General features: G+C 70.1%; 97 protein-coding genes, 3 rRNA genes, 2 pseudogenes and 4 riboswitches (2 of these 106 only partly in view). Of the genes and pseudogenes, 51 read left to right on the top strand and 51 right to left on the bottom strand.

The features are described from left to right. Positions 1–757, bottom strand: the 5' portion of a protein-coding gene (locus tag JOE55_RS08420; protein WP_061711829.1) for an alanine/glycine:cation symporter family protein. The gene continues 785 nt to the left of window position 1, outside the view; the window shows 757 of its 1,542 coding nt (coding positions 1–757); its start codon is at positions 755–757; the stop codon falls past the left edge of the window. A 123-nt stretch (positions 758–880) separates the two neighbouring features. Between JOE55_RS08420 and JOE55_RS08415 the strand changes: the two genes are divergently transcribed. From JOE55_RS08415 to JOE55_RS08400, 4 genes and pseudogenes are all read left to right on the top strand, one after another. Continuing rightward, entirely contained in the window at positions 881–1,447 is a 567-nt protein-coding gene (locus JOE55_RS08415; RefSeq protein WP_338125464.1) for a GTP-binding protein, read from the top strand. Between the two features lie 163 nt (positions 1,448–1,610). Continuing rightward, positions 1,611–1,853: pseudogene (locus tag JOE55_RS08410) on the top strand (EamA family transporter); the annotation flags it as partial. Between the two features lie 94 nt (positions 1,854–1,947). Next, positions 1,948–2,865: an NAD(P)-dependent oxidoreductase gene (locus JOE55_RS08405; protein ID WP_204782622.1), complete on the top strand. Its 918-nt coding sequence runs from the start codon at positions 1,948–1,950 to the stop codon at positions 2,863–2,865. A gap of 485 nt (positions 2,866–3,350) precedes the next feature. Beyond that, positions 3,351–4,130: a hypothetical protein gene (locus JOE55_RS08400; protein WP_204782621.1), complete on the top strand. Its 780-nt coding sequence runs from the start codon at positions 3,351–3,353 to the stop codon at positions 4,128–4,130. 5 nt (positions 4,131–4,135) lie between these two features. On the opposite strand, the gene rlmC is transcribed toward JOE55_RS08400, so the two are convergent. Beyond that, positions 4,136–5,287: a 23S rRNA (uracil(747)-C(5))-methyltransferase RlmC gene (gene rlmC, locus JOE55_RS08395; protein WP_204782620.1), complete on the bottom strand. Its 1,152-nt coding sequence runs from the start codon at positions 5,285–5,287 to the stop codon at positions 4,136–4,138. Positions 5,288–5,332: 45 nt separating this feature from the next. Between rlmC and JOE55_RS08390 the strand changes: the two genes are divergently transcribed. The 3 genes from JOE55_RS08390 (at position 5,333) to JOE55_RS08380 (ending at position 9,173) form a co-directional block, all read left to right on the top strand. Next, on the top strand, positions 5,333–6,124 hold the full coding sequence (locus JOE55_RS08390) for a hypothetical protein (protein ID WP_204782619.1): 792 nt from the start codon (positions 5,333–5,335) through the stop codon (positions 6,122–6,124). A gap of 36 nt (positions 6,125–6,160) precedes the next feature. Beyond that, positions 6,161–7,363 carry a phosphoglycerate dehydrogenase gene (gene serA / locus JOE55_RS08385; RefSeq protein ID WP_006213721.1) on the top strand — a complete coding sequence of 401 codons (1,203 nt, stop codon included), beginning with the start codon at positions 6,161–6,163 and terminating at the stop codon, positions 7,361–7,363. A 130-nt stretch (positions 7,364–7,493) separates the two neighbouring features. Further along, positions 7,494–9,173, top strand: a complete 1,680-nt coding sequence (locus JOE55_RS08380; RefSeq protein ID WP_239546544.1) for an SLC13 family permease — start codon at positions 7,494–7,496, stop codon at positions 9,171–9,173. Positions 9,174–9,246: 73 nt separating this feature from the next. Here JOE55_RS08380 and JOE55_RS08375 read toward each other — a convergent pair whose 3' ends face one another. Next, a complete protein-coding gene (locus JOE55_RS08375) occupies positions 9,247–10,095 on the bottom strand; it encodes a PepSY domain-containing protein (RefSeq protein WP_204782618.1) in 849 nt (282 codons plus the stop codon). Between the two features lie 236 nt (positions 10,096–10,331). Here JOE55_RS08375 and JOE55_RS08370 point away from each other — a divergent pair, with 236 nt between their 5' ends. The 7 genes from JOE55_RS08370 to pknB are packed head-to-tail and all read left to right on the top strand — an operon-like array spanning position 10,332 to position 20,426. After that, positions 10,332–11,102: an FhaA domain-containing protein gene (locus JOE55_RS08370; RefSeq protein WP_006213724.1), complete on the top strand. Its 771-nt coding sequence runs from the start codon at positions 10,332–10,334 to the stop codon at positions 11,100–11,102. Next, a complete protein-coding gene (locus tag JOE55_RS08365; protein WP_204782617.1) occupies positions 11,095–11,580 on the top strand; it encodes an FHA domain-containing protein FhaB/FipA in 486 nt (161 codons plus the stop codon). The genes JOE55_RS08370 and JOE55_RS08365 overlap by 8 nt, the downstream gene beginning before the upstream one ends. Positions 11,581–11,583: 3 nt before the next feature. Continuing rightward, on the top strand, positions 11,584–13,140 hold the full coding sequence (locus tag JOE55_RS08360; RefSeq protein ID WP_204782616.1) for a PP2C family protein-serine/threonine phosphatase: 1,557 nt from the start codon (positions 11,584–11,586) through the stop codon (positions 13,138–13,140). After that, positions 13,140–14,924, top strand: a complete 1,785-nt coding sequence (locus JOE55_RS08355; protein WP_204782615.1) for an FtsW/RodA/SpoVE family cell cycle protein — start codon at positions 13,140–13,142, stop codon at positions 14,922–14,924. The genes JOE55_RS08360 and JOE55_RS08355 overlap by 1 nt, the downstream gene beginning before the upstream one ends. Further along, a complete protein-coding gene (locus tag JOE55_RS08350; RefSeq protein WP_061711839.1) occupies positions 14,921–16,366 on the top strand; it encodes a peptidoglycan D,D-transpeptidase FtsI family protein in 1,446 nt (481 codons plus the stop codon). Before JOE55_RS08355 ends, JOE55_RS08350 begins: the two co-directional genes overlap by 4 nt. Further along, on the top strand, positions 16,363–18,168 hold the full coding sequence (locus JOE55_RS08345) for a protein kinase domain-containing protein (RefSeq protein ID WP_204782614.1): 1,806 nt from the start codon (positions 16,363–16,365) through the stop codon (positions 18,166–18,168). The genes JOE55_RS08350 and JOE55_RS08345 overlap by 4 nt, the downstream gene beginning before the upstream one ends. Before the next feature lie 2 nt (positions 18,169–18,170). Further along, on the top strand, positions 18,171–20,426 hold the full coding sequence (gene pknB / locus JOE55_RS08340) for a Stk1 family PASTA domain-containing Ser/Thr kinase (protein WP_204782613.1): 2,256 nt from the start codon (positions 18,171–18,173) through the stop codon (positions 20,424–20,426). A gap of 73 nt (positions 20,427–20,499) precedes the next feature. Here the strand turns inward: pknB and JOE55_RS08335 are convergent, their stop codons facing one another. From JOE55_RS08335 to JOE55_RS13445, 3 genes are read right to left on the bottom strand one after another with little or no spacing between them, the layout of a single operon-like run. Continuing rightward, positions 20,500–21,138: an aminodeoxychorismate/anthranilate synthase component II gene (locus tag JOE55_RS08335; protein ID WP_006215683.1), complete on the bottom strand. Its 639-nt coding sequence runs from the start codon at positions 21,136–21,138 to the stop codon at positions 20,500–20,502. A 39-nt stretch (positions 21,139–21,177) separates the two neighbouring features. After that, positions 21,178–21,360, bottom strand: coding sequence for a hypothetical protein (locus tag JOE55_RS08330; protein WP_204782612.1), 183 nt, complete (start codon positions 21,358–21,360; stop codon positions 21,178–21,180). A gap of 13 nt (positions 21,361–21,373) precedes the next feature. Further along, a complete protein-coding gene (locus tag JOE55_RS13445) occupies positions 21,374–21,844 on the bottom strand; it encodes a sortase (RefSeq protein WP_338125463.1) in 471 nt (156 codons plus the stop codon). Positions 21,845–22,109: 265 nt separating this feature from the next. On the opposite strand from JOE55_RS13445, the gene JOE55_RS13130 reads away from it, so the two are divergent. Both JOE55_RS13130 and JOE55_RS08315 read left to right on the top strand, forming a co-directional pair. Further along, the gene (locus tag JOE55_RS13130) at positions 22,110–22,574 is read left to right on the top strand and encodes a cell division protein CrgA (protein ID WP_271404678.1); all 465 of its coding nucleotides are present in this window, start codon (positions 22,110–22,112) and stop codon (positions 22,572–22,574) included. Then, the gene (locus JOE55_RS08315) at positions 22,571–22,765 is read left to right on the top strand and encodes a hypothetical protein (protein ID WP_204782610.1); all 195 of its coding nucleotides are present in this window, start codon (positions 22,571–22,573) and stop codon (positions 22,763–22,765) included. Before JOE55_RS13130 ends, JOE55_RS08315 begins: the two co-directional genes overlap by 4 nt. Before the next feature lie 138 nt (positions 22,766–22,903). Here JOE55_RS08315 and JOE55_RS08310 read toward each other — a convergent pair whose 3' ends face one another. The 4 genes from JOE55_RS08310 to JOE55_RS08295 form a co-directional block, all read right to left on the bottom strand. Continuing rightward, positions 22,904–23,452, bottom strand: coding sequence for a YceI family protein (locus JOE55_RS08310; RefSeq protein WP_006215678.1), 549 nt, complete (start codon positions 23,450–23,452; stop codon positions 22,904–22,906). 176 nt (positions 23,453–23,628) lie between these two features. After that, on the bottom strand, positions 23,629–24,240 hold the full coding sequence (locus tag JOE55_RS08305; RefSeq protein WP_204782609.1) for a flavin reductase family protein: 612 nt from the start codon (positions 24,238–24,240) through the stop codon (positions 23,629–23,631). Between the two features lie 250 nt (positions 24,241–24,490). Next, complete coding sequence (locus JOE55_RS08300; RefSeq protein ID WP_061711117.1) at positions 24,491–25,051, bottom strand: flavin reductase family protein; 561 nt, start codon at positions 25,049–25,051, stop codon at positions 24,491–24,493. A gap of 35 nt (positions 25,052–25,086) precedes the next feature. Next, positions 25,087–25,947 carry an alpha-ketoglutarate-dependent dioxygenase AlkB gene (locus tag JOE55_RS08295; protein WP_314302340.1) on the bottom strand — a complete coding sequence of 287 codons (861 nt, stop codon included), beginning with the start codon at positions 25,945–25,947 and terminating at the stop codon, positions 25,087–25,089. 238 nt (positions 25,948–26,185) lie between these two features. On the opposite strand from JOE55_RS08295, the gene JOE55_RS08290 reads away from it, so the two are divergent. Continuing rightward, on the top strand, positions 26,186–26,992 hold the full coding sequence (locus JOE55_RS08290) for an alpha/beta fold hydrolase (RefSeq protein ID WP_204782607.1): 807 nt from the start codon (positions 26,186–26,188) through the stop codon (positions 26,990–26,992). Positions 26,993–27,010: 18 nt separating this feature from the next. Here the strand turns inward: JOE55_RS08290 and JOE55_RS13125 are convergent, their stop codons facing one another. Continuing rightward, positions 27,011–27,205: a DapH/DapD/GlmU-related protein gene (locus JOE55_RS13125; protein WP_024289310.1), complete on the bottom strand. Its 195-nt coding sequence runs from the start codon at positions 27,203–27,205 to the stop codon at positions 27,011–27,013. 366 nt (positions 27,206–27,571) lie between these two features. Here JOE55_RS13125 and JOE55_RS08280 point away from each other — a divergent pair, with 366 nt between their 5' ends. Then, positions 27,572–28,795: an IS110 family RNA-guided transposase gene (locus JOE55_RS08280; RefSeq protein WP_193215170.1), complete on the top strand. Its 1,224-nt coding sequence runs from the start codon at positions 27,572–27,574 to the stop codon at positions 28,793–28,795. 458 nt (positions 28,796–29,253) lie between these two features. Here the strand turns inward: JOE55_RS08280 and rrf are convergent. From rrf to JOE55_RS08265, 3 genes are all read right to left on the bottom strand, one after another. Further along, positions 29,254–29,370: ribosomal RNA gene (gene rrf / locus JOE55_RS08275) — 5S ribosomal RNA — on the bottom strand. Between the two features lie 182 nt (positions 29,371–29,552). After that, positions 29,553–32,721 (bottom strand): 23S ribosomal RNA (locus JOE55_RS08270). A 462-nt stretch (positions 32,722–33,183) separates the two neighbouring features. Further along, a 16S ribosomal RNA gene (locus JOE55_RS08265) occupies positions 33,184–34,710 on the bottom strand. Together the 16S, 23S and 5S rRNA genes form the textbook arrangement of a ribosomal RNA operon. Before the next feature lie 641 nt (positions 34,711–35,351). Between JOE55_RS08265 and JOE55_RS08260 the strand changes: the two genes are divergently transcribed. Beyond that, entirely contained in the window at positions 35,352–35,936 is a 585-nt protein-coding gene (locus tag JOE55_RS08260; protein ID WP_235444551.1) for a GNAT family N-acetyltransferase, read from the top strand. 143 nt (positions 35,937–36,079) lie between these two features. On the opposite strand, the gene JOE55_RS08255 is transcribed toward JOE55_RS08260, so the two are convergent. From JOE55_RS08255 to JOE55_RS08235, 5 genes are all read right to left on the bottom strand, one after another. Beyond that, positions 36,080–36,676: a methylated-DNA--[protein]-cysteine S-methyltransferase gene (locus JOE55_RS08255; protein WP_239546542.1), complete on the bottom strand. Its 597-nt coding sequence runs from the start codon at positions 36,674–36,676 to the stop codon at positions 36,080–36,082. A 120-nt stretch (positions 36,677–36,796) separates the two neighbouring features. Next, on the bottom strand, positions 36,797–37,498 hold the full coding sequence (locus JOE55_RS08250; protein ID WP_204782605.1) for a DUF4870 domain-containing protein: 702 nt from the start codon (positions 37,496–37,498) through the stop codon (positions 36,797–36,799). Between the two features lie 169 nt (positions 37,499–37,667). Beyond that, a complete protein-coding gene (locus JOE55_RS08245; RefSeq protein WP_204782604.1) occupies positions 37,668–38,849 on the bottom strand; it encodes a cystathionine gamma-synthase in 1,182 nt (393 codons plus the stop codon). Continuing rightward, on the bottom strand, positions 38,846–40,321 hold the full coding sequence (locus JOE55_RS08240; protein ID WP_204782603.1) for an O-acetylhomoserine aminocarboxypropyltransferase/cysteine synthase family protein: 1,476 nt from the start codon (positions 40,319–40,321) through the stop codon (positions 38,846–38,848). The genes JOE55_RS08245 and JOE55_RS08240 overlap by 4 nt, the downstream gene beginning before the upstream one ends. A gap of 49 nt (positions 40,322–40,370) precedes the next feature. Then, positions 40,371–40,480: riboswitch (SAM riboswitch) on the bottom strand. A gap of 34 nt (positions 40,481–40,514) precedes the next feature. Further along, on the bottom strand, positions 40,515–41,921 hold the full coding sequence (locus JOE55_RS08235) for an acyltransferase family protein (protein ID WP_204782602.1): 1,407 nt from the start codon (positions 41,919–41,921) through the stop codon (positions 40,515–40,517). A gap of 353 nt (positions 41,922–42,274) precedes the next feature. On the opposite strand from JOE55_RS08235, the gene JOE55_RS08230 reads away from it, so the two are divergent. The 3 genes from JOE55_RS08230 to JOE55_RS08220 all read left to right on the top strand — a co-directional run bounded on the left by JOE55_RS08230 (position 42,275) and on the right by JOE55_RS08220 (position 45,405). Next, positions 42,275–42,721: a hypothetical protein gene (locus tag JOE55_RS08230; RefSeq protein ID WP_204782601.1), complete on the top strand. Its 447-nt coding sequence runs from the start codon at positions 42,275–42,277 to the stop codon at positions 42,719–42,721. A 237-nt stretch (positions 42,722–42,958) separates the two neighbouring features. Continuing rightward, positions 42,959–44,173, top strand: a complete 1,215-nt coding sequence (locus JOE55_RS08225; protein ID WP_204782600.1) for an NAD-dependent epimerase/dehydratase family protein — start codon at positions 42,959–42,961, stop codon at positions 44,171–44,173. Positions 44,174–44,178: 5 nt separating this feature from the next. Next, entirely contained in the window at positions 44,179–45,405 is a 1,227-nt protein-coding gene (locus tag JOE55_RS08220; RefSeq protein WP_137803131.1) for a glycosyltransferase family 4 protein, read from the top strand. Between the two features lie 9 nt (positions 45,406–45,414). Here JOE55_RS08220 and JOE55_RS08215 read toward each other — a convergent pair whose 3' ends face one another. Further along, complete coding sequence (locus JOE55_RS08215) at positions 45,415–47,184, bottom strand: alpha/beta-hydrolase family protein (RefSeq protein ID WP_061711977.1); 1,770 nt, start codon at positions 47,182–47,184, stop codon at positions 45,415–45,417. A 199-nt stretch (positions 47,185–47,383) separates the two neighbouring features. On the opposite strand from JOE55_RS08215, the gene JOE55_RS08210 reads away from it, so the two are divergent. After that, positions 47,384–48,397 (top strand): serine hydrolase family protein, encoded by a 1,014-nt coding sequence (locus tag JOE55_RS08210; protein ID WP_156479255.1) that lies wholly within the window; start codon positions 47,384–47,386, stop codon positions 48,395–48,397. A gap of 59 nt (positions 48,398–48,456) precedes the next feature. Here JOE55_RS08210 and JOE55_RS08205 read toward each other — a convergent pair whose 3' ends face one another. The 6 genes from JOE55_RS08205 to JOE55_RS08180 all read right to left on the bottom strand — a co-directional run bounded on the left by JOE55_RS08205 (position 48,457) and on the right by JOE55_RS08180 (position 55,766). After that, a complete protein-coding gene (locus JOE55_RS08205) occupies positions 48,457–49,515 on the bottom strand; it encodes a hemolysin family protein (RefSeq protein WP_061711975.1) in 1,059 nt (352 codons plus the stop codon). Continuing rightward, on the bottom strand, positions 49,515–50,993 hold the full coding sequence (locus JOE55_RS08200) for a CNNM domain-containing protein (protein ID WP_204782599.1): 1,479 nt from the start codon (positions 50,991–50,993) through the stop codon (positions 49,515–49,517). Before JOE55_RS08200 ends, JOE55_RS08205 begins: the two co-directional genes overlap by 1 nt. Positions 50,994–51,362: 369 nt before the next feature. Next, on the bottom strand, positions 51,363–52,157 hold the full coding sequence (locus tag JOE55_RS08195) for a C40 family peptidase (protein WP_204782598.1): 795 nt from the start codon (positions 52,155–52,157) through the stop codon (positions 51,363–51,365). Positions 52,158–52,159: 2 nt separating this feature from the next. Continuing rightward, a riboswitch (cyclic di-AMP (ydaO/yuaA leader) is annotated at positions 52,160–52,330 on the bottom strand. 305 nt (positions 52,331–52,635) lie between these two features. Then, positions 52,636–53,178, bottom strand: a complete 543-nt coding sequence (locus tag JOE55_RS08190; protein ID WP_204782597.1) for a hypothetical protein — start codon at positions 53,176–53,178, stop codon at positions 52,636–52,638. Positions 53,179–53,349: 171 nt separating this feature from the next. Next, positions 53,350–54,027, bottom strand: coding sequence for a FadR/GntR family transcriptional regulator (locus JOE55_RS08185; RefSeq protein WP_082803451.1), 678 nt, complete (start codon positions 54,025–54,027; stop codon positions 53,350–53,352). A gap of 68 nt (positions 54,028–54,095) precedes the next feature. Next, positions 54,096–55,766 (bottom strand): L-lactate permease, encoded by a 1,671-nt coding sequence (locus JOE55_RS08180; protein WP_204782596.1) that lies wholly within the window; start codon positions 55,764–55,766, stop codon positions 54,096–54,098. Positions 55,767–55,936: 170 nt separating this feature from the next. On the opposite strand from JOE55_RS08180, the gene JOE55_RS08175 reads away from it, so the two are divergent. From JOE55_RS08175 to JOE55_RS08145, 7 genes are all read left to right on the top strand, one after another. Next, on the top strand, positions 55,937–56,797 hold the full coding sequence (locus tag JOE55_RS08175) for a (Fe-S)-binding protein (RefSeq protein WP_204782595.1): 861 nt from the start codon (positions 55,937–55,939) through the stop codon (positions 56,795–56,797). Beyond that, the gene (locus tag JOE55_RS08170) at positions 56,794–58,737 is read left to right on the top strand and encodes a LutB/LldF family L-lactate oxidation iron-sulfur protein (protein WP_024289327.1); all 1,944 of its coding nucleotides are present in this window, start codon (positions 56,794–56,796) and stop codon (positions 58,735–58,737) included. The genes JOE55_RS08175 and JOE55_RS08170 overlap by 4 nt, the downstream gene beginning before the upstream one ends. Continuing rightward, entirely contained in the window at positions 58,734–59,378 is a 645-nt protein-coding gene (locus JOE55_RS08165) for a LutC/YkgG family protein (protein WP_204782594.1), read from the top strand. Before JOE55_RS08170 ends, JOE55_RS08165 begins: the two co-directional genes overlap by 4 nt. Positions 59,379–59,497: 119 nt before the next feature. Further along, positions 59,498–59,995 (top strand): glutathione peroxidase, encoded by a 498-nt coding sequence (locus JOE55_RS08160; RefSeq protein ID WP_204782593.1) that lies wholly within the window; start codon positions 59,498–59,500, stop codon positions 59,993–59,995. A 10-nt stretch (positions 59,996–60,005) separates the two neighbouring features. Beyond that, positions 60,006–61,634, top strand: coding sequence for an AbgT family transporter (locus JOE55_RS08155; RefSeq protein WP_204782592.1), 1,629 nt, complete (start codon positions 60,006–60,008; stop codon positions 61,632–61,634). A 918-nt stretch (positions 61,635–62,552) separates the two neighbouring features. Next, on the top strand, positions 62,553–63,710 hold the full coding sequence (locus JOE55_RS08150; RefSeq protein WP_204782591.1) for an ABC transporter ATP-binding protein: 1,158 nt from the start codon (positions 62,553–62,555) through the stop codon (positions 63,708–63,710). After that, positions 63,710–64,756, top strand: a complete 1,047-nt coding sequence (locus tag JOE55_RS08145) for an NAD(P)-dependent alcohol dehydrogenase (protein WP_204782590.1) — start codon at positions 63,710–63,712, stop codon at positions 64,754–64,756. Before JOE55_RS08150 ends, JOE55_RS08145 begins: the two co-directional genes overlap by 1 nt. Before the next feature lie 105 nt (positions 64,757–64,861). On the opposite strand, the pseudogene JOE55_RS13585 reads toward JOE55_RS08145, so the two are convergent. From JOE55_RS13585 to JOE55_RS08125, 4 genes and pseudogenes are all read right to left on the bottom strand, one after another. Then, positions 64,862–64,978, bottom strand: a pseudogene (locus JOE55_RS13585) (helix-turn-helix transcriptional regulator); the annotation flags it as partial. 260 nt (positions 64,979–65,238) lie between these two features. Continuing rightward, the gene (locus JOE55_RS08135) at positions 65,239–66,162 is read right to left on the bottom strand and encodes a carbohydrate ABC transporter permease (RefSeq protein ID WP_239546541.1); all 924 of its coding nucleotides are present in this window, start codon (positions 66,160–66,162) and stop codon (positions 65,239–65,241) included. A gap of 5 nt (positions 66,163–66,167) precedes the next feature. Further along, positions 66,168–67,115 carry a carbohydrate ABC transporter permease gene (locus JOE55_RS08130; protein ID WP_006215640.1) on the bottom strand — a complete coding sequence of 316 codons (948 nt, stop codon included), beginning with the start codon at positions 67,113–67,115 and terminating at the stop codon, positions 66,168–66,170. A gap of 1 nt (position 67,116) precedes the next feature. Further along, positions 67,117–68,499, bottom strand: a complete 1,383-nt coding sequence (locus JOE55_RS08125; protein WP_239546539.1) for an ABC transporter substrate-binding protein — start codon at positions 68,497–68,499, stop codon at positions 67,117–67,119. Positions 68,500–68,687: 188 nt separating this feature from the next. Here JOE55_RS08125 and JOE55_RS08120 point away from each other — a divergent pair, with 188 nt between their 5' ends. Together JOE55_RS08120 and JOE55_RS13440 are read left to right on the top strand one after the other, a co-directional pair. After that, on the top strand, positions 68,688–69,653 hold the full coding sequence (locus JOE55_RS08120; protein ID WP_204782589.1) for a sugar-binding domain-containing protein: 966 nt from the start codon (positions 68,688–68,690) through the stop codon (positions 69,651–69,653). A 136-nt stretch (positions 69,654–69,789) separates the two neighbouring features. Continuing rightward, positions 69,790–71,223 (top strand): FGGY family carbohydrate kinase, encoded by a 1,434-nt coding sequence (locus JOE55_RS13440; RefSeq protein ID WP_204782588.1) that lies wholly within the window; start codon positions 69,790–69,792, stop codon positions 71,221–71,223. 175 nt (positions 71,224–71,398) lie between these two features. On the opposite strand, the gene JOE55_RS08110 is transcribed toward JOE55_RS13440, so the two are convergent. The 3 genes from JOE55_RS08110 to JOE55_RS13120 form a co-directional block, all read right to left on the bottom strand. Further along, positions 71,399–72,961, bottom strand: coding sequence for a mannitol dehydrogenase family protein (locus tag JOE55_RS08110; protein ID WP_204782587.1), 1,563 nt, complete (start codon positions 72,959–72,961; stop codon positions 71,399–71,401). Between the two features lie 104 nt (positions 72,962–73,065). Then, entirely contained in the window at positions 73,066–73,791 is a 726-nt protein-coding gene (locus tag JOE55_RS08105; protein WP_204782586.1) for a M50 family metallopeptidase, read from the bottom strand. After that, entirely contained in the window at positions 73,788–74,615 is an 828-nt protein-coding gene (locus JOE55_RS13120; protein WP_239546537.1) for a GNAT family N-acetyltransferase, read from the bottom strand. The genes JOE55_RS08105 and JOE55_RS13120 overlap by 4 nt, the downstream gene beginning before the upstream one ends. Before the next feature lie 88 nt (positions 74,616–74,703). On the opposite strand from JOE55_RS13120, the gene JOE55_RS08095 reads away from it, so the two are divergent. The 6 genes from JOE55_RS08095 to ald all read left to right on the top strand — a co-directional run bounded on the left by JOE55_RS08095 (position 74,704) and on the right by ald (position 81,249). Then, positions 74,704–75,105 (top strand): hypothetical protein, encoded by a 402-nt coding sequence (locus JOE55_RS08095; RefSeq protein ID WP_155930941.1) that lies wholly within the window; start codon positions 74,704–74,706, stop codon positions 75,103–75,105. Continuing rightward, on the top strand, positions 75,102–76,685 hold the full coding sequence (locus JOE55_RS08090) for an ATP-binding protein (protein ID WP_204782585.1): 1,584 nt from the start codon (positions 75,102–75,104) through the stop codon (positions 76,683–76,685). Before JOE55_RS08095 ends, JOE55_RS08090 begins: the two co-directional genes overlap by 4 nt. Next, positions 76,682–78,196, top strand: coding sequence for an SLC13 family permease (locus tag JOE55_RS08085; protein WP_053446729.1), 1,515 nt, complete (start codon positions 76,682–76,684; stop codon positions 78,194–78,196). The genes JOE55_RS08090 and JOE55_RS08085 overlap by 4 nt, the downstream gene beginning before the upstream one ends. A gap of 29 nt (positions 78,197–78,225) precedes the next feature. Further along, positions 78,226–79,461 (top strand): glycerate kinase, encoded by a 1,236-nt coding sequence (locus tag JOE55_RS08080; protein ID WP_204782584.1) that lies wholly within the window; start codon positions 78,226–78,228, stop codon positions 79,459–79,461. Between the two features lie 115 nt (positions 79,462–79,576). Then, the gene (locus tag JOE55_RS08075) at positions 79,577–80,059 is read left to right on the top strand and encodes an SRPBCC family protein (RefSeq protein WP_204782583.1); all 483 of its coding nucleotides are present in this window, start codon (positions 79,577–79,579) and stop codon (positions 80,057–80,059) included. A 98-nt stretch (positions 80,060–80,157) separates the two neighbouring features. Next, on the top strand, positions 80,158–81,249 hold the full coding sequence (gene ald / locus JOE55_RS08070) for an alanine dehydrogenase (RefSeq protein ID WP_204782582.1): 1,092 nt from the start codon (positions 80,158–80,160) through the stop codon (positions 81,247–81,249). Positions 81,250–81,366: 117 nt separating this feature from the next. On the opposite strand, the gene pdxT is transcribed toward ald, so the two are convergent. Further along, a complete protein-coding gene (pdxT, locus tag JOE55_RS08065) occupies positions 81,367–82,092 on the bottom strand; it encodes a pyridoxal 5'-phosphate synthase glutaminase subunit PdxT (RefSeq protein WP_204782581.1) in 726 nt (241 codons plus the stop codon). Further along, on the bottom strand, positions 82,089–82,997 hold the full coding sequence (gene pdxS, locus JOE55_RS08060; RefSeq protein WP_024289347.1) for a pyridoxal 5'-phosphate synthase lyase subunit PdxS: 909 nt from the start codon (positions 82,995–82,997) through the stop codon (positions 82,089–82,091). The genes pdxT and pdxS overlap by 4 nt, the downstream gene beginning before the upstream one ends. A gap of 85 nt (positions 82,998–83,082) precedes the next feature. On the opposite strand from pdxS, the gene pdxR reads away from it, so the two are divergent. Further along, complete coding sequence (gene pdxR / locus JOE55_RS08055) at positions 83,083–84,753, top strand: MocR-like pyridoxine biosynthesis transcription factor PdxR (protein ID WP_204782580.1); 1,671 nt, start codon at positions 83,083–83,085, stop codon at positions 84,751–84,753. Between the two features lie 53 nt (positions 84,754–84,806). On the opposite strand, the gene JOE55_RS08050 is transcribed toward pdxR, so the two are convergent. From JOE55_RS08050 to gcvP, 4 genes are all read right to left on the bottom strand, one after another. Next, on the bottom strand, positions 84,807–86,237 hold the full coding sequence (locus JOE55_RS08050; protein WP_204782579.1) for an L-serine ammonia-lyase: 1,431 nt from the start codon (positions 86,235–86,237) through the stop codon (positions 84,807–84,809). A gap of 7 nt (positions 86,238–86,244) precedes the next feature. Next, entirely contained in the window at positions 86,245–86,625 is a 381-nt protein-coding gene (gene gcvH, locus JOE55_RS08045; protein ID WP_029643462.1) for a glycine cleavage system protein GcvH, read from the bottom strand. A gap of 87 nt (positions 86,626–86,712) precedes the next feature. Continuing rightward, positions 86,713–87,870, bottom strand: a complete 1,158-nt coding sequence (gene gcvT, locus JOE55_RS08040; protein ID WP_024289365.1) for a glycine cleavage system aminomethyltransferase GcvT — start codon at positions 87,868–87,870, stop codon at positions 86,713–86,715. After that, complete coding sequence (gcvP, locus tag JOE55_RS08035; RefSeq protein WP_239546535.1) at positions 87,867–90,932, bottom strand: aminomethyl-transferring glycine dehydrogenase; 3,066 nt, start codon at positions 90,930–90,932, stop codon at positions 87,867–87,869. Before gcvP ends, gcvT begins: the two co-directional genes overlap by 4 nt. A 41-nt stretch (positions 90,933–90,973) precedes the next feature. After that, positions 90,974–91,078: riboswitch (glycine riboswitch) on the bottom strand. Next, positions 91,079–91,177, bottom strand: a riboswitch (glycine riboswitch). It abuts the riboswitch before it with no gap. A 162-nt stretch (positions 91,178–91,339) separates the two neighbouring features. On the opposite strand from gcvP, the gene JOE55_RS08030 reads away from it, so the two are divergent. From JOE55_RS08030 to JOE55_RS08015, 4 genes are read left to right on the top strand one after another with little or no spacing between them, the layout of a single operon-like run. Further along, on the top strand, positions 91,340–92,368 hold the full coding sequence (locus JOE55_RS08030) for a hypothetical protein (protein WP_204782578.1): 1,029 nt from the start codon (positions 91,340–91,342) through the stop codon (positions 92,366–92,368). A 25-nt stretch (positions 92,369–92,393) separates the two neighbouring features. Further along, positions 92,394–92,939, top strand: coding sequence for an S-layer homology domain-containing protein (locus JOE55_RS08025; RefSeq protein ID WP_204782577.1), 546 nt, complete (start codon positions 92,394–92,396; stop codon positions 92,937–92,939). A 23-nt stretch (positions 92,940–92,962) separates the two neighbouring features. Then, on the top strand, positions 92,963–93,532 hold the full coding sequence (locus JOE55_RS08020; RefSeq protein WP_204782576.1) for a DinB family protein: 570 nt from the start codon (positions 92,963–92,965) through the stop codon (positions 93,530–93,532). A 32-nt stretch (positions 93,533–93,564) separates the two neighbouring features. Next, the gene (locus JOE55_RS08015; RefSeq protein WP_204782575.1) at positions 93,565–94,137 is read left to right on the top strand and encodes a mycothiol transferase; all 573 of its coding nucleotides are present in this window, start codon (positions 93,565–93,567) and stop codon (positions 94,135–94,137) included. A gap of 3 nt (positions 94,138–94,140) precedes the next feature. Here the strand turns inward: JOE55_RS08015 and JOE55_RS08010 are convergent, their stop codons facing one another. Together JOE55_RS08010 and JOE55_RS08005 are read right to left on the bottom strand one after the other, a co-directional pair. Continuing rightward, positions 94,141–94,686: a hypothetical protein gene (locus tag JOE55_RS08010; RefSeq protein ID WP_053446706.1), complete on the bottom strand. Its 546-nt coding sequence runs from the start codon at positions 94,684–94,686 to the stop codon at positions 94,141–94,143. 518 nt (positions 94,687–95,204) lie between these two features. Then, entirely contained in the window at positions 95,205–95,819 is a 615-nt protein-coding gene (locus JOE55_RS08005) for a DUF6318 family protein (RefSeq protein WP_204782574.1), read from the bottom strand. 335 nt (positions 95,820–96,154) lie between these two features. On the opposite strand from JOE55_RS08005, the gene JOE55_RS08000 reads away from it, so the two are divergent. Then, a complete protein-coding gene (locus tag JOE55_RS08000; RefSeq protein WP_204782573.1) occupies positions 96,155–97,426 on the top strand; it encodes an FUSC family protein in 1,272 nt (423 codons plus the stop codon). A 58-nt stretch (positions 97,427–97,484) separates the two neighbouring features. Continuing rightward, the gene (locus JOE55_RS07995; protein ID WP_204782572.1) at positions 97,485–98,852 is read left to right on the top strand and encodes a galactokinase family protein; all 1,368 of its coding nucleotides are present in this window, start codon (positions 97,485–97,487) and stop codon (positions 98,850–98,852) included. A gap of 58 nt (positions 98,853–98,910) precedes the next feature. Here the strand turns inward: JOE55_RS07995 and JOE55_RS07990 are convergent, their stop codons facing one another. Beyond that, entirely contained in the window at positions 98,911–100,359 is a 1,449-nt protein-coding gene (locus JOE55_RS07990) for a sugar porter family MFS transporter (RefSeq protein ID WP_204782571.1), read from the bottom strand. A 182-nt stretch (positions 100,360–100,541) separates the two neighbouring features. Beyond that, a complete protein-coding gene (locus JOE55_RS07985; protein ID WP_040560767.1) occupies positions 100,542–101,201 on the bottom strand; it encodes an SDR family oxidoreductase in 660 nt (219 codons plus the stop codon). A gap of 332 nt (positions 101,202–101,533) precedes the next feature. On the opposite strand from JOE55_RS07985, the gene JOE55_RS07980 reads away from it, so the two are divergent. Further along, the gene (locus tag JOE55_RS07980) at positions 101,534–103,117 is read left to right on the top strand and encodes a helicase HerA-like domain-containing protein (RefSeq protein WP_338125462.1); all 1,584 of its coding nucleotides are present in this window, start codon (positions 101,534–101,536) and stop codon (positions 103,115–103,117) included. Here JOE55_RS07980 and JOE55_RS07975 read toward each other — a convergent pair whose 3' ends face one another. Then, entirely contained in the window at positions 103,118–103,864 is a 747-nt protein-coding gene (locus JOE55_RS07975; protein ID WP_204782569.1) for a hypothetical protein, read from the bottom strand. A gap of 84 nt (positions 103,865–103,948) precedes the next feature. Next, the gene (locus tag JOE55_RS07970; RefSeq protein ID WP_204782568.1) at positions 103,949–104,638 is read right to left on the bottom strand and encodes a hypothetical protein; all 690 of its coding nucleotides are present in this window, start codon (positions 104,636–104,638) and stop codon (positions 103,949–103,951) included. Positions 104,639–105,327: 689 nt separating this feature from the next. Between JOE55_RS07970 and JOE55_RS07965 the strand changes: the two genes are divergently transcribed. Together JOE55_RS07965 and JOE55_RS07960 are read left to right on the top strand one after the other, a co-directional pair. After that, positions 105,328–105,534 carry a cold-shock protein gene (locus tag JOE55_RS07965; protein ID WP_006214589.1) on the top strand — a complete coding sequence of 69 codons (207 nt, stop codon included), beginning with the start codon at positions 105,328–105,330 and terminating at the stop codon, positions 105,532–105,534. Between the two features lie 202 nt (positions 105,535–105,736). Further along, entirely contained in the window at positions 105,737–106,072 is a 336-nt protein-coding gene (locus JOE55_RS07960; RefSeq protein WP_024289385.1) for a hypothetical protein, read from the top strand. A gap of 105 nt (positions 106,073–106,177) precedes the next feature. Here the strand turns inward: JOE55_RS07960 and JOE55_RS07955 are convergent, their stop codons facing one another. Continuing rightward, entirely contained in the window at positions 106,178–107,440 is a 1,263-nt protein-coding gene (locus tag JOE55_RS07955; protein WP_239546533.1) for a phospholipase D-like domain-containing protein, read from the bottom strand. 103 nt (positions 107,441–107,543) lie between these two features. Between JOE55_RS07955 and JOE55_RS07950 the strand changes: the two genes are divergently transcribed. Next, positions 107,544–108,935, top strand: coding sequence for a YhjD/YihY/BrkB family envelope integrity protein (locus JOE55_RS07950; RefSeq protein WP_204782567.1), 1,392 nt, complete (start codon positions 107,544–107,546; stop codon positions 108,933–108,935). 21 nt (positions 108,936–108,956) lie between these two features. Here the strand turns inward: JOE55_RS07950 and JOE55_RS07945 are convergent, their stop codons facing one another. The 5 genes from JOE55_RS07945 to JOE55_RS07925 form a co-directional block, all read right to left on the bottom strand. Further along, the gene (locus JOE55_RS07945; protein WP_204782566.1) at positions 108,957–110,261 is read right to left on the bottom strand and encodes a hypothetical protein; all 1,305 of its coding nucleotides are present in this window, start codon (positions 110,259–110,261) and stop codon (positions 108,957–108,959) included. A 154-nt stretch (positions 110,262–110,415) separates the two neighbouring features. Beyond that, a complete protein-coding gene (locus JOE55_RS07940) occupies positions 110,416–111,012 on the bottom strand; it encodes a hypothetical protein (RefSeq protein ID WP_204782565.1) in 597 nt (198 codons plus the stop codon). Between the two features lie 191 nt (positions 111,013–111,203). Next, a complete protein-coding gene (locus JOE55_RS07935) occupies positions 111,204–111,782 on the bottom strand; it encodes a hypothetical protein (RefSeq protein WP_204782564.1) in 579 nt (192 codons plus the stop codon). Positions 111,783–111,863: 81 nt separating this feature from the next. Further along, positions 111,864–113,147: an ABC transporter permease gene (locus JOE55_RS07930; RefSeq protein WP_204782563.1), complete on the bottom strand. Its 1,284-nt coding sequence runs from the start codon at positions 113,145–113,147 to the stop codon at positions 111,864–111,866. Beyond that, positions 113,144–114,094, bottom strand: coding sequence for an ABC transporter ATP-binding protein (locus JOE55_RS07925; RefSeq protein WP_006214596.1), 951 nt, complete (start codon positions 114,092–114,094; stop codon positions 113,144–113,146). The genes JOE55_RS07930 and JOE55_RS07925 overlap by 4 nt, the downstream gene beginning before the upstream one ends. A 227-nt stretch (positions 114,095–114,321) precedes the next feature. Between JOE55_RS07925 and JOE55_RS07920 the strand changes: the two genes are divergently transcribed. After that, a complete protein-coding gene (locus tag JOE55_RS07920; protein ID WP_204782562.1) occupies positions 114,322–115,263 on the top strand; it encodes a TOPRIM nucleotidyl transferase/hydrolase domain-containing protein in 942 nt (313 codons plus the stop codon). A gap of 10 nt (positions 115,264–115,273) precedes the next feature. Next, positions 115,274–115,343: the 5' portion of a DUF6953 family protein gene (locus JOE55_RS07915; protein WP_024289393.1), read on the top strand. It continues 167 nt past the right edge of the window; only the first 70 of its 237 coding nucleotides appear in the window; the start codon lies at positions 115,274–115,276; its stop codon lies beyond the right edge, outside the window.

The raw sequence follows: 115,343 nt of genomic DNA, 5'->3' as shown, positions 1-115,343 counted from the left end.
CGAGCAGGCCCCCGTAGACGGCGTCGGCGCCGAAGGCGCTGGAGAAGATCAGCCCGAACATGGCCGGCAGCTGAGTCCACATCATGACCATGATGATCAGCCCGACGACGATGTACGCCCCGGCCATGAACGGCACCACGAGCCCCACGGTGCGCGCCAGACGGTGCATGCCGCCGAACACGATGAGGCAGAACAGGGCGGCCATCCCCAGGCCGACCAGCAGCGGGCTCCAGCCCCAGGCCTCCGTGGTGGCCGCGGTGACGGCGTTGGCCTGGATCTGCGGACCGGTGATCACCGTGGCGAACACGGTGGCCGCGGCGTAGGCCACCGCCAGCCAGCGCCAGTTCCGGCCCAGGCCCTCCAGGATGTAGAAGGCCGGCCCGCCCCGGAACTCCCCGCGCACCTTGTGCTTGTAGAGCTGGGCCAGCGAGCTCTCCGCGACCGCCACCGGGGCGCCGAGGATGGCGGTGACCCACATCCAGAACATGGCGCCGGGCCCACCCAGGAACAGGGCCGTCGCGACGCCGGCGATGTTGCCGACGCCCACACGGCCGCCGAGCGCCATGGCGAAGGCTTGGAACGAGCTGATCCCCGCCGACGACGACCCGCCGTGGATGAGCTGGCCGACCATGTCCCGGAGCAGGCGCACCTGCGGGAAGAGCATGCGGATCGTGAAGTACAGACCGAGGGCGAGGATGCCGAAGGAGACCGGAAGGCTCCACAGGATCCCGTTCGCGGCGGTGATGAACTGTTCCATGGGAGTCCCCCGGGGGTCGTGATCAGGTCATGTGACTATAGCCACATGAGGGCTCGGCTCTGACCTCCCGCGCACCGTGGCCCCTCTGCACTGCCTCCAGAACCCGCCTCGGCCGAGGAGCCCGTGACCGCCCGCGTCCCCGTGATCGCCCTGACCGGCCACCTGGGCGCCGGGAAGACGAGCCTGCTCAACCACCTGCTGCGCGCGCCCGGCGCGCGGCTGGGTGTGATAGTCAACGACTTCGGTGAGCTCAACGTGGATGCCGCCCTGGTCTCCGGGCAGGTGATCGACGCCGTGGCCCACTTCCAGACCGTGGACACCCGCGAGACCCCACCGAACCGCTTTGCGGCGGCCACGCTGGTGGTGATCGGCAAGGCGGATCTGCTCGACGAGCAGCAGCTCGGGGCTGTCGTCGCCCGCATCTGCGAGCGCGTCCGCGCGCGCAATCCCGACGTGCCGATCGTGCGGGCCGTTCGCGGCGGCATCGACCCGGCCCTGGTCTTCGACACCGCAGCCGACGACGACCCCGTCGATCCGCTGCCCCTGGCTCGGCTGCTGCGGGAGCAGTCCGCCGCGCACCACGACCACGAGCACGCTCGGGCGGTATCGGTGCCGCTCGAGGGCCCGGTGCCCCCCGGCGCGCTGGCCGATCTGCTCGAGGAGCCGCCGCAGGGCGCCCACCGGCTCTAGGATCGCGTGCGCGTCCATGGATCGCGCGGGCGCGGCGGGTTCCGGGTCGACGTGGTAGGGCCGATGATCCGCGTGGCGCGCCTTCCCCATCCGCCGCAGCTCGGGGAGCTCGTGGTCGTGGGGCTGGAGCTGGACGCCGACGACCCCCACGCTCGCGGGAGGCGCCGCCTTCGCCTACCTGTCGGTGGTGAGCATGCTGCTGGGCTTCTTCGCCTGGTATCGCGGGCTGGGCATCGGCCCCATGGCCCAGGTCAGCCAGGTCCAGCTCGCCCAGCCGATCCTGACCCTGATCTGGGCGGCGCTGCTGCTGGGCGAGCAGCTCACCTGGCTCACCCTGCTGGGGGCGGCTGCGGTGATCGCCTGCGCCCTGTCGGCGGTGCGCGTGCGCGTGCGGTCGAAGGGCTGAGCGCACCGCAGCGAGTGCACGGAACCGAGCACGCAGCACCGCCATGGCGCAGGATGGGGCCCGGACCCTGACCACGACACCTCAGGAGGCCCCCGTGTCCCAGCCCCGCATCCACATGCTGCCCGTCGACGATGACGGCTTCCGACAGGCCATCGTCGACGGCGGAGGCCGCCTCGTGCAGGACCCGGCGGAGGCGGAGGCCGTCGTCGTCCCGTACGGGGCCGATCCGCAGGACCTGGTGGCCGCCGTCGAGCACGAGGGGATCCGGTGGGTCCAGCTGCCCTCGGCGGGCATCGAGGCCTTCGCGGAATCCATGCGCCGTCGCCCGGACATCGCCTGGACCTCGGCCAAGGGCGCCTACGCGAATCCTGTCGGCGAGCACGCGCTGGCACTGACCCTGGCCCTGCTGCGCGAGCTGCCGCGCAGGGTCGTGGCACGCAGCTGGGCCCCGCGCTCGGGGCGGTCGCTGCACGGCATGCGAGCCGTCGTGGTGGGCGCAGGCGGGACCGGGCGGCGGATCATGAACCTGCTGCACGTGTTCGACGTCGAGGTCACCGCCGTGCGCCGCCGACCCGAGGCCGTCGCGGAGGCCGATCGCACCGTGGGAGTGCACGACCTGCCGGAGATCCTCCCGTTCCAGGACGTCGTGATCGTGGCCGCCGCCCTGACCGAGGACACGCACCATCTGATCGGGCGGGCCGAGCTGGAGTCCATGCGCACCGATGCGATCCTGGTGAACATCGCCCGCGGCGGCCTGATCGACACCGAGGCCCTGGTCGCAGCCCTGGAGCGCGAGCAGATCGCCGGGGCCGCGCTCGACGTCACCGACCCCGAGCCGCTGCCCGATGGCCATCCCCTCTGGGAGCAGCAGCGGTGCCTGATCACCCCGCACACCGCGGACACCATGGAGATGATCCGCCCGCTGATCTTCGCTCGCATCGAGCGCAACCTGCGGGCCTTCGCCGCCGACGACGAGCTCGAGGGCGTGGTCGATCCGCAGGCCGGCTACTGAGTGCGCCAGCTGTGCGCCCCGCATCAGCGAGGTCGTGCAGGGCGCACGATGCAGGCCCCAGCGTGGACATCGCTCCACACCGGCCACGGATGCATCCGACTTCACTTCATGCGATTTCGCACAGGCCCCTGACCTGCGATGTCGCGCAGGAGGCCCGCCGTGGCACCCTCAGCCACCGCCGCATAGCCCCCAACCACGACGGAATGCGTCCCCCGATCTGGGGACATCCCTCGATCAGCGGCCCACGTCCGACTCCGCCATGATGGAAGTCCACTGCCGGGAACGCTCTGTGACGTGGTGCTTCGGGGCCTACCCGCCTTCGCGGCGCCCGCAGGGCCCTTCCTCGGCAGCGGGTTCGAGGCGGCTGCCCGCCGCCCTCGAGTCCGCGCAACATCCCGTCGTCGACTCCCCCATCGATCACGGACTCTGCCGCCCCGTCGTCCCGCTCCCCCGAAGCTGGACGGCCTGATCACCAGGACCTGCCCATGTCCCGCACTGACGCCCATGACCCCAGAGCCCGCTCCCGGGCCTACGCCTGCGTGACCGTCGAGTACCAGACCGTGCGCCGCGAGCCGCGCGCGGTCTTCGACGACCTGACCCGTACCAGCTTCGAGGCCTGCGCCGCCCTGGCTGACGCGGTCTTCGACGAATGCACCGAGCACGCCTCCCCAGCGGAGGCCGCCCGCGGAGGCCGTCTCCTGGCGCAGGAGGACTCGCACGTGCGCTGCGTCCTGGAGCCGGAGGGCCCCGGCAGGTATCTGCTCGGCTTCGAGGTGCCGTGCGGCCCGGGGCCCGGGCAGGGCCTGAGCCGTCTCCTGCACGCCCTCGGACTCAAGGGCGCCGGGGCTCGGACCGATCCGGCGCTGCAGGGCCGCCTGCTGTCCACGACCCACCTGATCGAGGACCTGGTGCTGGGGGTGGACACGATCTGCTCGACCGCCCCCGGGCGGCTCACCGTCGGCATCGCCGGAAGCGAGCAGGACGCCTCGATCGAGTTCATCGACGGCGTGCGGATCCTGCGGCGCATCCACCCGCGCACATGGCGGCTGCTGCACCGCGACGACGTCCAGGACCTGCTGCGGCGGATCCTGGCCCCGTTCCAGGACCCGGAGCTGTACACCCTGAACATCCGCTCGCAGCCGCCGTACGGCAGCCTGGGCGGCAACTGGACCGTCACCTCGAACGAGCAGCTGCGCCGCTTCGCCGGCGGAGGCCGTCTGGACCTGCCGGCGCTGGGGACCCCTCAGGACCTGCTGGCCTCCTGAGAGCCTCAGCGCCTCTGCAGCAGCACGGCGGTCTCGCTGTGGCCGGTGTGCGGGAACATGTCCAGCACCCGAGCCTCCACGGGCCGCCACGACGGCATGGCCGCCAGGTCGCGGGCCAGGCTGCGGGCATTGCAGCTGGAGTAGATGAGCCGCTGGACCCGCGATCCCTCCAGCCGCCCGGCCAGCTGCGCCCCCAGCCCGCGCCGCGGCGGATTCACGACCACCAGAGGCACCTCGCCCTCGAGGGAGCGCTCCACGGCGGTGGCGTCGCCGGCTGTGAAGGTCACCGCGCCCGGGCCCGAGGACGGCAGCCCCATCTCGGCGGCCGCCTGCCGCGCGGCCTCGACCGCTTCGGCGGAGATCTCCACGCCGCGCACCCTCCGGCCCGGAGCCGCCAGATGCAGCGCGAAGCCGCCGACCCCGCAGTACAGGTCCACGACCTCCGCGGGCTCGAGCTCGCGCGTCCACAGAACGGCCTGGCGGTAGAGAGCGGCGGCCACCTCGGTGTTGGTCTGGAAGAACGAGCGCGGCCGCAGCCGCAGCGGGATGCCGTTGATCGGCATGCGCAGGCTGTCGCCGTCGGTGAGCACGTGCTCCACGGGGCCCTCGAGCACCGCCTGGTGCTCGGGCTGCAGGTTGGCGGTGACCACGCGCAGCCCCGGCAGGGCCTCGAGCAGCAGGTCCAGGTGCTCGCGGATGCGCCCGAGCATCTTCGCGGAGCGCAGGACGAAGCGCACCATCAGCTCGCCGTCGGGCGAGGCGGTCACCAGCAGGTGCTTGAGCTCGCCGCGGGCCTTGGGGACGTCGTAGGGCAACAGGCGCAGCTGGGTGCAGAACGCCGCCAGGATCGGCAGGGCCTGCCCGATCGGCTCGGGGTACAGAGGGCACTCGCGCAGGTCGATGCCGCGGCCCCAAGGATCCAGGATCCCCAGTGTGGGGCGCTGGACGGTGCCCGCCACGACCATCTTGGCCTTGTTGCGGAAGCCCGACTCCGCGCTGGCCACGGGCTCCAGCCACGTGAGCCCGCTGAGATCGACGCCTCCTTCGTCCAGCAGCGCGCGGACCCCGTCCTGCTTGGCCCTCAGCTGCTGCGCATAGGGTTGGTCTATCAGGGTGCAGGAATCGCACAGCCCTCGGTCGTGATAGTCGCAGCGCACGGCTCAGAACCCTATCGGCAACGCAGACCCCGCAAGGAGGCGACCATGGCGCACAAGCCCCGGCCCGCGCCCTCGCCTGCCGTCATGCGCGGCCGACGCGACCCCGCGCGGTCCGTCGAGCCCGTCGACTGGACCCCGGCCCCGACCCGCAGGGCCCAGCAGGCTCAGGCGGAGGCCGAGCAGCAGCGGCGCCTGCGGGAGGAGCAGCAGCGCCTGGCCCGGCAGCGCCACCAGATCGCCGCCAGGATCAGCGCCGGCCCCTCCGCCGCAGCCCCTCGGCCCCCCGCGGAGGCCCTCTACACCGTGGACTCCGGGGCCCCGGCCCCCACGGCCCGCGGCTCGCGGGTGCGCCTGTCCGAGGACCGGGTCCATGTGGTGGGCGCCTGGGAGGCCACGCTCGCGCAGCTGCAGGAGGCCGTCGATGCCCCCGACGACGTCTGGACGGTCGACCTGGGCCGCACGGACCACTTCCTGCGCGGCGAGCTGTGCGTCCAGGTGACCCGCGCCGAGGGCGTCGTGGTGGGGATCTTCCGCTCCGGCTGGGCCACGGCCCGGCGCCCCGAGCAGCCGCTGCCGGAGGAGCCGGGCTCGGCCCCGCGCGCGTCGGGCAAGCAGGGGACCCGCTACCCCACCACCCAGCGGGATCTGCTCGAGCGGCTGCGAGCGGCCGGCTTCAAGGTCACGACCTCCGGGCCCACGCACGGGAAGATCACCCACCCCGAGCACCCGGGACGCTTCCTGCCCTTCGCCTCCACGCCGTCGACCAGCAGGCACGGCCGTCACATGGTCACCGCGGTGCGCCGCGTCTTCGGGATCGACCTGCGCGATCGGCCCTGAACAGCCCCCCGCGCGCATGTCGATAAGATCGGGTGCGTGAAAGCCCTGCTCCTGGAGAACATCCACACCGAAGCCGAAGACATCCTGCGCCGCCACGGGGTCGAGGTCGAGACCCGGGCCGGCGCCCTGGACGAGGACGAGCTGATCGAGGCTCTGGAGGGAGTCGATCTGCTCGGCATCCGCTCCAAGACCCAGGTCACCCGCCGCGTGTTCGAGGCCAGACCCGACCTCATGGCGGTCGGAGCGTTCTGCATCGGCACGAACCAGATCGACCTGGAGGCCGCCTCGGACACCGCAACCCCGTGCTTCAACGCCCCGTACTCCAACACCCGCTCGGTCGTGGAGCTGGCGATCAGCGAGATCATCGCCCTGGCCCGCCACCTCACCGACAAGAACCGGGACATGCACGCCGGGCTGTGGAACAAGTCCGCCAAGGGAGCCCATGAGGTCCGCGGCCGCACCCTGGGCCTGATCGGCTACGGCAACATCGGCAAGCAGCTCTCGGTGCTCGCCGAGGCGATCGGCATGCACGTCTACTTCTACGACGTCCGCGACGAGCTGCCCATGGGCAACGCCCGCAAGTGCGCCACCCTGGACGAGCTCTTCGAGAAGGCCGAGTGCATCTCCGTGCACGTCGACGGCCGCGGCTCCAACAAGGAGCTCATCGGCCGCGCCGAGTTCGAGAAGATGCGCCCGCGCACCCTGTTCCTGAACCTCTCGCGCGGCCACGTGGTCGACATCGACGCCCTGCACGACGCCCTGGCCTCCGGGCACATCGCCGGGGCCGGGATCGACGTCTACCCGGAGGAGCCCAAGGCCGCCGGCGAGGCCTTCGAGTCCCCGCTGCAGGGCCTGCCCAACGTGATCCTCACGCCGCATGTGGGCGGTTCGACCGCCGAGGCGCAGGAGAACATCGGGCAGTTCGTGGCCGGCAAGCTGCTGGACTACACCGAGAACGGCTCGACTGAGCTGTCGGTGAACTTCCCTGAGGTCACGCTGACCCCGATCAAGACCGGAGTGCGCCTGCTGCACGTCCACGAGAACGTCCCGGGCGTCCTGTCCGCGGTGAACAGCGTCTTCTCGCAGCAGCAGGTGAATGTTGACCGCCAGGCCCTGGTCACCCAGGGGGCGACCGGCTACCTGGTCACCGACTGCTCCTCCGGGGTCACCCGGGAGGTCATCGACGAGATCCTGGGGCTCGAGGCCACCAAGCGCCTGGCCACGATCCAGGCCGACTGACCGGCAGCGTCCCGCACCGAGGCTCCCAGCGCCGCTCGCACCCTGCGATCCAGCAACCCGAGTGCGCGCTGGGAGCCTCCTGCAGATAGGCTGAGGTGCCACCCGTCACACCTGCGATGCGGAGGCCTCCATGCCGAACTTGCCCTGGTCCGCTCCCGGACCGAACGACGACGCCCACCCGGATCATCCCCGCGGAGGCTCCACGCCCGTGGGGCACAAGGTCCCCGGCGATCACCTGATCGGCCAGGAGGCCGATCCGCGGCGCAACGAAGAGATCGATCAGCTCTCCCCGGGTCAGCGCGAGCCCGCCAAGCCCACCCGCACGGTGCAGATCCAGTGGCTCGGCCTGGCCGTCGGCCTGGTCCTGGGAATCCTGGTCTACCTGGTCATGCCCGGCGACGTCCCCCAGGAGGCGCGCCTGACCGCCGCCACGGCTGTGCTCATGGCCGTGTGGTGGATGACCGAGGCGCTGCCCATCCCCGCAACGGCTCTGGTCCCGCTGATCGTCTTCCCCACCCTGGGCTCCACGCCCCTGGACGACGTCGGCGCCTCCTACGGCAACAACGTCATCTTCCTGTTCATGGGCGGCTTCCTGCTGGCGCTGGCCATGCAGCGCTGGAACCTGCACCGGCGCATGGCCCTGCTCACGGTCCGGCTGATCGGCACCAGGCCCCCGCAGATGATCGCGGGATTCATGATCGCCACGGGCTTTCTGTCCATGTGGGTCTCGAACACCGCCACCGCGGTCATGATGCTGCCCATCGGCATCTCGGTGCTGCTGCTGGTCAACAAGACATCGGATGCCCTCGACGACCCCGTCGACGCCGATGAGGACGCGGCTGCGACCCCCGTGAAGTCCAACTTCGGCACGGCCCTGATGCTCGGCATCGCCTACGCCGCCTCGATCGGCTCCCTCGGCACGATCATCGGCACCCCGCCCAACACCCTGCTGGTGGGTTACATGGCCTCCGAGCACGACGTCCAGATCGGCTTCGGGCAGTGGATGATCGTGGGCGTCCCGCTGGCCGTCGTCCTGATGGCCGCGTGCTGGTTCCTGCTGACCAAGGTCCTGTTCAAGCCCGAGATCGACGAGATCCCCGGCGGCCGGAAGCTGATCGACGACGAGCTGGCCAAGCTCGGCACCACCTCCGCCGGGGAGAGGCGCGTGCTGGTGATCTTCGTGCTGGCGGCACTGGCCTGGGTCTTCGTCCCGCTCGTCACGGACTGGGTCGGAGCGGACAGCCCGCCGATCACCGATGCGGGCATCGCCATTGCGGTGGGCGTGCTGCTCTTCCTGCTGCCGGCGGGTGCTGCGCGCGGCGTGCGGCTGCTCGACTGGGACTCCGCGCTCAGGCTCCCCTGGGGCGTCCTGCTGCTGTTCGGCGGAGGCCTGGCCCTGTCGGCGCAGTTCTCGTCGTCGGGCCTGACCGAGTGGATCGGCGAGGTCGCTTCCGGGCTCGGCGGGCTTCCTGTCGTGCTGCTCGTGGTCCTGTTCGCGGCGGGGATCCTGTTCCTGACGGAGCTGACCTCCAACACCGCGACCGCAGCGACCTTCCTGCCCGTGGCCGGCGGCATCGCCATGGGCATGGGCATGGATCCGCTGCTGCTGGCCATCCCGGTGGCCCTGGCTGCGACCTGCGCCTTCATGCTCCCGGTGGCCACCCCGCCCAATGCGATCGCCTACGGCTCGGGCTACGTCTCGATCCCGCAGATGATCAAGGGCGGCATCTGGCTGAACCTCTTCGGCCTGGTGCTCATCACCGCGGTGACCATGACGCTGGCCGTCTGGGTCTTCGGGATCGCCTTCTGATCCCTGACCTGCACGAGGAAGCCCGTCCCCGCCATCACGGCGGGGGCGGCCTTCGTCGTGCGCAGGGTCCCGATCAGCGGTCGACGCCGATGACGTCGCCGCTGCTCGCGTCCACGTCCACGTCGATCTCGTCGTCGAACTCGACCTGCCAGGCGATCGAGCCGTCGTCCTCGTCCAGCGAGACCTCGGTGATGGTGCCGTCCTGGTCGGCGGAGGCCGCCTCGATGGCATCGGCCATGGACACCTCGACCGAGGCGGGATCCACGTCCTGATCCTCCTGCTCGGTCTCGGTGACCTCGGTGGACAGGTCCTCGCTGACGCGGACCTCCTGCTCGTCGGAGCCCTCGACCACGGTGACCTTCCAGCCGGCGGCGCCCTTCTCCTCGATGGTCACGGCCGTGGAGCCGTCGAGCGTGCCCTCGGCCGCGCCCAGGATCTCGTCGAGCTGCGCGGAGTCCGCGGGGACGCCCGAGCCGGCGGCGACGCCGCCGGCGGCGGAGGAGCCCTCCGAGGCGCCCGCCGACGCGTCATCGGAGGCGTCGTCCGAGGCATCGTCGGACGCGTCATCAGAAGCCTCCTCAGAGGCGCCGTCGGACGCGTCGTTCGAGGCCTCATCGGAGGCGTCGTCGGATGCCTCCTCCGAGGCATCGTCCGAGCTCTGCTCGCTGGCATCGTCGGAGGCGTCCGTCGAGGCGTCGTCGCTGGTCTCCTGGGACTGCGACTGCGAGGAATCGGCCCCGTCATCCGAGTCGACGTCGTCGGCGGCGCTGCAGCCGGCGAGCAGGAGGGCGCTCAGCCCGAGCACCGGCAGCGCCAGGCTCAGCGAGCGGCTGCGCCGACGGCGACCGACGCCGACCGCCGATGCCATGACATCGTCGGGCAGGGAAGCATTCACGCGCTGATCAGCATTCTTGGTATCCATGGCCCCACCTTGGCCCAGTCGACGGGCGAGCTCAAGGGCCAGGGCATCGGCTTGCCGCCGCCGTCTCAGCTGGCACTCATCTGCACTCCACCGGGCACTCATCCTCCTGTGACTGAATCTGCATCCCGGCAGTCCTCGGTGCGTCTCCGTCAGCACCATCTACTATCTTGAGACCATGCTCGCACCCTGTCGGGCTGGACCGCCCTGCATCACCCGAGCCCCGTGGAAGGAGGCGCATGGGATTCCTCGACAACCTAGAACGCGGCATCGAGAAGGCCGTGCGCACCGCGTTCTCCACGGGATCGCGGCGACGCATCGAAGCAGTGGAGATCGCCAGCGCGCTGCGTCGCGAGCTCGACGAGCACTCGTTCACGATCTCGGCGGGGCGCACCATGGCGCCCAACGACTTCATCGTCGAGTTCTCGGACGAGGACTTCCCCCGCGCCCAGGAATGGGGCACCCCGCTGGCGGAGGAGCTGTGCGAGGTCGTCATCAAGCACGCCCGCTCGCAGGCCTACACGCTGCAGGGTTCCGTCCGCGTCTCGTTCACCCGCAATCCGGAGATCGAGCGCGGCAGCTTCGAGATCATCTCCTCGGCCCGCCGCACGAGCACCGAGGACGCCGCCCCGAGCCCGTCAGCCGCTCGTGAGGCTCCTCGTCCCGCACGGCCCGCCGGGACTCCGCACCGCACGCCTGAGAACTGGGTGCCGGTGCTGGACATCGACGGCCAGCGCCTGAGCGTGGAGGCCGACTCGATCATCCTGGGCCGCTCCTCCGGCGCGGACATCACCGTCGAAGACACCGGGGTCTCACGCCAGCATCTGGAGATCCGCCGCGAGGGGGAGCACTGGCTCGCCGTGGACCTCGGCTCGACCAACGGCTCCTTGGTGGACGGCCAGCGCCTGCGCGGACGCACCGAGCTCGTCAACGGCGCGGTCATCGAGATGGGCCGCACCCGCATCGTCTTCCGGCTCGTCGCCCCCAGGAGGAATCGGAAGAATGTCTGAGCTGACCGTCACGCTGCTGCGCTTCGGGTTCCTGGCACTGCTGTGGGTCATGATCCTGGCCGTGGTCCTCACGCAGGGCCGCGACCTCTCCGTGGACCGGCGCCGCCGCAGGTCCTCCGCGCGCAGCGGGCAGCAGCGGCGCGGCGCCGCCCCAGCACCCGCTGCGGCCGGGCCTGCGCCCCGTCATCTCCCCAGCACCCTCGTGGTCCTCCAGGGCCCCACCGGCGGGCGGGCGCACCAGCTCGGCAGCGCCCCCGTGACCATGGGCCGCTCCTCCGAGTGCGACATCCCCCTGGAGGACGACTACGCCTCCGGCCGCCACGCCCGCCTGTTCCCGCAGGGCTCGCGCTGGTTCCTGGAGGATCTGGGCTCGACCAACGGCACCTACATCGACGAGCAGCGCCTGACCCGCGCCGTCCCCGTCGACGCCGGCCGCCCCTTCCGCGTGGGCAAGTCCGTGCTGGAACTGAGGGCCTGACCCATGGCCCTCGCCTTCCGCTTCGCCGCCCGCTCGGATGTGGGCAGGATCCGCTCCAAGAACGACGACTCCGCCTACGCGGGTCGTCATCTCGCCGTCGTCGCCGACGGCATGGGCGGGCACGTCGGCGGTGACGTCGCCTCGGCATCGGCCGTGATCGACCTGACGCATCTGGACCGCGGCGGCTTCGGCGGCCACGCCGTGACCGAGCTCGCCGACGAGATCCAGAACGCCAACCAGAACCTCGCGGAGCTGGTGCGCCAGCAGCCGCGCCTGGCCGGCATGGGCACCACCGTGACCTCGCTGCTCATCGACGGCGATCAGATCGCCCTGTGCCACATCGGCGATTCCCGCGCCTACCGCCTGCGCGGCGACGCCTTCGAGCAGATCACCACCGACCACACCTTCGTGCAGCGCCTCATCGAGGAAGGCCGCCTGCGCCCGGAGGAGGCCGAGACCCACCCGCATCGCAACGTCCTGATGCGCGTCCTCGGCGATGTCGACGCCTCGCCGGAGCTCGAGGCCGAGGTCTACGACGCCGTCGTCGGCGAGCGCTGGCTGCTGTGCTCCGACGGGCTCAACGCGGTCATGAAGCCCGCGGCGATCGAGTCGCTGCTGCGCTCGGACGCCGAGCTCGACGAGATCGCCCAGACCCTGGTGCGCGCAACCCTCAAGCGCGGCGCCCCGGACAACGTCACGGTGGTCGTGCTCGAGGTCGTCGACGCCGCCGACCTCGAGTCCGCTGACACCGACCTGACCGGCGCGCTGCCGGATCCGGACGAGGCCCTGACCTCCGATCAGCTCACCGAACGGGCCCGCGCCTCCGCTCCCGCGCAGGAGCCCGAGGCCGTCACGGCGCCGGCACCGTGGGCTGCGTCCGCACAGAAGCAGCCCCAGGAGCCGCAGGACACCAGCGCGGCCGAGCTGCGCCGCGGTCTCGACGAGTTGCCGCATGTCCTGGTGGGTGCAGCGGCCAACGCCACGCAGACCGGCCGCATCCCCACCGTGAGCGGCTCCGCGGCCGCACGTCGTGCGACCCTCGTGCGGACCTCCGCCGCGGACTCCCTCACGGACATCTCCGAGGTCGACTCCGCCCTGCAGACCCGCAGCTCGCACCGGCGCGGCCGGATCATCGGCAGCGTCGTGGCGATCCTCGTGGTCGCCGCGCTCGTCGTTGCCGGGGCGCTGGCCTATGCATGGACCCGGGGGCAGTACTTCGTCGGCTCCGACGGCGACAACGTCGCGATCTACCAGGGGGTGGACCAGAGCCTCGGGCCCATCCAGCTCTCCGAGGTCCAGCAGTCCACGGACCTGGCGGTCGACGACCTCCCCGGCTACGCCCGCTCGCGAGTCGAGGACACGATCGCCGCCGATGACCTCGGCCACGCCGAGAGCATCGTGCTCGGGCTGCGCTCGGACGCCGCGCGCTCCGACCGCGAGCGCCAGGAGGCCGAGGACGAGGCGCAGGACTCGGCCAGCCGCGAGCCCTCGCCCGGCTCCACCGGCACCGTGAACTACCCCGAGTCCTCCAGAAGCGCCGATGAGGGAGGGGAGGGCTGATGTCGACCCAGGCCGCCGCCCCCGCACTCGGCACCGCCTCGCGGGAGCCGATCCAGCGCCGCAGGCGCGTGACCGAGCTCGTGCTGCTGCTGCTCGCGCTCGCCCTGGCCGTCGGGGCCAACTTCCTCGTGGACCCTGAGCGCTTCGCCGAGGACAGCGGGCATGTGCTGCGCACCGCGATTGTGCTGGGCGGCGGCTCCCTGCTCGTGCATGTCATCCTGTGGATCCGCGCCCCGTACGCGGATCCGTACATCCTGCCGATCGTCGTGACCCTCAACGGCCTCGGCCTGGCGATGATCCACCGGATCGACCTGCTGATGGACTCGGACGCCGCAGGCAGCCAGCTGCTGTGGACGGGCGTGGGCGTGGCCGCCGCTGCCGCGGTGCTCCTGCTGCTCAGGGACCACCGGGCGCTTCGCAAGGTGACCTACATCTCGCTGGTGGCCTCCGCCCTGCTGCTGATTCTGCCGCTGCTGCCCGGGCTCGGCACCGAGATCAACGGAGCACGGATCTGGATCTCCATCGGCGGGCGGACCTTCCAGCCCGGCGAGATCGCCAAGATCACCCTGGCGATGTTCTTCGCGGGCTACCTGTCCACGAACCGCGACGTCATCCTGCTGGCCGGGCCCAAGATCGGTCCCCTGCATCTGCCGCGCTTCCGGGATCTCGCGCCCCTGTTCGCCGCGTGGCTCGTGGCCATCGGGGTGCTCGTGCTGCAGCGCGACCTCGGCACCGCGATCCTGTTCTTCGGCCTGTTCGTGGCCATGCTCTACCTCGCCACCGGCCGCCTGAGCTGGATCATCCTGGGGCTGATCTTCGTGGCCGCCGGAGGCTTCGTGGCCTCTCAGACCTTCGGCCACGTCGCGGCCCGTCTCGACTCCTGGATCCACGCCTTCGATCCGGAGATCTACGACGCCCCCGTCGGCGGCTCGCGCCAGATCGTGCAGGGCCTGTTCGGCCTGGCCTCCGGCGGGCTGTTCGGCCAGGGCTGGGGCCAGGGCCGTCCCGATCTGGTCTCCTATGCCAATTCGGACATGATCATCACGGCCTTCGGCGAGGAGCTCGGGCTCATCGGCGTGTCCGCGATCCTCATCCTGTTCTTCCTGCTGGCCTCGCGCGGCTACCGGGCCTCGCTGGGCACCCCGGACACGTTCGGCAAGCTGCTCGCCGCCGGCCTGGCCTCGATCATGGTCATCCAGCTGTTCGTCGTCGTCGGCGGCGTGACCCGCGTGATCCCCCTGACGGGCCTGACCACGCCGTTCATGTCGGCAGGCGGCTCCTCGATGCTCTCGAACTGGATCATCGTGGCGCTGCTGCTCGCGATCTCGCATTCCGCTCGCCGCCCGATCGTGTACGGCCCGGCCAGCGACGAGGAGATCGCCGAGTTCGAGGCCCACGAGCAGGAGGAGGCCGAGCGGGCCAAGGCGGAGGAGGCCGCTCGTCTCGAGCGCGCCGAGCGCCGTCGCGCGCGTCGCGAGGAGCGCTCCGACGACGATCCCGAGGAGGAGGCCCCCGCAGGCTCGGCCGCTCGGCGAGCTTCGGGCCTGCCCGGGACGCAGAGCCGAGGCGGCTCCGGCCGAGCTCGCGAGCTGGCTCCCGAGGCCGGCTCCGAGGAGACCGAGGTCGTCCCGCTGGCCCGCAGCTCCCGGTCCGCAGCAGCTGATGCGGACGACGAGCCCACCGAGATCGGCACCCCCGACCCGGCCGCAGACCTGCGGCCCCGCCGCTCCGGCGGGTCAGCCCAGCGCCAGAGCCCGCAGGACAGCAGAGGAGGCAGGCCGTGAACCGCTCGATCCGTCACGTGTGGATGGCAGCCGTCGCCATGTTCGCGGTGCTGCTGCTGGCCCTGACGTCCATCATGTTCTTCCAGCAGCGCTCGCTCGCAGCCGACCCCTGGAACACCCGCACCCTGTACGAGCAGTTCGGCAGGGACCGCGGCTCGATCCTGGCAGGCGGCGAGGAGATCGCCCGCTCGGTGCCCACCGAGGGCGACTACGCCTTCGCCCGGGAGTACCCGCAGGGCGATCTCTACTCCGAGGTCACCGGGTACTTCTCCCCCGTCTACGGCGCCACGGCGCTCGAGCAGGAGATGGGCGATGAGCTCTCCGGCTCCTCGGACGACCAGTTCTACAACCGGGTGATGTCCACGCTGTCCGGCGAGCAGCAGACGGGCGCCTCGGTCGAGACCACGCTGGATCCCGAGCTGCAGCAGATCGCCCACGATTCGCTCCAGGGCCGCCAGGGCGCCATCGTGGCGATCGAGCCTGACACCGGCCGGATCCTGGCCATGGCATCCTCGCCGGGGTTCGACCCCAACAAGATGTCCTCGCACGACACCGAGTCCGTGATGGCCGCCTCGGAGGCCTACAGCAGCGATCCGGCCCAGCCTCTGGTCAATCGCACGATCGGCGGCGATCTCTACGCCCCGGCCTCCACGTTCAAGCTGATCGACACCGTCGCGGCCCTGGAGTCCGGCGAGTACACGACCGACACCGAGATCCCGAACCCCCAGGAGCTCGAGCTGCCCGGCACGAGCATCACCCTGCCGAACTACCGCGGCGGCCCGTGCGATGCTCGCGACGTGGCCGACCTGCAGTTCGCCCTCGAGAACTCCTGCAACGTGCCGTTCGCCCAGGTCGCCATGGACCTCGGCGAGGACCGGATCGCCCAGACCGCGGAGAACTTCGGCTACGGCCAGGGCCTCGACATCCCCATGTCCGTGACGCCGTCCAGCTTCCCGGAGGGCATGACCGACGCCGAGCTCGCCATGGCCTCGATCGGGCAGTACGACGTCCGCTCAACCCCCATGCAGGTCGCCATGATCTCGGCGGCCCTCGGCAACGACGGCGTCCTGATGAAGCCCCAGCTCGTGGACCAGGTCCGCTCCTCGGACCTGTCGGTGATCCAGGACTTCGAGCCCGAAGAGCTGAACCAGGCGACCTCTGCGGATGTCGCTGACACCCTGGAGGATCTGATGGTCTCCGACGTGGACAATGGAATCGCCCGCGGCGCCGCGGTGCCCGGCCACTCGGTGGCGGGCAAGACCGGCACCGCGGAGATCGGCTCCGAGACGGGCCTCACGGACTCCTGGTTCACCGGCTTCGCGCCCGCGGATGATCCGGAGATCGCGATCGCCGTCGTGTTCGAGGACGTGGACACCACCACGGCCTCCACGCTGACGTCCCCCACTGCACAGCGCATGTTCGAGGAGGTGCTCACCCGATGAGGCCCTCCAAGAAGACTGTCCTCGGCGGCCGGTACGCCCTGACCGATCGGATCGCGATCGGCGGCATGGGCGAGGTGTGGAAGGCGAAGGACCAGGTCCTGGGCCGCACCGTCGCGGTGAAGATCCTCAAGGATGAGTACAACGGCGACCCGAGCTTCCTCCAGCGCTTCCGCGCCGAGGCTCGGCATACCGCGCTGCTCAATCACCCGGGTGTGGCCAACGTCTACGACTACGGCGAGGACGACGGCTCCGCCTACCTCGTCATGGAGCTGGTCCCGGGTGAGCCGCTGTCGAACCTGATCGACCGCGATCGCCGCCTGCCCGTGGACGATGTCCTGAACTACATCGGGCAGACGGCCCGGGCGCTGGCCGCCGCGCACGCGCAGGGTCTCGTGCACCGCGACGTCAAGCCCGGCAACCTGATGATCACGCCGGAGAAGCGCGTGAAGGTCACCGACTTCGGGATCGCCCGTGTGGCCGATCAGGTCCCGCTGACGGCCACGGGCCAGGTCATGGGCACCGCCCAGTACCTGGCTCCCGAGCAGGCCACCGGTCAGACCGCCACCGGCTCCTCGGACATCTACTCGCTGGGCATCATCGGCTACGAGTGCCTGGCCGGAAAGCGCCCGTTCACCGGCGATTCGCAGATCGCGATCGCCCTGGCGCAGGTCAACGACCCGCCCCCGCCGCTGCCCGAGGATGTCCCGCCGGGGCCGCGCGCGCTGATCATGTCCATGCTCGCCAAGGACCCGGCGGACCGCCCGTCCACGGCCGGTGCGGTGGCCAGCGCGGTGGACGCGATCCGACGAGACGACCTCGAGGCCGCCGTCGTGGCCGTTCCGGGCATGCGCCCCTTCCTGAACGGAGAGGTCTCCGGCCCCACAGGAGCCGACGCCAGGCCCGCGAGCTCCGCCGCTTCGGGCGAGCGCGCCCAGGAGGATTCCGCCGACGATTCCACCGCGGCCTTCGACACCGTCGACCCCGTGACCCCCGCGCCCTCGGGCCCCGATCGCACGGGCAACCCGGCGGCCCCGCGCAGCTCCTCGAGCGGCGGCTCCGGGTCCTCGAAGGCCGAAGGCGGCGGCTCGAGGACCGCGCCCATGCTCATCGGCGCCGTCATCGTCCTGACTCTCGTGGTGATCGGGCTGGCCGTCATGCTCGTCCTGGGCAGCGGGGGCGACGACTCGAGGACCCCGGAGGGGACCGTCTCGACCGCCGGCGCCTCGAGCGGGGCCGGGGGCGGGAGCGTCGAGGTCGTCGCCCAGGACCTGATCGGGCTGGACGTCGACGACGTCGTGGCCGATCTGACGAGCCGGGGGCTGAACGTGGAGCAGGTCGGCCAGGCCAGCAGCAGCCGCCCCGAGGGCGAGGTGCTCGCCGTCTCGCCGGCCGGCACCCTGAACCCCGGGGACACCGTGACCGTGACGCACTCGAGCGGCCCGGAGATGGCCACCCTGCCCGATGACCTGACCGGTCGCCCGGCGCAGGACGCCGCCGATGACATCACTGCCCTGGGCGTGAACGTGGACATCTACTACGAGGAGTCCGACGCGCAGGACGACGGCGACGTCGTCAGCTCGGACCCCGCCGAGGGCCAGGAGGTCGAGGTCGGCTCCTCGGTCGCCCTGACCGTCGCGGGCAGCGCCGATGACCAGACCTCCGCGGCATCCGCCGAGACCTCCCAGACCCGTGCCGCGTCGGAGCAGGGCCCCAGCCCCGACGCGCTCGACACCGAACAGAACGCAGCAGTTTCGGCCGACGCCTCCCCCGGCGCCGAGCAGTCCCTGCCCGTGGAAGGCTGATCATGGAGCAGTCCCCCATTCCCGAGCTGATCAACAACCGCTACGAGGTCAAGGAGACCATCGGACGCGGCGGCATGGCGACCGTCTACAAGGCCTCCGACCGGAGGCTCGGGCGCGACGTGGCCATCAAGGTGCTCAAGCCCGATCTCGCCCGCGACGACTCCTTCCAGGAGCGGTTCCAGCGGGAGGCGCAGGCGGTCGCCGGGCTGAACCACCACACGATCACCTCGGTGTACGACACCGGCGAGATCCCGCCGGACGTCCCCTCGGACGTCGCCTGCCCGTACATCGTCATGGAGTACGTGCCGGGCCAGACGCTTCGACAGCTGATCCGCGAGGATCGGCTCAGCACCGAGGACGCCGTGAATGCCATGGAGGGCATACTCGATGCCCTGGCCTACAGCCACCGCTCGGGCATCGTCCACCGCGATATCAAGCCCGCGAACGTGATCATCACCCCGGACGACCGGGTCAAGGTCATGGACTTCGGCATCGCCCGCGCCGTCGAGGACACCCAAGCCGCGCTCACCCAGACCCAGGCCGTGCTGGGCACCGCCCAGTACCTCTCCCCGGAGCAGGCTCGCGGCGAGAACGTCGATGCCCGCTCCGATCTCTACTCCGCGGCCTGCGTGTTCTTCGAGATGCTCACCGGCCGGGCGCCGTTCGTGGGCGAGGCCTCGGTGGACATCGCGGCCCAGCACGTCCGCGACGCCCCTCCCCAGCCCTCGAGCCTGGCGCCTCAGCTGCACCCGCAGTTCGACACGTTCATGCTCCAGGCGCTGGCCAAGCCGCGCGACTCCCGCTTCCAGTCCGCCGAGGAGATGCGCCGCGCCGTCGTCGAGCTGCGCGAGCCCGCACGGATCGACGCCACGACCATGACCCGTCCGATCGCCGCGACCGGAGCCGCCGCCGACGGCGCCGGTGAGCCTGCAGACGGTCCGCACACGGCCGTCACCCCGGCCGCAGCGGCCGGTCTCGGCGCGGCGGGCGGCGCTGCAGCCGCTGCGGCAGCGGCCGGCGGCTCCTCCCAGGGTCAGGCTGGGCAGGCAGCCCCCGTCTTCACGATCACGCCGTCCGCCGATGACCCGAGCACCGCCTCCGCGGCGGGCGGCGGCGGGTCGGGCTTCGATCCGGATGCCCCGCGCGGCGGTCGCACCCCAGCCTCGGACCGGGACCGCAAGCGCCGCAGCCCCCTGGTCTGGCTGATCCCCTTGCTCCTGCTGCTGGCGGCCGCGGCCGTCGCCGCGTTCCTGTGGCTCAACCGCGGCCCGGATCAGGTCGACGTCCCGGATGTCGTGGGACTCGAGGCCGATGACGCGCAGAACCAGCTCGAGGACGCCGGATTCGTGGTTGACACCGAGGAGGAGCTCAGCTCCGACGTCGAGCGCGACCACGTGATCTCCGTCGATCCCGGCGAGGGCACGGAGGTGGACGAGGGCTCCTCGGTCACGATCACCGTGTCCCAGGGCAGCGAGGCCGTGACGGTCCCCTCGGATCTCGAGGGCCAGTCGGAGAGCTACGCCCGCGAGATGATCTCCGCCGCCGGCCTCGAGGCCGCCGAGGAGACGCAGACCCGCAACTCCCCGACCGTCCCCGCGGACATGGTCGTGGCCACCGATCCGGAGGGAGGCTCGGAGGTCCCCCGCGACTCGTCCGTGGGACTCATCCTCTCCACCGGTCGCGTCACCGTCCCGGACGTCCTGGGCATGACGCAGTCCGAGGCCGCGGATCGGCTCGGCGCCGATGACACCCAGCTCGGCACCTCGGTGGCCGAGGAGCGGACCTCGGAGTATGCGGCCGGCACCGTCATCCGGCAGTCGGTGGAGGGCGGCCAGGACGTTACGCAGGGCAGCACCATCACGATCACCGTGGCGGTCGCACCCCCGGCTCCGCAGCCCACCACCCCTGAGGACGACGGCAGCGACGAGCCCACCTCGGAGCCGACCTCCGAGGAGCCCACGGAGGAGCCGACTCAGGAGCCCACGGAGGACGCCACCGAAGAGCCGACCGAGGAGCCCACGGAGGAGCCGACTCAGGAGCCCAGCTCCCCCGCTCCGACGGCGGACCGGCCCAGCAGCTCGAGCAGCTCCGGTTCGGGCGGCTCCTCCGCTTCGGGCGGTTCGTCCGGCTCCGGGGGCTCCTCCGGCTCCGGCGGCTCCAGCCGCGGCTCCGGCTCCGCTTCCAGCGGCTCGGCGGAGGACTCCGCAGCCCGTGCCGAGGAGGCCGGCAGCGCCGCCTCGAGCCCCTCGGAAGCCTGAGCGCAGACAGCGAAGCGGCCGCGGTCAGATCTGACCGGGGCCGCTTCGCTGTCTGCGCCGTCCGAGTCCGCGCTCAGCGCGCCAGCAGCGGGGAGAGATCCGCCGCCTTCTCGGCGGCGCCGGAGAGGCCGCACATCTCGAGCCAGTTGCCGAGCATGAGATGCCCGCCCTCGGTGAGCACGGACTCCGGATGGAACTGCACTCCATGGATGGGGGCACTGCGGTGAGACAGGCCCATGATGTGCCCGTCCTCGGTCCAGGCGGTGACCCGCAGGACCTCGGGGACGTCCTGCGCGGAGACCGACAGCGAGTGGTAGCGGGTCGCGATGAAGGGCGACGGGACGCCTGCGAAGATGCCGTCGTCCTCGTGGCTGACCTCGGAGGTCTTGCCGTGCATGAGCTGCTCCGAGTGCCCGACGGTCCCGCCGAAGACCTGGCCGAGCGACTGGTGTCCCAGGCACACCCCGAACAGGGGCTGGCCGGTGCGCTCCGCGCGTCGGACCAGGGAGGCGCACACCCCGGCCTCCGCAGGGGTGCCGGGCCCGGGAGAGAGCAGGACGCCGTCGTGCTGATCCGCCAGCTGCGCGATCTCGGTCTCGCTGAGATCGTCGTTGCGCACCACGGTGGTCTGCGCCCCCAGCTGCTGGAGGTACCCCACGAGGGTGTAGACGAAGCTGTCGTAGTTGTCGACGACGAGGATTTTCACGGTCACGGCGACCTCCTGAGGGCTGCGGATGCTCTGGCGTCCAGGCTACTGCTGCGACGAGGACGAGGTGTCCATGGTGATCTCGCCCTGCAGCGGCGAGAACTCCTCCTGCACCCAGAGGAAGACGTACTGCATCAGCGCGAGCACCACCAGCGCGATCAGGAGGACGGTGAGCATCGCCTTGACCGCGAAGGGGCCGGCCAGGCGGCAGAAGATCCAGGCGTACATGAGCTCTCCTGTCTCATTGTCCGTCGGCGTCGCGCTGGACGACGTCGGCGATCTCGGGGGGCGGCCCTGCGGAGTTCGGGCGCCACGACTCCAGCTGCGCGTGGACGATGATGCGCTCGGTGTCCCCGAAGCGCGGATTGCAGCTGGTCAGCGTCATGCAGCCGCCGTCGGCCGGCTCACCGGGCTCGCCCGGAACGGGGGCGATCTCGTCGGTCTGGGTGGGCAGCACGATCAGCGTCTCGGAGTACAGGTACGTGTAGTAGCCGTCAGCGGTGCGCACGTGGATGCGCTCGCCCTCCGTGAGGGCGTCGATGTGATCCAGCACCGCGCCGTTGGTCTGCCGGTGCCCAGCCACCGCGAAATTGCCCTCGTCGCCAGGCATGGCCGTGCCCGGGTAGTGGCCCAGGCCGAAGGTGTCGAGCACCTCTGAGGTCGTCCCCTTGATCACCGGCCGCGAGTAGCCCTCGCCGATCACGGAGATCACGGCTGCGATGCTGGAGGCAGGTCGTCGAGCCGCATGCGGCTGCGCGACTGTGCTCACGATGTTCCCTCGGGGGACGTCGCTCGCCGCGGCGACCGGGGGGGTGCGGAAGTGGGGAGCATCCCAGACGCTGAGGAGGCGCACAGGCGGTGCTTCAGAGCGCTGCCGATAGTATGGGCGGGTTCTCGGCCTGGTCGAAATCCATGACGGGGCCGCTTCGCGGGGCGACCCGCTGCGGCCAGGGCCACCACAGCAGGAGGTTGCATCCGTGTCCCAGTCCAAGAAGCGTCGGTTCCGCTCGGGGTCCTCCGCGGCCTCGAAGGCTGCCGGCTCGACCTCGTCCACGGCCGCCGTGGACGAGGAGCTCACCCGCCTGGCCGTCGAGGCCCTGCCGGAGGCCCAGCGGCGACGCTGGGAGCGCGACCAACGCGCCGCGGCCGCTACTCGGGACGCCCGCATCAGCTCGGGCGAGGAGCCCGATGACGAGCGCGATGCCGAGGAGCTCGCCGAGGAGATCAAGGTCTCCTCGCGCGCCACCGCCCCGGACGCCGATCCGACTCCCGTCTGGTACCAGGTGATCATGTTCGGTCTGATCGTCATCGGTCTGGCCTGGCTCATCCTGTGGTATCTGCTCGACTTCAGCTACCCCATCCCGGGCATCGGGTACTGGAATGTCGGCATCGGCATCGGTCTGATGATGATCGGGCTGCTGATGACCACGAGGTGGCGTTGACCCCGCAGCAGCCGCCGCAGGGCGGCCCCGAAGACGACCGCGAGCCCGAGCCCCTCAAGGACGAGATCGCCAAGGAGGCCCGCAGCTCCTCCCGCGGCGCTGCGCTGTTCGAGGTCCGCGTGCGTCGCCTCGTCCTGCTGCTGGTCGTCGCGATCCCGCTGATCGGGTGGATCGCCTCCTCCCTGCGCTGAGCCGACCGCGCCCCTCGGGAGCTGCCGCAGACGACGAAGCGCCCGTCACCGGAGGGATCCGGTGACGGGCGCTTCGTCCTTGCGCGCTGCGCAGCCTGCGTCCGCCGGGAGGGGGGCAGACAGACGGCGCGGCGGGTCTCAGGCCTGGGGAGCGGTGAAGGCCACGTCCAGGTTGAGCACGACCTTGTCGGAGACCAGGACGCCGCCGGCCTCGATGGCCGCGTTCCAGGTCAGCCCGAAGTCCTTGCGGGAGATCGTGGTGGTGGCCTCGAAGCCGGCGCGGGTGGTCTCGAAGGCGTCCACGACCACGCCGTTGAACTCGGTGTCGAGCTCGACCGTGCGGGTCACGCCGTTGATCGTGAGCTCGCCGGTGATGGTGCCCTCCCCGCCGCCGAGCTGGATGCTCGTGGAGTGGAAGGTGATCTCCGGCTTGTTCTCGACGTCGAAGAAGTCGGCGGTGCGCAGGTGGGCGTCGCGGCTCTCGTCGCCGGTGTCGATCGAGGCGGTCTTGATGACGGCGTCGATGCTGGAGTCCTCGACCTGCTCGGCGACGACGAAATCTGCGGTGACATCGTGGAACGAGCCGCGGACCTTGGAGATGCCGGCGTGGCGGACCACGAAGCCGACCTCCGAGTGGGCGGGGTCGAAGGTCCAGGTGCCGGGGGTGAGGCGATCGAGAGTGCTCATGGGATTCCTCCTGTCAGCAACGGCTGTGCCGCTGCGCGTCGGTCCGCCGGTGCGGGCTTCCGCAACCAGCTGCTTGATATGTCACCCAACCTACGCGCACCTGGCGTGACATGTCAACCATCTGGAGCGGATTGAGCCCTGCTACTGCGGCGAGGCTCTCTGACCTGGGCAGATGCTCAGATCTGGTACTCGGCGACCGTGGACTCCGACAGGCTGTGGAACTGACGCTGGTGATAGACCAGCGGGGCCCCGGCAGGCTCGGACCCGAGGATCTCGAGCACGCCGCAGTTGAAGACCAGGGCCGGGCCGGCCTTGATGCGGGCCAGGGGCTCCACGCGCATCACGCGGCCGACGTCCGTGAGCAGCGGCTCCCCGGTCGGAAGCTGCCGCCAGTTCATGGCGTCGCCGAAGCGCGGCGCACCGTGGGTCGCGAAGGCACGGGCGATCGCGACGTTGGAGGCGTCCAGCAGATGTACGAGCAGCGTGTCCGCCTCGGCGACGAGGGCCGCGGAGCCGCGACGGGCCTGCAGCGAGAAGCCGATGATGGGCGGATCGGCGGAGACCGAGGACAGCGACGATGCGGTGAGTCCCACCGGGCCGTCGGGCCCCTCCGCCGTGATCACCGCCACGCCTGCCGGGTGACTGCCGAAGATCGCTCCGAATCCGCCCTTGAGGCTCGTGGTGTCCTCGAGCCGCGACGGGGGCACCACGAAGTCCGCGAGCTGCTCGGTGCGCTCCTCGGCCTCCCGCCCCTCCTCCACGGTGCTGACGCTGTCCTGCTGCGACATCTGACTCCTTACTCCTGCGATATGCCCCTGGCGTGGCCTCTTCGCAGACGACGGGCGCGATCCCGCTCGCTGCGCTCCCCGCGGCAGGAGCGCTGAGGCTCCCCGGATCAGCCCTGCTGACCCAGCATTCGTCTCAGACTTGCACAAGTGCGGGGCCCGGCGGTTCGCCTGCTTCACAAAGCACAACACGGGCCTGCCCTCCGAAGATTCCTCGGTGCATGGCAAGGCGCAGCGCAGGCCGCGCGCCGCCTCAGCTGTCCAGCCCGTGGAACCCTCTGCCCCAGTGGACCAGGGGACCGGCCTGGCCCTGACTGGTGGAGGCGCCCTGCTCACCGCCCCGCCCCATGGCCACGACTCGGCCGACGACGAGCATGTGCGTGGCGGCCGGGTGGATCTGCTGCGTCTCGAGCTCGAACCATGCCAGTGCCCCATCCAGCACGGCGGCGCCGCCCACGGGCGAGCGGCGGAAGCCCACCCCGTCCAGCAGACCGTCGACGGGGTTGCCCGGCGAGGCCAGCCAGGTCGCGGTCGGTTCCTGCTCCCGGCGGAGGACGCTCAGCGTCCAGGTGGGCGAGGACTCGACGGCTTCGCAGATCCGTGCCTCATCGAACAGGCTCACAGCCATGGTGGGCGGATCGTAGGAGATGTCGAGCCAGCCCGTGACGGTCACGGCGTGGTCCCGCCGCCGGTGCCGCGCAGCCACGACGGCCACGCCCGAAGCCAGCTCCTCGGCCAGCAGCCGGTAGCCGTCCGTGAACGCCTCGGTCCCGGGCTCGGCCCGGACGCTGTGCGGTGGGGTCTCGATCTCCATCTGCTGCTCCCTTGTCTGCCTCCGTCGATCGCCGGTCAGCGTCTATCGCCGCCGGTGGCATCGGCGGCCATCGCTCGCTTGCGCTGCACCTGAGGCCCGCGCCCCGGCTTTCCTGGCACGTTGGATCGGATCGTGATGTTCAGCCGACCGCCGTGACGCAACCCGAGCGCCGGGTCGCCCGTTCCCGGGCGGATGGCCGGCACCCCATGGAAGGCCCACCGCGACTGCCGCCCGAAGACGAAGAGGTCTCCGCTGCGCAGCACGATGTCCTGGTAGGGCCGGCCGCGGGATTCCGTATTGCCAAGGCGGAAGATGCACGAGTCCCCGAGGGAGAGGGACACGATCGGCTCCGGGCCCGCTTCATCAAGGTCCTGATGCTGTCCCATCCGCGCCGATGCGTCGTAGTAGTTCACGAGCGCGGTGGTCGGCTCGAACGACGAGGCCTCCGGAGCCTCTTCCCCGTACGCCGCAGCAACCCCACGACGACCGAGATGCCACAGCGCCTCGGGCAGCCGCTGTCCCACGGCGGCTTCATCGTCAGGGGTGCTGCCCTCCGCCGCGGCACGGCGGTCACCGGAGGCCGGCCGCGGGGACTTCGGCCCCCCAGCCGCCGCTCCCCTCTCGGGCGATGAGATCGTCGGGGCCCACGGCAGCTCCCAGGTGCGGCCCAGCACCGTGGACTGCACGGACATCACTCCGCCGGTGGAGGTCGTGTAGCGGCGCATGCGGTGATCGCCTCGCGACCACCCTCGGCACTGCGCCACGAGCTCGGCCTGCTCCTGCGTGCTGAGCCAGTCCGGGACATGAACGGCTCCGGGTGCGACCTCTCGAGCCTCCCGCGGCAGATCGAACAGCTCCGGACCTCCGGGGCCCCTGAGCCGACTCACCCTGCTCACCCGCTCCACCTCCCTGCCCGCGGACTCCTGGACGCGCCCCTCCGGACGCAGTCCACGGCCTGCCGCTCCGGCCCCAGACCGGTCTCGCTTCGATGTGCCCGAGGCTATCCGTGTCCACCGACAGCACAGCAGCCCCGCACTGGTCCTGCATAGGCTGGAGACAGGACCACAAGAAGCGCCGGCCCGTCGAGGACCGCACGCTCCAGCACCGACGCGCAAAGCCGCAGGAGGCCGCATCATGAGCTCACAGGAGCGCAGCATCGAGATCGACGACACCGTCATCGCCTTCACGGATCAGGGCAGCGGACCGGTCATCGTCCTGCTGCACGGGCACGCCTACGACCGTTCCATGTGGAACGCCCAGGTCCCCGCGCTCGTCGAGGCCGGCTGGCGGGTCATCGCACCGGACCTGCGCGGATTCGGCGACTCGGCGGTGACCGAGGGCATCGTCTCCACAGAGGAGTTCTCGAACGACCTGGCCCTGCTGCTGGATGAGCTGGGCGTGGAGACCGCCGTCGTGCTCGGATTCTCGATGGCCGGGCAGATCGCCATGCAGTTCGCCCACGACCACGCGGACCGTCTTCGCGGGCTGGTCATCTGCGACACCGTTCCGGAGGCGGAGGACCGCGCCGGACGACGACGCCGCAATGTGGGCGCCGACGCCATCCTCGCTGACGGCATGGACGCCTATGCCGAGAAGGTCCTGAGCGTGATGGTCTCGCCTCAGACCATCGAGCAGAAGCCGGAGACCGCCGAAGCCGTGCGAGCCATGATCGCCGCAGCCCCCGCCGAGGGCTCTGCGGCCTCCATGCGCGGGCGTGCGTCGCGTCAGGACTTCAGGCAGCTGCTGCCTGCGCTGCATCTCCAGAGCCTGGTGATCGTCGGAGAGGACGACGCCTTCGACAACGGGGCCGGCCAGCGCATGGCGGAGGCCCTCCCCCAGGGCCGCCTGGTGACCATCCCCGGTGCCGGGCATACTCCGCCCATGGAGACGCCTCAGGAGTTCACGGACGCCCTCGTGAGCTTCCTGAGCCAGCTCGACTGAGCTGAAGGATCCCCGACATCAGCTCGGCCAGCCGGTGCGGTCCCTGTCGGTGATCTCCCGGAGCACTCGCGCAGGGACGCCCGCGGCCACGCTGCGAGCCGGCTGGTCCGAGGTGACCACGCTGCCCGATCCGATGACCGCCCCGTCGCCGATGCTGACTCCTGGGTTGATGACCACGGAGCCGCCGATCCACACCTGATCCCCGATGCGCACGGGCCGTACCATGCAGGCACCGGCGGCGCGCTCATCGGGGTCCAGCGCATGGTTGGTGGTGAAGATGCTCGTCCTCGTCCCGATCCTCTCACCGCCCCTCCCCGCCCCGTTCGCCCCGTTACCTTTTCGGCGGCGCCTGGATCGTCCAGGATGAGCAGGTGCCGGCCAGCCGGTCCTCGGCATGATCGTTGCCCCCAGTCGTCCATGATCCGGGGGGTGTTGTCACCGAGGACCGGTCTGGTGATCACGGATCGCTGATAGAGGCGGGGTCCCCCTCACGAGGGTCTTTGTAACGTGGATGCCGAGCGTGATCACCACAGGGCTGGCCAGCACACCCATGGCCCGACCAGCCCAGGAGCAACCGCCATGACCACCCCAACCCCGGCCGTGTACATCGGCCTCGACGTCGGCAAATCCGACCACCACGCCGTCGCCCTCACCACCGCTGGCGAAAGGGTCTACGACAAGGCACTGCCCAACGACGAAACCCGGCTGCGGGCCATCCTCGACGACCTCGCCGCAGCCCACGGGCCCGTGCTGCTCGTGGTCGACCAGCCGGCCACGATCGGTGCCCTGCCCGTGGCCGTGGCGCAGTCCTGCGAAGACGTGGAAGTGGCCTACCTGCCCGGGCTGGCGATGCGCCGGATCGCAGACCTGCACCCGGGCTCGGCCAAGACCGATGCCCGTGATGCCGCGATCATCGCCGAAGCAGCACGCACCATGCCCCACACCCTGCGGGCTATCCGTGTGGATGATGAGCAGATCGCTGAGCTGGCCATGCTCGCTGGCGCCGATGATGATCTCGCCGCTCAGATCACCGCTTCCTCCAACCGGCTGCGCGGGCTGCTGACCCAGATCCACCCCGCCCTGGAGCGCGTGCTGGGACCGAGGATCACGCACCCGGCAGTAGCGGATCTGCTAGGCCGGTACCCGACCCCGGGCAAGCTCAAGACCGCCGGGCCCGGGCACGTGCGCGCCCGGCTGCGCAAGCACGCACCCCGACTGGCGAACACTCTGACGGAGGAGATCTTCGAAGCCCTGGCCCAGCAGACCGTCGTGGTCGCTGGCACCGAGGCCGCAGCCACCGTCGTGCCGATCCTGGCCGAGCAGCTCGCCGGGCTGCTCCAGCAGCGGGCCAGGCTGGCCACCCAGGTGGAGGCTGTCGTGGAGGCCCACCCTCTTCATCCGGTCCTGATCTCGATGCCCGGTATCGGGGTCAGGACCGCAGCACGGATTCTCACCGAAGTCGTGGGCAAGGACTTCGCCGATGCCGGGCACCTGGCCTCCTACGCCGGCATCGCCCCCGTCACCCGCCGCTCAGGGACCTCGATCCGCGGCGAGCACGCACCCCGCGGAGGCAACAAGCGCCTGAAGCGCGCCCTGTTCCTCTCGGCCTTCGCCTCACTGCACCACGGCCCCTCGAGGGCCTACTACGACCGAAAACGAGCCCAGGGCAAGCGCCACAACCAAGCGCTGATCGCCCTGGCGCGCCGCCGCACTGACGTGCTCTACGCGATGCTGCGGGATGGCACCCTGTACGAAGACCCGACCACGCCTCCGGCGTCGTCGTCAGTCGCTCTGGCGGCTTGACGAAAACCATAGAGGCACCCCCCTGCCACCGCGCGCGAGTGGATTCCCAGTTGCGTTGAGGGCCCCCATAGCGCAACCAAATATCCACTCGGCAAGGGTGTGGACGTCTCCCAGTACAGCAGGGGCAGCACATGTCGATACTTGCCTGCCGGGCAGTCCCTCAGCCCTCGCTAAGACTCAGGCTGGCTACTGCCCGGGGGGGCTCGAGTGGACGCCCATTTGCGTTGAGACCCCCAACAGCGCAATCAACTATCCACTCGGCGCGGGGAGGAAGAGCCCCGTAGGCCGAGTGGATCCCCAATTGCGCTGAGGACCCCGATAGCGCAATCAGGTATCCACTCGGCGGGCGGGGCGAGGCCTGTCTGGGCATGCGAAAAGAGGCCGACCGCGACTCGACCCATCCACACCCTCACGGTGAAGACAAGGAGTCAGCGATCAGCCTCTCTCCGTACAAATAATTGCGGCGGCGACCTACTCTCCCACACCCATCAGAGTGCAGTACCATCGGCGCTGTGAGCCTTAGCTTCCGGGTTCGGGATGGGACCGGGCGTTTCCCTCACGCTATAACCACCGCAAACCTGCCACCACCACACACCGCAGTGCGCGTGGAAACCTGTTCACGAACCTACCACCCACCACCACCAACCCCGCCAACGGGAACCAGATGGTTGTGGGACGGTGTTGTTCCAAAACCGTACAGTGGACGCGAAACACGCTGCTATTCACACCCCAAACGGGGCTGCAAGACATGTTGTGTGTGTGAAGATCATCGGCTTATTAGTACTGGTCAGCTCCACGAGTCGTCAGTCCTCGCTACCACATCCAGCCTATCAACCCAGTAGTCTCCTGGGAGCCTCACCCCCACAAAGGAGGAAGGAAATCTCATCTCGAAGCAAGCTTCCCGCTTAGATGCTTTCAGCGGTTATCTCTCCCGAACGTAGCCAATCAGCCATGCACCTGGCGGTACAACTGACATACCAGAGGTTCGTCCGTCCCGGTCCTCTCGTACTAAGGACAGACCTTCTCAAATTTCCAACGCGCGCAGCGGATAGGGACCGAACTGTCTCACGACGTTCTGAACCCAGCTCGCGTGCCGCTTTAATGGGCGAACAGCCCAACCCTTGGGACCAACTCCAGCCCCAGGATGCGACGAGCCGACATCGAGGTGCCAAACCATGCCGTCGATATGGACTCTTGGGCAAGATCAGCCTGTTATCCCCGAGGTACCTTTTATCCGTTGAGCGACGGCCATTCCACAATGTACCGCCGGATCACTAGTCCCGACTTTCGTCCCTGCTCGAGCCGTCACTCTCACAGTCAAGCTCCCTTGTGCACTTGCACTCAACACCTGATTGCCAACCAGGCTGAGGGAACCTTTGGGCGCCTCCGTTACTCTTTAGGAGGCAACCGCCCCAGTTAAACTACCCATCAGGCACTGTCCCTGACCCGGATCACGGGCCGAAGTTAGATATCCAGAGCGACCAGAGTGGTATTTCAACAACGACTCCACGAACACTGGCGTGTCCGCTTCACAGTCTCCCACCTATCCTACACAAGCCGCACCGAACACCAATACCAAACTATAGTAAAGGTCTCGGGGTCTTTCCGTCCTGCTGCGCGTAACGAGCATCTTTACTCGTACTGCAATTTCGCCGAGTTCATGGTTGAGACAGCGGGGAAGTCGTTACTCCATTCGTGCAGGTCGGAACTTACCCGACAAGGAATTTCGCTACCTTAGGATGGTTATAGTTACCACCGCCGTTTACTGGGGCTTAAATTCTCCGCTTCGACTTGCGTCTAACAGGTCCTCTTAACCTTCCAGCACCGGGCAGGAGTCAGTCCGTATACATCGTCTTACGACTTCGCACGGACCTGTGTTTTTGATAAACAGTCGCTTCCCCCTGGTCTCTGCGACCCTTACCCCCTCCACACCGCAAGGGCATGTCAGGGTCCGGGCCCCCCTTCTCCCGAAGTTACGGGGGCATTTTGCCGAGTTCCTTAACCATGATTCTCTCGAACGCCTTAGTATTCTCTACCTGATCACCTGTGTCGGTTTGGGGTACGGGCGGCTAGAACCTCACGTCGATGCTTTTCTCGGCAGCATAGGATCACCGAATCCCCCACCAAAGGGGTCCCATCACGTCTCAAGCTATATGAGCCACGGATTTACCAATGACTCGCCCTACACGCTTAGACCAGGACTACCATCGCCTGGCTCGGCTACCTTCCTGCGTCACACCTGTTAACACGCTTACCTCCCTGGATCAGGTCCCACGCATCCCACCACAACCACACACCACAAAGTGGCGCATGAGAAACGGGTGGAACCGGTGGTTAGTATCCCCAGTTCAGTATGGGCGGTTCTTCGCCGGTACGGGAATATCAACCCGTTGTCCATCGACTACGCCTGTCGGCCTCGCCTTAGGTCCCGACTCACCCGGGGCAGATTAGCTTGACCCCGGAACCCTTGATCATTCGGCGGACGGGTTTCTCACCCGTCATTCGCTACTCATGCCTGCATTCTCACTCGAACAGGCTCCACCACTCGGTCACCCGGCAGCTTCACCACCCGCTCGACGCTCCCCTACCCAACACACACAAAACCATTACAGTCACCACACAGCACCCGAACCACAACACCAAAGGTGTCCCGGCCACGAGTGGTGCACGGAAATGTGCATTGCCACGACTTCGGCGGTGTACTTGAGCCCCGCTACATTATCGGCGCGGAATCACTTGACCAGTGAGCTATTACGCACTCTTTCAAGGATGGCTGCTTCTAAGCCAACCTCCTGGTTGTCTGAGCAACTCCACATCCTTTCCCACTTAGCACACGCTTAGGGGCCTTAGTCGGTGGTCTGGGCTGTTTCCCTTTCGACTATGAAGCTTATCCCCCACAGTCTCACTGCCGTGCTCTCACTTACCAGCATTCGGAGTTTGGTTGACGTCAGTAACCCGTTGGGGCCCATCAGCCATCCAGTAGCTCTACCTCTGGCAAGAAACACACGACGCTGCACCTAAATGCATTTCGGGGAGAACCAGCTATCACGAAGTTTGATTGGCCTTTCACCCCTACCCACAGCTCATCCCCTCCATTTTCAACTGAAGTGGGTTCGGTCCTCCACGCGCTCTTACACGCGCTTCAACCTGGCCATGGGTAGATCACTTCGCTTCGGGTCTAGATCACGCCACTCAACGCCCTCTTCAGACTCGCTTTCGCTACGACTACCCCACACGGGTTAACCTCGCGACATGACACTAACTCGCAGGCTCATTCTTCAAAAGGCACGCCGTCACCCCAAAAGGCTCCGACGGCTTGTAGGCACACGGTTTCAGGTACTATTTCACTCCCCTCCCGGGGTGCTTTTCACCTTTCCCTCACGGTACTGGTCCGCTATCGGTCATCAGGTAGTATTCAGGCTTACCAGGTGGTCCTGGCAGATTCACACGAAGTTTCACGGGCTCCGTGCTACTCGGGAAACACCACGCGCGGCAGCAATGATTTCGTCTACGGGACTCACACCCTCTACGGCACACCACTCAAGATGATTCGACTATCACGCTGCACTCACACGACCCAGCCGGCAGACCGGGCACTGATGCTCCCACAACCCCGCCCATGCAACCCCTGCCGGGTATCACACACAGACGGTTTAGCCACTTCCGCTTTCGCTCGCCACTACTCACGGAATCACTGTTGTTTTCTCTTCCTGCGGGTACTGAGATGTTTCACTTCCCCGCGTTCCCCCCTGCACCCTATGTATTCAGATACAGGTCATCGCCCTCACAGACGACGGGGTTTCCCCATTCGGAAATCCTCGGATCACAGCCCGCTTATCGGCTCCCCGAGGCATATCGCAGATTGCCACGTCCTTCATCGGCTCCTGATGCCAAGGCATCCACCGTGCGCCCTTAGTAATCTTCAAACAGACACACAAAAATATTCTCACATAAAGAATAAGATGCTCGCGTCCACTATACAGTTCTCAAACAACACCAGCCGCCCCCCTCACCACACACACCGTGCGCAACTACCTGAAGCAAGCCACAGAACACACACCCAACCACCACACCCCCACCCACAAAGGCACAGGGACCACGGTGACGGGGCCTGTTGTTCCAGGACCCGACAGTGCACCAAACCACCAACCGTCAACAGCACCCACGCACCAAGCAAGCACGCAGACACCAGACAGTGATCAGACACCCACCACAACCCGAAGGTCGCACCGGCTGCCTCGTCCGCTGATATTCCACCCATGAGCACGAACCCACCACCGGGCCCTCGAAACGGGCCAGGTGCAGCGGGTCTCACCAAAACAACCCCCACACCAAGTAAGCGGTGTGCGGGCGGGCCGCCACACGGCGACCAAAGTGAAGCTCCTTAGAAAGGAGGTGATCCAGCCGCACCTTCCGGTACGGCTACCTTGTTACGACTTAGTCCCAATCGCCAGTCCCACCTTCGACGGCTCCCTCCACAAGGGTTGGGCCACCGGCTTCGGGTGTTACCGACTTTCGTGACTTGACGGGCGGTGTGTACAAGGCCCGGGAACGTATTCACCGCAGCGTTGCTGATCTGCGATTACTAGCGACTCCGACTTCATGAGGTCGAGTTGCAGACCTCAATCCGAACTGAGACCGGCTTTTTGGGATTAGCTCCACCTCACAGTATCGCAACCCTTTGTACCGGCCATTGTAGCATGCGTGAAGCCCAAGACATAAGGGGCATGATGATTTGACGTCATCCCCACCTTCCTCCGAGTTGACCCCGGCAGTCTCCCATGAGTCCCCACCATCACGTGCTGGCAACATGGAACGAGGGTTGCGCTCGTTGCGGGACTTAACCCAACATCTCACGACACGAGCTGACGACAACCATGCACCACCTGTATACCGACCCCAAAGGGGAAGAACCATCTCTGGAACGATCCGGTATATGTCAAGCCTTGGTAAGGTTCTTCGCGTTGCATCGAATTAATCCGCATGCTCCGCCGCTTGTGCGGGCCCCCGTCAATTCCTTTGAGTTTTAGCCTTGCGGCCGTACTCCCCAGGCGGGGCACTTAATGCGTTAGCTACGGCGCGGAAAACGTGGAATGTCCCCCACACCTAGTGCCCAACGTTTACGGCATGGACTACCAGGGTATCTAATCCTGTTCGCTCCCCATGCTTTCGCTCCTCAGCGTCAGTAACAGCCCAGAGACCTGCCTTCGCCATCGGTGTTCCTCCTGATATCTGCGCATTCCACCGCTACACCAGGAATTCCAGTCTCCCCTACTGCACTCTAGTCTGCCCGTACCCACTGCACACCCGGGGTTAAGCCCCGGGCTTTCACAGCAGACGCGACAAACCGCCTACGAGCTCTTTACGCCCAATAATTCCGGACAACGCTTGCGCCCTACGTATTACCGCGGCTGCTGGCACGTAGTTAGCCGGCGCTTCTTCTGCAGGTACCGTCACTTGTGGCTTCTTCCCTGCTGAAAGAGGTTTACAACCCGAAGGCCGTCATCCCTCACGCGGCGTCGCTGCATCAGGCTTTCGCCCATTGTGCAATATTCCCCACTGCTGCCTCCCGTAGGAGTCTGGGCCGTGTCTCAGTCCCAGTGTGGCCGGTCACCCTCTCAGGCCGGCTACCCGTCGTCGCCTTGGTGAGCCATTACCTCACCAACAAGCTGATAGGCCGTGAGCCCATCCAAGACCAGTAAACCCTTTCCACACACCACCATGCGGTGACATGTAGCATCCAGTATTAGACCCAGTTTCCCGGGCTTATCCCAGAGTCAAGGGCAGGTTACTCACGTATTACTCACCCGTTCGCCACTCATCCACACCAGCAAGCTGGTGCTTCAGCGTTCGACTTGCATGTGTTAAGCACGCCGCCAGCGTTCGTCCTGAGCCAGGATCAAACTCTCCGTTGAAAAACGAAAAACCATACCTGGCTGGAATCAAAATAAGATCGCCAGCACGTCACGGGAACGAGACGCACTGACGCATCAGCTGATCCAACCAAACAAAAAATTGCTTGAACTGGTATCAACAGACAATTTGGCACACTATCGAGTTCTCAAACAACAGACGATCAACCAGCCCGTTTCACCAGGCCCGCGAAGATCAGTTCCTTCAGCCGCCGCAGTTCACGAGACCCGAACCTTCGTTCATCTCTCGTTCACCGTTGTGCGGCCAGATCATCATACTCGCTTCACCCGCTCTTCACAACCCGGCCCCTTCGATCCGATCCCCCACGCCCACGCAGTGCAGGGCGAAGCGATCTGCTCGATCGAGCCGTTCAATGGTTGTGTCGACGCAGGATCATCCGGATCGGTGATCCTGCCGCTGCGCCGCACCGGTTCGAACCGGCGGGCCGCTCGCGGCGACAGAGAAGAACATTACACACCCCCTGGGCCGCTCGCAAACCCGTGAGGCCCGCAGTGACGGGCCTCACCTGGGCCGAGTCCCGGTCTTCGTCGCGCAGCGGGCCGATTCGCCCGCACCTGCACCGGGCCACGCGGCTGCGCGCTGCCCACTCGGCTTCTCCACCGCGATGGACGCCAGCCGGCCCTTGGTCGTCTATACGATGGATCCCGTGAAGGACCTGCTGCCCCTGGAGACGGACCGCCTCTTCTTCCGCCGCTTCAGCGAGTCGGATCTGGAGGCCATGCACGCCTACCAATCACGTGAGGACTACGCGCAGCACGCCTGGCGCGGACCTCGCTCGTGGGAGCACTCGGAGCGGGTCATCGCCGAGCATCGCGGGCCGAGGGCCTTCCTCCACGACGGGGACACCATCCGCTATGCCTTCAGCGCGCACGACGACCCGGAGGCGCTCTACGGGGAGATCGTGCTGACGCTCGTGGACGCCGAGTCGCGCCAGATCGAGATGGGCTGGGTGGTCAGCCCCGACCATGCAGGCAGAGGCTATGCAGGCGAGGCTGCGATCGCCGCGATCGACGCCTGCTTCGAGCGATTGGACGCCCACCGCGTGTTCGCGCGCCTGGATGCGCTGAACCACAGCTCCATCAAGGTCTGCGAGCGCATCGGCATGCGCAGGGAGGCGGAGCTGCGCGAATCGCACCTGCAGCTGGGCGAATGGCGCACGGAGCTCATCTACGCCGCGCTGCGCTCCGACCGGATCAGCGCGGACTGACCTGCCGGTTCGCGCGGCGGTCGCGGAGGAACTCCACCTGCGGCCAACCTCCTGACCCGACATGGGCCCGCCCCGTGGATCGGGCTGTTCTACGCCCTCGGGCGCAGCCGCTGTCGGACGTCGCCGCTCGGGTCCCCGGTCCGTCAACGCGCTGAGCGTCGGGATTCCATCTCCAGCAGCTCCTGCTTGCGCTCGATGCCGCCGGCATAGCCGGTCAGCGCCCCTGTAGAGCTGAGCACCCGGTGGCACGGCACGATCACCGACCACGGATTCCGGCCCACCCCCTGTCCCACCGCCTGGGTCATCCCGGGATTGCCGAGCTGCTGCGCCAACGCGCCGTAGGTGGTGGTGGTCCCGAACGGGATCTCCTGCAGCGCCTTCCACACCCGCGGGCGCAGGGGCTGCGGCCGGTCGTCGAGGGTCAGCGGCAGATCGAAGCCGCGTCGCCGACCGGCGTACCAGTCTTCGAGCTGCTCCTGCGCCTCGCTCAGCAGGGCATGATCACCCTCCATGCCGAGGGTCTCGTCGTCCGGGAAGTGCTTCTGGTCCTCGAACCAGCATCCCGTGATCGCAGGCCGGCCGTCGTGCGGGCCGACAGCCACGACCATGCGCCCGAGCGGCGTCTCCACCCAGCGGTGCATGCGCGCCACGGGCTCCGGCAGCTCCATGCCGCGCGGAGGCGCAGGAGTCGGCTCGGGGATTCGTCGGGCGGCGCGCCCGGAGGTGTCGAAGTCGCTCATGAGCACCATGGTGCGTTCATGTCCCCGCACGCGCAACGGCCGGGCCCTCCGCAGCGGAGGGCCCGGCCGTCGTCGTGGAATTCCGGCCGCCGTGCACGACGGGTGCCGGAGGATCCGGTCTCAGCTGAGGATCGGGATCTGCATGGGGTACTTGTACGCCAGGCCCTTGTTCGCCTGCATGGCGCCGAGGACGGCGAACACGATCGACAGGATGCCCAGGAAGGGAAGCAGGAAGAGGGCCAGGCCGAGGGTGGGAATGGCCAGGATCCAGATCACGACGTTGAGCGCGAACACGATGACGTTGAAGTTGAAGGCGCCCGCGGAGGCATTGCGCACCAGCGGGTCGCGGTCCTTGAAGATGAACCAGATGATCAGCGGTGCTGCGAATCCGATCCAGCCGGCCGAGAACAGGAACAGCACCGGAGCTGCGATGTGGGAGATCAGCGCCCAGGTCCGGGCGTCCGAGGGGCTCAGCGGCTGCCCGCCCTGCTGGAAGGTGGCCTGCCCGTAGTTGCCCTGGGCCGTGTACTGCTGTCCGCCGCCCTGCGGCTGGTCGTAGGCGCCCTGGCCTCCGTAGTCCGGATGCTGGCGCTGCTGCCCGGCTCCGGGGTAGCTGTAGCCCGGCTGCCCGTAGCCCTGCTGCGCGCCGGGGTCCCCGGAGGGCTGGCTGCCCGGCTGGCTCTGGTTCGGGCCCCACGACGGCTGCCCGGACTGCTGGCGGTCGCCGCCCTGCCCGAACGAGGGGGCCTCGTGCTGCTGTCCGCCCGGGGCGTTGCGGCCGTCCGATCCGGAGGCCGGGTTCTGGGGATCCTGCGAGCTCATGAAGGCTCCTTCATATGGCGCTTGCATGGGGACCCGCGCGACGGCCGAGCCGAACGCGACGAGGCTGCTGCCCCCAGTGTAGGCAGAGCCGGGGAGGCCGCCGCGTCAGCCGCAGTGCCTGATGAGCGCGCCGCCTGTCAGTCGCCGAGCCGGGCGAGCGCAGCGCCCGTCAGGCACCGAAGGCACGCTCCAGGTCCTCGAGGTGGTCGTCGAGGTCCTCGATCCCGACGGAGAGCCGGACCAGATCCACCGGCACCGCCAGCGGCGTGCCGGCCACGGATCCGTGCGTCATCTCGGAGGGCCAGCAGATCAGCGATTCGACCCCGCCGAGGGAGACCGAGAGCTTGTACATCTTCGTGGACTCCGCGAAGCGCCGGGCCGCAGCCTCTCCGCCGTGCACGCGGAAGGAGACCATGCCACCGAAGCCGTCCATCTGCCGTGCGGCCAGCTCGTGACCGGGGTGCTCGGGCAGTCCGGGGTAGAGCACCTGCGCCACCTCTGGGCGCCCGATGAGCCACTCGGCGATCCGGCCTGCGGTCTCCTGATGGCGCTGCATGCGCAGCGACAGGGTCTTCAGCCCGCGCGCGGCCAGGAAGCAGTCCTGGGGCCCGGCGACCGCCCCGCCGGCGAACTGCTGGAAGCCCACGAGCTCGGCCAGCGTTCCTCCGGGCGAGAAGCCGCCCACGGCCTCGACCTCCCAGGCCCGGTCCGAGACGACGACCGCCCCGCCCAGCACGTCCGAGTGCCCGCCGATGTACTTGGTGGTGGAGTGCACGACGACGTCGGCGCCGAACTCCAGCGGACGCTGAAGGTACGGCGAGGCGAAGGTGCTGTCCACGATCAGCAGCGCCCCGGCATCCTGGGCGATCTGGGCGATGCCCGTCAGATCGGCGATGCCCAGCAGCGGATTCGTGGGGGTCTCGACCCAGATCACCCGCGTGCCCGCCTCCACAGCCCCGCGGACCGCATCGAGCGAGGTGACGTCCACCGGCGTGTGCCGGATCTGCCAGGGAGCCAGGACCCTGGTGATGAGCCGGTTGGTGCCCCCGTAGCCGTCGGCGCCCAGGACCACATGGTCTCCGGGGCGCAGCACCGAGCGCAGCAGCGCATCCTCCGCCGCGATCCCGGAGGCGAACGCGAAGGCCCGCTGCCCGCCCTCGAGCGCGCTCAGCTGCTCCTCGAAGGCATTGCGGGTGGGATTGGAGCCGCGGGAGTACTCGTGGCCGTCGCGCAGGACGTTGATGCCGTCCTGGACGAAGGTGGAGGTCTGGTAGACCGGCGGGATGACCGCACCGGTCAGCCGGTCCGGCTCCTGGCCGGCGTGGACGGCGCGCGTGGTGAACCCGCTCATGCCTGCACCTCCTGGCGCTGGTCGCGGCGCGCGCCGCTCGGCTCGTCCTCGGAGCGCACCGGGGCGCCGTCCGTCGACGATCCCGGGGCACCTTCTGCGGCCGGGATCTCAGCGCCGCGCGCGGCCTCGACGCGCAGCAGCTCATCGAGCGAGGACTGCAGATCGGCGATCAGGTCGTCGACCGCCTCCAGCCCGATCGACAGCCGCAGGGTCTGCCAGCTGATCCCGCCGGCCAGTCGCTGCTCCTCCGAGAGACGGCAGTGGGTCATGGCCGCGGGATGGTTGATCAGCGAGCGGACGTCGCCGATGTTGGCCACCAGCTTGAAAAGCCGCAGGGAGTCGACGAATCCGGCCACTGCGGCATCCGAGCACTCCAGCTCGAAGCCGAAGACCGACCCGACGCCCTGGGGGAAGTCGCGCTCGGCGATCTCCCGATCGGCGGAGCCCTCGATCAGGGGGTGGTGCACGCAGCGCACCGCCGGATGCGTGCTCAGGAACTCGGCGATGCGAGCGGCGCTGTCCGAGTGGCGGCGCATGCGCAGGTCCAGCGTCTCGAGGCCCTGGATGATCTGGGAGGCGTTGAACGGCGAGAGCGTCAGACCCAGGTCGTGCACGAACTTGGCCCGGCACAGATGCAGGAACGGCGAGCCGCCGCGCAGCTTCTCGCACAGGCTGATCCCGCCCCAGCGCGCTCGCGGCTCGGTGAACTGCGGCCAGCGAGCGGCCTCGGCCTCCCAGTCGAATCGACCGGAGTCGATCACGACGCCGGCCAGCGACGTCCCGTGCCCGCCGAAGAACTTGGTGGCCGAATGCACCACGATGTCCGCCCCGTGCTCGAAGGGTCGGTACAGGATCGGCGTGGCCAGGGTCGAGTCGACGATCACCGGGATCCCCCGCTCATGGGCGATGCGGGAGATCGCGTCCAGATCCGCCAGCGTGGCCAGCGGGTTGCCGATGGACTCGAGGAAGAAGCCCCGAGTGTCCTCCGTGATCGCCTCCGACCAGGCCGAGGGGTCAGCGGGATCGACGTAGGTGACGGTCGCGCCGAAATCGGCCAGCGTGTCACCGAGCAGGTCGACGGTGCCGCCGTAGATCTTCTCCGAGACCACCAGGTGCTTGCCGGGGCCCGTGCTGATCAGCGCGAGCAGGGCCGCGGCGACGGCGGACTGCCCCGAGCCCATGGCCACGGCCCCCACTCCGCCCTCAAGATCGGCGACCTTCTGCTCCAGGACGGCGACCGTGGGGTTGCCCGTGCGGGAGTAGGTGAAGCCCGGGGTGGTCTGGGCGAACATGGCGGCGGCAGCCGCGTGGTCCGGGAACTCGAAGGCCGAGGACTGGTAGATCGGCACCGGCAGCGTGGCCTGGACGGGGGCGGCAGGGGCGCCCGGATCGGATCCTGTCCGGCCGGCGTGGATCTGGCGTGTGGCCAGCGAGGTCGAGCTCTTGAGCTCGTCGCAGGGCGAGGACGTCATGAGAGGTGTCTTCCGTGACGGGGTGCTCTTGACCTGCACGTCCCGCCGGAGCTTGTTCGTGCGCTGCGTCAGGTGCAGGCCGCTTCGTCATCCGAACCACCCTTGAACATGGGGTTGGTGCACAGCCAAGTCGGAGCTTGGCAGCTGTGTCTCGTGAAGCCGGTCCAATACTAGCACCACACCGATCGAGCCGTCAGGACCTCCGTGCGGGCGGGACCAGCAGCAGGACCGCCGCGACCATGGCCGCCGCGCCGCCGAGGGCCAGCGGGATGCCGAGCAGGAAGCGGACCTCCAGCACGGCTGCGGAGAAGACGAGGACGGCCGCGGCGAGGATGCGGACCCACGCCCGTCCGTCCGGCGATGAGGAGCGATCGGGACTCGAAGCTCGCAGCGGCGCGGATCCGTCGGCTCGGGGCGCGCTCGAGGGCCGCTCACCCGAGGGCGATCCTCCGGCTGCGGGCCCCTCCGGTTCGGGCTCGCGGGCGACGATCCGCCCCGCCACGGCCTCCAGGACGCCCAGCGGACGCACGACCAGCAGGACCATCGCCCAGCACAGCAGCCCGATCGGCAGGCGCCACAGCCACCACTGCGCCGAGCCGGGCACCGGATCCGGGCCGCCGAGCAGCCACCACACCGCCATCACGGCCACGATCACCGGCAGGTGCCACAGGTACAGGGTCGTGGCCCGCGCGCCGACGACCCAGGCGACGGCCTGCGCGGGACGCCATCGCATGAGCCGCTCGAGAGCCGGCGAGCACAGCTGCAGGACGCAGGCCTGAGCCGCGCCGAGGGCGATCATGCACAGCGTGGGCGGGTTCAGGGCCGACAGCCCGTCCGCACCCCACCAGGGCAGGCTCGTCAGGCAGAGCATCATCAGGACCGACAGGGCCGTGATCCCGAGCAGTCTTCCTGCCGAGGCACGAGCGAAGGATCCGTCGTGGCGGAAGAAGCCGATCTGATGGATCGCCAGCCAGACCGGGGCGAAGCCGAGCAGGCCCCACCACGGCCGCTCCGCGGCGATGCGCAGCACCTCGATCGCAGCGCTGAGCCCCACCAGCGCAGCCAGGGTGAGAACGGGCCGGCGATCGTGCAGCCCGTGCAGCAGCGGCACACCGACCAGGCACGCGGTGTAGGCGCCCACGAACCACAGGTGCATCCCGAGCCCCTGCAGCGCCATCGAGGCCCAGTCGGCGGGCATCCCCACGAGCGCCGCGAGGGCGCCGGCCAGCGCCAGGGCGACCCACACAGCGCTCGCCGGCACGACCAGGCGCAGCAGCCGGGCGCGCACCCAGGCCGGCCCGCGGACGCCCTCCGCCGACTGGCGCGACCACGAGATCGCCGAGGCGCACCCTCCCACCACGAAGAACAGCGGCATGACCTGCACGAGCCATGACACCGGGGCGTACCAAGAGGCCTCCGTGGGGGCCATGACGCTGCGCAGCGCGCCCGTGCTCGGATCCGTCGTGAGCGTGACCAGCAGGATGTGGAGCACGACCACGGCGATCAGGCAAGCGACCCGAGCAGCATCCAGCGCGAGATCGCGCTGCGCAGGGATGGTCTGCGCAGCGCGCCGGCCGCGGGAGGTGCTCAGCTTCGTCACGTCTCCGATCGTCACACGGCGGCGGCATCGCAGGGGGCGCGGCGGGTGCCCGGGAGCGCAGCAGCGCGATTGTGACGTCAGAGCGTCATCTTCCGCAGGTCAGGGGCATCGGATCGCCCCGAGGCCTTCTGCCGGAAGGCCTCCGCTGTTACGGTTACCCAAGAGTCATTTAGATATGGCGGATCGGGCATGAATCCGCCTGGATCCGCGCTGTGCCAGGGCTGAGAGACAGCTCCGCTTCCCCCGGTGGGTCTGTACGCGGCACAGCGGATCGCCTAATCTGGACTCGGGTCGCACCACGATGACGTCGGAGACCTTTCCCCGCAATTCCGACGATCAGCGCAGGAGCAGCAGTGACTGTCACGAGCACCAGACTGGGCCGGCTGGGATCTCCCCAATACCACAAGACGCCCCGCTCCCCCATGTGCCATGAGTGCACCACCGATCTCTACCTCAAGTTCCGGGTCTTCCTGCCCTCCACCCGCAAGCGCAGCCGCGTCCCGGGGCTGCGACGGATCATGGGCCGCGTGCTGCGCTGCGCGGTCCGCTCCGGCGGACGCGTCGAGTACTTCTGCCAGAAGTGCGGCACGCAGCAGCGCCACCTCATCCCGGAGGGCTGGGAGCCCACCTCCAAGGGCCTGACCCCGTGCGACGTCCAGGACCTGGCCTCGGTGTTCATCGCCCCAGGCGAGTCCCTGCCCACGGAAGAGGTCCGCCAGCAGCTCCTGGGCCCGGAGCCCGCACCGGCCGCCCGAGCGGAGAAGACCCTGAGCCTCCGAGAGAGCCGGCTCCCGGCCTGATCCGGCCCGCGCCGGAGCCGTCGCTCTGCGCACCCGTCGGAGGCAGATGACACAATCAGGAGGTCCCCCCTCCCGCGGGCGGCTCGAGCGCACCAGCCCTCGCATGCCGCTCGTTCACCGTCGGTTCATTCCGGGGTTGCAGGGTGGACGACGACCTTCTACAGCACCAGCCCGCTCGGCTCGGCGTCGTGATCCTTCCGATCCCCGCGCCGAGAGGCGCACGGAAACGGAGATGACGTGAAGATTGCGATCCTCGGCGGCGACGGATTCTGCGGCTGGCCTGCCGCCCTGCACCTCTCGGAGCGAGGTCACGACGTCATCACCGTGGACAACATGTCCCGCCGTCGGATCGACGACGAGCTCGGCGCGCAGTCGCTGACCCCGATCCGCCCGCTCGTCGAGCGCCTGCGCGCCTGGACCGAGGTCTCCGGCAAGGTCATCGAGCACCACCACCTCGATGTCGCCGAGGACTACGAGGGCCTGCTGCAGCTGATCAGCGAGGACCAGCCGGACGCCGTCGTGCACTTCGCCGAGCAGCGTGCGGCGCCGTACTCCATGAAGAGCTCGCGCACCAAGCGCTACACCGTGGACAACAACGTGTCGGCCACGCACAACCTGCTCGCGGCGATCGTCGAGTCCGAGCGCGACGTCCACGTGGTCCACCTGGGCACCATGGGCGTCTACGGCTACGGCACCGCCGGGATGAAGATCCCCGAGGGCTACCTGGATGTAGAGATCCCGCACGAGGAGCAGGAGCCGATCCAGCAGCAGATCCTGTACCCGACCAACCCGGGCTCGATCTACCACATGACCAAGTCGCTGGACCAGCTGCTCTTCGCGTTCTACGCCAAGAACGACCAGCTGCGGATCACCGACCTACACCAGGGCATTATCTGGGGCACCACGACCGCCGAGACCCAGCGCGACGAGCGGCTGATCAACCGCTTCGACTACGACGGCGACTACGGCACGGTGCTCAACCGCTTCCTCATGCAGGCGGCGGTGGGCTACCCGCTGACGGTCCACGGCACCGGCGGGCAGACCCGCGCGTTCATCCACGTCCAGGACATGGTGCGCTGCGTCGAGCTGGCCCTCGAGAACTCCCCGGCCCCCGGCGAGCGCGTCAAGATCCTCAACCAGATGACCGAGACGCACCGCGTCCGCGACCTGGCCGAGCTGATCGCCCGCATCTCCGGGGCCGCCGTGGAGATGGTGCCCAACCCGCGCCAGGAGTCGGCGGAGAACGAGCTGCACGTCACCAACGACACCTTCCTGGAACTCGGCCTGCAGCCGACCACCCTGTCCGAGGGCCTGCTGCACGAGGTCGAGGAGACCGCCAAACGCTACGCCCACCGCGCGGACCTCTCCAAGATCCCCGCGCGCTCGCTGTGGAACCGGCGCACCCGGGCCGGTGTCCCGGCCTCCGTGGCCCACGAGTCGCAGGGCAGCTGAGCAGCTTGCGCATCGCGCTGTTCACCGAGGTCTTCCTGCCGAAGATCGACGGCGTCGTCACCCGCATCATGCGGACCATGGAGCAGCTGGAGCAGCTCGGCCACGAGGTCGAGGTCTTCGCTCCGGGGCACCCGCCGACGCAGTACGCCGGGCACCGCGTGCACAGCGTCCGCTCGCTGTCGTTCAAGCCCTGGTACCCCGAGATCAGGGTGGGCCTGCCCACCGGGCGCATCGCGACCCGGATGGCCGAGTTCGAACCGGACATCGTCCACGCCGTGAACCCGGTGTGGCTCTCGGCCTACGGCGTGCTCTCGGCTCGCCGGCGCAACCTGCCGCTGCTGGCCTCGTTCCACACGGACGTCCCGCACTACACGGAGGCCCTGGGCCTGAACCTGCTGCGGCACCCGTCGGAGTCGTGGATCCGGTGGCTGCACAACCAGGCCGAGCTGAATCTGTGCACCTCCGGGCCCATGGTGGAACGGGCCCGGACGGTCGGCATCCAGGATGTCGACCTGTGGCCCAAGGGCGTCGACACCGTGGCCTACACGCCCGAGAACGCGGACCGCGCCATGCGCGAGCGCCTCAGCGACGGGCACCCCGAGGCCCCGCTGATCGTCTACGTGGGGCGAGTCTCCAAGGAGAAGAACCTCGACGAGCTGCTCGAGCCGATCCGCCGCCTGCCCCAGGCGCGCTTGGCGATCGTGGGCTCCGGCCCGCACAAGGAGGCGCTGCAGGAGCAGTTCGCCGGGACGAACACCGTGTTCACCGGGTACATGTCCGGTCTCGAGCTCGCCCAGGCCTACGCCTCCGCGGACGTCTTCGCCTTCCCGTCGCGCTCCGAGACCCTCGGCCTGGTGGCCCTGGAGGCCTTCGCCTCCGGCGTCCCCGTGGTCGGCGCGCGTGCCGGCGGCATCCCCTTCGTGATCGACGAGGGCGTGACCGGGCACCTGGTGGAGCCCGGGGACGCCGACCAGCTCACCGAGGCGCTGCGGGGTCTGCTCGAGGACCCGCAGCGCCGTGCGCGGATGGCCCAGGCCGCCCGCGACGAGGCGCTCAAGCACTCCTGGAGGGCCTCGACGGAGGCCCTGGTGGACTTCTACACCGAGGCGATCGAGCGCCACTGGCGCGATCACGTGCCGGCCGGTCCCATGCTCAAGCTCGTGGGCGCCGCCGATCAGCGCGCTCTGCGGCTGCCCCCTGCCATCCGGAAGTACACCGACCTGCTGCCCTGAGCCGCCCGCTCAGTGCGGGCGCACGCGCGAGGCGATCCTGACGATGACGGCCTGCTCCTGGGCCGCACTGAGCTCGATGCCCAGCACCCATGCCCACGCTCGGACCTGCTCACCGTGGTAGCTGTGCCCGTGGCCGCCGGGGATCTCTATCGAGCGCGGCATGTCGGTGGTGATCTGCCAGAACGTCACCCAGGGCAGCCAGCGCAGCGTGGTGATGACGTCGGGGGCGGGGCGACGGCGCAGCTCCTCGATCCAGTCGAACCGCCGCCAGATCAGCGCCGGGGACCACCACACCACGGGATCCGAGGCATGCTGCAGGTAGGCGATCCGCGGACGCCGCCACGGTCCGTACCGGGCTCCCGAGGGATCCAGATCGAGGTCCTGGGGCCGATTCGCGAAGCGCACGTGCGCCCCGCTGCGGTACACGGGCAGGATCTCGGTGCTGCCCTCGTCCCGATCCTCCACGATCCGCGACCACAGCCGAGTGGCCCGCGGCGTGCCGGACCACACGGCGCCATCGACCGACGACAGCATCTCGTGGATGCTGGCGAAGGCGCCGTGCCCGCCATAGGCCCCGAGCGACTCCCCCGCCGCGAACAGCCGGGGCCGCCGCTGCTGGGCAGGGAGGCTGTCGAGCTCCCGGCGCACGCGCTCGAAGAGGACGCGGCCGGCGCGTCGGGCACCCTGCCGATCCACCACGAAAGCGAGTCCCGACGGCGCGAATGAGTACTGCAGGGTGGCGCTCGCGCAGTCGCCGCCGGTCAGGTACTCGACGCTCGCCGGGGTCCAGTCCTGGATCCAGCCCGTCCCCGTGCCGGTGAGCAGCACGAGCACGCCGCGCTCGAACGCTCCGGTGCGGTGCAGCTCGGCCACCACGGCATCGGCGGCGTCCTCGAGGCTGTCATGGGCGATCTTGCCGGCGAAGACACGGATCGGCTCCCGGTGCTGCCCGGCAGCGGTCTGCGGGCTGAGCCGCAGGCGCTCGAGATCCGCCGCCCGAGGCCCGTCGGCCACGAAGGCCTGCCCGTGCGTGCCCAGGACGTCATAGGACTCGCTCGAGCCCGGCCCGCCCGAGCGCTCGGGCTCCGCGGGACGACGGCGGCCGTCGGCCCAGCGGCGATTGGCGATCGTTGCGCGGCGAACCATGCGCCGGGCGATCTGCGCGATCAGCAGGCGGTTGGTCAGCGCCACCGCGCCGAGGCCGGCGACCGAGGCCAGGCCCGGGCCCACGAGATCCCGCGAGATGAAGCGCACGCCGCCTGCGACCGTGGAGCGGATCCAGTGCATGACCCAGCCGAAGGCCACGCCCCCGAGCCACCATGACGTGCCCACGGCGTAGCCGATCACATGGGCTCGCGGGCCGCCGTCGCGGGTCTCGACGAGCTCGGAGGTCCGCCGCTGCGCCCCCGCCGAGCGAGCCAGAGCCGCCGCGGTGACCGCCGACGCCCCGCCGATCAGCGCCGCCGTCAGGGGGTGCAGCCGCCCACGGCGCCGGGCGGGATCCGTGCGGCTGCGGAAGTCGGTGACCGCACGCCGGATGCCCGGTGTGGGGCACTCGCCCAGCCGCAGCCCGAGGTTGTGCAGGCCGACTCCCAGGGCGTAGCCGCCCAGCTGGTTCGTGGCCACCGAGGCAGCGGTCATCCACCAGGTCCGGGGCACGAGCGACGGGGACAGGGACACCCAGGACGCCCCGAGACCCAGCACCAGGCCGGCGCGGTTGAACCATGGCTGTCGGACGTCTCCCGGGCGGTGGATCGGAGGGCGGAACGAGTAGCGCACCCGGCCATCCTATGGATCCCGGCCCCTCTTGAGGGGCGGCGTAACCTCCGGCGCGACGGTCGCGGCAGCTGCCTGGATGCGATGGAGTGGATTCAGCGGGACATCATCCCGCTGCCAGGCGGCACCCGTATCCTCGTTCGCGCGCACCGGATCCCGAACGTGCACAGCACGACTCCCCGAAAGGCCCCGCATGTCCCGCATGTCCCGCAGGCACCTGACACTGGCCCTCACGGTCCCGCTGCTCGTCGGGCTCCTGGCCGGGTGCGGCTCCGCGGGCGGCTCCGATGAGGAGTCCGGCGCGGCCTCCGGCGAGGCCCCCGCGCGCTCCGGCGAGCCGACAGAGCGCTCGGAGCAGCTGCGCACCGATCTGACCGGCACCTGCCTAGCCGACGGCACCGCAGAGGGCCGGCAGACCCCTGAGCTCGCCTGGCTGGACGCAGCCCCCGGTGCCTCGGACCGCGACGTCCTCCAGGCAGCCGTGGACGGCGCCGAGAAGGATCTGGGCCTGACGGCGAGCATGGGCGTCCGGGTGTCCGGCGGCGAGAACACCACCGCGGGCGGGGAGCGCACGTATCCCTCGGCGAGCCTTTCGAAGGTCCCCGTGGCCCTCGCCTATCTGACGACTCTGCGTGAATCCGGCCAGGAGCCCACGGAACAGGACCTCGCCCTGATCGATACCGCCCTGGTCTACAGCGACAACGACGCCGCCTCCCAGCTCTACGGCGGGCTCGGCGCGACCCCGCTCGAGCAGCAGGCGGCGCTGCAGGAGATGGACGACCTCCTCGGCATGGACAACGGAGCCGAGACCGACTTGCCGGGGCTGAATCCCACCTCCGTCGACGACCAGCTCAGGCTGCTCGCCGCCCTGCAGGACCCGCCCGAGGGGCTGGACGCGGACGACGTCAGCACCGTCACCGAGCTCATGGCCGTGCCCGCCCCCGGGCGGCAGACGCCGGACGAGTCCAAGGACTTCGGCGTCGGCTCCCTCGCCCTGCCGCTGGAGGACCCGGCCGCCGACGACGTGCACGTGAAGAACGGCTGGATCGCCGACGACGACTCCGGGCTCTGGAGCGCGGGCACGGCCGGATACGCCACAGTGCAGGGCACCGATCTGGAGATGGTGGTCCTGCTCGAGGACGCCCCCAGCGCCGAGTGCGGCTTCAGCGCCCTGGACGCCATGGCCCACGCGGGCATGCAGACGGCCGGGAGCTGACAGCTCCCGGCCGCTCGCTGGGGACCTCCCCGGCCCCGCCCGGACTGGGCAGAGAAGGATCAGTCGGTCTCCGGCGTGGTGGCGTCGAGGACCTCGCCCACGAGCTCCTCGAGGACGTCCTCGAGCGCCACGATCGCCCGCTGGTTCTGACCGCCGTCCCCGCTCGACTCCACGAGCGCCAGATGCGCCTGCGTGGCCTGCATGCGGCGCATGACAGCCTGCAGCTTGGCGTCTTCCGGCACCCGGCCCAGCGAGTGCACGATCGAGGCGTCGAAGACCTCGTGGCGCGCTTCGCCGGGCACCGCCAGGATGTCCTTGGTGTGGATGTAGCCCTCCAGGCTGCCGTCGCCGCCCACCACGGGGAACCGGGAGAATCCAGTCTCCACGCAGAGCTGCTCGATCTGCGCCGGGGTGGCGTCCACGGAGACGGTGCGGATCTGCTCGAGGGGGATCGCGACGTCCGCGGCGGTGAGCCGCTCGAATTCCAGCGCCCCGGTCAGCAGCCCGATCTCATCGGGGTCCAGCAGGCCCTCGCGACCGGACTCCTCCACGAAGCCGGCCACCTCCACGGAGGTGAAGGTCGAGGAGACCTCGTCCTTGGGCACGGCGCGCAGCACGTGACGCACCACCAGGTTCGCGGTGGCGTTCATCAGCCAGATGAACGGACGCAGCACGATCACGAAGACCCGCAGCACGGGCCCCAGCAGCAGCGCCGCAGCCGCCGGCTGGGCGATGGAGATGTTCTTGGGCACCATCTCGCCGACCACCATGTGCAGGAAGGTCACGATGATCAGCGCGATCACCAGGGCAATCGGGTGGATCAGGAACTCGGGCACGCCGACGGCCTCGAACAGCGGTTCGATCATGGCCGCGATCGCGGGCTCGCCGACGGAGCCGATGAGCAGCGAGCAGGCCGTGATGCCGAGCTGGGTCGCGGCCAGGGACGTGGAGACGTCCTCGATGCCCTTCAGCGCCATGCGGGCGCCGCGGGAGCCGTCGGCGGCGCGCGGCTCGAGCTGCTCGCGGCGGGCCGAGACCATGGCGAACTCGGCGGCCACGAAGTAGGCGTTGCCGAGCAGCAGCAGGATCAGGATGAGAATCGCAGCGAAGCCGTCCATCAGCGCTCACCCCCGTCCTTGAGCGCGGTGTCGAGGCCGGCGTCCTGGTTATCGGCCATGCCGTCCTCCTCGACCGTCTCGTAGCGGACGGGCTCCTCATCGGGGTCGTCGTCGTCCTCGGGCTCCTGGGCGAGCCGGACCACGACCACGCGCTCGACCCGGTACTGATCCATCTTGGCCACCTTGAGCAAGAGCCGCGCCGGGATGGGGAGGCCGTCCTCGTCCTTGTGCTCGCGATCGGTGCACTCGAGCTGGACCTGGTCCCCGACCTCGGGCATGCGATCAAGCATCTCGGCGATCAGTCCGCCGATGGTGTCGGTCTCCTCGCCCTCGGGGACGTCGAGCTTGACGATGTCCCCGAGCTCGTCCGGGCGCAGCAGGCCGGCGACGACGATCGAGCCGTCGCGGCGCCTGCGGTACTTGGCCAGGGTGGTGTCCTGCTCGTCGTCGATCTCGCCGACGATCTCCTCGATCAGGTCCTCGAGCGTCACGATCCCGGCGGTGCCGCCGTACTCGTCGACCACGATCGCCATCTGCAGGCCGGGCTGACGCAGCTCGCGCATCAGCGGATCCAGCGTCATGGATTCGGACACGGCCTCCACGGGGTGGGCGATCTCCCGAGCGGCGGTCGTGCGGCGCTGGTCGTAGGGCACCGCCAGCGCGTGCTTGAAGTGCACGACGCCCACGATGTCGTCCACGGACTCGCCCACCACCGGGAATCGGGAGTGGCCTGTGGAGGCGACGAGCTCGAGCAGCTCGGCCACGGTCTCATCCTCGACGAAGTTCACGCGCGGGCGCGGCGTCATCACATCCGCGGCCGTGCGGTGGCCGAACTCGATCGAGCGGGCCACGAGCTCCGCCGTGGCGGCATCGAGCGTGCCCTCCTCCCCGGAGCGGGAGACGACGGCGGCCAGCTCCTGGGAGCTGCGGGCGTTGGCGACCTCCTCGCGGGGGTCGAAGCCCAGCCAGCGCAGGATCTGGTTGGCCGAGGCGTTGAGCAGGCTCACCAGCCAGCCGAAGACGAACATGAAGACGTTCTGCGGGCGGACCACGAGGTCCGCGACCTTCGAGGGCTCGGCGATGGCCCAGTTCTTGGGCACCAGCTCGCCGAAGACCATCTGCACGAACGTGACGATGATGAACGCACCCGTGGTGCCGGCGAAGGCGACGACATGCTCGGGCAGACCGGTGATGCCGAACAGCGAGCTCAGCAGCACGCCGACCGACGGGGCCGTGAGGTAGCCGGCGATCAGGCTCGTGACCGTGATGCCGAGCTGCGCGCCGGAGAGGTTCGTGGACGTCCGGCTCAGAGCCCTGTCCAGTGCTTCGGCCTTGCGGTCGCCGGCCTGGATCCGGGCGCGGATCTCGTTGCGGTTGATCGTCAGGTAGGAGAACTCGACCGCGACGAACAGCGCGTTGCCGAGCACCAGCAGCAGGAGGACGACCAGCAGGACGAGGGCTGCGACGAGGGGGCTCACCTGCGCCTCACCGCCCAGAGGTCGTTCGAGGCTCGATCAGGACGGGACAGGCAGCGGGGCGAGTGCCCGGCGGCGGAAGCGCTACTTCGATACTCCGCATCATCCGAGCTCATGGCCCGGTGGGTATCGGGGGCGCCCCAGGTGGTGTCAGAAGGCATGGGATTCAGTGTAAGGGGTCGTGTCACGGGTACGGGAGCATCTGTGCGCAGCGCCGCACGGGCGCCGTCGTCGGACAGCTGGGCGGGTGCGGGCGCTGCGCGGGTGCGCAGACGCCCGTGGGCGGCGGACCCGGAAGGTCCGCCGCCCACGGGCGGTGCGATCACTCAGCCCTCTCTCCGAGAGGCTGCTCGATCAGAGTCGCTGTGCGGCTCAGAAGGAGGCGTAGTAATCGGTCGACATGGCCGAGACGGCGTGCACCTGGGTGCCCTGGCTCGGGTTCAGGGCCGAGATCATCTGGCCGTTGCCCAGGTAGATTCCGACGTGCGAGCCGCCGTTCTGGATGACCAGGTCGCCCGGCTGCGGGTTGGAGGTCGGGGTCCCGGCAGCGCCCTGCGCAGCCGCGGTGCGGGGCAGGTCGATGCCGTTCTGGGCGTAGACGTACTGGACGAAGCCGGAGCAGTCCCAGCCGGACGGGGTGGTGCCGCCCCAGACGTAGCCGGCGCCCTGGTAGGACGTGGCGGTGCCGGTGACGCCCGAGGTCGAAGCCGAGGCCGAGCTCGAGGCGGACGAGCCGACCGACTGGGTCGAGACGTCGTTCGAGGCGGCGGAAGCGGCCGGAGCCGAGGAGGTCGAAGCCGAGGAGGTCGAAGCCGAGGAGGCGGCCGGAGCCGAGTCGGCGGAGGCCGAGTCGGCGGAGGCCGACGAAGCGGCGGACGCAGCCGGAGCCGAGGAGGCGGCCGGGGCAGCGGCGGCCGGGGCCGACGAAGCGGCGACCGGGCCGTTGCCGTAGGTGTAGGTCGCGTTGCCGTTGGCATCGAGCGTCCAGGAGAAGTTCCAGCCGGCGGCAGCGGCGGCGGCGTTGTCGAGCCCGGCCCAGGAGGCGGGCAGGTCGCCGGAGTAGGTGGTCGGGGCAGCCGAGGCCGGAGCGATGGTGGCGGCGGCGGCGAAGCCGGCGACTGCGAGGCCGAGGCCGGTGCGACGGGCGGCGGTGGTGATGTTCTGCATGGCTGTTTCCTCCAGTGTGCCTACGGGGTGAGCTGTCGGGTGCGGATCCGATGGATCCGGCCGAGGCTCGGAATGGGTGGACAGCCTCGGCTTCACCCCAAGGCCCGCGTGTTCTCGCGAGCCGGGAAGTGGTTCCCCCGTTCCTGCCAGGTCCGTTTAGGGATCTTCGCCGAGCGGCAGCAGGATGCGGCGATCCGCTCGGGAGCGCCGCCCGTCCGAGCGGCACGGGTAGAACAGTAACGAACAGGTCACGGTTTGTCACGGGAAAATAACGTGACGGCGTCCGCAACTGCCCTCGTAGCCCGCCTCGGGCGCGACGAAGGCCCCGCATCTTCCAGCATCGCCCCAGGTCAGATGAGGCATGCCGAGATCGATGCGGGGCCTTCGCATGAGACCCGCCACAGTTGAGCAGTGTCGTGATCCAGCGGCAGATCACCGTGAGGTCACGGTCAGATCACCGCCGGTCACCTGGCAGAGCTCACCAGGTGCCCCAGGAGGAGTCCTCGGTGGACTCGTCCCACTCGTTCTCCCAGAAGTCCACGTTCTGGCCCTCGGGGCTGTCGGCGTAGCCCTCGGCGGTCTCATCCCACGAGTAGCCGAACGAGGAGTCGAAGAGGTCCGAGGAGTACCCCTTGGCGTCCTCGGAGTAGCGCTCGGCGTGACGCTCGGTCACGCGGTCGCCGAAGTAGGTGTTGTAGTAGTTGTCGGCGTCCTGCTCCGTGATCTCGTTCCAGGACTCGGCCTTGGACTCGGACTGGACGTTCTTGGTGCGCAGCGGATCGGCGCCGGTGCGCTCGTACTGAGACTCGACCTTGCGCTCGGAGAAGCTGTCCGAGTAGACGTCCGAGAACTTGTAGTCGCCCTGGGTGGTGGTGCGCTCGGAGTAGAAGCGCTCGCTCGAGGTGGTGGTGACCGTGCGGCCGGTCTCTGTCGGGGCCGGGGCGGCCATGGCCGGAGCGGCGGAGGCGGCTCCCAGGCCGATCAGGAGGGCAGAGGCGGTCAGGACGGAAGTGCGACGCATGGTGGTGGTCTCCTCGATGTCGTCGTTGGGGGCGTTCGCTGCGGATCAGCGGCCCCGAGGCGGACATCTCCCAGCTCACACCATGGTGATGACCGGGGGGAAGACGACGGCCCACATTTCCTCCCTCGGACGTTCACCCCGCATTCACCTGGGGCGATGTCCGCGCAGCGCTCAGGAGGCGACCGCCGCCTGGAAGTCGAGGATGTGCTCGCGCAGCAGCTCGGCCGCGGCCGCATGATCGCCGCGGGTGGCGGCCTCGAGGATCTCCCAGTGCTGCGCCTGCAGCCGACGCCGCAGCTTCGGCCAGTCCTCGATCCGTGCCACACCCTCGGCCACATAGCCGACCACTGCCGTGCGCAGCGACGTCAGCATGGTCACCATCACGACGTTGCAGGACAGCTCGCCGAGGGTCACGTGGAACTCCGCGTCGAGGGCGTGGAAGAGCTCCTCGGACACGCCTTCGTCCATGCGCTGCAGGATCCGCCGCGCTCGGCCGCAGATCTCCTCGCGCACCGGAGGGTCGGACCTGCCCGCACTTTGCATGGACTGGGTCTCCAGCAGGACGCGCATGTCGACGATGTCGGCCATGGGCAGCGCCTGCGTGGCCACGTGCATCCGCAGGGCCCAGGCCAGGGCGTGCGACGGCTCGGACACGACAGTGGCCCCGGACCGGGGCCCCGAGCCCACCTCGCTGGAGACCAGGCCGAGGGCATCGAGCACGCGGATGCCCTCGCGCACGGAGGCCCGCGAGATCTCGAACTGCTCCGCCATGGCCCTCTCGGCGGGCAGCTTGTCGCCCACCGACAGCTCGCCGTCGCGCAGCCGGCCCTCGACCCACTCGAGGACCACCGAGTGCGCGGCGCCCCGGGGGCGATGCGCCCCCGGGGCGAGTGGTCGCAGCCGGGCCTGCGCGTCCGTCACTGGACCGGCAGCATCCAGGCCAGGACGTTGGACTGCAGGAAGACCAGCAGGCACAGCGCCAGCAGCATGCCCACGGACCAGGGAAGCACCTTCTTGAAGATCTCCGACTCCTTGCCCGGCATGCTCACCGCGGTGGCGGCGATGGCCAGGGACTGAGGCGAGATCATCTTGCCGACCACGCCGCCGGTCGTGTTCGAGGCGACCATGAGCGCGGGATCCAGCCCGGCGCCCTCGGCGGCCGTCTGCTGGAGGTTGGAGAACAGCGCATTGGCCGAGGTGTCCGACCCGGTCACTGCGGTGCCGACCCAGCCGAGCACCGGGGAGAAGAACGCGAAGGCCGCGCCCAGCCCGGCCACGAACGTGCCGATCGCCAGGGTCTGCCCGGAGAAGTTCATGACGTAGGCCAGCGCCAGCACAGAGACGATCGTCAGCGCGGAGAACCGCATCTTGTACATGCAGGCCGCGATCTCCCGCAGCCCCTTGCCGATCGTCATGGGGAAGCGGCCGCCGTGCGTGAACACGGAGTAGATCACCGTGACGAGCAGCCCGGTGATCAGCAGCAGGGTGCCCGGCGAGGACAGCCACTGGAAGGTGTAGACCGTCGCAGCGATCGGCTCTCCGGCGGCGTTGACCAGATGGCCGTCCAGCCCCGGCCAGGGGATCTTGACGTCGGTCGCGGCCAGGGCGGCGGGGATGTCGACCCCTGTGGTCCACAGCTTGGCGATGCCGAAGACCACGACCACCAGGACATAGGGCAGCACGGCCATCCACACACGGGCCGGGGTCAGCTCGGAGACGGAGTCCGCGTGCTCGATGCCCAGGCGGTCCTTGGCCTCCAGGGCACCGCGGGGGCGCCAGAAGCGCAGCAGCACGACGGCTGCGGCCAGGCCCACGAGGGCGGCGACGACGTCGGTGAGCTCATAGGAGAAGTGCACGGAGGTCCACCACTGGGCCACGGCGAACGAGCCGCCGATGACCAGGGCCGCCGGCCAGGCATCGCGCACGCCGCGCATGCCGTCGATCAGCAGCAGCAGGAACATGGGGACCACGAGCGCGAAGAACGGGGCCTGGTGCCCGACGATCGCGCCGATGTGCGCGGCGTCGATGCCGGTCAGGCGCCCGGCGGTGGTGATCGGGATGGCCACGGCGCCGAAGGCGACCGGGGCGGTGTTGGCGATCAGCACGACGGTGGCGGTCTTCAGCGGCTTGAGCCCGATCGCCATGATCATGGTGGCCGTGATGGCCACGGGGGCGCCGAAGCCGGCGAGCGCCTCGAGGAGGCCGCCGAAGCAGAAGGCGATGAGGATCGCCTGGATGCGGACGTCGCCGCCGCCGATCGAGTCGAAGATCGAGCGCATGTCCTCGAACCGCCCGGCCGCGACGGTCACCTGGTAGAACCACAGTGCCATCACGACGATCCATACGATCGGGAACAGGCCGAAGGCCGCTCCCTGGGTGGCCGTCAGCAGCGCCAGGCCGGCGGGCATGCCGAAGCCGAGCACGGCGGCCAGCAGCGCCGAGGCCAGGGCGATCAGGCCCGAGAGCCAGGCGCTGCGCTTGAGCCCGACCAGGCAGATGAAGAAGACGACGAGCGGGATCAGACCGACGAGGGCAGAGAGGCCGAGACTGCCGCCGACGGCGTCCACCTGAGCTGTGTAGGTGTCCACGAGGACCTCCGGAGAGTGAGAGGAAGGAGGGGACTGACGGGATCGACAGCGGTCTCCGGTGCGACGGGAGTCACGTTTCAGGTATGGTCTGACCACACGATCCTGACGAGACTGTACATGATGCGCATCACATCGCGGTCGCGTCAGGAGAAGAGCATCCGGGAGGGCCCATGAGGATCGCACTGTTCGCCACCTGCATCGTCGATGCGATGTACCCCAAGGTCGCGCTGGCCACCGTCCGCGTGCTGGAGCGCCTCGGCCACGAGGTGATCTTCCCGCCGGGGCAGGGCTGCTGCTCCCAGATGCACGTCAACAGCGGCTACATCGACGGCGCGCTGCCCGTCGTGCGCAACCACGTCGAGGCGTTCACCGCCGCCGACTACGACGTCGCGGTCGCCCCGTCCGGCTCCTGCGTGGCCTCCCTGGGCCACCAGCAGCCGATGATCGCCCGGGAGTGCGGCGACGAGGCCCTGGCCCAGCGCGCCGAGGAGGTCGCCGGCCGGACCTACGAGCTCTCCGAGCTGCTGACCGACGTCCTCGGCGTCACAGATGCCGGCGCCCAGCTCGGATCGTGGTTCCCGCACCGGATCACCTACCACCCGTCGTGCCACGGCCTGCGCCTGCTCGGACTGGGCGATCGACCGACCCGGCTGCTCTCCTCCGTCCAGGACCTCGAGCTGGTCGAGCTGCCCGACGCCTACGAGTGCTGCGGCTTCGGCGGCACGTTCTCCTTCAAGAACCCGGATGTCTCCGGCGCCATGGCCGAGGCCAAGCTGCGCAACATCGAGCGCACGGACACCGAGCTGTGCGTCGGCGGCGACGCCTCGTGCCTGCTGCACCTGTCGGGAGCCGCGCACCGCCGCAGGACGCCGGTGCGCACCGTCCACCTGGCCGAGATCCTGGCCTCCACCCGCCAGAACCCCCTCGAGCTCGACGACATCGCCGAGCTTTCGATCCCGCAGGGCACGGCGTCGATCGGCCCGCGCGCCGAGGCCCCCGCCGTCGAGACCGCTGAAGGAGCCGCACGATGACCGCCGTCCAGCTCGGCATGCCGTCCATGCCGCCCGCCTACGGAGTGGGCAACCTCTACGAGGAGTCCCCCTTCCCCGCCCACGCGCGCGACGAGCTGCGCGATGAGCAGATGCGCGCCAACATCGGCCACGCGACCCACACCATCCGCGCCAAGCGCAACCGCGTCGTCGGGGAGCTGCCGGACTGGGAGGAGCTGCGCGACGCCGGCGCGGCCGTCAAGCAGGAGGTCGCCGCGCGCATGCCCGAGCTGCTCGAGCAGTTCGAGGCCAACGTGACCGCCCGCGGCGGCATCGTGCACTGGGCCCGCGACGCCGAGGAGGCCAATCGCATCGTCACCGACCTCGTGCGGGCCAAGGGCGTCGACGAGGTCATCAAGGTCAAGTCGATGGCCACCCAGGAGATGGGCCTCAACGAGCACCTGGACTCCGAGGGCATCCGCGCGATCGAGACCGACCTGGCGGAGCTGATCGTGCAGCTCGGCGAGGACAAGCCGTCGCACATCCTGGTCCCGGCCATCCACAAGAACCGCGACCAGATCCGCGAGATCTTCTCCCGGAAGATGCCCGGGCTGACCCGCGAGCTGACCGACGAGCCCGCCGTGCTGGCCGAGGCCTCCCGGCGCTACCTGCGCGAGAAGTTCCTGGACTCCACCGTGGCGATCTCCGGGGCGAACTTCGGCATCGCCGAGTCCGGCACCCTCACGGTGGTGGAGTCCGAGGGCAACGGGCGCATGTGCCTGACGCTGCCGGAGACCCTGATCACCGTCATGGGCGTCGAGAAGCTGCTGCCGCGGTTCTCCGACCTCGAGGTCTTCACCCAGCTGCTGCCGCGCTCCTCGACCGGCGAGCGCATGAACCCCTACACCTCCATGTGGACCGGGGTGACCGAGGGCGACGGGCCGCAGGAGTTCCACCTGATCCTGATGGACAACGGGCGCTCGGCCGTGCTGTCGGACCCGGCGGGCCGCGACGCCCTGCGCTGCATCCGCTGCTCCGCCTGCCTCAACGTCTGCCCGGTCTACGAGCACGCGGGCGGCCACGCCTACGGCTCCGTCTACCCCGGGCCCATCGGAGCGATCCTCTCCCCGCAGCTCACGGGCGTGGCCGCCGCGGAGAACGACTCGCTGCCGTACGCGTCGTCGCTGTGCGGGCGCTGCTACGAGGTGTGCCCCGTGAAGATCGACATCCCGTCGATCCTGGTCCACCTGCGCGACGAGGACGTGCGCACCAAGCACGGCGAGCGCCGCCGGGAGGAGAAGACGCAGCGGGAGACGGCCGAGCGCTACGAGGCGCTCGTGCTGGATCAGCACGCGCACAATCCCGAGGCCAGCCAGCGCCACGCCATGCCCGAGACCCCCCAGGCGGGCTCGGCCGGCTCGGCCGGGGCCTTCCTGCGCCGGGCCGTGGCCCGGACGCAGGGGGCCATGCCCTCGCAGATGGACATGCTCATGCGCGCCGCCGGCCTGGCGATGTCCTCGGGCACCCGGATGCGCCTGGCGGAGAAGGCCCTGCCCCTGGGGCGGGCCGCCGTCAGGCCCATGGGCGGGCTGAGCTGGATGCCCGGCGTGCTGGGCGGCTGGACGCAGCAGCGCGACATCCCCGTGATGCCGCGCGAGTCCTTCCGCAGCTGGTGGCAGGACAACGAGGGGGATGCGCAGCAGCGTCGGCGCGCGGATCTGGGCGACAGCGCCCCGGCCTCCGCCCCGCAGCCCCGCCCCGTCGAGGGCCCCTCCCTGGCCGGGCGCACCGAGGACGGCGCCGCCTGGGGCTCGACCGCCCAGGCCGTGCGCGCCCGCCGCTCCGGCGACGCCCGCCCGCCGCGCCCCCAGGAGGGCGATGTCGTGGGCAGCCAGCTCAGCGAGCGCACCGTGGGCGACCCCGCCGATCTGACCTTCGGCATCGACCGCCGCAGCACCGACCGGAACCAGGAGCAGGCATGAGCGCCGCATCGCAGTCCGAGGCACGCACGGAGATCCTGGCCCGCATCCGGGCCTCGATCGCCGACTCCCCCGCGGCTCCGCCGATCCCGCGGGGCTACCGCCGCCGCTCCGAGCTCACCCGGGAGCAGATCGTCGACATGCTCGAGGACCGGCTGATCGACTACAAGGCCGAGGTCCACCGGGAGGACCTGTCCTCCCTGCCGGGGCGCCTGGCCGCGCTGCTGGGCGAGAGCTCCGTGCTCGTGCCGGAGGGCCTGGAGGAGTCCTGGCTGCCGCAGTCCCTGAACCGGGTCCGCGACGAAGGCCCGGACGGCGCTCCCCTGACGGCGCGGGGACTCGCCCAGATCGATGCGCTGGTCAGCTCCTCGACCGTCTCGTGCGCCGAGACCGGCACGATCTTCCTCTCCTCCGCCCCCGATGAAGGCCGCCGCGCGCTGAGCCTGGTGCCCGATCACCACGTGTGCATCGTCGGGCTGGACACGGTGGTCGAGCTGATCCCCGAGGCCTTCGAGCGGATCGGCCCGGACCGCCCGATCACCATGATCTCGGGGCCCTCCGCGACCTCGGACATCGAGCTGGAGCGCGTCGAGGGCGTGCACGGCCCGCGTCAGCTGGACGTGATCCTGCTCGATCGCAGCTGAGCCCGCAGCCCGCTCCGTCACTTCCGCAGGCGAAGGACGGGGCGGGCTCGCCCGCTGCTGCTGTGGGGGCCGGCTGAACGTCGAAGGCCTCGTCTCGGGGCAGATCCTCAGGAGAACCCTTGACCACGTTCCACGACTTCAGCGCCGACACCATCGTCGGCTCGCAGGACGTCTTCGACCGCTTCGCCGGTCAGGTCGTGCTGGTCGTCAACACCGCCAGCGAGTGCGGGCTGACGTCGCAGTACGACGGCCTGCAGAAGCTGCAGGACGAGTACAAGGACCGCGGCTTCACCGTGCTCGGCTTCCCGTGCAACCAGTTCGGCGGGCAGGAGCCCGGCGATGAGGAGCAGATCCAGCAGTTCTGCCGCACCGAGTTCTCCGTGGACTTCCCCCTATACAAGAAGGTGGAGGTGAACGGGATCGACACGCACCCGCTGTGGGCCTGGCTCAAGTCCGAGAAGCAGGGCGAGGACGGCGCGGACATCGAGTGGAACTTCGCCAAGTTCCTGATCGACGGCGACGGCCGCGTGGTCGAGCGCTACGCGCCCCAGACCACCCCGGAGCAGCTGCGCGGCGACATCGGGCAGCTGCTGAGCTCGGACGCCGAGCAGGGCTGAGCCCCCGTCGATGTCCCAGGCCTCGAGCGCGCCCCGCGATGATGAGACCCCGGCCGGCCGCGGCCCCCTGATCCAGGGCGGGCCGCTCGGCCGGGTCCTGGGCGCGATCGAGATGATCGGCAATCGCCTGCCGCATCCGTTCTGGCTGTTCATCCTCCTCGCCTTCCTGATCGTCCCGCTCTCGGAGCTGCTCGCCCGCCTGGGCGCCAGCGCGGTGGATCCGACCACCGGCGAGACCGTGGCCGTGACGAGCCTGGCCGACGCCGAGGGGATGCGCCGGATCGTCGGCGGCATCGTGCCGAACATCGTCGAGTTCCCGCCGCTGGGCGTGGTGCTCGTCGTGATGCTGGGCGTGGCGGTGGCCGACGGCGCCGGACTGATCAACACCGCCCTGCGGGTGGTCGTGGCCAAGGTGCCCGCGCGGTGGCTGACCTTCGTCCTGGCGCTGGCCGGCGTCACCGGCTCGATCGCCTCCGATGCGATCACGGTGGTGCTCATCCCACTGGGCGCCGCCGCGTTCAAGGCGGCGGGCCGCTCGGCGGTGCTGGGCGCCGTCGTCGCGTTCGCCTCGGCCTCGGCGGGGTTCAACGCCTCGCTCGTGGTGAACCTGACCGACCCCCTGCTGGGCGGCATCTCGACGTCGGCGGCCCAGCTCGTGGACCCCGAGTACCAGGTCTCCCCCATCGCCAACTACTACTTCTCGGCGGCCTCCGCCGTGGTGCTCGCCCTGCTCATCACCTTCGTGACCGAGCGCGTGCTGACCCGGATGACGGCCCGGATCCACGCCGCGGAGCTGGCCGCCGAGCGCGACGGCACCGCCGAGACCGCCGACGATGGCGACGACCGCCCGCAGATCTCCCAGGAGAACCTGCGCAGCTATCAGCCACAGGAGATCCGCGGGCTGAAGTGGGCGGGCATCGCGACCGTCGCGTACGTGGCGCTGTACTTCCTGGCGCTGCTGCTGCCGTTCTCGCCGCTGCGCGGGGTCGAGGAGACCGGCGCCCTGAGCTCCGTGCTGATCACCGACATCTCAGGGCCGATCGCCCTGCTGTTCCTGGTCGCGGGCACGGCCTACGGCATCCCCGCCGGGAGCATCCGCAGGCTGGCCGACATCCCCGAGCTCATGGCCCGCGGCATCCGCGACATCGCAGCGCTGCTGGTCCTGCTGGCCGCGGCGGCGCAGTTCATCGCCTTCTTCACCTGGACCGACATGGGCACCGTCATCGCGATCAGCGGCTCGAGCCTGCTCGAGGCCGCCGGTCTGCCGCTGCCGGTGCTGTTCTTCAGCGTCGTGGCGATCGTGGCCGTGCTGAACCTCTTCCTGACCTCGGGATCGGCGCTGTACACGCTCGTTGCGCCCGTGATCGTGCCCATGTTCATGTACCTGGGCGTGAATCCGGAGACCACGCAGATGCTGTACCGGATCGGCGACTCCGCGTTCAACATCATCACGCCGCTCAACGCGTTCTTCGCCCTGACCCTGGGTGTGGTCCAGCAGCGGCTCCCACGAGCCGGGATCGGCACGCTGATGTCCCTGCTGCTGCCGTTCGCGATCTCGATCCTGGTGGTGTGGTTCCTGTTCTTCCTGCTGTGGTGGAGCCTCGGGATCCCGCTGGGTCCGGGAGCGCCGGCGGCCTGAGCCCCGCCCACCCGATCGGCGGCGCGAGATGAGGAACGGGCCGGGTCGCGTGAGGATCGCGACCCGGCCCGTTCATCGCCCGGAGCCGGCCGGATCCGGAGGGTCCGGGACGCCTCGAGCGGGTCTGCCCACCCGTTGCCCGAGGCGTCCCGGAGTGTGCACCAGCCGGTCTCTGCCCACCGGGAGGTGCGATGCGCCGCGGCCCACCAGCCGCGGCACCCGATCCGCATCCGCCCCTCTGACTGCCCATCAGGAGGAGCTCGATGCGCTCGGCGGCCCCGCCCGCCAGGACGTTCGCACCGAGTGACCGGGAGGGCCCTTGCGAGCTCTCACAGTGAAGACCGGCTCAGGCCCGGATCGTGACGCGGTTCTCGAGAAGTTACGCCAGCGCTGCCGAGCGGGCCGGACATGGCGAAGGCCGCCCTCGGGGGAAGGGCGGCCTTCGTGCTGGGGCCGGGACGTCCGGGGAGGCACTGCCCTGCCTCCACCCGGACGTCCCGGGATTCCAGGGTCTCGGACTCTGCCCGCCCGATCCCCTGCTCGGTGCAGCGACTGCCCGTCGCCGCACCCGGTCCTCCCCTGCGCCGTGACTGCCCATCAGCGGCTGCTTCGAGGCGGACCGTGAGGCCCTCCCGCAAGGGGAGGACCGGCATCTCTCCGCACCGGTGGTGCAAGAGCTCTCGCGAGCTCTCACGGTGAAGACCCCGACCGGACCGGATCGTGACGCGGTTTCGTCGGAAGATTCTCAAGATTCTTCTCCGCGGTCCCGACGACGCCTGCGATCGGCCCGAGATCACGCCCCGGACAGGGGTGACGGCTCATCTGGGCCGGTGTACTCTCACAGTTGTATGTGTGTCATCTCACATGCTTCCACGGATCGTCCGGCACGTACCTGCCGGGAAGAGAGCGAGAACCGCCATGGCGACTGTTTCGTATGACCGCGTGACCTGTCAGTACCCCGGAGCCGAGAGCCCCTCGGTCTCCGAGCTCAGCCTGGACATCGCCGACGGCGAATTCCTGGTGCTCGTAGGCCCGTCCGGCTGCGGCAAGTCCACGACCCTGCGCATGCTCGCGGGACTCGAGGACGTCACCCGCGGCTCCATCCTGATCGGCGATCAGGACGTCACCGACGTCGACCCCCGCGACCGCGACATCGCCATGGTCTTCCAGAACTACGCCCTGTACCCGCACATGACGGTCGCGGAGAACATGGGCTTCGCGCTGAAGATCGCCAAGGTCCCCGCCGACGAGCGCCGGGCCAAAGTCGAAGAAGCCGCGGAGATCCTCGACCTCACCGAGTACCTGGACCGCAAGCCCAAGAACCTCTCGGGCGGACAGCGCCAGCGCGTGGCCATGGGCCGCGCCATCGTGCGCTCCCCCAAGGTCTTCCTCATGGACGAGCCCCTGTCCAACCTGGATGCCAAGCTGCGCGTCCAGACCCGCACCCAGATCGCCTCCCTCACGCGGCGCCTGGGCGTCACCACCGTCTACGTCACCCACGACCAGACCGAGGCCATGACCATGGGCGATCGTGTGGCCGTGCTCAAGGCCGGCAAGCTCATGCAGGTCGACACCCCGGCCAACCTCTACGACCGCCCGGCCAACGAGTTCGTGGCCGGCTTCATCGGCTCCCCGGCCATGAACCTGGTCCGCAGCGCCCCGGATGCCGACGGCGTCCTGTCGGTGGGCACCACCCGCGTCCAGCTGACTCCCGCTCAGCGCGAGGCGCTCAGCGGCACCGAGGTCACCGTGGGCATCCGGCCCGAGGACCTGTCGCTGGCCCCCGAGGGCGAGGGCCTGCCCGTGAGCGTCCAGGCGGTCGAGGAGCTCGGCGCCGACGCCTACATCTACAGCTCGCTGGCCCCGGTCACCGCGGCCAACACCGTGGTGACCACGCACTCCTCCGCCGCGGAGGAGGAGATCGCCGAGGAGGACCAGGCCACCGAGGGCATCACGATCCGCACCGGCGGGCGCTCCGCGGTCAAGGTCGGCGACACCATCTGGACCGTCCCCGCCGTCGATCGCCTCCACCTGTTCGACACCGCCACCGGCCAGCGCCTCCCTGACGCTCGCTGATGCCCGTCGACGAGATCCGCGAGATCCCCGATTCCATGCGCGCCAGCGTGCTGCACGGGATCGGGGATCTCGCCGTGGAGCAGCGCCCCGTCCCGCAGCCCGGACCCGGTGAGGTCCTTGTCCGCGTGCTGAGCGTGGGGGTCTGCGGGTCGGACACGCACTACTACGAGCACGGCCGCATCGGCGCCTTCGCGGTGGAGGGCTCCCTGGTCCTCGGCCACGAGCCGTCCGGGCGCGTGGTCGGGCTGGGGCCGGGCACCGATCCGTCGCTTCTGGGCGCCCGGGTATCGCTGGAGCCGGGCATCCCCGAGCCGTTCTCCCCGCAGACGCTGGCCGGGCGGTACAACCTGGATCCGGCGGTGCGCTTCTTCGCCACGCCTCCCGTGGACGGGGTGTTCAGCGAGTACGCCGTGCACCCGGCGGCGTTCTGCCACCGCGTGCCGGATTCGGTCTCGGATGACGCCGCCGCACTGCTCGAGCCGCTGTCCGTGGGCATCGCCGCATCGCGGGCCGCTCACGTCCGCCTGGGCTCGCGCGTGCTCGTGGCGGGAGCCGGGCCCATCGGCCTGCTGGCGGCCGCGTGCGCAGAGGCCGCCGGAGCCGTCGAGGTGGCCATGACGGACATGCGCGAGGACCGGCTCGAGGTCGCCGCCTCCTGGGGCGCCTCGCGCACCTGGGCCGCCGGCTGCGCCCCGGAGCCGGACAGCGCGGACGGCGGCGGGTTCGACGCCTTCATCGACGCGACGGGCGCTGAGCCCGCCGTGCTCGACGGACTGTACCGCCTGGCTCCGGCCGGGCGCGCCGTTCTGGTCGGCATGGGCGCGGACACCCTGGCTCTGCCCGTCCCGCTCGTGCAGAACCGCGAGCTCGTGGTCACCGGGACGTTCCGCTATGCCGGGACGTGGCCCACCGCGGTGGCCATGGCCGCCTCGGGTGCGGTGGACCTGGACTCGCTCGTCACGAGCGTCCACGGCCTCGACGACGTCGAGGCCGCCCTCACCGCGGCCCGCACCCCCGGTGCGCTCAAGGCGGTCGTGCGCCCCTGACCCGCACCGCACGGAGGTCCCCCGCAGAGCTGCTCTGCCGGGGACCTCCGTGCATCGGTGCCGGGTGCGCCGAGACACGGACGACGAACCATCGCGAGGCACGGCGACTCGGCCGGATTCCCACTTCGTCACGGCCTGGCGCGAGACGCCGAGACGGGTCGCGAGCTGGGCCTGCGACAGACCGGCGCGCAGCCGGCATTCCTTGATCCGGTCGTGCAGCATGACGAGCTCCTCGGACGGGGATGCGCCGGGATCGTTCGGCGGTGTCATCAACCTAGAGCCGTGCGATCCCCCAGCCCACCGTCCGCGCCCTCAGCAGGCGCTGCGCTCTCCTGCCCGGTGGCTGCGCGCGGTTGCCACCGATATACCCCCTGGTCACGGCCCTGCGGGGATGAGCGCGGCGGAGACGGAGACGAGCCCCCGCGGTCGCTGCGCGCAGCGACCGCGGGGGCTCGTCGTCGTGCCGGGGGCCGGGGGCCGGCCTACTTGATGGCACCCATGGACAGACCGCGCACCAGCTGCTTCTGGGCGACCCAGCCGGCGATGACCACCGGCAGCGACGCCAGGACGCTGGCGGCGGAGAGCCGAGCCAGGAACAGGCCCTCGCTGGTCATGGTCGAGACGAGCATGACCGGCACCGTGGCCGCCTCGACGGCCGTGAGGTTCAGGGCGAAGAAGAACTCGTTCCAGGCGAAGATCACGCAGATCAGGGCGGTCGAGGCGATGCCCGGGGCCACCATGGGGATCAGGATCGTGCGCAGCGTGGTCATCAGCGAGGCGCCGTCGATCTCCGCGGCCTCAAGGACCTCCCGGGGGACCTCCTGGAAGAACGAGCGCATCATCCACACCGCGATCGGCAGGTTCATGGCCGTGTAGAGCAGGACCAGGGTCCAAACGGTGTCCAGGACCTTGAGCTGACCGGCGACGACGTAGATCGGGACGATCACGGCCACGACCGGCAGCATCTTGGTGGAGATGAAGAAGAACAGCACGTCCGAGGTCTTCTCGACCGGGCGGATGCTCACCGCGTAGGCGGCCGGGATGCCGAGCAGCAGGACCAGGAGGGTCGAGGCCACCGTGGCGATCGCGGAGTTGAGCATGTAGTCGCCCAGTCCGGCGTCGATCACCGCGCGGTACTGATCCAGCGTGGGCGCGAAGAAGAACGTCGGCGGGTTCGTGGAGGCATCGGCCTCCTGCTTGAACGACGTCAGCACCATCCACGCCACCGGCAGGAAGAACCCGAGGGCCAGCAGCCAGGTGATGAGGGTCAGTGCCGCGCCGCCGATGCCACCGGAGCGGCGCTTGCGCACGGGCGGCTCGGGCCGGTCGTCGCGAGCACGGTCCTGGGCATCCCAGGGAGCAGAGGTCGTCTCCGCGGAGACGGAGTCATGGGGCTGTGCGGTCATGTCGGTCACTGCTCCGTGGTCATGAAGCTCTTGAACATCAGACGCAGGGCCCAGGTCGCGATGATGATCGTGCCGATCACCACGACCACGCCCATGGCGGCGGCCTGGCCGACGTCGAAGCCCAGGAAGGCTCGCTGGTAGATGTAGAACGGCAGGTTGGCGCTCTGGGTGCCCGGTCCGCCTGCGGTCATGAGGTAGATCTGGTCGAACGTGTTGACCACGTAGATCGCGCCGAGCAGGACGCACAGCTCGATGTAGCGGCGCATGTGCGGCAGCGTGATGAGCACGAAGGACTGGATCTTGGAGGCCCCGTCCACGCGCGCCGCCTCGAGGACGTCGCGGGGCTGGGACTGCAGACCGGCCAGGAGCAGCAGCATCATGAACGGCGTCCACTGCCACACCAACGCCACGATCACGGAGATCCGCGGCATCTGGGAGGTCCAGTCCACCGGGTCGATGCCCACGAGGCCGATCATCCAGTTCACCAGGCCGTAGGACGGGTTGAACATGGACACCGACCACAGCATGGCCGAGGCCACGGGCATGATCAGGAACGGCGTGATCAGCAGAGTGCGGGCCAGGCCGCGGCCCAGGAACGCCCGATCCAGCAGCAGCGCGAAGATCATCCCCAGGATGAGGGCGAACAGCACGCAAGCCAGCGTGTAGAGGATCGAGTTGAGCGCCGCGCCGCGGAACGTGGAGTCGGTGAAGATCGCCAGGTAGTTGCGCAGGCCGACGAAACGGTCGGAGTCCTCGTTGAGGAGGTTCCAGGAGCGCAGCGAGTACCAGATGGTGATCAGGAACGGCAGCTGGGTCAGCGCGATCGTGAAGATCAGCGCGGGCAGCAGCGGAAGACGGCGGCGGAAGGCGTCGCGCTTGGCGCGCTCCTCGGCGCTGCGACGGCTGGCGGGCTCTGCGGCCCGAGTGCCCGACGGGGTGGCCACGGTGGACATCTCAGTTGCCTCCAGAGCTGTTGCGGTGCACGTCGGCGACGTCCTCGGCGTACTCCTGGGACTGCTCGAGCGCCTCGTCGACGCTCTTCTGGCCGGCCACGGCGGCCGACATCTGCTGGCCCACGCGGGTGCCGAGATCCTGGAACTCCGGGATCGCCACGAACTGCAGGCCCTCGTACGGGACGGGGTGCGTCATGGAGGTCTCCTGGGAGGCACCGGCCATGGCGTCGAGGGCGGGCTTGGCGTAGGCCTCGGAGACCTCGGCGTAGCCCTCGAGCTCATAGGTCGAGTAACGGCTCCCCGGGGGAACGCGCTCCCAGCCGATCTCCTCGCCGACCAGCTTCATGTAGTCCTTGCTGGTCATCCAGGCGATGAAGTCCCAGGCCTGCTCCTTGCGCTGCGAGGTCGCGGGGATGGCCAGCGACCACGAGTAGAGCCAGCCCGCGGCCTCGGTCTCCATGACCGGGGCGGGGGCGTACCCGCTGCGCCCGGCGACCGTGGAGGAGGCCGGGTCCTCGACCGAGGAGACCATGGCCGTGGCGTCGTACCACATGGCCGCCTGGCCCTGGCTGTAGCGGGTGATGCAGTCGCCGTAGCCGGAGGTGGCCGCACCGGGCTGCCCGTGCTCGCGGACCAGGTCCACGTAGAACTGGGTGGCCTTCCTGGTGGCGTCCGAAGTCAGCGTGGGGTTCCAGTCCATGTCGAACCAGCCGCCGCCGAACGTGTTGTACACGGTGGTCAGCGGGGCCATGATCTCGCCCCAGCCGGCCAGGCCGCGCAGGCAGATCCCGGAGATGTCCTGGTCGGGATCGGCCAGCTCGGCGGCGAACTCGCCGATCTGCTCCCAGGTGGGCTTCTCCGGCATCTCCAGGCCCTTGGCCTCGAAGAGGTCCTTGTTCCATACCAGGAACGACGACTCCCCGTAGAAGGGCACGGCGTAGAGGCTGTCCTGGTAGCTCAGGGCGGCGCGCACCGAGTCGATGAAGTCCTCGGGGTCGTAGCCCTCGGTCGCCTCCGCGTACGGCTGCAGGTTCTCGATCCAGCCGTTGGCCGCCCAGATGGGGGTCTCGTAGTTGGAGATCATGACGACGTCGAACTCGCCGCCGCCGGTGGCCACGGAGGCCGTGATCTTGGCACGAGCCTCGTTCTCCGGGAGGGAGACGAATCGGACGTTGATGTCCGGGTGCTCCCGCTCGAACTCGGCCTGCAGGGAGATCGCGTCCTGCATCTGCGGGTTGGACACGATGCCGACGACGATCTCGTCGCCCTGGGACGAGCCGCAGCCGGTCAGGGCCAGTGCGGAGAGACCGAGGGTCCCGCCGAGCAGCTGGCGCCTGCCCACAGACCACGGCGGGCTGTGCGGCGAGGTGAGACGAGGGCTCATGGATACCTCTGTGGATTCGTACGGGCCCAGGCAGCGGTGTCCGGGCCGAGAGGCAGAAGACCTGGTGGGGGCGGGCACCCGGCCCCATCCGGCGCTTCTCACGTGAGCGCTCTATCCCGCTCAGGTGAGTGTGATGCTAGTCATATAGACTCACCTGAGCAACACCCGACCTCACAGATGTGGCCCCCATGACCTCGGATCCGACCGCACCATCCGCCAACGCCGCCCCCTCCCCGAGCGCCGACGACCGCGCCCACCTCACGCTGCTCGCCGAGATCAGTCGTGCCCACTTCCTGGATCAGAAGTCCAAGGTCCAGATCGCCCAGGAGCACGACATCTCGCGCTTCCAGGTCGCCGCGTTCGTGCAGGAGGCCCGCGATCGGGGCATCGTGCGCATCACCATCGCCGTGCCGTCGGACGGCCGCGACCAGGAGACGGCGCAGTCCCTGGGCATCGCGGAGCTGATCTCGGTCGAGCCCGCCGACACCCCCCGCGGCGCCGAGGCCCTGGCCCGCGAGCTCGCCGCCTCGGTGGCCGAGCACGCCGCAGGCCAGACCGCCGTCGGGATCTCGTGGTCGCGCATCATCCAGGCCATGGCCCCGCACCTGCCCGACCTCTCGGACAGCGTGGTGGTCCAGCTGGCCGGGGCGATCGCCTCCCCGGACTCCACCGAGGCGGTCCCCCGGCTGCTGAGCACGCTGCGCGCCAAGCAGACGCTTCCCCTGTGGGCGCCGCTGGTGGCCGGTGAGGGCGCGGCAGCCCTGCGCGAGACCCCGGAGATCGCCCGCACCCTGGCCCAGGCCGGGGATCTGGACCTGGCGGTCTTCGCGATCGGCGGCTGGGGACCGGGGCTGTCCACCGTGTGGGACCGCATCCAGGAGCAGGACCGTCAGCAGGCCCTGGCGGCCGGCGCGGTCGCCGAGATCTCCGGGCACCTGATCGACGCCCGCGGCACCGCGGTGGAGGGCCCCGTCGAGGACTCCGTGATCGCGGCATCGCTTGCGGACCTGCGTGCGGCCCGTCGCCGGATCGCGGTCGCCCACGGCGCCGGGCGCGCCCCGGCCGTGCTGGCGGCGGTGCGGGCCGGGCTGGTCGACATCCTGGTCTGCGACATCCCGCTGCGGGATGCCCTGGCCGAGCTCGAGGGTCAGTGAGCGGGCGGCCGCCGGCCCTGCACCGGCACCGCAGGGCCGAGGCCGACCGAGCGCTCCCGGGAGCCGCCGCAGGCCCCTGCGATGTGACGCAGACCGCTAGGCTGAACCGTCAGAGAGTCTCGGCAGAGGAGCTGGAGTGAGCATCAGCGGTACCGTCATCGGGGTGGACTCCTCCACCCAGTCCTGCAAGGTCATGGTCGTCGACGCCGCCACGGGGCAGATCCTCTCTCGCGGCTCCGCCCCGCACCCGGACGGGACCTCGGTGGACCCCCGGGAATGGACCAAGGCGCTGAATCAGGCCTGGGACGCCGCCGGAGCCCGCGAGCGCTCGGACGTGCTGGGCGTGGGCGTCTCCGCGCAGCAGCACGGCATGGTGGCCCTGGACTCGGCCGGCGCGCCGGTCCACGACGCCCTGCTGTGGAACGACGTCCGCAGCGCCCCACAGGCCCGGGCCATGGTCGAGGAGCTCGAGATCTCCGGCTGGGTCGAGGCCACCGGCTCCGCGCCCGTCACCTCCATCACGCTGACCAAGCTGGCCTGGCTGCGCGAGAACGTCCCGGAGGCCGCGGCACGCGTTGAGCGCGTGGGCCTGCCGCACGACTGGCTGGTCTCAGAGCTGACCGGCGGCGCCTGGATCACGGACCGCTCCGAGGCCTCGGGCTCGGGCTGGTTCGACCCCGCCTCCGGCTCGATCCGCGAGGACCTCCTGGAGCGCTGGTTCGGGGCGGCCCCGCAGGTCCCCGAGGTCCTCGCACCCCACGCCTCCGCCGGCACCATCACCTCGGACTGGCTCCCGAACAGCCCCGGCGCGGTGGTCTCGGCCGGGTGCGGAGACAACGCCGGCGGCGGGCTCGGCCTGGGCATCGGCCACGGCGATGTCGTGGTCTCGGTCGGCACCTCGGGCACGGTCTTCGCCCACAGCCCGCACCCGATCGCGGACCCCACGGGCGTCACCTCCGGCTTCGCCGACGCCACCGGCGCCTACCTGCCGCTGCTGTGCACGCTCAACGCCGCCCGGGTCATGGCCAGGACCTCGGACCTGCTCGGCACCGACCTGGACGAGTTCGACGCCCTTGCGGCCGCCGGCGACCCAGACTGCTCGGGGCTGACGCTGCTGCCGTACCTGGACGGCGAGCGCACCCCCAACCTCCCTGACGCCGCCGGGCGCTGGCACGGCGTCACGGGCGCCTCGCTCACGCGCGAGAACATGGCCCGCAGCTCGGTGCTGTCCGTCGCGAACTCGCTGGCCGACTGCCTCGAGGTGCTGCGGACCCTGGACGTCCCGATCGAGCGCGCCCTGCTGATCGGCGGCGGCTCGCGCTCCGCCACTCTGCGCACGGCCCTCACCCATGTGCTGGGCGTCGACATCGACGTCCCCGCCCCGGATGAGTACGTGGCCCTGGGCGGTGCGCGCCAGGCCTACTGGGCCGCGCAGGGCGAGCTGCCCGCCTGGACCGCCGGCACCGAGGGCTCCCAGCATCTGCCCGCCGCCCAGGACGACGGGGCCGACGCCTTCCGCGCCCGCTACAGCGCCATGCGCCGCCAGCTCGAGGAGGAGCTGGCCGGCTGAGCCCTGCTGCGCAGGAGCCGCATCGGCTCCTGCGGATGTCCCCGCTCATGGCACAGGCCCCCGCCCCGGACGCGTTCGCTGCGTCTCGGTGCGGGGGCCTGCGTCGTGCTCGCGGCCCGTCCCGCCGTCGCCCCTCCCGCCCGCTTCCGCGGACAGGGACGACGGCTGCGGCGGATCAGGCGGCCGGGCGCCCCACGACCTCCAGGACCTCCTCGAGCGTCGCGCGGGCGCCGCGCGAGCGGAAGCCGCGCAGGGCGCGCAGGTACGGCTCCGTGAAGGCCTCCTGCTGGGCGAGGTCCCCGAAGAGCTCCTCGTTGCGCAGGAAGGACAGCTCGTCCTCGTCGTGGTGGGAGGCGGCCTCGATCACGGCGTCGCGGCGGGGATCGACGATCTCGAACGGACGGCCGTTCTCGTCGGCGCCCTCGGCGTAGCGCGCCCAGGAGGCCACGATCGTGGCGGAGAGCTCGACCGGGCGACCGGCCTCGAGGTTCTCGCGGATCACCGGCACGAGCCACTTGGGGATGCGGTCCGAGGCCTCGGCGCACAGGCGGGCCAGGGTGTCGCGGATCTCCGGGTTCGCGAAGCGCTCGATGAGCGTCCTGCGGTAGTCGTCCAGGTCCACGCCCGGGACATCGCGCAGCGTGGGAGTGGCCTCGAGCTCCATGTAGGCCAGCAGGTAGGCCACGTACAGCGGGTCGGAACAGACCTCGTGCGCGTACTCGAGCCCGGCCAGGCGACCCGGGTAGCACAGCGCCTGGTGGGAGGCGTTGAGCAGGCGCAGCTTCATGAGCTCGTAGGGCTCGACGTCCGCGACGAGCTGCACGCCGGCCTTCTCGAAGGCGGGGCGGCCCGGGGCGCCGTCGGGACCCGGGACGAAGTGGTCCTCGAGCACCCACTGGAAGAACGGCTCGCACACGACCGGCCAGGCGTCCACCCGCCCGGTGTCCGCCAGGACGTTCTCGCGGTCGGCGTCGGTGGTGACCGGGGTGATGCGATCGACCATGGAGTTCGGGAACGGGACGTTCTCGCGGATCCAGGCGGCCAGCTCGGGATCGACCAGCTCGGCGAAGGCCACGAACTGCAGGGCGGCGGTGTCGCCGTTGCCCTGGATGTTGTCGCAGGACATGACGGTGAAGGGGGCGGTTCCCCGCTCGCGGCGCACCCGCAGAGCCTCCACGACCAGGCCGAAGACCGAACGCAGCTCGCCCTCGCCGGAGCCGCGCAGGACCTCGAGGTCATGGGCGACGGCCGGCGTGGTCTCGTCGAACAGGCCCGTGGCCTGGTTGAAGTTGTAGCCGCCCTCGGTGATGGTCAGCGACACGATGCGGGTGGCGGGATCCGCCATGAGCTCGACCGCGCCGGCCGGGTCCTCCGGAGCCACGGCCATGGTGCGGATGGAGCCGATCACGCGGTTGTCGCGGTGGCCGTCGGGGTGCTTGACCGCCAGGGTGTAGAGCCCGTCCTGGTCGTTGAGGGCGTCGCGCATGCGGGAGTCGCCGGCCAGGGCGCCGAGGCCCGTGATCGCCCAGCTGTCGTGGCCGCCCTGGGCCAGCAGGTCGTCCATGACGACGGCCTGGTGAGCGCGGTGGAAGCCGCCCACGCCGATGTGGACGATGCCGGTGCTCAGGCCGGAGCGGTCGTAGGCGGGCAGCTCCGCCTGCGTGCCGGGCAGCGAAGCGTCGGCAAGGCGCTGCGCGGGCTCGGACGAGGGAGCGGGTGAGACGGTGTCGGTGGGCATGCGGGCCTCCTGTGGGCAGTGCGGATCCGCGATGACCCGCCCGGCGAAAATATCATCTGAGACGAGACCCAGGCCACATCTGAGACAGAGTTGCCTGCAGCCGCTCAGCTCAGCAGCTGCGGGGCCCAGGCCAGCGCGATCCCCGCTGCGCTGAGCAGGATCACCGCCAGGAAGGCCAGCAGCCACAGCATGGCCGGGACGCCGGTGGCCCGGGCCAGTGCCACGGCATCCGAGGGCAGCCCCAGCGGGTGCTCGTGCTGCACCCGTCGGCTCAGGGCGCCCTGGACGTGGCGCCGGGCCAGCAGCCACCACACCCGCAGCGCGCCGACCCACAGCGCGGTGCCGACCGCGAGCATCAGCCAGCGCCCGATCGCGAGGTCCGCCCACACCAGCGCCAGCAGCAGCGCCGCCGATCCGGTCGTGACCACCCAGGACAGCGCACCGCGCATCACCACCAGGGAGCCCAACAGCACCAGCGCGCTCACGACGGCGGCCACCGGCCAGTGCCCCAGCCCCACCGCGGCGGCCCACACGGCCCCGACGACGGCGGGGAAGGGATAGCCCCAGAAGGTCGACCATGCCGCGCTGGGCCCGGTGCCGAAGGAGTGCGTGACGCCCGAGTGATCGGCCTCGATGCGGATCGTCATGACCCTCCGGCCCACGACCAGCCCCGCCAGCGCGTGGCCGAGCTCATGCACGACCGTGACGACCAGCCCGAACCACCGCCAGGTCCGTCGCGGAAGGCACAGCCCTGCGGCGAGGAGCCCGCACAGCACGAGCACCCAGGCATCTGCCGGGGGCACGGGACGGGCCGCGAGCAGCTCGATCATCGGCTCAGGGTCATGGGCACGTGCGGGATGCCCACCTCCAGGACCTCATTTCCGCTGCGGACGAATCCGAGCCGCTCGTACCACTGCTCCAGGTGCGACTGGCCCAGCAGCACGACGGGGCGATTCAGCGGCGCCAGGTCCTGGAGCACCAGGCGCATCAGCCGCCCGGCCAGGCCCTTCCCGCGGTGCTCGTGAGCGGTGGCCACCCGGCCGATCGCGATGGCCTCCTCGTGGGCCAGGACGCGCAGGACTGCGGCGGGGCGGCCGTCGATCTCCAGCCAGTGGTGGACGGTGGTCTGCAGGGCATCGAGCTCGTCGATCTCCGTGACCTCGGTGGTCTTCTGCTCCACCACGAAGACGCGCTCGCGCAGCAGCGTGATCGCGTGCATCTGCAGTCCGGTCATCTCCGCCAGCGGCAGCGCCACGTGCCGCTCGGCGCTCGGCTGGTCGGCGCTCGGCTGCTCCACGGCGGCCGGCTCCGGATCCTGCCGCTCCAGGGCGGGCTGCCCGGCGGGCTCGGTGCGCCGCCAGCCGCCGGAGTCGGCCTCGATGCGCGCGGGCAGCTCCGGCGTGCAGCCGTGGCGGCGCAGCAGCTCGCGCAGCCGCGCCGGTTCGGCCTCGAGCACCACCGATTCCCCGCGGCGGGCGTCGACCAGCTCGTCCACCAGGGCGTCCTCGGCGGCAGCCCGGCGCAGCGGGTCTTCGCCCTGCGGAAGGCAGACGATCTCCGCCCCCGGCCCGACGGGCCCCAGGACCCTCCCCTCCAGCACGGCGCGCGGATCCTCTCCGAGCAGGAGCACAGCGGGGCACTGCAGATCGGTCATCGGTCTCGTCTTCCTGGGGTCGAGTGCTGAGCGTCCGCGGCCCGGATGCTCATCTGCATTTCATCTGTTCGGAGTTCACTTCACTGTCATGTTGAGACGTGTGCTGCTCCTGGTCCTGATCATGGCCGTTCCCGTGCTGACCGCGCTGGGAACGCAGCAGCTGGCGCGGACCACGATGCCGCCCACTCTGCCCTCCGATCCTGTGAGCACCCGGGTCACGGCGCCGTCGTCGCCCGATCCCGAAGCCTCCGCACCCGCCCCGACGACCGAGCCGGAGGCGACAGAGGACCCGGCACCCGCCGACGACCGGGAGCAGCAGCAGGCGCCGACATCCGGGCCGGCCGCCCCCGTCGATGAAGAAGAGCACGACGACGAGGACGATCCAGACCTCGAGCCGGAGGACGACGACGGGCCGGACGAGGTCGATCTGGACACCGATTCGGACGGCGAGCAGGACGATGCCCCCGAGGCCGGGACGGTGACGCGATGAGCGCGGACGCTCAGGAGCGCGGATCCCGGGTCTCGGCGCGCTGGCGCATCGTGGGCTGGATCGTGCTGACCACCGCCATCGCCCTGCTGGCCGTCGTGGTGACCATGCGCTCGCTGCTGCAGGGGCAGGTGGATCAGGCCGCCGATGCCGGGATCGTGCAGGAGGTCGAGGAGTTCCGCACGTTCGTCGACGAGGGCGTGGATCCTCGCACCGCGCAGCCCTTCGCCTCGGAGGCCGAGCTCATGGAGCGCTACCTCTCCCGGCAGACCCCGGCCACGCACGAGGCCTTCATCGCGGTGGCCGACGGCGACATCTCCTACCTGGACAATGCCGCCGACGACGCCGGCGAGCTGCTGGCCGCGGATACCGCCGAGCTCGACAGTCTCCTCGCGGACCCGTCGGCCTCGGGAGTTCGGGACACCGAGCACGGCAGCGTGCGGTGGGGGCGGGTGGACACCGAGGACGGATCGGCCTTCCTGGTCCTGCAGTTCACGGACCCGGCCCACGACGACGTGGATCAGCAGGTCCTGCTGCTCGTGGGCGTGGCCGCCGGCGGGCTGGCGCTCACGGCCCTGATCGCGTGGTTCGCCGCCGGACAGATCCTTCTGCCGGTGCGCCGGATCGCAGCTGTGGCCCAGCGGGTCTCGGGCCACGACCTCTCCCCGCGCGTGCCCGTCGAGGGCCGCGACGACATCTCCAGCACGGCCCAGGCGGTCAACGGCATGCTCGATCGGCTCGAGGACTCCTTCAATCGCCAGTCGCACGTGGCCGCCGAGGTCGAGCGCCATCTCGCCCGCCCCCTGGAGGCCTGTCGTCGGGACCTGGAGACCGGCTCGCAGGGCTCCGACGGGCTGTCGAGCGCCGAGCTGAGCCGCCTCCGGCGCCGCATGCAGGAGATGCAGCGCAGCCTGGCGGATCTGAGCCTGCTCGCCGATGCGCAGCGGCCCGGAGCTCTGCGCATGCGGCCCACGGCCGCGGCCCCGCTGGTGGTGCGCCTGCGCCATGACCTGGCCCAGCGCTTCCCCCGACGCAGCTGGGAGCTCGACGACGCGCCCGATCTCACCGTACCGATGGATGCCGCCGCCGTGTCGGCTGCCATGAGCCAGCTGGCGCGCAACGCCGTCGATCACACGGAGGACGGCGAGCGCATCCAGCTCAGCGCTGCCGTCGCCGAGCCGCAGTCGCAGTCGCAGTCGCAGGACGACGAGAACGCCGAGGTCTCGGCGGCGGCACAGGGGCGGGTCCTGCGCCTGTCGGTGACCAACGCGGGTCGGCCGCTGAGCGCCGAGCAGGCCCGGGCCATGATCGAGCAGTACCGCTCGGCCGCGCTGTCCGAGGCCTCCGGCGGCTCGAGCAGCACCGAGGAATCCGCCGACGAGGGCGGCATGGGCCTGGGGCTGGCCGTCGCACGCGCGGTGGCCGATGCCCACGGCGGCAGCCTGTGGGTGGCCTCCGAGCCCGACGGGCGCACCTCGGTCGGACTCGATCTTCCCCTCGTCCAGCCCGATCGGCAGGAGCTCGACGAGACGGACTCCGCCGCGCAGGACCGAGTGGCCGAGGCCATGCGGGTGGAGCGATGAGCGCGCAGACGGGCTCCGTGCGCTGGGCCTCGACCCCTCCGCAGAGCGGCCGCCCCGCGCCGGCGCGCTCGCGCCCCAGGCCGCGCCCGGCCGCGCTGATCCTGGCGGTCGTGATGCTCGTCGCGTGCACGGTGGTGATCCGGGCCTCGGTCCTGGGCGATGAGCTGCCGGCCCACGGCGCCCTGACCCTGTGCGTGTTCTGCGTGGCCGTGTGGCTGTGGATCTTCTCCCCGCTCGAGGACACCTACGTGGCGCTGGGCGCTGCGCTGATCCTGGTCTCCACCGGCGTGGTCGGGGACGAGGACCTCTTCTCCTCGCTCGGCGAGGACACGGTGTGGCTGCTGCTGACCGCTTTCGTGATCGCCGCCGGGGTGACAGCCTCGGGACTGGCCACCCGCGTGGCGGCATTCGTGGTGACCGGCGCTTCCGGGTTGCGCCCGCTGTTCCACCTCACCACGGCGGTGCTGGTCGTCACGGCCTTCGCGATCCCGTCGACCTCCGGACGGGCGGCCCTGGCCCTGCCCGTCTTCGCGGCCATGGCGGCGGTGCTGGCGCCGCACCGGCGGGTGGTGCTGGCGCTGTCCCTGCTGTTCCCGTCGGTCATCCTGCTCTCGGCGGTGGCCTCATACCTGGGCGCCGGCGCGCATCTGATCACCGCCCAGATTTTGGACGCGGCCGGGCATCGCAGCTTCGGAGTGGCCACGTGGCTGATCCTGGGCCTTCCGCTGGCCGTGGTGTCCTCGCACGTGTGCACCGAGCTGATCCTGCGGCTGTTCACCCGGCGGGAGGACCGGCGCGAGCCCGTCTCGATCAGCCTGAAGGACATGCAGGCGCATTCGGCCTCGCCCATCTCCGGACCTCTGACCACCGCGCAGACCCGCTCGGCCATGCTCGTGGCCGTCGTGGTGGTGCTGTGGTGCTCGGAGCCGCTGCACGGGCTGCACCCGGCGATCGTCGGCCTGCTGGGCGCGCTGCTGGCCGCGAGCCCCCGATGGGGGTCGGTGGACCTGGGCAAGGCGCTGAAGTCCGTGCCGTGGTCGCTGCTCGTGTTCATGGCCGCCACGCTGACGCTGGGCACCGGGCTGGTCGACTCGGGAGCCGCCGACTGGCTGGCCGCCGGAGCTCTCGGCCCCGTCCAGCGGATCGGCCCCGGAGCCCCCATCGCGTTCGTGGTCCTGGTCGTGGTCCTCTCGACCGCCGCGCACCTGGTCATCCAGTCCCGCTCGGCGCGCTCGGCCGTGCTGATCCCCATCGTGGTCGCCCTGGCCCCGGGCCTGGGGGTGGATGCCTCCGCCGCGGCGTTCGCCTCGACGGCGGCGGCCGGGTTCTGCCACACGCTGACCAGCTCCGCCAAGCCCGTGACCCTGTTCTCCGACGTGGAGGACGTCGAGACCTTCCGCCCCGAGCACCTCCTGCGGCTCTCCGCCTGGCTGGCCCCGATCTCGGCCGTGCTGGTGCTCGTCTTCGCCTTCCTGGTCTGGCCCCTCATGGGCCTGCCGCTGTTCCGCTGACCCGCCCCTTCAACACCGAGGAGTCCGATATGACCGCCACACCCTCCACCGCCTTCGTCCGCCGAGTCCTGGTGGCGCCCTCCGGCTTCAAGGAGTCGCTGGACGCCGAGCAGGTCGCCCGCGCGATCAGCGCAGGAGTCCGCCGCGCCGTGCCCGGCGTGCGCGTGCGCACCGTGCCCGTGGCCGACGGCGGCGAAGGCACGGCCCGCACACTGGCCTCAGCCACCGGCGGCGAGCTGATCCCCGCACGCGTGACCGGCCCCGTGGGCGATCCGGTCGAGGCGCACTGGGCCCGCCTGGGCGGCGACGCGCGCGGGACCGCCGTCGTGGAGATGGCCTCGGCCGCGGGACTGCGCCTGGTCCCGCACGATCGCCGGGATCCCACGCTCACCACCACCCACGGGGTCGGCGAGCTGATCCGCGCTGCCCTAGAGGACGGGGCGCAGACCATCGTCGTGGGCTGCGGCGACTCCGGGACCTCCGACGGAGGGCTGGGCGCGCTCACCGCGCTCGGAGCCCGGGTGCTGGACGCCGACGGGGAGCCGGTCGGCACCGGGGGCGCGGCGCTCACGGAGGCCCGGAGCCTGGACCTCTCCGGTCTGCACCCGTCGCTGAGCGCCGGCCGCGTGCGCGTGGTCCTGGCCCTGAACCCGCACAACGTGCTGACCGGCGACCATGGCGTCGCCCGGGTCTTCGGCCCGCAGAAGGGCGCCACGGCGCAGCAGGTCGAGCAGATGTCGCGCGGGTTCGAGAACTGGGCGGAGATCCTGGGCCGCGACGGCCTCGAGCGGACCTGGGACCGCGACTTCGCCCTGGGCCCCGGCACCGGGGCCTCGGGAGGCCTCGGCGCCGGCATGGCGGCCATCGGCGCCGAGCTGGTGCCGCGCTTCGAGGCGCTGCTGGACTCGGGGCTGGCCGGGATCGACCTGGACAGCTCGATCCGCGGCGCCGACCTGGTCATCACGGCCGAGGGTGCGATCGACTTCCAGACCCCGCGCGGCAAGGTCCCCGCCGAGGTCGCCCGTCGAGCCTCCGAGCAGGGCGTGCCGGTCATCGGCCTGGCAGGGACCTTGGGCCAGGGGTCGGACGCCGTGCACGGGATCGGCATCGACGCCGTCGCCTCCATCCTGCCCGTGCCGATGTCCCTGGCGGAGGCGGTGCGCGACGGCGAAGAGCTGCTGATCGCGGCCACCGAGCGGTTCATGCGCACCCTCATGCTCGGCGCCTCGATCGCCGAGGACCGGCTGGTCGGAGACGACTGGTGAGCTGCGCGGGACCGTCGTCGGATCCGCCCGCGGCGGTCGTGCCGCTCGCGGTCCCCGGCGGCAACCGGCCCCCGCTCCATTGAAGACTGTCGGTGGCGAGCGCCACAATGGGACCATGAGCGAATCGACGATCCAGGATCTGCACGCCGAGGACGGCATCGCCCTCCAGGCCGCGATCGATGCCCCCATCGAGACGGTGTGGAGCTTCCTGCGCGACCCCGCCAACCACGCCCGCATCGACGGCTCGCAGATGGTGCGCGCCGCCGTCGGCCAGGAGCCGCTCGAGCACGTGGGGCAGGTCTTCGTGATGGAGATGCTCTGGACGGACGGCACCACGCAGTACCGCACGGAGAACCACGTCACCCGCTACGACCTCGAGCATCGCCTGGAGTGGCTCGTGGCCGACGAGGGCCAGGAGCCGCAGGGCTGGGCATGGGGCTGGATCCTGCGCTCGACCCCCGAGGACACAACCGAGGTGGTCAACTACTGCGACTGGTCCCAGACCTCGGCGCAGACCCGCCAGGCCAAGGGGTTCCCGGTCGTCGAGAAGGAGAAGATCGAGGCCACGCTGCATCGGCTCGCAGACGAGCTGAGCTGAGTCCAGCCGGCCCGGCACGCCCCGGGGGGCGCGGACCGGCGTCCCCGAACGCGCCGTCGACGACGAGGTCGACGGCGTCCTGACCTCAAGGAGCGCACATGATCATCGGAGTCCCCACGGAGACCAAGCCGCAGGAGGGCCGTGTGGCCCTCACCCCGGCCGGCGTCCATCAGCTGGTGGGCCACGGCCACGAGGTCCGCGTCCAGGAGGGCGCCGGGATCGGCTCCAGCATCCCGGACCAGGAGTACACCGACGCCGGCGCCGTCCTCGTGCCCGTCGAGGAGACCTGGGCGGCGGAGCTCGTGCTGAAGGTCAAGGAGCCGATCCCCTCCGAGTACGGCTTCCTGCGCGATGACCTCACGCTGTTCACGTACCTGCATCTGGCCGCCAGCCGCGAGCTGACCCAGGCGCTGCTGGACTCCGGCACCACGTCGCTGGCCTACGAGTCCGTGCAGAGCGACCGCGGCGCGCTGCCGCTGCTCGCGCCCATGTCCGAGGTCGCCGGCCGCATGGCCGCCACCGTCGGCGCGAACGCGCTGCTGGCCTCCCACGGCGGGCGCGGCCTGCTGCTGGCCGGGGTCCCCGGTGTGCGCCCGGCGCAGGCCACCGTCATCGGGGCGGGCCAAGCCGGTCGCAATGCGGTGCACCAGCTGGTCGGCATGGGCGCCGACGTCACCGTGCTGGACACCTCGATCGAGGCTCTGCGCGCCATGGACGACCTCTACGGCAACCGCGTGCGCACGGTCGTCTCGACCCCCTACGAGGTCGAGAACTGCGTGCTCGAGGCCGATCTGGTGGTCGGCGCGGTGCTGATCCCGGGCCGCAAGGCCCCGAACGTCGTCACCCACGAGATGGTCCTGAAGATGAAGAAGGGCGCCGTGCTCGTGGACATCGCCGTGGACCAGGGCGGCTGCTTCGAGGACACGCACGCCACCACCCACGACGACCCCACCTTCCAGGTCGGACCCGCGATCTTCTACTGCGTCGCCAACATGCCCGGCGCCGTGCCGGCCACCTCCACCGCAGCGCTGACCAACGCGACCCTGCCCTACGTCCTGCGAGTGGCGGGCAGCGGGTGGAAGAAGGCCTGCTCCGATTCCCGCGAGCTCGAGCGCAGCCTGTCCACCTCGCACGGCAAGCTGCGCAACGCGGACGTCATCGCCGAGTTCCCGGACCTGCCGGCCGCCTGACCCTCGGCCCCCGGCAGCGCCCGCACCGGGCCGCCCGCACGACGACGCCCCCGCACGAGCTTCCGCTCGAGGCGGGGGCGTCGGTCGTCGGCCTGCGGTTCGCGGCCGGAGGGGCCCTCAGGCGTCGACGCGGGCCCGGAGCATGCGCAGCAGCTCGCGGTGGAACGTGTCATCGCCGGTGAGCTCGGGGTGGAAGGACAGCCCCAGCGCCGTGTCCGTGCCGACCGCAACGATCGGGCCGTCGCCGTCGGGAGCGGTGCCGCGGCGGGCGAGGACCTGGATGCCCTCGCCGACCTCGAGCACCTCCGGTGCCCGGATGAAGGCCCCCGCCACCGGGCCGAGCGAGGTCTGCAGGGTCTCGGCGGTCGAGTCGACCTGGCGCCCGAACGCATTGCGGCGCACCCGGATCCCCAGCGAGGCCAGGCTGGTCTGCCCCGGCGCCGGATCCACGATCTCGTCGGCCAGCAGGATCAGCCCGGCGCAGGTGCCCAGGACGGGGAGCCCGTCCTGGAGCAGCTGCGCCAGGCGGTCCCTCATGCCGAAGCGGCGCAGCAGACGGTCCATGGTCGAGGACTCCCCGCCGGGCAGCACGATCCCGTCGAGAGGCTGCTCCAGGGCCGCCGAGGAGCGGATGGGCACCGCCTGGGCGCCCAGGCCCTCGAGCATGCGCACGTGCTCGGCGACCCCGCCCTGCAGGGCCAGGACGCCGATGCGCGCGGTGCGGGCGTCGTCGCCGCCGCTGCGGCCCCGGGCAGTGCCGGCCCGGGCACTGTCGCCGCGGGCGTCGTCCCCGGGGCCTCCCCGGCGGCTCGGCGCCGAGGCCGCGGGAGCCTCCGGGCTCACCAGCCGCGCTCGGCCAAGCGGTGCGGAGCGGGCAGGTCGCCGACGTTGAGCCCCACCATGGCCTCGCCCAGGCCACGGGAGGCCACGGCGATCGCGGCGGGGTCGTCGTACTGGGCCGTGGCCTTGACGATCGCCGCCGCGCGCTCGGCCGGGTTGCCGGACTTGAAGATGCCGGAGCCCACGAACACGCCGTCGGCGCCGAGCTGCATCATCATCGCGGCATCGGCAGGGGTGGCCACGCCGCCGGCGGTGAACAGCACGACCGGCAGCTTCCCGGTCTCGGCGACCTCGCGGACGATGTCGTAGGGGGCCTGCAGCTCCTTGGCGGCCACGAACAGCTCGTCGGGGTTGGAGCGGAAGGTCGCCTGGAGGTCCGCGATCTGCTTGCGGATGGTGCGGATGTGCTTGGTGGCCTCGGAGACGTCGCCGGTGCCTGCCTCGCCCTTGGAGCGGATCATGGCCGCGCCCTCGGCCAGGCGGCGCAGCGCCTCGCCCAGGTTGGTCGCACCGCACACGAACGGGACGGTGAAGCCGTGCTTGTCGATGTGGTGGGCGTAGTCGGCGGGGCTGAGGACCTCGGACTCGTCGATGTAGTCCACGCCGAGCGACTGCAGGACCTGGGCCTCCACGAAGTGGCCGATGCGGGCCTTGGCCATGACCGGGATCGAGACGGTCTCGATGATGCCGTCGATCAGATCCGGGTCGGACATGCGGGCCACGCCGCCCTGGGCGCGGATGTCGGCCGGCACGCGCTCGAGCGCCATGACGGCCACGGCGCCGGCGTCCTCGGCGATGCGGGCCTGCTCCGGGGTGACGACGTCCATGATGACGCCGCCCTTGAGCATCTCGGCCAGGCCTCGCTTGACGAGGGGCGATCCGGTGGCGGCAGTGGTGTTCTCAGTCATGCCGAGCATCGTTGCGCGAGGCACTGGTCCGCCACAAGATCCACTTCTCGCTGCTTCCAATGGACCAGTACGGCAGACTCTGCTCATGACTGCACGTTCCTCCGTCGAGCTGACCGTGGTGCTGGAGCGCTCCGGGGCCCTCCCGCTGCCCGTCCAGCTGGCCGACGGCATCCGCTCGCAGGTCGCCTCTCGAGCCCTCGCTCCCGGCGACGCGCTGCCGTCCACGCGCCTGCTGGCATCCCGGCTCGGGGTCTCGCGCGGCACGGTCGTGGCCGCCTACGACCAGCTGATCGGCGAGGGATACCTGCGCGCCGAGCAGGGCCGGCCCACCACGGTGCATCCCGGGCTCGAGCGGATCCACCCGTCGACGCCGGCCTCCCGGCCCGGGTCGGCTCCCTCGCCATCACCGGGGTCGCCGTCGTCGTTCAGCCCCGCCCCCAGGACTTCTGGGTTCGGCGAGGGGCCGATTCCCCACCCCGCGCCCGTCGCGGACGATGCGGTGGACGGACTGCCGGTCCGCGAGGAGCACCTCCTGGACCTGCGCCCCGGTCAGCCGGACACCAGCCGCGTGGAGGGCCCGGCATGGCGGGCGGCCTGGCGCCATGCAGCCGGTCAGCGGCTGCCCGTCCGCCCCGATCCTGCGGGGCAGGGCGTCCTGCGCCGCGCCTCGGCCGAGCACCTGCGCCTGATGCGCGCCCTGCCTGCGAGCCCCGACCGGCTCGTGATCACCGCCGGCGCCCGCGAGGGCCTGAGCCTGCTGCTGGGGACGCTGTCGGCCCGCTCCGGCCGCGCCCGTCTGCGGGTGGGGGTCGAGACGCCCGGCTACCCGACCCTGCGCGCGGCTGTGGAGGCGCTGGGGCACGAGCGCGTCGCCTGCCCGGTCGACGACGACGGGCTGCGGGTGGATCTCCTGCCCGCAGGAGACGACGCCCCCGACGTCCTGATCGTGACCCCCAGCCATCAGTACCCCCTGGGCGGATCCCTGAGCCTGCAGCGACGGCTGGAGCTGCTCGAGTGGGCGCAGCGCCATGACGTGCTGATCGTCGAGGACGACTTCGACTCCGAGCTGCGCTACGTGGGCGCCCCGCTGCCCACGCTGTCCGCGCTCGATCCCACCGGCGCATCCGTGACCCTGCTCGGCACGTTCTCCGCTCTGCTCAGCCCCGCCTTGGCCACCGGCTACCTCGTGCTGCCCGACCCGTGGCTCGATCCGGTGCTGGAGCGGCGCCGCCAGCTCGGCGTGCCGGTCTCCGCGCTGACGCAGACCGCGATCGCGCACCTTCTCGACTCCGGCTACCTGCGCCGGCACACGCGGCGGATGCGCTCGGTCTACGCCCGGCGCCGCGACCGGATCCGGGCGGCCTTCGCCGAGACGCGCCGAGCCCGACTGGCGCCCATGCACGGCGGTGTGGACGTCGTGATCACGACCGACGACGAGGAGGCCGCCGTCGTGGGCCGCTGCCGCGATGCCGGGCTGCTGGTGGGACGCCGCTCCGCCTACTGGAGCGCCGCTTCGCCTCTGCCGAGCGAGGCCACCAGCGACGTCGACTGCGCGGACCGCAGCGACTGCGGCATCCATGGCGGCAGCGACGGTGAAGTCGCCGGCGAGATCAGGGGCGGTGCAGGTGGCAGGGGCGGCGGCGGCATCGTGGTGGGCTTCGCCCGCACCGACGACGAGGTCCTCTCCCGGGTCCTTCCGCAGCTCGTCGCCGCCTGCGAAGGCCGCCCCTCCCCCCACCCGCCGAGTGGATGCTGAATTGCGCTGAGAGGGCTGATAGCGCAACTGGGTATCCACTCGGCGGGAGGGGGTCAGCACTCGACGACGTTGACGCCCACGTTGACCGCCAGGCCTCCGCGCGCGGTCTCCTTGTACTTCTCGGACATGTCCGCACCGGTCGAGCGCATGGTCTCGACCACCTGGTCCAGGCTCACGAAGCCCGGCTCGGACTCCTCGAACAGCGCCATGCGGGCCGCGTTGACGGCGGTGGCGGCTGCGATCGCATTGCGCTCGATGCACGGCACCTGCACCAGGCCGGCGATGGGATCGCAGGTCAGACCCAGGTGGTGCTCCATGGCGATCTCGGCGGCCTTCTCGACCTGCACCGGCGTGCCGCCCATGACCTGGGCGAGGCCGGCCGCAGCCATGGACGACGCCGAGCCGACCTCGCCCTGGCAGCCGACCTCGGCGCCGGAGATCGAGGCCTGCTCCTTGATCAGCGACCCCACGGCCGCCGCGGCCAGCAGGTAGTCCACGATGATGTCCTCGCGCGAGCGCTTCTCCGGCCCGCGGGCGGCCGGGGTGTAGTGCGTGGCGTAGAACATCACGGCCGGCACGATGCCCGCCGCGCCGTTGGTGGGTGCGGTGACAATGCGCCCGCCCGAGGCGTTCTCCTCGTTGACGGTCAGCGCCACCAGGTTGACCCACTCGACCCAGTGCTGCGGGTCGAAATCGGTGTCGATCGCCTTGAGCCGGGCGTGCCACTCGGGCGCGCGGCGGCGCACCTTGAGCCCGCCGGGCAGCGGCCCCTCGCGCTCCAGGTTGGAGTTCTTGGAGTCCTCCATGACCTGGGCGATCTTGAGCACGCCCGAGCGGACCTCCTCCTCGGGACGGCGCGCCGCCTCGTTGGCCATCGCCAGCTCCGCCACCGAGATGCCATGGGACAGGCAGTGCCCCAGCAAGCCCTCCGCGTTGGAGTACGGGTACGGGATGGCGACGTCGCCCTCGTCCGGGATGGGGTCCTCTCCCTCCACCGGATCGACGAGCACGAACCCGCCGCCCACCGAGTAGGCCGTCCGCTCCGCCAGGACGTTGCCGTCGGCGTCGTAGGCGGCCATGGTCATGCCGTTGGGGTGGTACGGCAGCAGCGTGAGCGGGTGCTGGACGATGTCCTCGACATGGAAGTCGAGCTCCACCGGCTCGTCGACGCCGTCCAGGGCATCGCCCACGCGCAGCGGGTGCCCGGCGGCCAGGGCCTCCTTGCGGGAGTCCATGGTGGCGGGCAGGACCTTGTCGGGCTGGTGGCCCTCCAGACCGATGAGCACGGCGTCGAACGTGCCGTGCCCGCGGCCGGTGGATGACAGCGAGCCGTAGAGGTCGACCGCGATGCGGTCCAGACGCGGCAGCAGCCCCTCGCCCACCAGATCGGCGACGAAATCGGCCGCCGCGCGCATGGGGCCCACGGTGTGGGACGACGACGGGCCCACGCCGATGCTGAAGAGATCGAAGATGCTGACGGTCATGTGGTGATCAGTCCTCCTGAGCTGCGGCGTAGCCCTCCGGGCTGAGCAGCTCGCCCTCGGACTCCACCTCCACGGTGAAGAGCCAGGCAACGCCATAGGGATCCTCGTTGAGAGCGCCCGGGTTGTCCACGACGGCGTCGTTGATCTCGACGACCGTGCCGGTCACCGGCGAGTACAGCTCGGAGACCGACTTGGTCGACTCGACCTCGCCGCAGACCTCGCCTGCGGTGACGGAGGCACCGGCCTCGGGGAGGTCGACGTAGACGACCTCGCCCAGCGCGTCGACGGCGATCTGCGAGAGGCCGACCTTTGCCGGCGAGGAGGAGTCGATCCACTCGTGCTCAGCGGAGTAGCGGTAGTCCTTGTTGACCTTGTCCAGAGCGCTCATTGCCTGGTCCTTCCATGGTGGGGTCCTGCTGCGGGGTGGTGTCCAGCGCCGGGGCGGGCTGGCGTCATGCGGCGAGACAGCTCCGTGTCAGCTCTCACGCTTGTAGAAGGGGAGCTTGACGACGCGGAACGGCGTGGACTTGCCGCGCAGGTCCACATCGAGCTCGGTGCCGGGCTCGGTGAGCTCGGGGGACACGAAGGCCAGGGCGATCGCGTGGCCCAGGGTGGGGCTCGGGGCGCCAGAGGAGATCTCGCCGACCTTCTCGCCGTCCTTGAGCACCGCGTAGCCCGGGCGGGCGGCGCGCTTTCCGTCGTTGACCAGGCCGACCAGCTTGGAGGAGGGGCCCTCCTCCTTGATCTTCGCCAGGGCCTCGCGGCCCACGAAGGAGTCCTTGGTCTTCAGCGCGACGATCGGCAGGGTCGCCTGGTACGGGTTGATGTCCTCGGAGAGCTCGTGGCCGTGCAGCGGCATGCCGGCCTCCAGGCGCAGCGAGTCGCGTGCGGCCAGCCCGCAGGGCACCAGGCCATGGGGCTCCCCGGCCTTCTCGAGGACGCTCCACAGGCGCTCGGCCGCCGTCGGGTCCGACTCGATGTCGATGTAGATCTCGAAGCCGTCCTCGCCGGTGTACCCGGTGCGGGCCAGCTGCACGGGCAGCGGGCCCTCGGGGGTCGTGAAGACGACGTCCGTGATGGCGTAGTACTTCACGTCCTTCACGGCCTGCGCGGACTGGGCCTCCACGGCCTCGAGCAGCACGGCCTCGGAGGCCGGGCCCTGCACGGCGATCAGCGCGGTCGCCTCGGTGCGGTCCGTGATGGTGACGTCGAAGACGGTGCCGTCGGCGGCCGTGGTGCGCTCCTGGAACGCGGCCAGCGCGGCCGGGGTGTTCGACGCGTTGGGCACCACCAGGAAGGTCGTCTCGCCCAGGCGGTAGGTGATCAGGTCGTCGATCACTCCGCCGGCCTCGTTGCACAGCAGCGAGTACTTGGCCTTGCCGATCTCGATCGCGGACAGCCTGCCCACCAGTGCGTAGTCCAGGAACGCGGCGGCATCGGGGCCCTCGATGAGCAGCTCGCCCATGTGGGAGAGGTCGAACTGACCGGCGGCCTCGCGCACGGCCCTGTGCTCCGCCATGTCCGAGCCGTAGCGCAGGGGCATCCACCAGCCGCCGAAGTCGGTGAAGGAGGCGCCCAGCCGCTCGTGGACGGGGGTCAGAGCCGTGGGACGGGATGCTGCTTCGGTGCTCATCGTGCGCTCCCCTGGCTGGGCTGGATGGTGGTCTTGGTCTCGCTGTCGGCCTGGGGCTCGGCGGAGGTGTCCGGCTCGGTCTCGTCGACCATCTCGAAGGCCTCAGGCGGCGGGCAGCTGCACACGAGGTTGCGGTCGCCGTACGCGCCGTCGATGCGCCCGATCGGAGGGAAGTACTTGTCCACCCGCAGGCTCGGCACCGGGAAGGCCGCGGTCTCGCGGGAGTACGCGCGGTCCCAGTCGTCCGAGACGAGTGCTGCGGCCGTGTGCGGGGCGTGGCGCACGACGGAGTCGGCCTCCTCGACCTCGCCGTCGAGGACCTGCTGGATCTCGCCGTGGATCGAGATCATGGCCTCGATGAAGCGGTCCATCTCGGCCTTGTCCTCGGACTCGGTCGGCTCGACCATGAACGTGCCGCTGACCGGGAAGGACTCGGTGGGAGCGTGGAAGCCGTAGTCGATCAGGCGCTTGGCCACGTCCGCGACCTTGATGCCCGACGCATCCGTGAGCTTGCGCAGATCCAGGATGCACTCGTGGGCGACCAGGCCGTTGTCGCCCGTGTAGAGCACCGGGAAGTGCTCGTTGAGGCTGCGGGCGATGTAGTTCGCGTTCAGCAGGGCCACGGCGGAGGCGCGGGTCAGGCCGTCGCCGCCCATCAGGGCCAGGTAGGCCCACGAGATCGGCAGCACGCCGGTGGAGCCCCAGCGGGTGCTGGTCACGGGCAGGCCGCGGCCGTTCGCGGCGGCATCGGTCGGCTGGTCGACGTCGTGGCCGGCGTCCGAGGCGCCGCCCACGGTCGGGCGACCGGGATCGCCCTCGAGCGGATCTCCGGGCAGGAAGGGCACCAGGTGCTCGGCCACGGCCACCGGGCCGACGCCCGGGCCGCCGCCGCCGTGCGGGATGCAGAAGGTCTTGTGCAGGTTCAGGTGCGAGACGTCGCCGCCGAACTGGCCCGGCTGGGCGAGTCCGACCATGGCGTTGAAGTTCGCGCCGTCCAGGTAGACCTGGCCGCCGGCGTCGTGGATCTTGCCGCAGACCTCGCGGACGTCCTCCTCGAACACGCCGTGCGTGGAGGGGTAGGTGATCATGATGCCGGCGATCACGCCCTCGTTGTCGGCGATGGCCTTGTCCAGGTCCCCGTGATCGACGGTGCCGTCGGGCGCGGTCTTCACGACGCGCACGCGCAGCCCGGCCAGCACCGCGGAGGCGGCGTTCGTGCCGTGGGCCGAGGCGGGGATCAGCACGAGGTCGCGAGCCTCGTCGCCGCGGGAGATGTGCCAGCGGCGGATCGCCAGCAGGCCGGCGAGCTCGCCCTGGGAGCCGGCGTTCGGCTGGATCGAGACCTTGGCGTAGCCGGTCAGCTCGGCCAGGCGGGACTCGAGATCCTCGACCAGGTGCTGCCAGCCCTGCATGCGCCAGGCCGGGGAGTACGGGTGGACGTCCGCGAACTCGGGCCAGGTGATCGAGGCCATCTCGACGGCGGCGTTGAGCTTCATGGTGCACGAGCCCAGCGGGATCATGGTGCGATCCAGCGCCAGGTCGCGATCCGAGAGGCGGCGCAGCCAGCGCATCATGGAGGTCTCGGAGCGGTGGGTGTTGAAGACCTCGTGGGTCAGGAACTCGGAGGTGCGCGCCAGCTGCTCGGGCAGCACGGGGGCTGCGGTGGAGTCCACCTCGGCCGCCTCCGCCACGCCGAAGGCGCCGAGCACGTCCGCGACGTCCTGCGCGGAGGTGCGCTCATCCGCGGAGACGCCCACGTGGTCGTCGTCCACGCGGCGCAGGTCGATGTCGTTCTCGGCGGCGGCTGCGAGGATCTCGTCGGCGCGACCCGGGACGCGGGCCACGACGGTGTCGAAGACCTGATCGGAGACCAGCTCGATGCCGGCATTCTGCAGGGCGTCGACGATCGTGCGGGCACGGCTGTGGACGCGACGGGCGATCCGGCGCAGGCCGTCCGGGCCGTGGTAGACGGCGTAGCAGGCGGCAACCTCGGCCAGCAGCGCCTGGGCCGTGCAGATGTTGGAGGTGGCCTTCTCGCGACGGATGTGCTGCTCGCGGGTCTGCAGGGCCAGGCGGTAGCCGGGGCGGCCGGTGTCGTCGTGGGAGACGCCGACCAGGCGGCCGGGCAGGCTGCGCTGCAGGTCCGAGCGCACCGCCATGAAGGCGGCGTGCGGGCCGCCGGCGAACAGCGGGACGCCGAAGCGCTGCGAGGTGCCCACGGAGATGTCCGCGCCCATCTCGCCCGGGGACTTCACGAGGGTCAGGGCGAGCAGATCGGCCACGACGGTCGCCATGGCGCCGGCGCCCTTGGCCTGGGCGATGACGTCGGTCCAGTCGTGGACCTTGCCGGAGGAGCCCGACTGCTGGAGGATCACGCCGGCGATGCCGTTCTCGCGCTCGAGCTGCTCCTGCGGGAGGCCCTGCGAGAGGTCCAGGATCTCCAGGTCCATGCCCACGGCGCGGGCGCGGCCCGGGATGACGGCCAGGTGCTGCGGGAAGAGATCCGCATCCACCAGGATCGCGCCGTTCTTGGCCTTGCGGTTGGCGCGCTTCATCAGCAGCGCGGCCTCGACGACGGCGGAGGACTCGTCCAGCAGCGACGCGTTGGCGATGTCCAGGCCGGTGAGGTCCTGGACCATGGTCTGGTAGGTCAGCAGCAGCTCGAGGCGGCCCTGCGAGATCTCGGGCTGGTACGGGGTGTAGGCCGTGTACCAGGCCGGGGACTCGAGCAGGTTGCGCTGGATGACCGCGGGGGTGTCGGTGCGGTAGAAGCCCTGGCCGATCATCGGGCGGCCCGGCTCGTTCTGATCTGCGATGCTGCGCAGGGCGCTGAGGACCTCGGCCTCGCTGAGGGCGTCGGGAAGGTCCAGCTCGCGGTCCATGCGGATCGACGCCGGCACGGCCTGATCCACGAGCTCCGCCAGCGAGCCCACGCCCACGGCGCTGAGCAGCTGGTCGATCTCCTGGCCGCGCGGGCCCACGTGGCGGTCCACGAAGGCCAGTGCGTCGGAGCTGACGCCCGAGGCGCTCACGGCGCTGTCAGCAGGTGCGGAAGGGCTCATTGGGGAACTCCTTGGTCTGAGGGGGCATGCCCCGGCCGGTTCCTCCCCGCTCTGTCATGGGACCTGAGAGTTTCCGCGGGTGGGCCCGCTTGCTCCGTCGGTGCCGGTCACGACCTGGGGGTCGATCCCGGGCTTTCCAGAGGTGCCGAGCGATCCCGGTGCCGGTGCCTGAGAGTTTCCCGGGGAGGGTTGCTCCTACGGCGCCCGCACGGCGGTGTCCGCGGGGTCTCTCCCGGAACCGCTCATCGGCGTGGTCTGTCGTCTTCCGGTGTGAGGGTACCCCGCGTCACAGAGCGTCTCCAAGATGACGGAGTCTCCGTGGCCTCACCCAGATTTGTAGCCTGAAGACCCCCCAGTGCCCACAAGCGGCGCCGTTCAGATCCCCCGAACAAAGGCCTATCGCCCATATGACCCCCCACGCCGCAGGAAGGCCCCAGCGCCCTGCCGCCCTGTCCTCGACCGCCGCCGGACACGGCCCCTCACGCCGCGCAGTCCTGGCAGCCACGGCGGCGGCCCTCACCGTCAGCGCCGCCGGGGCAGCGGCGACGCAGGCTTCGGCCGCCGAGCGGCCAATCGTGCTGTGGGGCAGCTCGTCGGCCGCCTCCTATGCCAGCGCCATCACCGACGGCTTCCGGGTGGTCCATCTGGACACCGAGCTCGCCAGGCTGCTGGGAACGACCGTCACCTCGGAGGCCACGCCCGCCGCTCGGTCGCCCGAGATCCTGATGGCCCGCTCCGAGAAGGCCGCCGCGCGCCTGGACTTCCGCTACATGGGAGCAGCCGGAATGCTCCCCGCCTCCGGAACCCTGGTTCTGCCCACCCTGGATCGCCGCGTGCCCGAGTCCGGTCGCTCCTACCCCGGCACCATCGACGGAGTTCCGTTCGACCTGCGCTATGTCGCAGGGACCAACCGCAAGGTGGAGATCCACCGGGCGCTGCCAGGCTCCTCCGTGCACGTGGGGGTCTCCGCGCGCTCCCGCTGGGTCACCGATCTCGAGACGCGGCATCGCGGCAGCACCCACCTGCTGTGGATGGGCAAGAACAACATCGGCGACATCGATCGCGTCCTGGCCGACACCCGGGCCGCCTACGACGTCGAGCCGCAGTCGACTCTCGTCCTGGGCCATTGGAAGAACTTCCTGGACACACCCGGCACCGCAGCCTATTCCCAGGTGGACACCGTCAACCGGGCCTATGCCCGCGAGTACGGGGCTCAGTACCTGGACATCAATGCCGTGCTCACGGATCCGCAGCGCTGGCAGCATCCCGAGCTGCGCCGCTACAGCGTCGGCTCCACGGCAGCCGACCGTCAGCGCGCGTCATGGGGCATGGCCCCGCTCGAGCTCAAGGGCGACAGCTACCACCTCAACCGCTTCGGCTACCTGATCGTCGCGACCGCCATCGCCGAGAAGCTGCGCGCTCTCGGCTGGTACTGAGCCGACGACCCCGAAAGGACTCCTCATGGCGACATTCCGGGACATCAGCAGCCGATCCGCCTTCGCGGCGGAGATCGGGCGGGTCTCCGATCTCGGCTACCTCCGCGGCTGGGGCGACGGCACCTTCCGGCCCCTGAGCACCATCAAGCGCGACGCCATGGCCGCGGTGTTCCACCGCATGGCCGGCTCGCCGGACTTCACCGCGCCGGGGCGATCGCCGTTCACCGACGTGCGCCCCGGCCAGCAGTTCTACCGGGAGATGTGCTGGGCGCGGGAGCGCGGTCTGCTCAACGGCTGGAGCGACGGCACGTTCCACCCGCTGGACCCGATCGACCGCAATGCCACCTGCGCGCTGTTCTACCGCGCGGCCGGGTCTCCGGCGTTCGCCGCACCGGCTCGCTCGCCCTTCCGGGACCTCACGCCGCGCTCCGCGTTCTACAAGGAGATCTGCTGGGCCCGCAGCGTCGGGATCACCACCGGCTGGGCGGACGGGACCTTCCGCCCGCTGGAGTCCACAGCGCGCAATGCCATGGCGGCGTTCATCAGGCGCTTCGACCTGGCCGTGGGCTGAGGCCGCATGGGATCGTCGTCCGCATGACGACGAATCCCCTGACCTCAGCCGCCGTCGAGCAGCTGCAGTGGCACTGGCAGAACCTGCTGCGCCCGCGACTGGAGGGACTCACGGACGAGGAGCTCCTCTGGGACCCCACCGGCGATGACCAGCAGGCGTGGACGGTGCACTCCGCCGACGAGCAGCGCACCGCGCACCAGGCCGGGGCCGGTGACCTGGTCATCGACTTCGACCTCGTCGAGGGGCAGCCGCAGCCGTTCACGACGATCTCGTGGCGGCTGGGGCACGTGATCGTGGGCGTGCTGGCCGCGCGCAGCCACAGCCACTTCGACGGCCCCGAGGCCTCCTACGGCACGTGGGAGTTCGCGGGCACCGCCGACGAGGCCCTCGCCCAGCTCGATCGCGAGGTCGAGCGCTGGCTCGACGGCCTGCGCAGCGTGGACGACGAGCGCATGCAGCAGCCGTGCGGACCGGCCGAGGGCCCGTGGGGCGATCGGCCCTTCGCTGACCTGGCCCTGAACATCAACCGCGAGGTGATTCACCATCTGGCCGAGGTCGCGCTGCTGCGGGATCTCTGGGCCCATCGCGGCTGAGCCTGTTCAGCCCCAAGCACCAGGAGGCTCGCATGCCCTTCTTCACCCGCCAGGTCACCACCGAGCACGATGCGCTGGCCGCCTTTGCCGCCCAGCAGATCCGCCAGGTCGCCACGACACTCCAGGGCCTCGACGCCGAGCAGCTGCGCAGGACGCCCGCCACCAGCCAGATGAGCCTCGGCGGCATCGCCCGGCACTGCCTGTTCGTGGGCAATGAGGGGATCTTCGCCTCGCTCGATCCAGCCCGCGCCCGGACCCACGGCACCCGGGACTTCCAGGCCGGCGTCCCCTCCGCAGACGCGGTCCACGACGACGACACCGCCGAGTCCCTGATCACCGCCCTGCATGACATGGCCGCCTGGGTCGAGCACACGGTTCCGTCGGTGGACCTGGAGGCCCGCATCCCGGTTCCGGACAAGCCGTGGTTCCCGGATGACGTGGAGTCCTGGCCTGTGCGCTGGGTGGTGCTCCACGCGATCGAGGAGTACGCCCGCCATGCCGGTCATGCCGACATCCTGCGCGAGCAGATCGACGACAAGGGCGCCTACGAGCTCAACGCCCTGGCCGACGGCGAGCCGTGGGCCCCAGAGGACTGGGAAGCCTGAGGCTCAGCAGCCGACGCCGCCGGGGTTGTCGAAGCAGTCGTCGGCGTAGTTGCGCACGGTCGAGCGCCAGACGCTCAATGCGACGGGGTCGCTGCTGACCGTGCTGGTGCCGTCGACCGGCAGCCAAGGGCCGCCGCTGATCGAGTACTCGCCCGCGAACTCAGTGGTCAGCACCACCGACACGTCGCCGGTGTCGGCGTACTGGTGACTCGTATCGGTGGGCTCATCCCACGAGCCCGCAGGAAGCGGACCGCCGCTGAGCTCCGTGGGGCCGAAGGTCGTCCCATCGCCGTAGTCCCAGGTGAACGACACCGGGGTCACTCGCACCTGGACGGGGAAGCCCGCCAGTTCGGTGTCGAAGACCTGGTCCTCCGCTGAGGCGTACATGTTGGTGTGCAGACCCACGAGCGTGTCCGGCGCCGGCTCCACCGCGGTCACCGCCGGACTCACCTCGAGCCGACGGAGGTCCTCGACGGTGAAGACCGGCAGCGGCATGGGCTCATCGTCCTCAGGAAGCTGGTCCGAGGGTGAGCAGATGGGGTCACTCACTCTTGTCGTGCTGTCTCCTGAAACAGAGAACTCGACATAGAGGTTCTGCCCGGCCGACCCATCAGCCAATGTGCATGCCTCTTGCTCTGCGCAACCAGATTCACCTGGGGAGCCAGCACAGAGGTCAACCAAAGAGTAGTCCGCCGTTTCAACACTCGGCGCACCCCTATTCCCGTCCTCAAATTCACTCTGAGTTGAATACTGACGGAGAACCTTCTGGAAATGTTCGACATCCCCTGAAGAAACTATCTGCCCCGACGACCCTGGCGCATCTCCCGCGCTCGGGGAGTCGCCAGAGTTAGCCCTGGAAGCCTCAGGCCCTCTAGCACCCCCAGCGCTTGCCTCAAATCTTAACTCCACACCAGAGCCGACCGCATGCGCGCTGGAAACCTCAGCTTGTCCACGGAATCCGTCACGGCGAATCTCCCCATCGTCAGCCACGCCAGGGGTGCACGCCAAGAACGCCATCAGCGCAGTGCACGCCAACACCTCGAGTGGCCGTCTAACCATGATCTGTCCTATATAGCAACCGGGGTGGGCTGAATTAATATCCACATTCCGGCGGAATATTCCATATGGGCATAAATAGGTTCGCTGTCACCTGAGATAGGAGCGAACTCGTGGGCGACGCTTCCATCAGACTCCCAAATCGTCAGACCAGAATAATCCACTTCGGTTCGCGGAGCTGGATATCCAAATGAATCAACCGGCATGTCCTCGTCAATTATCCGAATGGTTTCCTGGCCCGAACTTGCCCAACCGCCTGAATCATACACTTCTTCTATGTCATTATACTCTTCCGTACATGATTCACATTCTTCCGCCGTGATCTCCCTGATCAGCGACGTATCCCCCGTCTGCCAGGCATATGCGCGCGTATCAGCGAGGTAATCGAGGAACGCCTGAGCCCCCTCGTAGCTCTCCTCATCGGCCAGCGTGGGCTTCTCCGGCTTGGGGACGTTCTGCGCAGGGCCGTCGGCGGAGGCCTCGACGTACTCTCCGTCGCTGCCTGGCGACTTGTCAGTCGCCGCCTCGGAGGAGGAAGAGGCCGCCTCGGAGGCCGTGCTGCTGGAGGCGTCGTCGGGGCCGTCGTCCGTCGGGGCGCAGGCCGTCAGCAGCACTGCTGCGACCATTGCGGTGGCAGGCAGGACGAGGGATCTCGCGGTCATCGGATGGCCTCCGGCTCGATGCCCCTGCAGTCTCAGGCGCATGACGACAAGTGCCGTGATCGTAGGCCGCAGTCACAGCGTCACGACAGGGGGTCGTCGAGACCTGTGGATGACCCGGACGAACGTGCGTCACAGCAGGTCACGGGTCGAATCTTCATGAACAGTCACGGCAGAAATCCGTCGCCTGCACCCATCGACCCGAGGCCATGCGGACCGCTAAAGTGACCGGCGCGTAGATCTCTTCTCGCGCCCCTCAAGCATCTGATCCCGGGCACTCGCCCCGCTTGAACAGGACTGCCGTGCGCCTCTCCTCCCCGCCGTCGTCGGCCTCGCGCGACGACGATGATTCGCTGCTGCGCCCCTGGCACAACAGCACGATCAACTCGTCGCGCCTGCTGCTGGCCCTCAAGGCGGCGCTGGCCTGCATGCTCGCCTACATGGTCGCCCCGTTCATGCCGGGCGTCGTGGCGCAGTACCCCTACTACGCCCCTCTGGGCGCGCTCGTGGCGATGTACCCGAGCCTCACGGGCTCGCTGCGCACTGCGGGGCAGACGCTTCTGGGACTGGGCGTGGGCATGATCCTGGCCCTGACAGTCCAGCTCATGCCGTGGCCGGTGGTCATCACCCTGTTCCCCGCCATCGCCCTCGGCGTCATCCTGGCGGGCGTCCGCAGGTTCGGGGCCGGGGCGGACTACATCCCCATCACGGCGCTGTTCGTGCTGGTGGTGGGCGGGCCCAACGCCGACAACTACTCGCTGGGCTACATCGTCCAGATGGCCACCGGCGTCACGATCGGCCTGATCGTGAACTACGTGGTGGCTCAGCCCGTCGACTTCCGCTCCGCGTCCCTGGAGCTGGGGCGGATCGAACGGCTGATGGTGTTCTACCTGCGCGACGTCGCCATGGAGGTCCGCACGCCCGGCTCCACCTCGCGCACCGACTGGGTGGAGGTCAACTACCAGCTCGCCTCGGTCGCCGCGGAGGTCCGCGGCGTCGTCGAGGCCACCGCCTCCACCGCCAAGGGCAACCCGCGCATGATGCTGCCCAACAAGAAGGGTCAGGACCCCGGTCTGGCCCGTCTGATCCGCGTGGAGCACGTCTCCTTCTACATGCGCGACCTCACCGACGCCCTGCGCAGGCTGTTCGCCGAGGACGGCTCCCACATGGTGGTTCCCGCCGACGTCTCCCGCGAGCTCGAGCGCACGCTGCGCGCCGTCGCCGAGGTCATGCGCGTGGCATGGAAGGTGGACACCGAGTCGTTCTCGACCATGACCACCTCCCTGTCGATCGTGCCGCTGAACCTGGACGACGAGGAGAAGGACGAGGTCCAGATCCTGGCCGCGCGGGCCCGTGCGCGGGTGAGCGATCTCTCGAACGTCCTGGAGAACCTCGAGATGCGCAACACCTGGGACCACTGGTGGCTGGTCACCGTGGGCACAGACCTGGAGCGTGTTCTGCAGGTGGTCACGACCCACGGCGCGTCGAACCCGCCGCCCAAGCCGCGCCGGTCGTTCCGACCGCGGCGCACCGCGCAGGGCAGTGGCACACAGCACGAGCGGCGCCTGCGCTGATAGCGCGTCCGGCACCGGGTCTAGAGTGGGGCGCACTTCTCAGCACCAGGAGGCCCCCGTGCACCAGCCCCACCCCGCGGAGCCGGGATCTGTCGCACCCGAATGGGTGCCGCACCCCGACAATGCGGTGATCGCGCGCAGCGGTCTCGAGAACTTCGAGAGGGTCTTCGGCCGCAGGCCGGAAGGCATCTGGCAGTCCCCGGGCCGCGCGAACCTCAACGGAGAGCACATCGATTTCCTGGGCGGGCGCTGCCTTCCGATGGCCCTGCCCTACGGAACGCTGGTGGCTGCAGCGCCGCGCACCGACGGCCTCCTGCGCATGCGCACCCTGGAGCCCACGCTGGACGAGGGGATCGTCGAGGTCCGCGTGGAGGACATCGGCCCGGGCCGTCCCGAGGGCTGGACCGGCTATGTGGCCGGCGCCCTGTGGGGCCTGCACGAGGTGGCGGAGTGCACCCCCGGGATCAGCATCCCCGAGGGCTTCGGAGCCGACATGCTGATCCGCTCCACTCTTCCCGTGGGCGGCGGCCTGTCGTCCTCGGCTGCGCTGGAGTGCGCCTCGATCCTCGCCTTCGCGGGGATGATCACCGGCTCCGACGAGCACGACGACGCCCGCCGCGCAGCCCTGGCCCACGCCTGCATGATGGCGGAGGTCCGCGTGGTGGGTGCCAACACCGGCGGGCTGGATCAGACCGCGAGCCTGCGTTCCCACGCCGGCCAGGTGGTCTCCCTGGACTGCCGCGACTTCTCGATCACCTACCGCTCGGCCGACGCGCTGCTGGATGGGCACCGGCTGATCGGCGTGGACACGCGCACGCCGCACTGGCTCGGCGGGCACGAGTTCTCCTCCCGCCGCCTGGACGCCGAGGCAGCCGCCCGATTCCTGGGCGCCGACCGCCTGCGGGACCTCCTGCCGGAGACACCGTCCCAGGACGACGTCGAGACCGTCCTGCGCCGCTGGGAGGATGCCGCGCCCACCGCCGAGCAGCTCGTGGGCCGCGACCCCGGCGACGCCTTCCGCCGCCTGCGCCACGCCCTCACGGAGATGCTGCGCTCCGAGCAGATCGACGCCGTGCTCGCCGGCGAGACGGGGGTTTCGGCCCCCTGCGCCGTCGGGCGGATCCTCACCAGCGGGCACGCCTCCATGCGCGACGACGCCGAGGCCTCGTTCGCCGCCGCCGACCTCATCGTGGACACAGCGCTGTCCGCCGGCGCCGACGGCGCACGGCTGATCGGCGGCGGCTTCGGCGGGTCGGTGCTCATGCTGGTCCCCGAGCAGAACGTGGAGGCGGTCACGGAGGCTGTGGCCGCAGCCGTCGTGAAGGCGCACCTGCCGAGCGTGCGCTTCCTGGACATCCAGCCGGCCGACTCGGGCCACCTGGTCTGCCGCGACTGCGTCGAGCTGGCCGGGATGGGTTGCAGCTGACACGCGGCGGCGCCGCCGACCATGATGGCCGACGGCGCTGCAGGGGATCGTCAGAGGATCAGCGGCGGTGGATCTGCTTCAGCTCACCGGCGGCGAAGGACTCCTCGATCTGCTCGAGGGAGCGCCCCTTGGTCTCCGGGACGAAGCACCAGAAGAAGAGCAGGCACAGCGCGCCCAGACCCGAGAAGAGGAAGAACGTCACGGTGATGCCGGTGGCCGAGACCACCTGCGGGAACAGCAGGGTCACTGTGGCGTTGGCCAGCCACATCATCAGCACCGAGATCCCGATGCCCGCCCCGCGGAACTTCAGCGGGAAGATCTCGGCCAGGATGATCCACGCGCCGAAGCCGATCGAGGCCTGCATGCAGCCCACGAACAGCACCACGAAGATCAGGATGAAGATCGCCCGCCCCAGCCCCTCGGGCAGCAGCAGGGCGCTCAGCCCGATCAGCAGGTGCATGGACGTGATGCCCGTGAAGCCGAAGATCATCAGCCGGCGTCGTCCCACGCGGTCGATCAGGGCCATGCCGGTGAGCATGCCGATCACGGCGATCACGCCGTTGGCCACGTTGGCGATCAGGGCGGCCGAGGACGAGAAGCCCGCCTGCTCCAGCAGCAGCGTGCCGTAGTACATGACGGAGTTGATGCCGGAGAGCTGCTGGGACACGGCCACGCCGATGCCGATCAGCAGCACGCGGCGCACCCAGGGCTCGGTGCGCAGAGTCGCCAGCCCGCCCTCGTGCTCAGCCGCATCGCGAGCGGCCAGCCCCTCGACCTCCACGAGCTCTGCCTTGGCGCGCTCCGGAGTGCGGACCCGCTCCAGGACCTTCAGCGCGGCATCGCGGTCGCCCTGGGCCAGCAGCCAGCGCGGCGACTCCGGCATGCGCAGCATCCCGAAGAACAGCGCCAGCGCCGGCAGCGCGGCCACGGCCAGCATCACGCGCCAGTGCCCGGGGACCTCGTAGAACGCGCTGCCGATGATCGCGTTGATCAGGAACGCCAGCAGCTGACCGACCGCGATCATGACCTCGTTGCGCCCGGACATGGCCCCGCGGCGCTCGGTGGGGGCCATCTCCGAGAGGTAGACCGGCACGGTGACCGAGGCTCCGCCCACAGCCAGGCCCAGGACCACGCGGAAGGCCACCATGACACCGGCTGTCGGGGCGAGCACGCAGCCCAGGGCGCCGACGAAGAAGAGGACCGCCATGGCCAGGATCGTGCGCCGACGTCCCCAGCGGTCCGAGCCGCGCCCGCCGATGATCGCGCCGACTGCGGCGCCGATCAGCAGCGACGACGTCACGACGCCCTGCTCCATCGGAGAGAGATCCAGCGCCCCGGGCTCCGACATGGGGCCCAGGGCGCCGTTGATCACGCCGGTGTCGTAGCCGAAGAGAAGGCCGCCGAAGGTCGCGACGACCACCAGCTTGTCCAGGAAGCGCGAATGCTTCCCGGACGTCAGGGGAGGCAGGCCCGTCCCCTGCGCCCGACCGGTTCGCACCTGACTCATTCCCAATCCTCCGCGACCCCGCGGGACCTCCATGTCCCGCGTCTTCGGAGACTGACACTAGCCCGATCCTCGAGATGGCACGCACCGGGGCCGGTCCCTGCATGGCAGACGACGGCCGCGAACGAGCTTCCAGCTCGCTCGCGGCCGTCGTCGTGACCGTGCGCCTTCTGCAGGCGCCCTGATCAGGAAGCGGAGATAGCCTCCGCGATCGGGGTGTCGCCGTCCACGAAGTTGATCTTGCGCCCGATCGTGGTGTCGTCCGACAGGACCGCATGGGCCACAGCGGCGACGTTGGCGCGCGAGGTGTCGGCGTTGTCCGGCTGCTGGCCCTCGGGCAGCACGGTGATCTTCCCGGAGGCGTCGTCGAGGGTCAGCATGCCCGGGCCCAGGATGGTCCAGCGCAGCGAGGACTTCTTCAGGTGCTCATCCGCCTGGGTCTTGCCCTCGGCATAGGCGAAGAAGTCGTCGGATTCGTCCACGCCGTGATCCGGACCGGCGCCCAGGTAGGACACCATCACGTACCGGCCCACGCCGGCCTTCTCGGCGGCGTCCATGGTGCGGATCGCGGCGTCGCGGTCCACCGCCCAGGTGCGCTCGGGGTCGCCGCCGCCGGCGCCGGCGGACCAGATGACGACGTCCACGCCCTCGAACTCGTCCGAGAGCTGCTCGGTGGACAGCTGCTGGACATCGAGGACCTTGGCGGTGGCCCCGGTCTGCTCGATGTCCTCGACCTGGTCCTGGCTGCGGATCCACGAGGTGACCTCGTCGCCCGCCTCGACCAGCAGGGGAGCCAGCCGCAGCGCGACCTTGCCGTGGCCGCCGATGATCGCGATGTTCGTCATGATCTGCTCCGTTTCCCGGGGGCGGTTCGAGACCCGTCCCCGTCCTCGAGTGATGCCTCCATCATGCCTCCGCCCCTCGCCGCGATGAAGGGTGTTCGCCGACGGCCGCACCACCCCTTCGCGAGCGTGACGTGCTCGGTCGTCATGTCCGTGCTCGAGTGCGGCATCAGGGGTGATCGGGCGGCAGGATAGGCGCATGTCCTCCCTCACCTCCCCCGGACGTCGTCGGCCCCTCGCCGCCCTCGCCCTGGCCGTCGGACTCGCCCTGAGCGCGCGCGCCGGACGGTGCACAGCCCTGCCGTCGGAAAGCACTCGTGTGTAGGCTCGGCGCCGTGACTGATCAGACGCATGACGATGCCCAGCTCGACGCCGTCCGCTCCGGCTACGCCTTCTCCGGACCAGCCCTGAACCTGGGGGCCGCGGTCTCCGGCGGCACCCCGGTCCCGGACGCGCAGGTCGGCCTGCCCCTGGGTTCCATGAACCGCCACGGGCTGATCGCGGGAGCCACCGGCACGGGCAAGACCAAGACCCTGCAGGCCATGGCGGAGCAGCTCTCGGAAGCCGGGGTCCCAGTCTTCCTCTCGGACATGAAGGGCGATCTCTCCGGGCTGGCGGCGGAGGGCCAGCCCAGCGACAAGATCACGGAGCGCGCCCGCAGCATCGGCCAGGAGTGGACTCCCACGGCCTCCCCGGTCGAGTTCCTGGCCCTTGGCGGCGAGGGCAGGGGCGTTCCGATCCGCACCACGGTGACGTCGTTTGGCCCGGTCCTGCTGTCCAAGGTCCTGGGTCTCAACGGCACCCAGGAGTCCGCCTTGGGGCTGATCTTCCACTACGCCGACCAGGCCGGTCTGGCGCTGCTGGACCTCAAGGACCTGCGCGAGGTCATCATGTTCCTCACCTCGGAGGAGGGGAAGGACGAGCTGGACGGCATCGGCGGCGTCTCCAAGCAGACCGCCGGTGTGATCCTGCGCCAGCTGACCACGTTCGCCAACGGCGGCGCGGAGGTCTTCTTCGGCGAGCCCGAGTTCGACACCCGCGACCTGCTGCGCAAGGCAGAGGACGGCCGCGGCATCATCTCCTGCCTCGAGCTGCCGGGGGTGGCCAGCCGCCCCGAGCTGTTCTCCACGTTCCTGATGTGGCTGCTGGCGGACCTCTTCCAGGACCTGCCGGAGCTCGGCGATCCCGAGAAGCCGGAGCTGGTGTTCTTCCTCGACGAGGCCCACCTGCTCTTCGACAACGCCTCCAAGGCATTCCTGAGCGCGATCGAGCAGACGGTGCGCCTGATCCGCTCGAAGGGCGTGGGCATCTTCTTCGTGACCCAGACCCCCAAGGATGTGCCCGGCGACGTCCTCGGCCAGCTCGGCAACCGCGTCCAGCACGCGCTGCGCGCGTTCACCCCGGACGACGCCAAGGCCCTCAAGGCCACGGCTCGCACCTACCCCAAGTCCGAGTACGACCTCGAGGAGCTGCTGACCCAGCTGGGCACCGGCGAAGCGATCGTGACCGTGCTCTCCGAGACCGGCGCGCCCACCCCCGTGGCCTGGACCCGGATCCGCACGCCTCGCAGCCTCATGGCCACCGCCCCGGGGCAGGTCTTCGACTCGGTGATCTCGTCCTCGCAGCTTGCGCCGAAGTACTCGGAGGCCGTGGACCGCGAGTCCGCCTACGAGATCCTCACGGCCCGCCTGCAGAAGGGCCAGGACCAGGAGGCGCCTTCGTCTCAGGACGACGACCGTCCCGCCCGCGAGGCGACGCCGCAGACGGAGCGCCGCGACGATGACCGTCACGACCGCGGCGACGGCGGCGGCGGCTTCCTGGACAACCCCGCCGTCCGCTCGATGATGCGCTCGGCCGGCACCGTCCTGGGCCGGGAGATCACGCGCACGCTGTTCGGCACCGCGCGGCGGCGCCGCTGATCAGGAGGAGCCGTCGGCCTGCCCGGGCGTCGTGAGCTCTCCGTCGCTCACGCCGAACCGGCAGCTGGCGGCTCGCTGGGCGATGCCCGGGGCGTCCGCATCCTCCTCGAGCAGGATCAGCGTGTGAGTGCCGTCGGCGACCCCGCCCAGGCGGGCTCTGCCGTCGTCGTCGACCCGTCCGCTGCCCTGCTGCCCCGGGCCTTCGAGCCACCACTGCTCCGGGCCCGGTGCACCCTCCTGCTCGGCGAGCACTGCCACCGCGCTGCCCTCATCGATCTCGAGCTCCTCGAGAGACAGCCCTCTCGACTGATCGAGCGCCGGATCGCTGATCACGCCGCCGCTCTCGCCGACGACGACCCGCGAGCTCGCCAGCCCGGAGATGCGGCCGGAGGAGTCCACGGACACCAGTCCGACCGCGTACTCGCCCTCCTCGAGAGCCTCGGTGTGCGCGATCCCGCCGGTGAGCACCTCGGTGCGCACGATCTCGCCGTCGTCCAGATCGGCGATGCGCACATGCACGCCAGGCGGCAGCTCGCGGAGAGGGATGTCGCCGTCGGGCGCGTCCTGCGCCTCGTCGGAGGGCTCGGTGCGCAGCGCCGAGCCCCCGATGCCAGCGGTCGTGATCGTGAGCTGATCGCTGTCCGAACCGGCCGTGACCTGGACGTCCATGGCTGCGGGCGACGAGCACTGCGCGCCCTGCCCGCCCGACGGCGAGCTGCTGCCCGCCGAGCATCCGCTCAGCATCATCGCGGCCGCCCCCGTGAGCGCCAGCACCGCTTGCCGCCCCGACCTTGTCACCGGACTGCCCCCCGCTGCTCCTGCCATGTCCCCCTACCGTCCTGCCGCGAAGTCCCGCAGTCTCTGTAAGCTGCTCAGCTGCAGCACGTGCTCGGACTCCTGGCCCTCGTAGAAGATGATGTCCATCTTCGCGACCCCCGGAGCAGCGATGGCAGCCACCAGGTCACGCCGAGCCCTCTCGCCTTCGTCGCTGTAGATCCACTCCCAGACATCGGAGCACATCCGCGACGGCGCGGCGCCGGGCACGGAGAGCTCGATGCGCGATCTCGGCCCACCTGGCCCGGGGATCGGCCGCACCAGCACCTGATCTGCCGGGGCATCGAGCTGCATGACCTGACCCCGCAGAACCGCGATCAGCTCCTTCGACGCGCTGCCGAGCAGCGTGCCGACGGTCTCGACCCACACCGAGGCATGGGTGAGCAGGCGGGAGAACCGGCTGCGCTCGTCGAGGGCATCGAACCACAGGCCGATGCTGCCGGGCCCCAGCTCCCTGTGCTCGACCTGCAGGCGCAGGCGCCTGACCGTGCGCTCGGCCTGCTGTGCATGGACCACGGCGTCGAAGGCTGCGGCGAAGATCCGGGCGATCCCGGCTCGGGAGCGCTCGATCGTGGCGGACTCCACGTGCGCCGGCTGCCCCTGCTGATCGAGCACGCGGATGCTCACTCGCCAGGCGGTGGGACTGTCGGTGAGGTAGAGGTCATCTGCCCGCTGACCGGGAGTCATGGGCCGGGGCCTTCGGGTCTGGGACGATGGGGCCGCCGGCTGCGGCAGCTCCCGGAGGGGTCCAGTCAGGGTATCCACCGGCCGCTGCAACAGGCTGCCCGGAGCCCTCGAAGGCCGTCCCCGCTAATGGCGACAGACGATCTCTGCATTCTGTGTCCGCCCAATGGAGCCCAGATGAGAAGAGAGCCGCTCGGCGCCAGGCTCTGGCGTCGAACGGCTCTCTGTCTGTCCCCCTCCCGCACCGATTCGCTCCAGATGGACGACGCACCACCACCGTCCTCCCGGTGCGGGAAGCTCCAGCGGCGCGAACCCTCCAGTCGACGCCGCTGCCCTCGTTGCCGAGGTGATGACTACTCAACACCGCGCACCTGAAGCAGTCCTGGACTCGACTTGCACCCCGGCGGGGGAAGCACTGGGGATTGCCTGAACACCGCATTCGGCCCCGATGTGATCGGCGGCACGGCCTTATCGCCGAATCGGAGGTGAATTCTTGCCCTCGGCCCTCCGCACCGTGTCCGACTCGTGTACCGTCGATACTAGTTGTCGTACGACCCCCGCTTTTGACGGGACCACTGCCGCGCACCCAGCGGTCGACGTAGTCCACTCGGATGTAGTCATGTGGAGCACGACGGCACGCGAGCACCGAGAGTCGGTGCTTCGCCACCGTTCCGGAAGGATCGACCAGAACAATGCAGACCGGCACCGTCAAGTGGTTCAACGCCGACAAGGGCTTCGGCTTCATCAGCCCCGATGACTCCCAGCAGGACGTCTTCGCTCACTTCTCCGCCATCAACGGCAACGGCTACCGTTCGCTCGAGGAGAACCAGCGCGTGGAGTTCGAGGTCCAGGAGGGCCCCAAGGGCCTCCAGGCCGCGAACATCACCGTGATCAACTGATCACCTGATACTTCGCTGAAGGCGCCCGGTGCGATCGCACCGGGCGCCTTCAGCATTCCCGGATCGCGCACTGCGCGCTCGACGGCCGCGTCCCGCGGCCGGACCAGCCGCAAGCCGGGTGACGCGGGATACGCTGGGTCCAGAAGCCGGGCGGCGACGCCCCGGCCCACACGTCAGCCCCACGAGCACAGAGGAGTCCCACGTGCCGCACAACTCCATCCCCGGACACGGCGAGTTCCACGAGACCCCCGCAGCCGGCACCCCCACGGCCATCGCCGCTCAGCACGCCGGCACCACTGCCGACGCCTTCGCGGCCGAGCACGGCCAGCCCGCGATCTCGGATCCGAATGCCGCAGCCCGCGGCTCCCTGGGCGATGACCGCTCCGACGCAGGCTCCGCCGACCGCCGCGGCGGGCGCCGCCGTGCCGGCCGCAGCCCCTGGTACGACGACGACCGCTTCGGCCTGGCCGTCTCGGGCATCGTGATCATCGGCGGGCTCGTGGCTGCCTGGTACGTCCACCGCGCCGACGAGGACTGAGGCCGCAGACGCGCTGCTCGCAGCAGCGCCCGAAGGGGGCGCCGGCAGATGCCGGCGCCCCCTTCGTCGTCCCCGCCCCCTCCAGCCCGCAGGCTCAGGCAGATCTCAGAGCAGCGGTCGCAGGGGAGCCAGCGCCCACTCCCCCATCCAGGCCAGCGGATGACGCTCGTCCCACTCCTGCTTGGTGATCCGCCAGCAGTTCTCGCTGTCGAACTCGAAGATCCGCTCCATCACGGCCGCGAGGTCGTGGTCGACGATCTCGATGTTGACCTCGTAGTTGAAGCTCAGGGACAGGCGATCGATGTTCGCGGTGCCGATCGTGGACCAGACGCCGTCGATGGTGGCGGTCTTGGCGTGGATCATGGCGTCCTTATAGAGCAGGACGGTGATGTCCTCGCGCAGCAGCTGCGCGTAGAACCCGCGCGAGGCCCAGTCGGCCAGGACGTGATTCGAGTCCATGGGGAACATCAGACGGACGTCCACGCCGCGGTTCCGGGCGCGGATCAGGGCATCGAGGATCTGCTGGTCCGGGATGAAGTAGGCCGTGGAGATGTAGATGGACTTGGCCGCCTGGTCGATGGCCTGCAGGTACATGTTGCGGATGGGGTAGACGCGGCGCACGGGCATGTTGGTCAGCACCCGGATCCGGGACTCCCACTCCACCGGATCAAGACGGGCGATGGGCTCGCAGCCCCCGCGCCGCACCGCGATCGAGTTCCAGGAGGACACGAACGCCTGACGCAGCAGCCACGAGTCCGCGCCGCTGATCTTGAGGTGGGTGTCCCGCCACTCGGTGGCGTACGTGGAGCCCAGGTTGTAGCCGCCGACGTACGAGTACTCGTCGTCCACGATGAGCAGCTTGCGGTGGGTGAGGCCGCTGGAGCGCAGGGGGGTCACGAGCAGCTGCGGGCGCACCACGGGGAAGCGGTAGTGCTCGACTCCCGGTCCGAACCGGTAGAACCGCGGGTCCACGACCATGTTGCCGACGCCGTCGTACATCACCTTCACGTCCACACCGCGAGCGCCTGCGCGGTTGAGGGCATCCAGGAAACGCTTGCCGTAGTCATCGCTCTTCCAGAGGTAGGTCTCCAGATACACCGTGCGCTCGGCGGCATCGATCGCGGCGATCATGTCGTCGTAGAGCTCCGCGCCGAAGGTGAAGACGTCCATGTCCGAGCCGGCGACGTCGGCGGCGTAGTGCCCAGGCTTGGGGAAGCCGGAGCGGGTCTTGCGACCGCGCTTCTTCACGGCGTCGTAGCCGACCAGGGTCGCGATGGTGGTGAACTGGACGCCCACCACGCCGACGGCAGCTCGAGTGGCAGTCGTGGTGATGGCTCGTCGCAGCGGCTGGGGGATTCGTCGGAGCATGGTCCAGAGCCTACGCGAGCCGCGCTGCGAGGATCGTGGGAGGATGGCCCCCGTCCTCCCCGCCCCTTGTGAGTGGGCACTCGAGCCCTAGGGAACCGCCAGCGTGACCCGTTCCGTGACCCTCCAGCAGCCCCGCCTCACGGTGCTGCACGTCATCCGGCGAGCGGTCATGAAGCTCATCTACATCCAGGTGTGGGACCAGGCGGCGTCCATGACGTTCTTCCTGCTGCTGTCGATCGCCCCGCTGCTGATCTCGCTGGTCTCGATCATCAATCTGCTGGGACTCGAGGAGTCCGTGCTGCGCGGAATCGTCGACCTGGTGAGCGTGCTCTTCCCGCCCGTGGACCCCGGCGCCCTGACCGACGCGCTGCACTCCCTGAACCCCGATGGCGGCACCGTGGCCGGAGCCGTCCTGGGATTCATCGGCACGCTGATCGCGGCGTCGAACTCCGTGGCGGCCTTCCACCGCTCCATGCACCGCATCTACGACACCCGCGAAGGCCGGCAGTTCCTGCCGTTCCGCACGATCGTGTTCTTCGAGACCATCGCGCTGCTGGTGGCCGTGGCGGCCGCGGCTCTGCTGATCACGGTCGGCGGGGACATGGCGGCGGCGCTCGGCCAGGCGCTGGGCTTCGACGAGACCGTGGTGGCCGCCTGGAACCTCCTGCGCTGGCCGCTGCTGCTGTTCGTGCTCGTGGTCTACGTCAACGTCGCCTACCACATGGGCCCCAACGTGGAGCTGCCGCGGTTCGGGATCATGAGCGCCGGGTCGCTGGTGAGCGTGGGCGCCCTGTTCGCGATGGCCGTGCTGCTGGGCTGGCTGAGCTCGCTGGCCGGAACCGTGGACGCGCTGCTGGGCACCCTCAACGGCGTGACGATCCTGCTCGTGCTCGCCTGGTTCGCAAGCATCGTGCTGATCGCCGGGGCCGCCCTGGATGCAGAGCTGCTGCGCGCCCGCCAGCTGGCGATCGGGCTGCGCGCCTGGGATCGCATCGACCTGCGCCCCCGCAACCGCTGGACCCTGGACTTCCTGCGCGAGGACCGCCGGATGGCTGGCAAGCTCGGGCGGATCGTGGCCGACAGCGCCCTGGACGATCTGCCGCGGCGGCTGCCCCGGTCGCTGTGGCTCACCGAGGCGGACAGCGCCTTCGCGGTCACCGGCACCCCGGCCATGCAGGAGCGGCTGCGGGAGGCCGCCGATGAAGAGCGCGCCAGGGAGGCCTCCGCCGAGGCCGAGGACTCCTCGGCCCAGGCCTTCCGCGTGGCCCTGGTCCACAGCTGGGCAGAGCTGCGATCGGCCACCGGCCGGGCCGTGCACCGCGGCGGCTCCACCGCTGTGGGGGCGCTGCAGCACCAGCTCGAGCGACGACGTCGCGGTGCTGAATCCAACACCGCAGCGGAGTCGTCACCCGAGGTGTCCGTCTCGGAGGCTCGACCGGCAGACGACGACGCCCCGGCCGCTGCCGAGGGGCAGGGACCGGGACGTCGGGGCTGAGCGCCGCTCAGCCGAGGACGATCAGCGGGCGGCCGGCTTGGCCTTGATCGCCTGGATGATCCACATGACGTTCACGGCGATGAACGCGATGCCCACAAGGATCACCAGGACGGCGACCCAGCCGTAGGCGAAGGCCGAGATGAAGGCGAACAGGGCGCCGATGGAGCCCAGGATCGCCAGGATGATGCCCATGATGCGACCGGCACCCGGCTTGCGGGTCAGCAGGACCAGCACCACGGCGTAGAGGATCGCGGCGACGATCCAGCTGATGATGTTGCCGGGCTGGATAGCCCATCCGCCCTCGGTGGGCGCGGCGATGCCGAACATCTCCTCAGCATCCTGCAGCGAGCGCGCGTAGGCCATGGTGGTGCGCCCGAGCACCTGGACGATGCCCAGCAGCAGGTACAGGCCCGCCGAGGCGAAGAGCAGGGTGCGCAGTCGGCCGAGGTTGGCGAACGCCCCGCCCGTGGCGGCACCGCCGGCTGCGGCGTTCCCGCTCCACTGGTTCCCGCCGGCGGCGGGCTGGTACTGCGGCGACTGGCCGCCTCCGCCGGACGGCTGGTACTGCGGTGCCTGGCTGCCGGACTGCCCGCCGTACTGCTGGCCCCCGTACTGGGGGGCCGCGGACTGCTGCCCACCGCCGTACTGCGGAGCCGACGGCTGCTCGCCGTAGGGGCTGGCCGGCGCGCCGGAGCCGTAGGACGGCTGGCCCGACCCGTAGGACGCGTGCTCGTTCGACGACTGGCCCGAGCCGTAGGACGGCTGCTGCCCGTACGGCGACGACGGCTGCTGGTCGCCGTAGGCCGGGGACTGCGAACCGTAGGAGGGGGCCGAGGACTGGCCGTACGACGTCTGCTCAGCTGCCTGTCCGTAGGACGGCGCCTGCTGCGCGCCGGGCTGGCCGTAGCCCTGCTGGTCCTGAGCGGAGTAGGAGGGCTGATCCTGGTTCGCAGCACCGTACGATGGCTGCTCCTGCGCGGAGGCGCCCTGGCCGGTGGCGTCGTAGGTCGGCTGCGAGTACGACGGCGCTGCGCCCTCACCCGAGGCCGGAGCCGCCGTGGAGCCGGAGCGCTGTGCGCCCGCTGCGCCGGCCTGGTCCGCTGCCGGCTGCTGCGAGCCGTAGGCGGGCGCGCTGTAGCCGCCCTGCTGCGCGGCGGAATCCGCGCTCTGCGCGGACTCGTCGGCCGCATCCGAAGTGCGCACGGCCTCGGAGTCGGACGGGGTCTGCTCCGCCGGGGTGCCGTACTGCGGCGCCTGGTAGCTGGGGGCCTCGTACCGGGGCTGCTCGCCCTCGGGGCGGGCGTCGTCGTGGGGGTTCTGCGACACGTCATGCTCCTTGATCGTGTGGTGGGTGGTCCCGGCGACGGCACGTGCCGCGCCCCGGCTCTGGCGCAAGCCTACTGAGACCGGTGCTGACCCGCTTCACTTGACGCAGAAAAGGCCGCGCGGCGGCAGGGGGCGCCTCGCGCGAGCCGCGCACTCAGCTGAGCTGATCGCCGCTGAACCACCGGGCCACGCTGCGGTTGAAGGCCAGCACCAGCCAGTAGACGTCCACTGCCAGCTGGACGATGCTCAGCAGGAGCGCGACGATCCCCAGCGCACCGCCGGCTGTCAGCGGGACCCCCAGGATGATGCCGATGCCGGTGCCGCCCAGCGAGAGCACGATCGAGATGATCACGAGCACGATGCCCAGGATGCGGGCCCAGTTCTGGCTCTTGAACAGGCCGATGATCACCACGAGGTAGAGCGCGACCGTGATCAGCAGGCCGACGATCCCGCCGACGATGCTGGCGACCCCGCCCGCGGAGGACTCCTCGGCCAGCTCCGCGGACAGGCCCATGCTCCTGTAGTAGTCGATCATGTCCTGCTGGAACGCCGCGGTCTGCGCGATCAGGATCCCGAGCAGCGACCCGATCACCGCGAGGATCAGCGAGAGGACGGCGACCTTGCGCAGGGTGTCGACCTTCTCGGGCTCGGGCCGGTCGAAGGACTGCTGAGGGCTGTAGGCGGCCGTGCCGTATCTGCTGCCGTCCCGACCCTGCTCATAGCCCTGGCCGTACTGAGGGGTGTTCGTCATGGCATCTCTCCTGGTGGTGCGGACATCCGGCGTCGGGAGCAGGGACCGAAGCGCCTCCGACCCGCTCGCTTCTGCGCGGTCCCCCGCTGTGCGCCCACCCTACTGAGACGAGCGATCCCCCGCTCCCGGGACGGCCCGGAGGCCGTCGAGGGAGCGGGGGATCGCTCGCGCTGCGGGTCGCGAGCCTCGGCTCAGCGCGCGCTCTTGAACCACTCGGCCACGCGGCCGTTGAAGGCCAGCACGAGCCAGTAGATCGTCAGGGCCAGCTGGACCACGGTGAGCACCAGCGAAACAGCACCCAGAGCGCCCCCGGCCATCAGCGGAACGCCCGTCACGGCCCCGATGCCGAACGCCCCGATCATGCCGACGATCGACAGGATCGCGAGCACGATGCCGAGGATGCGCGCCCAGTTCTTCTCCTTGGACAGACCGGCGATCACCACGACATACAGCGCGACGGTGACCACCAGGCCCAGCAGCGGGCCCACGAATCCGCCCTGCACCGACTGCTCCGCCTGTTCCGCAGACAGGCCGACGCCCTTGAAGTACTCGATCATGTCGTTCTGGAAAGCCTGCGTCCGGCTCAGGATCATGCTGAAGACGGAGCTGATGACCGAGAGGATGAGCAGGCCGATCGCGACTTGGCGAAGGGTGCCGACCTTCGCGGGCTTGCCCTGGTCGAAGGACTGCTGGGGGCTGTAGGCAGCGGTGCCGTACTTGTTCCCCTGGCCGTAGTCGGGGCCCGGAGCGTTCTGAGGGGTGTTCGTCATGACATCTCTCCTTGTGGTGCGGACTTCTCGGATGGGAACCAGGAGCCGGCGGCCGAGCGGGGAGCCCGGCCGCCGGCGTCGTCACTCGTAGCGCAGCGCCTCGATCGGGTCCTTCTTGGCGGCGCGGGCCGCCGGGAGGGTGCCTGCCAGGAAGGCGATCAGCATGATCACCAGGACGATGACCAGCAGCTGCAGCGGGGCGATCGCGTAGAGCGACAGCCCGGAGACCTCGGCCAGAGCGCCGCCCTCGCCGGTGAGCACCGCGTTGGCGATCGAGCCGACGGCCACGCCGCCGATCACGCCGGCCACGGAGCCGAAGACGCCGATCAGCACGGCCTCGGCGGAGAACAGGCCGAAGATCTTGCCGCCGGACATGCCCATGGCCTTCATCAGGCCGATCTCCCGGGTGCGCTCCTGCACGGACATCAGCAGCGTGTTCACGATGCCGAAGCTGGCGGCCAGCAGCGCGATCAGCGCGAAGCCGTTGAGCACCCAGGTCACCGCGTTGATGATGCCCTTGAGCGCGCCGATCTGGTCCTCGACCGTCATGCCGATCATGTTCTCGTCCATCAGGGCGGACTTCACGGCCCCCTGCTGCCCGGTGTCCGGGACGCTGGCCACGGCCTGGATGTAGCCCTCAGGCTGCTCCTCGACCATGCCGGAGGTCTGGTAGTCGTACAGCTTCTGGTTCAGCTGATCCGACGGGGTCGGGGATCCGCCCTGGCCGGAGGCGAGCTCCTCGGTCACGCCGGTGATCTCGGCCTCGAAGGTCTTCTCCTCGCCCACGGCGTTCGACAGCCCGATCTGGACGGTTCCGCCCACGGCGTCGTCGTCCGAGTCGTAGCCCAGGGGCTCGACCCACGACTGCGGGATCGTGATCTCGTCGGCGTCGGAGGCGGGAGCCTCACCGGCCATGTACGAGTAGGCCTCCACATCCGTGGGGAAGCCCATGGTTAGCTGGTACTGGGAGCCGTCCTCGGCCTCCAGGAACGACGGCTGCACGAAGACCACCGGCTCCACGGACTCCACGCCGTCGATGCCCTCGACCTTCTCGATGTCCTTCTCGGTGAGCATCTCCGAGCCGCCGAACATGCTCGAGGCCTGCGCCGCCTCGGGGTCGTACTCCTGCGGGCCCTCCTGCGAGGTGCCGGAGGCCTGATCCGCCGTCTTCATGACGTAGATCTGGTCCTCGCTGCCGAATCCCTGCAGCAGGGTGTCGATGTACTTGTTGATGCCCACGCCCAGACCGGAGGTCAGGGTGAGGGTGAAGGCGCCGATGAAGATCGCGACGACGGTCAGCAGCGTCCTGGCCTTGGAGCGCAGCGTGTTGCCCGCTGCGGTGGCGACGATGTCGGTGGACTTCATCGACGGTCTCCCTTCGAGAAGAGACGGCGCAGGCCGCCCTTGTCAGCGTGCTTGGTCTGCTCGGCCTGGGCCTTGGCCGCATCGGCCTGCGGCTGCGGCTCCCCGCGGTGGGCTCCGTCTCCGTCGGGGATCTGCGCCCACGGTCCGGCCGCCGCTGTGTCCTGAGCTGCGGCCGACGGGGCCGGGGCGGGCTGCTCGGCAGCTGCGCCCCGGCCCGGAGCGGCCGGCTGCGCCGGGGAATCCGTGCTCACGGAGTCGTCGTGGTCCTGGACGGAGGTGATCTCGCCGTCGACCAGGTTGATCCGGCGGTCGCAGCGGGCGGCGAGGTCGTCGTCGTGGGTGACGATGACCAGCGTGATGCCCTGCTCGCGCTGCAGGCCGAAGAGGATGTCCTCGACGACCTCGGAGGTACGGCTGTCCAGGTTGCCGGTGGGCTCGTCGGCGAAGATCACCGACGGCTCCGTGACCAGCGCTCGGGCGATGCACGCGCGCTGCTTCTGCCCGCCGGAGAGGTTCGTGGCCTTGTTCGCGGCCTTGTCGGCCATGCCCAGGCGCTCGAGGGCCTCCATGCCCTTGCGGTTGCGCTCGGATTTGCCCACACCGGCGATCTTCAGCGGCAGGACGACGTTCTCGAGCACCGTCTGGTTCGCGTTGAGGAAGAACTGCTGGAAGACGAAGCCGAAGCGCTCGTTGCGCAGACGGTTGATCTCCTTGGTGCTCAGCTCGGAGACGGGGCTGCCGTCCAGCGCCACGACCCCCTGGCTGGGCCGATCGAGCAGCGCCATGAGGTGCATGAGGGTGGACTTGCCGGAGCCCGACTTGCCGACCACGGCCACGGACTCGCCGCGGTGGATCTCCAGCGTGAGTCCCTTCAGCGCGTCGAAGCGCGTCTCGCCCTTGCCGTAGACCTTGACCAGGTTCTCGGTCTCCAGGACCGGGGGTTCCATCGTGGTGCCTCCTGTGTAGGGGGTTGTGCGTCGCGGCAGCCGGACTCGAATCCGGTGGTGCCTTCCGCATCAGCTGTGCGCCATCCTCCCAAACATGCGCACCTGACGGCATCAGGCCAGAGAGTGAACTCTCGGGGCCCTGCTGGGCCCCGGCTCATCCTTTCTGGGGAGGCCCGCGCGTCCTGCGGGGCGCGCGGTGCCCGGCGCGGACGCCTACCCTGGGCCGCGTGGCATCCCGCGACCCCCGTCTGAGTCCTCCGTCGGCGCACGACCGGCCCTCGGACGCGCAGCGGCTCGAGGTGCCGGTGGCCGCCTCTCCCGCCGAGGCGGCCCCCGTCCCGCCGTCCCAGCTCGAATCCGTCGTCCGCCTGACCCGCGACGGCCCCCGCACGGTGCGCCTGCACGAGCTCGCTCGGTCGATGGGCCGGGCGCGCAATCACGTCGCCCGCGAGCTCGGGGTCGTTCCCGAGCACGACCTCGGCCGGATGCTCGCCGCCCCGCGCACCCTGCTGGTCGAGGGCACCACGGATCAGGCCGTGCTGGAGCAGGTGCTGCGGCGCAGCGGCGACCGCCTGTCCCTGGTGCAGCCGGCCGGCAGCAAGACCCGCCTGGCCGTCCTGCACCACTTCCACCTGGCCCTGGGGATCCCGCACCACGTGCTCTTCGACGGCGACGGCGGTCCCGTCTCGGGGTCCTCGACCGCTCGGCACCGGATCCTGCGCAGTCGGCGCCAGGCCACGGAGGCGCTCGTGGCGTCACTGCGGTCGTCGTCCGCCGCAGCACCGGACTCGACGGCGGCGGCCGCGATCGACCCGACGGCCGCCGCCCGAGCCGCGGATCCCCGCTGGCGCGGCGACGACCCCGCCGTCGGCGGGTGGGGATTCGGCGGGCCGACCGTCGTGGGGCCGTCCTGGTCCGCGCTCGAGGTGGATCTGGAGGACGAGCTGTCCCGGTGGCCGTCGTTCGTATCCGCCCTGCAGGCCCGCGGCGGCACGCTGGCCGCCAAGCGCCCGGAGCGGTTCGCGGAGGCCGCGGCCGCAGCGCGGATGGAGGATCTGCCGCCGTCGTTCCGCCGGATCTGCGCTGCGGTCGCCGCCCTGGAGGCGGACCGCCCGCCGCGGCCCGGCATCCCGCCATCGCAGCGCGGAGCGAGCCCGCAGGACGCGTAGGGTTGCCCGCATGACGACGCCTGAGGAGATCGCAGACTGGATGCTCGAGACGATCCGCACGGAGGGACGGCTCGACCAGG

The sequence above is a fragment of the Kocuria palustris genome (assembly GCF_016907795.1).
Lineage (GTDB): Bacteria > Actinomycetota > Actinomycetes > Actinomycetales > Micrococcaceae > Kocuria > Kocuria palustris.
This window is presented reverse-complemented; position numbering and strand designations above follow the sequence as displayed.

Excerpts from the sequence above, each read along its gene's own strand:
- JOE55_RS08400 (WP_204782621.1), top strand. The coding sequence starts at position 3,351 with ATGTCCCGCACTGACGCCCATGACCCCAGAGCCCGCTCCCGGGCCTAC.
- JOE55_RS08390 (WP_204782619.1), top strand. The coding sequence starts at position 5,333 with ATGGCGCACAAGCCCCGGCCCGCGCCCTCGCCTGCCGTCATGCGCGGC.
- JOE55_RS08380 (WP_239546544.1), top strand. The coding sequence starts at position 7,494 with ATGCCGAACTTGCCCTGGTCCGCTCCCGGACCGAACGACGACGCCCAC.
- JOE55_RS08375 (WP_204782618.1), bottom strand. The coding sequence starts at position 10,095 with ATGGATACCAAGAATGCTGATCAGCGCGTGAATGCTTCCCTGCCCGAC.
- JOE55_RS08370 (WP_006213724.1), top strand. The coding sequence starts at position 10,332 with ATGGGATTCCTCGACAACCTAGAACGCGGCATCGAGAAGGCCGTGCGC.
- JOE55_RS08365 (WP_204782617.1), top strand. The coding sequence starts at position 11,095 with ATGTCTGAGCTGACCGTCACGCTGCTGCGCTTCGGGTTCCTGGCACTG.
- JOE55_RS08360 (WP_204782616.1), top strand. The coding sequence starts at position 11,584 with ATGGCCCTCGCCTTCCGCTTCGCCGCCCGCTCGGATGTGGGCAGGATC.
- JOE55_RS08355 (WP_204782615.1), top strand. The coding sequence starts at position 13,140 with ATGTCGACCCAGGCCGCCGCCCCCGCACTCGGCACCGCCTCGCGGGAG.
- JOE55_RS08345 (WP_204782614.1), top strand. The coding sequence starts at position 16,363 with ATGAGGCCCTCCAAGAAGACTGTCCTCGGCGGCCGGTACGCCCTGACC.
- pknB (WP_204782613.1), top strand. The coding sequence starts at position 18,171 with ATGGAGCAGTCCCCCATTCCCGAGCTGATCAACAACCGCTACGAGGTC.
- JOE55_RS08330 (WP_204782612.1), bottom strand. The coding sequence starts at position 21,360 with ATGTACGCCTGGATCTTCTGCCGCCTGGCCGGCCCCTTCGCGGTCAAG.
- JOE55_RS08310 (WP_006215678.1), bottom strand. The coding sequence starts at position 23,452 with ATGAGCACTCTCGATCGCCTCACCCCCGGCACCTGGACCTTCGACCCC.
- JOE55_RS08305 (WP_204782609.1), bottom strand. The coding sequence starts at position 24,240 with ATGTCGCAGCAGGACAGCGTCAGCACCGTGGAGGAGGGGCGGGAGGCC.
- JOE55_RS08300 (WP_061711117.1), bottom strand. The coding sequence starts at position 25,051 with ATGGAGATCGAGACCCCACCGCACAGCGTCCGGGCCGAGCCCGGGACC.
- JOE55_RS08290 (WP_204782607.1), top strand. The coding sequence starts at position 26,186 with ATGAGCTCACAGGAGCGCAGCATCGAGATCGACGACACCGTCATCGCC.
- JOE55_RS08280 (WP_193215170.1), top strand. The coding sequence starts at position 27,572 with ATGACCACCCCAACCCCGGCCGTGTACATCGGCCTCGACGTCGGCAAA.
- JOE55_RS08255 (WP_239546542.1), bottom strand. The coding sequence starts at position 36,676 with ATGAGCGACTTCGACACCTCCGGGCGCGCCGCCCGACGAATCCCCGAG.
- JOE55_RS08250 (WP_204782605.1), bottom strand. The coding sequence starts at position 37,498 with ATGAGCTCGCAGGATCCCCAGAACCCGGCCTCCGGATCGGACGGCCGC.
- JOE55_RS08245 (WP_204782604.1), bottom strand. The coding sequence starts at position 38,849 with ATGAGCGGGTTCACCACGCGCGCCGTCCACGCCGGCCAGGAGCCGGAC.
- JOE55_RS08240 (WP_204782603.1), bottom strand. The coding sequence starts at position 40,321 with ATGACGTCCTCGCCCTGCGACGAGCTCAAGAGCTCGACCTCGCTGGCC.
- JOE55_RS08210 (WP_156479255.1), top strand. The coding sequence starts at position 47,384 with ATGTCCCGCAGGCACCTGACACTGGCCCTCACGGTCCCGCTGCTCGTC.
- JOE55_RS08205 (WP_061711975.1), bottom strand. The coding sequence starts at position 49,515 with ATGGACGGCTTCGCTGCGATTCTCATCCTGATCCTGCTGCTGCTCGGC.
- JOE55_RS08195 (WP_204782598.1), bottom strand. The coding sequence starts at position 52,157 with ATGCAGAACATCACCACCGCCGCCCGTCGCACCGGCCTCGGCCTCGCA.
- JOE55_RS08190 (WP_204782597.1), bottom strand. The coding sequence starts at position 53,178 with ATGCGTCGCACTTCCGTCCTGACCGCCTCTGCCCTCCTGATCGGCCTG.
- JOE55_RS08175 (WP_204782595.1), top strand. The coding sequence starts at position 55,937 with ATGAGGATCGCACTGTTCGCCACCTGCATCGTCGATGCGATGTACCCC.
- JOE55_RS08170 (WP_024289327.1), top strand. The coding sequence starts at position 56,794 with ATGACCGCCGTCCAGCTCGGCATGCCGTCCATGCCGCCCGCCTACGGA.
- JOE55_RS08165 (WP_204782594.1), top strand. The coding sequence starts at position 58,734 with ATGAGCGCCGCATCGCAGTCCGAGGCACGCACGGAGATCCTGGCCCGC.
- JOE55_RS08155 (WP_204782592.1), top strand. The coding sequence starts at position 60,006 with ATGTCCCAGGCCTCGAGCGCGCCCCGCGATGATGAGACCCCGGCCGGC.
- JOE55_RS08150 (WP_204782591.1), top strand. The coding sequence starts at position 62,553 with ATGGCGACTGTTTCGTATGACCGCGTGACCTGTCAGTACCCCGGAGCC.
- JOE55_RS08145 (WP_204782590.1), top strand. The coding sequence starts at position 63,710 with ATGCCCGTCGACGAGATCCGCGAGATCCCCGATTCCATGCGCGCCAGC.
- JOE55_RS08135 (WP_239546541.1), bottom strand. The coding sequence starts at position 66,162 with ATGACCGCACAGCCCCATGACTCCGTCTCCGCGGAGACGACCTCTGCT.
- JOE55_RS08130 (WP_006215640.1), bottom strand. The coding sequence starts at position 67,115 with ATGTCCACCGTGGCCACCCCGTCGGGCACTCGGGCCGCAGAGCCCGCC.
- JOE55_RS08125 (WP_239546539.1), bottom strand. The coding sequence starts at position 68,499 with ATGAGCCCTCGTCTCACCTCGCCGCACAGCCCGCCGTGGTCTGTGGGC.
- JOE55_RS08120 (WP_204782589.1), top strand. The coding sequence starts at position 68,688 with ATGACCTCGGATCCGACCGCACCATCCGCCAACGCCGCCCCCTCCCCG.
- JOE55_RS08110 (WP_204782587.1), bottom strand. The coding sequence starts at position 72,961 with ATGCCCACCGACACCGTCTCACCCGCTCCCTCGTCCGAGCCCGCGCAG.
- JOE55_RS08105 (WP_204782586.1), bottom strand. The coding sequence starts at position 73,791 with ATGATCGAGCTGCTCGCGGCCCGTCCCGTGCCCCCGGCAGATGCCTGG.
- JOE55_RS13120 (WP_239546537.1), bottom strand. The coding sequence starts at position 74,615 with ATGACCGATCTGCAGTGCCCCGCTGTGCTCCTGCTCGGAGAGGATCCG.
- JOE55_RS08095 (WP_155930941.1), top strand. The coding sequence starts at position 74,704 with ATGTTGAGACGTGTGCTGCTCCTGGTCCTGATCATGGCCGTTCCCGTG.
- JOE55_RS08090 (WP_204782585.1), top strand. The coding sequence starts at position 75,102 with ATGAGCGCGGACGCTCAGGAGCGCGGATCCCGGGTCTCGGCGCGCTGG.
- JOE55_RS08085 (WP_053446729.1), top strand. The coding sequence starts at position 76,682 with ATGAGCGCGCAGACGGGCTCCGTGCGCTGGGCCTCGACCCCTCCGCAG.
- JOE55_RS08080 (WP_204782584.1), top strand. The coding sequence starts at position 78,226 with ATGACCGCCACACCCTCCACCGCCTTCGTCCGCCGAGTCCTGGTGGCG.
- JOE55_RS08075 (WP_204782583.1), top strand. The coding sequence starts at position 79,577 with ATGAGCGAATCGACGATCCAGGATCTGCACGCCGAGGACGGCATCGCC.
- ald (WP_204782582.1), top strand. The coding sequence starts at position 80,158 with ATGATCATCGGAGTCCCCACGGAGACCAAGCCGCAGGAGGGCCGTGTG.
- pdxS (WP_024289347.1), bottom strand. The coding sequence starts at position 82,997 with ATGACTGAGAACACCACTGCCGCCACCGGATCGCCCCTCGTCAAGCGA.
- pdxR (WP_204782580.1), top strand. The coding sequence starts at position 83,083 with ATGACTGCACGTTCCTCCGTCGAGCTGACCGTGGTGCTGGAGCGCTCC.
- JOE55_RS08050 (WP_204782579.1), bottom strand. The coding sequence starts at position 86,237 with ATGACCGTCAGCATCTTCGATCTCTTCAGCATCGGCGTGGGCCCGTCG.
- gcvH (WP_029643462.1), bottom strand. The coding sequence starts at position 86,625 with ATGAGCGCTCTGGACAAGGTCAACAAGGACTACCGCTACTCCGCTGAG.
- gcvT (WP_024289365.1), bottom strand. The coding sequence starts at position 87,870 with ATGAGCACCGAAGCAGCATCCCGTCCCACGGCTCTGACCCCCGTCCAC.
- gcvP (WP_239546535.1), bottom strand. The coding sequence starts at position 90,932 with ATGAGCCCTTCCGCACCTGCTGACAGCGCCGTGAGCGCCTCGGGCGTC.
- JOE55_RS08030 (WP_204782578.1), top strand. The coding sequence starts at position 91,340 with ATGACCCCCCACGCCGCAGGAAGGCCCCAGCGCCCTGCCGCCCTGTCC.
- JOE55_RS08025 (WP_204782577.1), top strand. The coding sequence starts at position 92,394 with ATGGCGACATTCCGGGACATCAGCAGCCGATCCGCCTTCGCGGCGGAG.
- JOE55_RS08020 (WP_204782576.1), top strand. The coding sequence starts at position 92,963 with ATGACGACGAATCCCCTGACCTCAGCCGCCGTCGAGCAGCTGCAGTGG.
- JOE55_RS08015 (WP_204782575.1), top strand. The coding sequence starts at position 93,565 with ATGCCCTTCTTCACCCGCCAGGTCACCACCGAGCACGATGCGCTGGCC.
- JOE55_RS08005 (WP_204782574.1), bottom strand. The coding sequence starts at position 95,819 with ATGGTCGCAGCAGTGCTGCTGACGGCCTGCGCCCCGACGGACGACGGC.
- JOE55_RS07990 (WP_204782571.1), bottom strand. The coding sequence starts at position 100,359 with ATGAGTCAGGTGCGAACCGGTCGGGCGCAGGGGACGGGCCTGCCTCCC.
- JOE55_RS07985 (WP_040560767.1), bottom strand. The coding sequence starts at position 101,201 with ATGACGAACATCGCGATCATCGGCGGCCACGGCAAGGTCGCGCTGCGG.
- JOE55_RS07975 (WP_204782569.1), bottom strand. The coding sequence starts at position 103,864 with ATGATGCTGAGCGGATGCTCGGCGGGCAGCAGCTCGCCGTCGGGCGGG.
- JOE55_RS07970 (WP_204782568.1), bottom strand. The coding sequence starts at position 104,638 with ATGACTCCCGGTCAGCGGGCAGATGACCTCTACCTCACCGACAGTCCC.
- JOE55_RS07965 (WP_006214589.1), top strand. The coding sequence starts at position 105,328 with ATGCAGACCGGCACCGTCAAGTGGTTCAACGCCGACAAGGGCTTCGGC.
- JOE55_RS07955 (WP_239546533.1), bottom strand. The coding sequence starts at position 107,440 with ATGCTCCGACGAATCCCCCAGCCGCTGCGACGAGCCATCACCACGACT.
- JOE55_RS07940 (WP_204782565.1), bottom strand. The coding sequence starts at position 111,012 with ATGACGAACACCCCTCAGTACGGCCAGGGCTATGAGCAGGGTCGGGAC.
- JOE55_RS07935 (WP_204782564.1), bottom strand. The coding sequence starts at position 111,782 with ATGACGAACACCCCTCAGAACGCTCCGGGCCCCGACTACGGCCAGGGG.
- JOE55_RS07930 (WP_204782563.1), bottom strand. The coding sequence starts at position 113,147 with ATGAAGTCCACCGACATCGTCGCCACCGCAGCGGGCAACACGCTGCGC.
- JOE55_RS07925 (WP_006214596.1), bottom strand. The coding sequence starts at position 114,094 with ATGGAACCCCCGGTCCTGGAGACCGAGAACCTGGTCAAGGTCTACGGC.